General features: G+C 47.8%; 105 protein-coding genes and 4 pseudogenes (1 of these 109 running past the window's edge). 58 read left to right on the forward strand and 51 right to left on the reverse strand.

From position 1 onward, the window contains the following. Positions 1 to 27: 27 nt before the first annotated feature. Entirely contained in the window at positions 28 to 441 is a 414-nt protein-coding gene (locus Q9O24_02005; protein ID MDQ7073936.1) for a hypothetical protein, read from the reverse strand. 183 nt (positions 442 to 624) lie between these two features. On the opposite strand from Q9O24_02005, the pseudogene Q9O24_02010 reads away from it, so the two are divergent. The 3 genes and pseudogenes from Q9O24_02010 to Q9O24_02020 all read left to right on the forward strand — a co-directional run bounded on the left by Q9O24_02010 (position 625) and on the right by Q9O24_02020 (position 2,825). Further along, a pseudogene (locus Q9O24_02010) lies at positions 625 to 2,161 on the forward strand (ATP-binding protein). 161 nt (positions 2,162 to 2,322) lie between these two features. Then, entirely contained in the window at positions 2,323 to 2,565 is a 243-nt protein-coding gene (locus tag Q9O24_02015; protein MDQ7073937.1) for a type II toxin-antitoxin system Phd/YefM family antitoxin, read from the forward strand. Further along, complete coding sequence (locus Q9O24_02020) at positions 2,562 to 2,825, forward strand: Txe/YoeB family addiction module toxin (protein ID MDQ7073938.1); 264 nt, start codon at positions 2,562 to 2,564, stop codon at positions 2,823 to 2,825. The genes Q9O24_02015 and Q9O24_02020 overlap by 4 nt, the downstream gene beginning before the upstream one ends. Before the next feature lie 223 nt (positions 2,826 to 3,048). Here Q9O24_02020 and metH read toward each other — a convergent pair whose 3' ends face one another. After that, complete coding sequence (gene metH, locus Q9O24_02025; GenBank protein MDQ7073939.1) at positions 3,049 to 6,741, reverse strand: methionine synthase; 3,693 nt, start codon at positions 6,739 to 6,741, stop codon at positions 3,049 to 3,051. Between the two features lie 141 nt (positions 6,742 to 6,882). Between metH and bioA the strand changes: the two genes are divergently transcribed. Next, positions 6,883 to 8,187 (forward strand): adenosylmethionine--8-amino-7-oxononanoate transaminase, encoded by a 1,305-nt coding sequence (gene bioA, locus Q9O24_02030; GenBank protein ID MDQ7073940.1) that lies wholly within the window; start codon positions 6,883 to 6,885, stop codon positions 8,185 to 8,187. Here the strand turns inward: bioA and Q9O24_02035 are convergent. The 7 genes and pseudogenes from Q9O24_02035 to aprB form a co-directional block, all read right to left on the reverse strand. Then, on the reverse strand, positions 8,184 to 9,317 hold the full coding sequence (locus Q9O24_02035; GenBank protein ID MDQ7073941.1) for an efflux RND transporter periplasmic adaptor subunit: 1,134 nt from the start codon (positions 9,315 to 9,317) through the stop codon (positions 8,184 to 8,186). The two genes, bioA and Q9O24_02035, sit on opposite strands and share 4 nt — an antisense overlap. 227 nt (positions 9,318 to 9,544) lie before the next feature. Then, a complete protein-coding gene (locus tag Q9O24_02040; protein ID MDQ7073942.1) occupies positions 9,545 to 9,964 on the reverse strand; it encodes a hypothetical protein in 420 nt (139 codons plus the stop codon). Positions 9,965 to 10,143: 179 nt separating this feature from the next. After that, positions 10,144 to 10,984: pseudogene (gene nadC / locus Q9O24_02045) on the reverse strand (carboxylating nicotinate-nucleotide diphosphorylase). After that, positions 10,984 to 11,550 (reverse strand): metallophosphoesterase family protein, encoded by a 567-nt coding sequence (locus Q9O24_02050; GenBank protein MDQ7073943.1) that lies wholly within the window; start codon positions 11,548 to 11,550, stop codon positions 10,984 to 10,986. Before Q9O24_02050 ends, nadC begins: the two are co-directional and overlap by 1 nt. Beyond that, entirely contained in the window at positions 11,537 to 12,439 is a 903-nt protein-coding gene (locus Q9O24_02055; protein ID MDQ7073944.1) for a YkgJ family cysteine cluster protein, read from the reverse strand. Before Q9O24_02055 ends, Q9O24_02050 begins: the two co-directional genes overlap by 14 nt. Positions 12,440 to 12,610: 171 nt before the next feature. Then, complete coding sequence (gene aprA / locus Q9O24_02060; GenBank protein ID MDQ7073945.1) at positions 12,611 to 14,620, reverse strand: adenylyl-sulfate reductase subunit alpha; 2,010 nt, start codon at positions 14,618 to 14,620, stop codon at positions 12,611 to 12,613. A gap of 55 nt (positions 14,621 to 14,675) precedes the next feature. Next, on the reverse strand, positions 14,676 to 15,149 hold the full coding sequence (gene aprB, locus Q9O24_02065) for an adenylyl-sulfate reductase subunit beta (GenBank protein ID MDQ7073946.1): 474 nt from the start codon (positions 15,147 to 15,149) through the stop codon (positions 14,676 to 14,678). A gap of 256 nt (positions 15,150 to 15,405) precedes the next feature. On the opposite strand from aprB, the gene Q9O24_02070 reads away from it, so the two are divergent. Next, the gene (locus tag Q9O24_02070; GenBank protein MDQ7073947.1) at positions 15,406 to 16,401 is read left to right on the forward strand and encodes an adenylate/guanylate cyclase domain-containing protein; all 996 of its coding nucleotides are present in this window, start codon (positions 15,406 to 15,408) and stop codon (positions 16,399 to 16,401) included. Here the strand turns inward: Q9O24_02070 and Q9O24_02075 are convergent. The 4 genes from Q9O24_02075 to Q9O24_02090 all read right to left on the reverse strand — a co-directional run bounded on the left by Q9O24_02075 (position 16,398) and on the right by Q9O24_02090 (position 21,558). Beyond that, positions 16,398 to 17,465, reverse strand: a complete 1,068-nt coding sequence (locus Q9O24_02075; GenBank protein MDQ7073948.1) for a type IV pilus twitching motility protein PilT — start codon at positions 17,463 to 17,465, stop codon at positions 16,398 to 16,400. The two genes, Q9O24_02070 and Q9O24_02075, sit on opposite strands and share 4 nt — an antisense overlap. 17 nt (positions 17,466 to 17,482) lie before the next feature. After that, entirely contained in the window at positions 17,483 to 18,577 is a 1,095-nt protein-coding gene (locus Q9O24_02080; protein MDQ7073949.1) for a PilT/PilU family type 4a pilus ATPase, read from the reverse strand. Positions 18,578 to 18,590: 13 nt separating this feature from the next. After that, complete coding sequence (locus Q9O24_02085; protein ID MDQ7073950.1) at positions 18,591 to 20,972, reverse strand: HEAT repeat domain-containing protein; 2,382 nt, start codon at positions 20,970 to 20,972, stop codon at positions 18,591 to 18,593. Between the two features lie 82 nt (positions 20,973 to 21,054). Beyond that, entirely contained in the window at positions 21,055 to 21,558 is a 504-nt protein-coding gene (locus Q9O24_02090) for a hypothetical protein (GenBank protein ID MDQ7073951.1), read from the reverse strand. Positions 21,559 to 21,867: 309 nt separating this feature from the next. Between Q9O24_02090 and Q9O24_02095 the strand changes: the two are divergent. Both Q9O24_02095 and Q9O24_02100 read left to right on the forward strand, forming a co-directional pair. After that, positions 21,868 to 23,887, forward strand: a pseudogene (locus tag Q9O24_02095) (sodium-translocating pyrophosphatase). An 89-nt stretch (positions 23,888 to 23,976) separates the two neighbouring features. Continuing rightward, positions 23,977 to 24,744 (forward strand): nucleotidyltransferase domain-containing protein, encoded by a 768-nt coding sequence (locus Q9O24_02100; protein MDQ7073952.1) that lies wholly within the window; start codon positions 23,977 to 23,979, stop codon positions 24,742 to 24,744. Between the two features lie 11 nt (positions 24,745 to 24,755). On the opposite strand, the gene Q9O24_02105 is transcribed toward Q9O24_02100, so the two are convergent. The 4 genes from Q9O24_02105 to Q9O24_02120 all read right to left on the reverse strand — a co-directional run bounded on the left by Q9O24_02105 (position 24,756) and on the right by Q9O24_02120 (position 27,537). Further along, on the reverse strand, positions 24,756 to 24,986 hold the full coding sequence (locus Q9O24_02105) for a hypothetical protein (protein MDQ7073953.1): 231 nt from the start codon (positions 24,984 to 24,986) through the stop codon (positions 24,756 to 24,758). Positions 24,987 to 25,042: 56 nt separating this feature from the next. After that, positions 25,043 to 26,299, reverse strand: a complete 1,257-nt coding sequence (locus Q9O24_02110) for a 6-phosphofructokinase (GenBank protein MDQ7073954.1) — start codon at positions 26,297 to 26,299, stop codon at positions 25,043 to 25,045. A gap of 50 nt (positions 26,300 to 26,349) precedes the next feature. Continuing rightward, the gene (locus tag Q9O24_02115; protein ID MDQ7073955.1) at positions 26,350 to 26,691 is read right to left on the reverse strand and encodes a hypothetical protein; all 342 of its coding nucleotides are present in this window, start codon (positions 26,689 to 26,691) and stop codon (positions 26,350 to 26,352) included. A gap of 186 nt (positions 26,692 to 26,877) precedes the next feature. After that, on the reverse strand, positions 26,878 to 27,537 hold the full coding sequence (locus Q9O24_02120) for a rhodanese-like domain-containing protein (protein MDQ7073956.1): 660 nt from the start codon (positions 27,535 to 27,537) through the stop codon (positions 26,878 to 26,880). Positions 27,538 to 27,800: 263 nt separating this feature from the next. Here Q9O24_02120 and Q9O24_02125 point away from each other — a divergent pair, with 263 nt between their 5' ends. The 3 genes from Q9O24_02125 (at position 27,801) to Q9O24_02135 (ending at position 31,856) form a co-directional block, all read left to right on the forward strand. Further along, positions 27,801 to 29,525 carry a VWA domain-containing protein gene (locus tag Q9O24_02125; GenBank protein ID MDQ7073957.1) on the forward strand — a complete coding sequence of 575 codons (1,725 nt, stop codon included), beginning with the start codon at positions 27,801 to 27,803 and terminating at the stop codon, positions 29,523 to 29,525. Further along, positions 29,522 to 30,124 carry a hypothetical protein gene (locus Q9O24_02130; protein ID MDQ7073958.1) on the forward strand — a complete coding sequence of 201 codons (603 nt, stop codon included), beginning with the start codon at positions 29,522 to 29,524 and terminating at the stop codon, positions 30,122 to 30,124. Before Q9O24_02125 ends, Q9O24_02130 begins: the two co-directional genes overlap by 4 nt. 220 nt (positions 30,125 to 30,344) lie before the next feature. Then, positions 30,345 to 31,856, forward strand: coding sequence for a YifB family Mg chelatase-like AAA ATPase (locus Q9O24_02135; GenBank protein ID MDQ7073959.1), 1,512 nt, complete (start codon positions 30,345 to 30,347; stop codon positions 31,854 to 31,856). On the opposite strand, the gene Q9O24_02140 is transcribed toward Q9O24_02135, so the two are convergent. From Q9O24_02140 to Q9O24_02150, 3 genes are all read right to left on the reverse strand, one after another. Further along, a complete protein-coding gene (locus Q9O24_02140; protein ID MDQ7073960.1) occupies positions 31,857 to 32,279 on the reverse strand; it encodes a hypothetical protein in 423 nt (140 codons plus the stop codon). A 31-nt stretch (positions 32,280 to 32,310) separates the two neighbouring features. After that, complete coding sequence (locus Q9O24_02145) at positions 32,311 to 32,901, reverse strand: c-type cytochrome (protein MDQ7073961.1); 591 nt, start codon at positions 32,899 to 32,901, stop codon at positions 32,311 to 32,313. A 117-nt stretch (positions 32,902 to 33,018) separates the two neighbouring features. Next, positions 33,019 to 33,147 (reverse strand): hypothetical protein, encoded by a 129-nt coding sequence (locus Q9O24_02150; protein MDQ7073962.1) that lies wholly within the window; start codon positions 33,145 to 33,147, stop codon positions 33,019 to 33,021. Positions 33,148 to 33,330: 183 nt separating this feature from the next. Here Q9O24_02150 and Q9O24_02155 point away from each other — a divergent pair, with 183 nt between their 5' ends. Continuing rightward, positions 33,331 to 33,990, forward strand: a complete 660-nt coding sequence (locus Q9O24_02155) for a prepilin-type N-terminal cleavage/methylation domain-containing protein (protein MDQ7073963.1) — start codon at positions 33,331 to 33,333, stop codon at positions 33,988 to 33,990. Positions 33,991 to 34,054: 64 nt separating this feature from the next. Here the strand turns inward: Q9O24_02155 and Q9O24_02160 are convergent, their stop codons facing one another. Next, positions 34,055 to 35,389, reverse strand: coding sequence for a sodium:alanine symporter family protein (locus Q9O24_02160; GenBank protein MDQ7073964.1), 1,335 nt, complete (start codon positions 35,387 to 35,389; stop codon positions 34,055 to 34,057). Between the two features lie 135 nt (positions 35,390 to 35,524). Between Q9O24_02160 and zapE the strand changes: the two genes are divergently transcribed. The 6 genes from zapE to Q9O24_02190 all read left to right on the forward strand — a co-directional run bounded on the left by zapE (position 35,525) and on the right by Q9O24_02190 (position 41,287). Next, on the forward strand, positions 35,525 to 36,613 hold the full coding sequence (gene zapE / locus Q9O24_02165; GenBank protein ID MDQ7073965.1) for a cell division protein ZapE: 1,089 nt from the start codon (positions 35,525 to 35,527) through the stop codon (positions 36,611 to 36,613). Positions 36,614 to 36,692: 79 nt separating this feature from the next. Beyond that, entirely contained in the window at positions 36,693 to 37,058 is a 366-nt protein-coding gene (locus Q9O24_02170; protein MDQ7073966.1) for an MbcA/ParS/Xre antitoxin family protein, read from the forward strand. A gap of 71 nt (positions 37,059 to 37,129) precedes the next feature. Next, complete coding sequence (locus Q9O24_02175; protein ID MDQ7073967.1) at positions 37,130 to 37,804, forward strand: RES family NAD+ phosphorylase; 675 nt, start codon at positions 37,130 to 37,132, stop codon at positions 37,802 to 37,804. An 8-nt stretch (positions 37,805 to 37,812) separates the two neighbouring features. Beyond that, positions 37,813 to 39,561, forward strand: a complete 1,749-nt coding sequence (cydD, locus tag Q9O24_02180; protein MDQ7073968.1) for a thiol reductant ABC exporter subunit CydD — start codon at positions 37,813 to 37,815, stop codon at positions 39,559 to 39,561. Then, a complete protein-coding gene (locus Q9O24_02185; protein MDQ7073969.1) occupies positions 39,552 to 40,895 on the forward strand; it encodes an ABC transporter transmembrane domain-containing protein in 1,344 nt (447 codons plus the stop codon). Before cydD ends, Q9O24_02185 begins: the two co-directional genes overlap by 10 nt. Continuing rightward, on the forward strand, positions 40,808 to 41,287 hold the full coding sequence (locus Q9O24_02190) for an ATP-binding cassette domain-containing protein (GenBank protein MDQ7073970.1): 480 nt from the start codon (positions 40,808 to 40,810) through the stop codon (positions 41,285 to 41,287). Before Q9O24_02185 ends, Q9O24_02190 begins: the two co-directional genes overlap by 88 nt. Positions 41,288 to 41,948: 661 nt before the next feature. On the opposite strand, the gene Q9O24_02195 is transcribed toward Q9O24_02190, so the two are convergent. Beyond that, positions 41,949 to 43,094, reverse strand: coding sequence for a DNA cytosine methyltransferase (locus tag Q9O24_02195; GenBank protein MDQ7073971.1), 1,146 nt, complete (start codon positions 43,092 to 43,094; stop codon positions 41,949 to 41,951). A 98-nt stretch (positions 43,095 to 43,192) separates the two neighbouring features. On the opposite strand from Q9O24_02195, the gene Q9O24_02200 reads away from it, so the two are divergent. After that, positions 43,193 to 44,098 (forward strand): helix-turn-helix transcriptional regulator, encoded by a 906-nt coding sequence (locus Q9O24_02200; protein ID MDQ7073972.1) that lies wholly within the window; start codon positions 43,193 to 43,195, stop codon positions 44,096 to 44,098. A gap of 240 nt (positions 44,099 to 44,338) precedes the next feature. Here the strand turns inward: Q9O24_02200 and Q9O24_02205 are convergent, their stop codons facing one another. Next, positions 44,339 to 44,962 (reverse strand): flavin prenyltransferase UbiX, encoded by a 624-nt coding sequence (locus Q9O24_02205; GenBank protein ID MDQ7073973.1) that lies wholly within the window; start codon positions 44,960 to 44,962, stop codon positions 44,339 to 44,341. Beyond that, complete coding sequence (locus tag Q9O24_02210; GenBank protein ID MDQ7073974.1) at positions 44,959 to 45,681, reverse strand: MBL fold metallo-hydrolase; 723 nt, start codon at positions 45,679 to 45,681, stop codon at positions 44,959 to 44,961. Before Q9O24_02210 ends, Q9O24_02205 begins: the two co-directional genes overlap by 4 nt. Positions 45,682 to 45,812: 131 nt before the next feature. Between Q9O24_02210 and Q9O24_02215 the strand changes: the two genes are divergently transcribed. The 7 genes from Q9O24_02215 (at position 45,813) to Q9O24_02245 (ending at position 50,761) form a co-directional block, all read left to right on the forward strand. Beyond that, on the forward strand, positions 45,813 to 47,225 hold the full coding sequence (locus Q9O24_02215) for a dihydrolipoyl dehydrogenase (GenBank protein MDQ7073975.1): 1,413 nt from the start codon (positions 45,813 to 45,815) through the stop codon (positions 47,223 to 47,225). A 124-nt stretch (positions 47,226 to 47,349) separates the two neighbouring features. After that, positions 47,350 to 47,529, forward strand: a complete 180-nt coding sequence (locus Q9O24_02220; GenBank protein MDQ7073976.1) for a hypothetical protein — start codon at positions 47,350 to 47,352, stop codon at positions 47,527 to 47,529. Between the two features lie 68 nt (positions 47,530 to 47,597). Further along, a complete protein-coding gene (locus Q9O24_02225; GenBank protein MDQ7073977.1) occupies positions 47,598 to 48,743 on the forward strand; it encodes an AAA family ATPase in 1,146 nt (381 codons plus the stop codon). After that, a complete protein-coding gene (locus tag Q9O24_02230; GenBank protein ID MDQ7073978.1) occupies positions 48,743 to 48,952 on the forward strand; it encodes a hypothetical protein in 210 nt (69 codons plus the stop codon). Before Q9O24_02225 ends, Q9O24_02230 begins: the two co-directional genes overlap by 1 nt. Positions 48,953 to 49,471: 519 nt before the next feature. Beyond that, positions 49,472 to 49,774: a segregation and condensation protein A gene (locus Q9O24_02235; protein ID MDQ7073979.1), complete on the forward strand. Its 303-nt coding sequence runs from the start codon at positions 49,472 to 49,474 to the stop codon at positions 49,772 to 49,774. Position 49,775: 1 nt separating this feature from the next. Further along, positions 49,776 to 50,186, forward strand: coding sequence for a DUF2384 domain-containing protein (locus tag Q9O24_02240; protein MDQ7073980.1), 411 nt, complete (start codon positions 49,776 to 49,778; stop codon positions 50,184 to 50,186). Between the two features lie 140 nt (positions 50,187 to 50,326). Further along, positions 50,327 to 50,761, forward strand: a complete 435-nt coding sequence (locus Q9O24_02245) for a hypothetical protein (protein ID MDQ7073981.1) — start codon at positions 50,327 to 50,329, stop codon at positions 50,759 to 50,761. A gap of 1 nt (position 50,762) precedes the next feature. Here the strand turns inward: Q9O24_02245 and Q9O24_02250 are convergent. The 5 genes and pseudogenes from Q9O24_02250 to minC form a co-directional block, all read right to left on the reverse strand. Further along, a pseudogene (locus Q9O24_02250) lies at positions 50,763 to 51,468 on the reverse strand (arginyltransferase). A gap of 13 nt (positions 51,469 to 51,481) precedes the next feature. Further along, positions 51,482 to 52,039, reverse strand: coding sequence for a DUF1415 domain-containing protein (locus Q9O24_02255; GenBank protein MDQ7073982.1), 558 nt, complete (start codon positions 52,037 to 52,039; stop codon positions 51,482 to 51,484). A 24-nt stretch (positions 52,040 to 52,063) separates the two neighbouring features. Then, positions 52,064 to 52,336 (reverse strand): cell division topological specificity factor MinE, encoded by a 273-nt coding sequence (gene minE, locus Q9O24_02260; protein MDQ7073983.1) that lies wholly within the window; start codon positions 52,334 to 52,336, stop codon positions 52,064 to 52,066. Positions 52,337 to 52,343: 7 nt separating this feature from the next. Beyond that, positions 52,344 to 53,153: a septum site-determining protein MinD gene (gene minD / locus Q9O24_02265; GenBank protein MDQ7073984.1), complete on the reverse strand. Its 810-nt coding sequence runs from the start codon at positions 53,151 to 53,153 to the stop codon at positions 52,344 to 52,346. Between the two features lie 175 nt (positions 53,154 to 53,328). Further along, positions 53,329 to 54,018 (reverse strand): septum site-determining protein MinC, encoded by a 690-nt coding sequence (minC, locus tag Q9O24_02270; protein ID MDQ7073985.1) that lies wholly within the window; start codon positions 54,016 to 54,018, stop codon positions 53,329 to 53,331. A 166-nt stretch (positions 54,019 to 54,184) separates the two neighbouring features. On the opposite strand from minC, the gene purT reads away from it, so the two are divergent. After that, complete coding sequence (gene purT, locus Q9O24_02275) at positions 54,185 to 55,378, forward strand: formate-dependent phosphoribosylglycinamide formyltransferase (protein ID MDQ7073986.1); 1,194 nt, start codon at positions 54,185 to 54,187, stop codon at positions 55,376 to 55,378. Positions 55,379 to 55,448: 70 nt separating this feature from the next. Further along, complete coding sequence (locus tag Q9O24_02280; protein MDQ7073987.1) at positions 55,449 to 55,796, forward strand: hypothetical protein; 348 nt, start codon at positions 55,449 to 55,451, stop codon at positions 55,794 to 55,796. Here Q9O24_02280 and Q9O24_02285 read toward each other — a convergent pair. Next, positions 55,793 to 57,193: a DUF1302 family protein gene (locus Q9O24_02285; protein MDQ7073988.1), complete on the reverse strand. Its 1,401-nt coding sequence runs from the start codon at positions 57,191 to 57,193 to the stop codon at positions 55,793 to 55,795. The genes Q9O24_02280 and Q9O24_02285 overlap by 4 nt on opposite strands. Before the next feature lie 29 nt (positions 57,194 to 57,222). Further along, positions 57,223 to 58,041: an outer membrane lipoprotein-sorting protein gene (locus Q9O24_02290; protein ID MDQ7073989.1), complete on the reverse strand. Its 819-nt coding sequence runs from the start codon at positions 58,039 to 58,041 to the stop codon at positions 57,223 to 57,225. 156 nt (positions 58,042 to 58,197) lie between these two features. Here Q9O24_02290 and Q9O24_02295 point away from each other — a divergent pair, with 156 nt between their 5' ends. Both Q9O24_02295 and Q9O24_02300 read left to right on the forward strand, forming a co-directional pair. Then, the gene (locus Q9O24_02295; GenBank protein ID MDQ7073990.1) at positions 58,198 to 60,600 is read left to right on the forward strand and encodes an MMPL family transporter; all 2,403 of its coding nucleotides are present in this window, start codon (positions 58,198 to 58,200) and stop codon (positions 60,598 to 60,600) included. 20 nt (positions 60,601 to 60,620) lie between these two features. After that, on the forward strand, positions 60,621 to 61,865 hold the full coding sequence (locus Q9O24_02300) for an NnrS family protein (protein ID MDQ7073991.1): 1,245 nt from the start codon (positions 60,621 to 60,623) through the stop codon (positions 61,863 to 61,865). Here the strand turns inward: Q9O24_02300 and Q9O24_02305 are convergent. Continuing rightward, a complete protein-coding gene (locus Q9O24_02305) occupies positions 61,862 to 63,064 on the reverse strand; it encodes a transposase (protein MDQ7073992.1) in 1,203 nt (400 codons plus the stop codon). The two genes, Q9O24_02300 and Q9O24_02305, sit on opposite strands and share 4 nt — an antisense overlap. A gap of 164 nt (positions 63,065 to 63,228) precedes the next feature. Here Q9O24_02305 and Q9O24_02310 point away from each other — a divergent pair, with 164 nt between their 5' ends. Continuing rightward, positions 63,229 to 63,711, forward strand: a complete 483-nt coding sequence (locus tag Q9O24_02310; GenBank protein MDQ7073993.1) for a hypothetical protein — start codon at positions 63,229 to 63,231, stop codon at positions 63,709 to 63,711. A 34-nt stretch (positions 63,712 to 63,745) separates the two neighbouring features. On the opposite strand, the gene Q9O24_02315 is transcribed toward Q9O24_02310, so the two are convergent. Continuing rightward, the gene (locus tag Q9O24_02315) at positions 63,746 to 64,054 is read right to left on the reverse strand and encodes a hypothetical protein (GenBank protein MDQ7073994.1); all 309 of its coding nucleotides are present in this window, start codon (positions 64,052 to 64,054) and stop codon (positions 63,746 to 63,748) included. Between the two features lie 453 nt (positions 64,055 to 64,507). Here Q9O24_02315 and Q9O24_02320 point away from each other — a divergent pair, with 453 nt between their 5' ends. Genes Q9O24_02320 through Q9O24_02355 form a run of 8 tightly spaced genes read left to right on the forward strand, consistent with a single transcriptional unit; the run spans position 64,508 to position 77,607 of the window. Next, positions 64,508 to 66,499, forward strand: coding sequence for an Hsp70 family protein (locus Q9O24_02320; GenBank protein ID MDQ7073995.1), 1,992 nt, complete (start codon positions 64,508 to 64,510; stop codon positions 66,497 to 66,499). A 21-nt stretch (positions 66,500 to 66,520) separates the two neighbouring features. Beyond that, complete coding sequence (locus tag Q9O24_02325; GenBank protein ID MDQ7073996.1) at positions 66,521 to 68,539, forward strand: Hsp70 family protein; 2,019 nt, start codon at positions 66,521 to 66,523, stop codon at positions 68,537 to 68,539. Then, the gene (locus Q9O24_02330; GenBank protein MDQ7073997.1) at positions 68,532 to 69,284 is read left to right on the forward strand and encodes a hypothetical protein; all 753 of its coding nucleotides are present in this window, start codon (positions 68,532 to 68,534) and stop codon (positions 69,282 to 69,284) included. Before Q9O24_02325 ends, Q9O24_02330 begins: the two co-directional genes overlap by 8 nt. Further along, positions 69,277 to 70,761, forward strand: a complete 1,485-nt coding sequence (locus Q9O24_02335) for an Hsp70 family protein (protein ID MDQ7073998.1) — start codon at positions 69,277 to 69,279, stop codon at positions 70,759 to 70,761. Before Q9O24_02330 ends, Q9O24_02335 begins: the two co-directional genes overlap by 8 nt. Continuing rightward, complete coding sequence (locus Q9O24_02340) at positions 70,762 to 72,126, forward strand: hypothetical protein (protein ID MDQ7073999.1); 1,365 nt, start codon at positions 70,762 to 70,764, stop codon at positions 72,124 to 72,126. It abuts the gene before it with no gap. A 2-nt stretch (positions 72,127 to 72,128) separates the two neighbouring features. Next, on the forward strand, positions 72,129 to 73,793 hold the full coding sequence (locus Q9O24_02345) for an Hsp70 family protein (GenBank protein MDQ7074000.1): 1,665 nt from the start codon (positions 72,129 to 72,131) through the stop codon (positions 73,791 to 73,793). A 3-nt stretch (positions 73,794 to 73,796) separates the two neighbouring features. Beyond that, the gene (locus Q9O24_02350) at positions 73,797 to 75,140 is read left to right on the forward strand and encodes a hypothetical protein (GenBank protein MDQ7074001.1); all 1,344 of its coding nucleotides are present in this window, start codon (positions 73,797 to 73,799) and stop codon (positions 75,138 to 75,140) included. 34 nt (positions 75,141 to 75,174) lie between these two features. Continuing rightward, the gene (locus Q9O24_02355) at positions 75,175 to 77,607 is read left to right on the forward strand and encodes a dynamin family protein (GenBank protein ID MDQ7074002.1); all 2,433 of its coding nucleotides are present in this window, start codon (positions 75,175 to 75,177) and stop codon (positions 77,605 to 77,607) included. 193 nt (positions 77,608 to 77,800) lie between these two features. Here Q9O24_02355 and trpC read toward each other — a convergent pair whose 3' ends face one another. From trpC to rpe, 10 genes are all read right to left on the reverse strand, one after another. Next, positions 77,801 to 78,613 (reverse strand): indole-3-glycerol phosphate synthase TrpC, encoded by an 813-nt coding sequence (trpC, locus tag Q9O24_02360; GenBank protein MDQ7074003.1) that lies wholly within the window; start codon positions 78,611 to 78,613, stop codon positions 77,801 to 77,803. Between the two features lie 15 nt (positions 78,614 to 78,628). Beyond that, positions 78,629 to 78,976, reverse strand: a complete 348-nt coding sequence (locus tag Q9O24_02365) for a toxin-antitoxin system HicB family antitoxin (GenBank protein ID MDQ7074004.1) — start codon at positions 78,974 to 78,976, stop codon at positions 78,629 to 78,631. Next, complete coding sequence (locus Q9O24_02370) at positions 78,973 to 79,167, reverse strand: type II toxin-antitoxin system HicA family toxin (protein ID MDQ7074005.1); 195 nt, start codon at positions 79,165 to 79,167, stop codon at positions 78,973 to 78,975. Before Q9O24_02370 ends, Q9O24_02365 begins: the two co-directional genes overlap by 4 nt. Positions 79,168 to 79,332: 165 nt before the next feature. Beyond that, positions 79,333 to 79,761 (reverse strand): PIN domain-containing protein, encoded by a 429-nt coding sequence (locus Q9O24_02375; GenBank protein MDQ7074006.1) that lies wholly within the window; start codon positions 79,759 to 79,761, stop codon positions 79,333 to 79,335. Further along, a complete protein-coding gene (locus Q9O24_02380) occupies positions 79,758 to 79,994 on the reverse strand; it encodes a DUF6364 family protein (protein MDQ7074007.1) in 237 nt (78 codons plus the stop codon). Before Q9O24_02380 ends, Q9O24_02375 begins: the two co-directional genes overlap by 4 nt. Before the next feature lie 68 nt (positions 79,995 to 80,062). After that, the gene (trpD, locus tag Q9O24_02385) at positions 80,063 to 81,076 is read right to left on the reverse strand and encodes an anthranilate phosphoribosyltransferase (GenBank protein MDQ7074008.1); all 1,014 of its coding nucleotides are present in this window, start codon (positions 81,074 to 81,076) and stop codon (positions 80,063 to 80,065) included. Positions 81,077 to 81,106: 30 nt separating this feature from the next. Beyond that, positions 81,107 to 81,685, reverse strand: a complete 579-nt coding sequence (locus Q9O24_02390) for an aminodeoxychorismate/anthranilate synthase component II (protein ID MDQ7074009.1) — start codon at positions 81,683 to 81,685, stop codon at positions 81,107 to 81,109. Between the two features lie 31 nt (positions 81,686 to 81,716). Further along, positions 81,717 to 83,216 (reverse strand): anthranilate synthase component I, encoded by a 1,500-nt coding sequence (trpE, locus tag Q9O24_02395; protein ID MDQ7074010.1) that lies wholly within the window; start codon positions 83,214 to 83,216, stop codon positions 81,717 to 81,719. Positions 83,217 to 83,399: 183 nt separating this feature from the next. Beyond that, positions 83,400 to 84,074 carry a phosphoglycolate phosphatase gene (locus tag Q9O24_02400; GenBank protein MDQ7074011.1) on the reverse strand — a complete coding sequence of 225 codons (675 nt, stop codon included), beginning with the start codon at positions 84,072 to 84,074 and terminating at the stop codon, positions 83,400 to 83,402. A 2-nt stretch (positions 84,075 to 84,076) separates the two neighbouring features. Further along, positions 84,077 to 84,769, reverse strand: a complete 693-nt coding sequence (gene rpe, locus Q9O24_02405; GenBank protein MDQ7074012.1) for a ribulose-phosphate 3-epimerase — start codon at positions 84,767 to 84,769, stop codon at positions 84,077 to 84,079. 374 nt (positions 84,770 to 85,143) lie between these two features. On the opposite strand from rpe, the gene tkt reads away from it, so the two are divergent. The 7 genes from tkt (at position 85,144) to Q9O24_02440 (ending at position 94,367) form a co-directional block, all read left to right on the forward strand. Beyond that, positions 85,144 to 87,129 carry a transketolase gene (gene tkt / locus Q9O24_02410; GenBank protein ID MDQ7074013.1) on the forward strand — a complete coding sequence of 662 codons (1,986 nt, stop codon included), beginning with the start codon at positions 85,144 to 85,146 and terminating at the stop codon, positions 87,127 to 87,129. Positions 87,130 to 87,217: 88 nt separating this feature from the next. Then, positions 87,218 to 88,222, forward strand: a complete 1,005-nt coding sequence (gene gap / locus Q9O24_02415) for a type I glyceraldehyde-3-phosphate dehydrogenase (GenBank protein MDQ7074014.1) — start codon at positions 87,218 to 87,220, stop codon at positions 88,220 to 88,222. A 124-nt stretch (positions 88,223 to 88,346) separates the two neighbouring features. Further along, a complete protein-coding gene (locus Q9O24_02420; GenBank protein ID MDQ7074015.1) occupies positions 88,347 to 89,525 on the forward strand; it encodes a phosphoglycerate kinase in 1,179 nt (392 codons plus the stop codon). A 61-nt stretch (positions 89,526 to 89,586) separates the two neighbouring features. Then, positions 89,587 to 91,029 carry a pyruvate kinase gene (gene pyk, locus Q9O24_02425; GenBank protein MDQ7074016.1) on the forward strand — a complete coding sequence of 481 codons (1,443 nt, stop codon included), beginning with the start codon at positions 89,587 to 89,589 and terminating at the stop codon, positions 91,027 to 91,029. A gap of 72 nt (positions 91,030 to 91,101) precedes the next feature. Continuing rightward, entirely contained in the window at positions 91,102 to 92,166 is a 1,065-nt protein-coding gene (gene fba / locus Q9O24_02430; protein ID MDQ7074017.1) for a class II fructose-bisphosphate aldolase, read from the forward strand. Between the two features lie 177 nt (positions 92,167 to 92,343). Next, the gene (locus tag Q9O24_02435; protein ID MDQ7074018.1) at positions 92,344 to 93,318 is read left to right on the forward strand and encodes a hypothetical protein; all 975 of its coding nucleotides are present in this window, start codon (positions 92,344 to 92,346) and stop codon (positions 93,316 to 93,318) included. A 62-nt stretch (positions 93,319 to 93,380) separates the two neighbouring features. Then, on the forward strand, positions 93,381 to 94,367 hold the full coding sequence (locus Q9O24_02440; GenBank protein ID MDQ7074019.1) for a hypothetical protein: 987 nt from the start codon (positions 93,381 to 93,383) through the stop codon (positions 94,365 to 94,367). A gap of 73 nt (positions 94,368 to 94,440) precedes the next feature. Here Q9O24_02440 and Q9O24_02445 read toward each other — a convergent pair whose 3' ends face one another. Next, positions 94,441 to 94,830 (reverse strand): sulfur globule protein CV1, encoded by a 390-nt coding sequence (locus Q9O24_02445; GenBank protein MDQ7074020.1) that lies wholly within the window; start codon positions 94,828 to 94,830, stop codon positions 94,441 to 94,443. Between the two features lie 178 nt (positions 94,831 to 95,008). Here Q9O24_02445 and Q9O24_02450 point away from each other — a divergent pair, with 178 nt between their 5' ends. From Q9O24_02450 to Q9O24_02460, 3 genes are all read left to right on the forward strand, one after another. Next, a complete protein-coding gene (locus tag Q9O24_02450) occupies positions 95,009 to 95,605 on the forward strand; it encodes a methyltransferase (protein ID MDQ7074021.1) in 597 nt (198 codons plus the stop codon). 22 nt (positions 95,606 to 95,627) lie between these two features. Further along, positions 95,628 to 97,535, forward strand: coding sequence for a DUF3413 domain-containing protein (locus Q9O24_02455; protein MDQ7074022.1), 1,908 nt, complete (start codon positions 95,628 to 95,630; stop codon positions 97,533 to 97,535). A gap of 150 nt (positions 97,536 to 97,685) precedes the next feature. Next, complete coding sequence (locus tag Q9O24_02460; protein ID MDQ7074023.1) at positions 97,686 to 99,635, forward strand: transglycosylase SLT domain-containing protein; 1,950 nt, start codon at positions 97,686 to 97,688, stop codon at positions 99,633 to 99,635. Positions 99,636 to 99,637: 2 nt separating this feature from the next. On the opposite strand, the gene Q9O24_02465 is transcribed toward Q9O24_02460, so the two are convergent. The 3 genes from Q9O24_02465 to tviB all read right to left on the reverse strand — a co-directional run bounded on the left by Q9O24_02465 (position 99,638) and on the right by tviB (position 101,787). Continuing rightward, positions 99,638 to 99,949, reverse strand: a complete 312-nt coding sequence (locus tag Q9O24_02465) for a BolA/IbaG family iron-sulfur metabolism protein (protein ID MDQ7074024.1) — start codon at positions 99,947 to 99,949, stop codon at positions 99,638 to 99,640. A 22-nt stretch (positions 99,950 to 99,971) separates the two neighbouring features. After that, positions 99,972 to 100,388, reverse strand: a complete 417-nt coding sequence (locus Q9O24_02470; protein ID MDQ7074025.1) for a hypothetical protein — start codon at positions 100,386 to 100,388, stop codon at positions 99,972 to 99,974. 121 nt (positions 100,389 to 100,509) lie between these two features. Then, the gene (gene tviB, locus Q9O24_02475) at positions 100,510 to 101,787 is read right to left on the reverse strand and encodes a Vi polysaccharide biosynthesis UDP-N-acetylglucosamine C-6 dehydrogenase TviB (protein ID MDQ7074026.1); all 1,278 of its coding nucleotides are present in this window, start codon (positions 101,785 to 101,787) and stop codon (positions 100,510 to 100,512) included. A gap of 355 nt (positions 101,788 to 102,142) precedes the next feature. Between tviB and Q9O24_02480 the strand changes: the two genes are divergently transcribed. Next, positions 102,143 to 103,546 carry a TIGR03013 family PEP-CTERM/XrtA system glycosyltransferase gene (locus Q9O24_02480; GenBank protein MDQ7074027.1) on the forward strand — a complete coding sequence of 468 codons (1,404 nt, stop codon included), beginning with the start codon at positions 102,143 to 102,145 and terminating at the stop codon, positions 103,544 to 103,546. Positions 103,547 to 103,576: 30 nt separating this feature from the next. On the opposite strand, the gene Q9O24_02485 is transcribed toward Q9O24_02480, so the two are convergent. Beyond that, entirely contained in the window at positions 103,577 to 104,263 is a 687-nt protein-coding gene (locus tag Q9O24_02485; protein MDQ7074028.1) for a DnaJ domain-containing protein, read from the reverse strand. A 208-nt stretch (positions 104,264 to 104,471) separates the two neighbouring features. Here Q9O24_02485 and apbC point away from each other — a divergent pair, with 208 nt between their 5' ends. Then, positions 104,472 to 105,563 (forward strand): iron-sulfur cluster carrier protein ApbC, encoded by a 1,092-nt coding sequence (apbC, locus tag Q9O24_02490; GenBank protein ID MDQ7074029.1) that lies wholly within the window; start codon positions 104,472 to 104,474, stop codon positions 105,561 to 105,563. Between the two features lie 100 nt (positions 105,564 to 105,663). After that, a complete protein-coding gene (dcd, locus tag Q9O24_02495) occupies positions 105,664 to 106,230 on the forward strand; it encodes a dCTP deaminase (protein MDQ7074030.1) in 567 nt (188 codons plus the stop codon). Here the strand turns inward: dcd and Q9O24_02500 are convergent. Next, positions 106,227 to 106,883 carry an HAD family hydrolase gene (locus Q9O24_02500; GenBank protein MDQ7074031.1) on the reverse strand — a complete coding sequence of 219 codons (657 nt, stop codon included), beginning with the start codon at positions 106,881 to 106,883 and terminating at the stop codon, positions 106,227 to 106,229. The genes dcd and Q9O24_02500 overlap by 4 nt on opposite strands. Positions 106,884 to 107,050: 167 nt before the next feature. Here Q9O24_02500 and Q9O24_02505 point away from each other — a divergent pair, with 167 nt between their 5' ends. Next, positions 107,051 to 107,563: an RNA pyrophosphohydrolase gene (locus Q9O24_02505; protein ID MDQ7074032.1), complete on the forward strand. Its 513-nt coding sequence runs from the start codon at positions 107,051 to 107,053 to the stop codon at positions 107,561 to 107,563. 46 nt (positions 107,564 to 107,609) lie between these two features. Next, positions 107,610 to 109,880: a phosphoenolpyruvate--protein phosphotransferase gene (ptsP, locus tag Q9O24_02510; GenBank protein ID MDQ7074033.1), complete on the forward strand. Its 2,271-nt coding sequence runs from the start codon at positions 107,610 to 107,612 to the stop codon at positions 109,878 to 109,880. Here the strand turns inward: ptsP and Q9O24_02515 are convergent. Further along, entirely contained in the window at positions 109,877 to 110,302 is a 426-nt protein-coding gene (locus tag Q9O24_02515; GenBank protein ID MDQ7074034.1) for a CopD family protein, read from the reverse strand. The two genes, ptsP and Q9O24_02515, sit on opposite strands and share 4 nt — an antisense overlap. 151 nt (positions 110,303 to 110,453) lie before the next feature. Here Q9O24_02515 and argC point away from each other — a divergent pair, with 151 nt between their 5' ends. The 5 genes from argC to Q9O24_02540 all read left to right on the forward strand — a co-directional run bounded on the left by argC (position 110,454) and on the right by Q9O24_02540 (position 114,459). Beyond that, entirely contained in the window at positions 110,454 to 111,482 is a 1,029-nt protein-coding gene (gene argC, locus Q9O24_02520; protein ID MDQ7074035.1) for an N-acetyl-gamma-glutamyl-phosphate reductase, read from the forward strand. A 39-nt stretch (positions 111,483 to 111,521) separates the two neighbouring features. Further along, on the forward strand, positions 111,522 to 112,268 hold the full coding sequence (locus tag Q9O24_02525; protein ID MDQ7074036.1) for a hypothetical protein: 747 nt from the start codon (positions 111,522 to 111,524) through the stop codon (positions 112,266 to 112,268). Positions 112,269 to 112,271: 3 nt separating this feature from the next. After that, positions 112,272 to 112,703 carry a polymer-forming cytoskeletal protein gene (locus Q9O24_02530; GenBank protein MDQ7074037.1) on the forward strand — a complete coding sequence of 144 codons (432 nt, stop codon included), beginning with the start codon at positions 112,272 to 112,274 and terminating at the stop codon, positions 112,701 to 112,703. A gap of 76 nt (positions 112,704 to 112,779) precedes the next feature. Further along, a complete protein-coding gene (gene erpA / locus Q9O24_02535; protein ID MDQ7074038.1) occupies positions 112,780 to 113,130 on the forward strand; it encodes an iron-sulfur cluster insertion protein ErpA in 351 nt (116 codons plus the stop codon). 174 nt (positions 113,131 to 113,304) lie between these two features. After that, entirely contained in the window at positions 113,305 to 114,459 is a 1,155-nt protein-coding gene (locus tag Q9O24_02540) for a citrate synthase (protein ID MDQ7074039.1), read from the forward strand. A 6-nt stretch (positions 114,460 to 114,465) separates the two neighbouring features. On the opposite strand, the gene Q9O24_02545 is transcribed toward Q9O24_02540, so the two are convergent. Then, positions 114,466 to 115,343 carry the 3' portion of an anhydro-N-acetylmuramic acid kinase gene (locus Q9O24_02545; protein MDQ7074040.1) on the reverse strand. 232 nt of this gene lie beyond the right edge of the window, so 878 of the gene's 1,110 nt are visible here — the last part of the coding sequence; the start codon falls outside the window, past its right edge — the gene reads right to left on this strand; it ends in the stop codon at positions 114,466 to 114,468.

Genomic DNA, 115,343 nt, shown 5'->3' on the forward strand with positions numbered 1-115,343 from the left:
AATTTGTTGCAGATGAGAGGAAGTAACCTATTGATGGTGAGGAAGTGGAGGTTTATTATCGTGTGTCATCGGTAAAGATTGAATGAGGGTAGCTGATTTCCCATTGCGGTTTTTTTCTGCCTCAGTAGCTTGATTGATTCGTTTGAGCGGTGTATGGACAGTTTGCGCTGCTTGGATCTTAGGTTTTGAAATTGTTTTAAAGTAGAGGGCGATGGCATGATGGGCTTGTTGACGTAACTGTTCGGACTGCCCCCTTTTCTGCAACTTCTTGTTGAATGGGGCGAAGCTGTCACGATTGTTTGGGTCGAATGCGTATTTGTGGCAAAAGTCTAAGTAAAAGCGAAGCCACTTTCTGTAATAAGGCTGTTGGTTTTGAACAATGGGATGTTGATTCAGTAGCCTATCGTAGTGGCGGGTAAGGTTGTCGCTGATTGTGATCATAGGGTGATATCCATATCTGTATAGCTTGAATTTTTGGGGTGATATGCAGTTAGAATATCTTTAGTAAAGGGAGTTTGGTTTGTCAAAGGAAGTAAAGACAGTAAGATATACAGGTCTGCATAATCACTTGTTAGGTGCAAAGAACATGAAGACCGGTGGAAGAAATATAGGACATTACAAAGAATGAAGATTGATAAAATTAAAATAGCAAATTTTCGATCATATCAAGACGAAATAGTTATTGATCTCGATGATTTAAATGTCTTTGTGGGTAAGAATGATATTGGTAAATCAACGGTTTTAGAAGCACTTGATATTTTCTTTAATGAAAATAAGGGCGTAATCAAACTTGATAAAGATGACGTAAACAAAAAATCTAAAAATGAAGGTGATGCGGAAATAAGAATTAGTTTGGTTTTTAGCAATCTGCCTAATACTTTAACGATTGATGCAACAAATCCAACAAGCTTAGCTGATGAGTATCTATTAACTGAAAAAGGGTGTTTAGAAATAACCAAAAAATACCCAAACGCTGGAAAAGAGAAAATATTTATTAAAGCTCATCACCCAGCAAACCCTGATTGCGCTGGCTTGCTTTTAAAAAAGAATGCAGATTTAAAAAAGATATTAACGGCAAATGATATCAATTGTGAAGATAAAACAAAAAATGCAGAAATACGTAAATCTATATGGAATCATTATTCGGATAATTTGCAATTAGAAGAAGTTGAAATTGAGTTAGCAAAAGAAGATGCAAAAAATACTTGGACTCAATTAAAAAGCTATATGCCTTTGTATTCGCTATTTCAATCCGATAGAAAGAACAGTGATGGAGATAGTGAAGTACAAAACCCAATGAAATTGGCTGTTCAGGAAATTCTGAAAGACCAAAGGTTAATGGATAGCCTAAATAACGTTGCAAGTGAAGTGGAAGCAAAACTAAAAAAGGTTGTAGGTAAAACGCTAGAAAAACTTAATGAAATGAACCCTGAAATAGCGGATAGCTTAACACCTGTAATCCCCACTCCTGACAGTCTCAAATGGATTGATGTGTTTAAAAGTGTTTCGATAACAGGTGACGAAGATATACCAATTAATAAGAGAGGTAGCGGAGTTAAGAGATTAATTCTTTTGAATTTTTTTAGGGCTGAAGCTGAGCGAAGACAAAATGAAAACAATGTCCCTAGTATAATTTATGCTATTGAAGAGCCAGAAACATCCCAGCACCCGAACCATCAGAGAAAGCTTATAGAGGCATTTGTTGAATTATCTCAATCGGATAATACGCAAATACTATTAACAACGCATAGCCCTTCAATAGTCAGATTATTAGAGTTTGATCATATCAAGCTAATAAAAAATGAACCCAATAAAGAAGTTGTCAATGTTCGACGCAACGAATTACCGTATCCTTCACTAAATGAAGTTAATTTTTTGGCATTTGGAGAGTCAAACGATGAGTATCATAATGAGCTATATGGATTTATAGAAAGTGAAGAACTATTAACTAAATATAAAAATGGTAAGCAAAAAAATCACCTATATCAAAATTATGCGTAATGGTAATAGGCGAGACGAACAAAAAATTATTAGTGAATATATTCGCCATCAAATACACCATCCTGAAAACACTCTTAATGAGCGGTTTACAGACGAACAACTACAAGAGTCTATTGGCGATATGAGAGTATTTATTCAATCTCAAGGGCAAGGCGAGTGAAAGCACCTAACAAAAGCATACACGCGGGCTGCCAAAAGCGGCGCGGCTTTCGCTACGCTACAGCAACACCACATTCGGCAGCCGGTGATGCTAGGCGTTATGTTTAAAAAACTTGATTTTACGTGCGTATTAGCGTACGCCCAATAAAGAGGTAAATAATCATGACGATACTAAATGCTACTGAGGCTAGGTCAAAGCTGTATAGCCTTATAGATGAGGCCACTGAAACCCACCAACCTATTGTAATTACAGGAAAAAGAGGCAATGCAGTGCTAGTCTCAGAAGACGATTGGAATGCGATATCTGAAACCTTTCATCTACTATCAGTACCGGGAATGAGAGAGTCTATCCAGGAAGGATTGAAACAAGATCTATCTGAAAGCTCCAAGGAGCTTGATTGGTGACTTGGGAGGTTGTGTATACAAAACAAGCTCAAAAGGATGCTAAAAAACTAGCGTCTTCTGGGCTAAAAAATAAAGCAAAAAAACTATTAGATATCATTCAAAAAGACCCTTACCAAAATCCACCACCGTATGAAAAATTGATTGGTGATTTGTCAGGTGCTTATTCACGCCGTATCAACATTCAACATAGGCTCGTATATCAAATATACGAAAAGGAGAGGGCCATTAAAATTATCAGGCTCTGGACGCACTATGAATAAAAAGTCTAGCGAATAAGGTTAGATCGTGATTCACGCGCAGCGTGAGTCCACAACCTGAACCGTTTGTTGGGCAAGCCCGTCGGTTGAGTTATTACACGCTATTGGTAAGCGCTCAATAAACCCCACCTAAACATCCCAGAACGCCTGAGTTACGGTACCTCCACATTCACAGGAGGCTATTCGCGGTTAAGTTAAAAAATACTCGGCTGTGGTATCAGCGCCGCTACTCCGGCTCATAGGCCAAATTAGGCGACAACCAACGCTCGATCACATTCAACTCCATCCCCTTACGCGCTGCGTAATCCTCCACCTGATCGCGGTTGAGTTTGCCCACGGCAAAATAACGCGCTTGTGGATGGGCGAAGTAGAGACCACTGACGGCGGCGGTGGGTACCATCGCTTTCGATTCCGTCAGCCAGATGCCCGTATTGGCCTCGGCATCGAGCAACTGCCAGAGCAGATCTTTTTCCGTGTGATCGGGGCTGGCGGGATAGCCCATCGCCGGACGGATGCCGCGATACTGCTCGGAGATCAGTTCGTCGTTGTTGAGCTGTTCGTCGCTGGCGTAGCCCCACAGCTCGGTGCGGACTTGGTGATGCAGCCACTCGGTGAGCGCCTCGGCAAGACGATCCGCCAAGGCTTTCAGCATCAGTGAGCTGTAGTCGTCGTGATCTTGATCGAACTCGGTAATTTTGGCATCAATGCCCTCGCCAGCGGTGCAGGCAAAAGAGCCTAAATAGTCGGCCACGCCGCTGGCTTTAGGGGCGACAAAGTCCGCCAGACATTCGTTGTATTTGCCCTTGGGCTGCTTGCCCTGTTTGCGTAGATTGTGAAAGGTGAGCTGAGTGGTTTGACGTGTGTCGTCGCTGTAGATTTCGATGTCATCGCCGACGGCGTTGGCGGGGAACAGGCCGACTACGGCACGCGCGGTGAGCCACTTTTCATCAATGATCTGTTGCAGCATCTCGGTGGCATCGGCGTAGAGTTTGGTGGCTGCGTCGCCTTTCTCAGCGTCTTTCAAAATGGCGGGGAAACGCCCACGCAGTTGCCACGCATGGAAGAAAAACGTCCAATCAATCAGCGGCACAATCTCATTCAGGTCGATGTCGTTCAACACCGTGATGCCCAATTTCTGCGGCTGTTTGGGTTGATAGGTTGGCCAATCAATCGGGGTTGGGTTGGCTTGCGCTTTTGCCAGCGGGATCAGGTTACGCGCTTCGTTTTTATTCGCACGGCGCAGACGCACCTCGTCGTAGTCGGTTTTGATCTCGGCCAGATAGGGGTCGCACTTGGTCTCAGAGAGCAGGTTGCTGGCCACACCAACGGCACGGGAAGCGTCGGGCACGTAGATCACTGGGTTGTTGTAAGCGGGATCAATCTTGACCGCTGTGTGCGCTTTGGAGGTGGTGGCTCCGCCGATCAGCAGTGGCTGTTTCATGCCTCTGCGCTGCATCTCTTTGGCCACATGCACCATCTCATCCAGTGAGGGGGTGATCAGCCCCGAGAGGCCAACGATGTCCACCTGCCGCTCTTCGGCGGCGTTGAGGATCTCCTCGGCGGGGATCATCACCCCAAGGTCAATCACCTCGTAGTTGTTGCACTGCAACACCACGCCGACGATGTTTTTGCCGATGTCGTGCACATCGCCTTTCACCGTGGCGAGCAAAATCTTGCCTCGGCTGCTGGCGGCGGCATCGGCTTTTTCCGCTTCAAGGTAGGGTTCCAGATAGGCGACGGCTTTTTTCATTACCCGCGCCGATTTGACCACTTGGGGCAGAAACATTTTACCGGCTCCAAACAGATCGCCGACGATGTTCATGCCGTCCATCAAGGGGCCTTCGATCACATGCAGGGTTTTTTCTGAGTCGAGGCGCACCTCTTCGGTGTCTTCGATAATAAACTCGGTGATGCCTTTTACCAGCGAGTGGGCGAGGCGTTTGCGCACCGGCAGTTCACGCCAAGTCAGATCGGCTTTGTTCTCCCGAACGCTGCCATCGCCTTTGTAGTTGGGTGCCAGATCCACCAGCTTCTCGGTGGCCTCACTGTTTTTGTTCAGCAGCACATTTTCAACGGCCTCGCGCAGCTCGGCGGGGATGTCGTCGTAAACCACCAACTGACCGGCGTTGACGATGCCCATATCAAGACCGGCTTGAATGGCGTGGTAGAGAAACACCGAATGAATCGCTTCACGCACCGGATTGTTGCCTCGGAAGGAGAAGGAGACATTGGAAACCCCGCCACTGACCATCGCATAAGGCAGGTTTTGTTTGATCCAGCGGGCGGCGTTGATGAAGTCCACGCCGTAGTTGTTGTGTTCGTCGATGCCGGTGGCGACGGTGAGGATGTTCGGATCAAAAATAATGTCTTCGGCGTTGAAACCAACCTCTTCGGTGAGGATGCGATAGGCGCGACCGCAGATCTCTTGGCGACGTGCCAGATTGTCCGCTTGCCCCTGTTCATCAAAGGCCATGACGATGATGGCGGCTCCGTAACGCTGGCAGAGGCGGGCGCGTTCAATAAAGGCCGCTTCACCCTCTTTGAGGGAGATGGAGTTGACGATGGCTTTGCCCTGCACGCATTTTAGCCCCGCTTCAATGATCTCCCATTTGGAGGAGTCGATCATAAAGGGGACTTTGGTGATCTCCGGTTCGGCGGCGCAGAGGTTGAGAAAACGCCGCATGGCGACCACGCCGTCCAACATGCCTTCATCCATGTTCACATCGACGATCTGCGCGCCGTTTTCCACCTGGGTGCGGCAGATGTCGAGCGCCTCTTCGTACTCTTCGTTGAGGATCAGGCGCTTGAATTTGGCCGAGCCGGTGATGTTGGCGCGTTCACCGATGTTGATAAAATTAAGGGCTTTTTCCAGATTGAGCGGTTCTTGACCGGAGAGGCGGCAAACGTTGTCGATTTTGGGCAGCACACGCGGCGGAGTGTTTTTCACCGCTTCGGCGATGGCGCGGATGTAGTCGGGGCTGGTGCCGCAGCAGCCACCGACGATGTTTAAAAAGCCGCTGCTCGCCCATTCGCCGATCTGCTCCGCCATGTTTTCTGGGGGCAGATCGTACTCGCCAAATTCGTTGGGCAGACCGGCGTTGGGATGCACATTGACCCGAAACTCACTGATGCGCGAGATCTCTTCCACATACTGGCGCAACTCATCGGGGCCCAGAGCGCAGTTGAGGCCGATGGAGAGGGGCTTGGCGTGACGCAAGCTGTTATAAAAGGCTTCGCTGGTCTGGCCAGAGAGGGTGCGCCCAGAGGCATCGGTGATGGTGCCGGAGATCATCACCGGAATGCGAATGTTCTGTTCAGCAAAAAGGCGCTCGCAGGCAAAGACGGCGGCTTTGGCGTTGAGGGTATCGAAGATGGTTTCGATCAGCAGAATGTCCACCTGACCTTCGATCAGAGCGTGAATGGCGGTGGTGTAATCGGCCACCAGCTCATCAAAATTGACGCTGCGCGCCCCAGGGTCATTGACATCTACAGACATAGAGGCGGTTTTTTGTGTCGGTCCGAGCACCCCAGCGACAAAACGCGGTTTGTCAGGGGTGCTGTATTTGTCCGCCGCTGCACGGCAGAGCTGCGCCGAGACGAGGTTGATCTCATAGGCGTGCTCTTGCAGACCAAAACGCTCCAGATCTTTGGCGGTGGCACCAAAGTTATTCGTTTCGATGATGTCAGCACCGGCTTCAAGGTACTGCTCGTGAATCTCGCGGATCAGCTCGGGTTTGGTCAGTACCAGCAGATCGTTCATGCCTTTGAGGGGGCTGGGCCAATCGGCAAAACGTTCGCCACGGTAGTCTTCTTCTTCCAATTTGTAGCGTTGGATCATGGTGCCCATCGCACCATCCAGAATCAAAATACGTTCTTGAAGTGCGCTGAGAAGAAATTTACTGCTGGGGGTGGTGTACATGCTGAGCCTCGTGCCGTGCCGCTGAAAAATAGGCGCAGATTCTAACATGAGGCGGGCAAGTCTGGTTTGCGGATCAATAGCAGCTCTTTGTGAGTTTACGGAGTAAAATACTGATTTTATCGCAAACCTGAGGGTGCCGCTGTGCCAAAGCGTGAAACAAAATTATCAGCAGAGCTGGTGAAACGAGATCGGGCGGTGGTTTGGCACCCTTATTCGGCGATGCAGAGCGAGCAACCGCTGTTTCCAGTGGTGTCGGCGGAGGGGGTTTATTTGCGGCTGGCCGATGGGCGACGGCTGATTGATGGCATGTCCTCTTGGTGGTGTGCGATTCACGGCTACAACCATCCGCATATGAATCATGTGGTGCAGGCGCAGCTGGAGGATATGGCGCATGTGATGTTTGGTGGCTTGACCCATCCGGCGGCCATCGAGCTGGCTGAACGGTTGGTGCAGCTGACTCCTGAGCCGTTGCAGCGGGTCTTTTTTGCTGATTCGGGATCGGTGGCGGTGGAGGTGGCGTTGAAGATGGCGATGCAATATTGGGTCGCCAAAGGCCATGCTCAAAAGCGGCGTTTTCTTGCCCTGCGTCAAGCCTATCACGGTGACACGTTTCACTGCATGTCGGTCTGCGATCCGGTGACGGGAATGCATTCGCTGTTTGGTGAGGTGTTGCCCAAACAGGTGTTTGCCGAAGCGCCTCAATGTGGTTTTGAGCAGCCATGTACAGATGACGATCTGCACTCGATAAAAACCTTGATGGAGCTGCATCGACACGAATTGGCGGCGGTGATTCTTGAGCCGGTGGTGCAGGGTGCGGGGGGGATGCGTTTCTATTCTCCAGACTACCTGCGTCGGGTGCGAGGCTTGTGCGATGAGCTGGGGGTGTTGCTGATTGTGGACGAAATCGCCACCGGTTTTGGTCGCACGGGCAAACTGTTTGCCTCTGAACACGCTCAAATCAGTGCCGATATTCTCTGTGTGGGTAAGGCCTTGACCGGTGGTTATTTGAGCTTGGCTGCCACCTTGACCACCTGTGAGGTGAGTGAGGTGATTGATGGCGGTGATCCTGGGTTGTTTATGCACGGCCCGACCTTTATGGCCAACCCCTTGGCTTGTGCAGCGGGTTTGGCCAGTTTGGAGATTTTATCGACGGCGCAGTGGCAGGTGCAGGTGCAGGCCATTGAAGCGGGGCTAAAAGTAGGTTTGGCTGCCTGTGAGCCGTGGCCGTGGGTTGCCGAGGTGCGGGTGTTGGGGGCGATTGGGGTGGTGGAGTTGCAGCAGCCAGTCAATATGGCCACGATTCAGCAGCAGTTTGTTGAGGCGGGTGTTTGGGTGCGACCCTTTGGCAAATTGGTTTATCTGATGCCGCCTTACATTATCTCCACAGCCGAGTTGGCGCAGTTGACTGCGGCGGTTTGTCGTGTGGTTTCAACGCTGGGTGATTAAGGCTGTTTGTTGGCAATCGTGACGCGCATATTTTCGACCACCACTTCCAGTTTTGAGAGACAGACCTGTTCGCCATTTTTTAGACCTTTGCTGATAATGACCACGTTGTTTTCCAGCCGTGCCACGTCAACGGAGCGCAGATGCAGACGTTGGTGTGCGTCGATGATCCAGAGCTGATCTTGGCCGCGCAGCGCGTTGCGGGGCAGGACAAAAACGTTCTTGAGCTGTTTGCCTTCGATGCGGGCTTGGACAAATTGGCCTGGGGTCAGTTGGGGCTGAGCATCTGAGTGGCTGTTATCGACTTCGGCAACCAGATAGTGCATTCGTGTTTGGGAGTCGATGATCTGTTCGCTGCGTTGAATCAGACCCTGCCAGCGTTGTTGCTGTTGTTTGAGTTCAACGGCAATGGGCTTGCTGAGTGCTTGATGCGGATTTTGCTCTAAAAAGGCCAACTGTTGCTGATGCAAGGGCAGACGAATTTCGACTTTGTCGAGGCTGTAGAAGCGACCGATGGAGCTGCCTGCGCGCAGGTAGAGGCCGAGATCGGCCTGCTTTGTTTTCAAGTAGCCGTCGTAAGGCGCATGGATCTCGGTGCGTTCGAGGTTAAGCCTTGCCAGCGCGAGATCCACTTTACTGGCCGACAACTTGGCTTTGGCTTCGATTAATTGTGGTTTTTTCAGTAGCAGCGGGCTGGCTTGGCCTTTTTTGCCCAGTTGTTGCCAATCAAACAGCGCTTGTTCGCTGTTGGTTTTACTCAGCAGGTAGCGTTGTTTGGCCTGAGTCACCACAGCTTCAGCCCGTTGTACTTGCAGATCGTAGTCGGATTGCTCCAGTGAGAGCAGCAATTCGCCCTGTTTGAAAAAACCACCGACAGCAAATTGCGGCGCGAGGGAGCGGACTTTTCCGGTTACTTCAGCGATCAGTTCACTTTCTTGTTGTGGTCTGACACTGCCTTGGGAGTGCAAATAGAGTTGATAGTTTTGGTTTTGTGCGCTGAGTACGCGCACCACAGGTGTGTAGCTTTCTTTGGTTTTGGCTTCGATTTTTTGGCCGGAATTGATTAGCAGTTTGCTGGCAAAGGCGGCAACAATCAGTAACAGAATGGGTAAGGCGATTTTGAGCAGCTTCATGGAAAGAGGACTTGCAGAAAGAAGGAGGGGCTATTATGGAACAAAGTGGAATAAAAATGCCATCCTTGGCGTACGGCCTCCCTGCCGTTGATCCACGGAGAGGTAAAAGGTAACTTTCTATCTTGTATGAAAACTCCGACTGAGATTGAACAGAAAAGTTCATGCGGAGGCAAAACAACCCAACTGAAAGACTTCAGCTGGGTTTTAGAGGCCGAGGCTTCTAAATTTTACTTAGCAACAGGAGCAGCAACTACGGGAGCAGCAGCAGGCTCAACAGCGGCTACGGTAGAAGTTGTGTCGGTTTTGGTGGCCACATCGCTGTTGCCTTTAGCAGACGCGTTCATGTTGAAACCGAAAGAACCGGAACCGTTAGCAGAACCGTTTCCGGTGCCATTTCCAGCGCCGTTACCGTTGGTGTCGGTGCTGTTACCGGTGCTGTCCATGTTGCCTTTGGTATCGGCGTCTGCTTTAGCAGATGCGTTCATGCTGAAACCGAAAGAACCGGTGCCGTTACCAGCAGTTTGTGTAGAACCGTTACCATTACTGTTGTTGTAGTTGCTGTTGTTAGCAAAAGGACCGAACCAAGCGTGAGAAGCAGCAGAAGCGGTCAACAGAGCAGCAGCAGCGATAATTTTCAATGTTTTCATCAGGTTAATCTCCAAAAGTTTAATAATCTAAAAAGTAAAAAAGAGTTTGTTTAGGGTGTTGGCGGTGCCTGCCTAAACGATGAAATGGAGTCTATTAGTAATAACTAATATTAGCAAGTTCTTTTTTACTTGTTTTCTAAAATAGATTGAAAAAAGATTTTAGATCTATTTTTCTCGTTTTAGGGGTTAAAACGCATGGAGAGATCGATGGCTTTGATGTCTTTTGTTAGCGCACCAATGGAGATGTAGTTAACGCCCGTTTCAGCTTTGGCGCGGATATTGGCCAAGGTGATGTTGCCGGAGGCTTCCAGATCGATTGTGCCTGCGGTGAGATTAACCGCTTGTTCGAGCAGAGGCAGATCAAAGTTATCCAGCATAATGCGGTCAGGCTGAGCTGTCAGTGCTTCTTGCAGTTGATTGAGGTTTTCGACTTCGACCTCAAGCAGTACTTCAGAATTGATGCGACGAGCGGTGCGAATGGCGGTGGTGATGCTGCCTGCGGCGGCAATGTGATTCTCTTTGATCAGAAAGGCATCGAAGAGGCCGATGCGATGGTTGTGACAACCACCCACTTTAACGGCGTATTTTTGTGCTAAACGCCAACCAGGCAGGGTTTTTCGGGTGTCGAGCACTTTGACATCGGTACCCGCCACCGCTTGGACGTAGCGATGGGCGCTGCTGGCGGTGGCGGAGAGGCTCTGTAAAAAGTTGAGTGCCGTGCGCTCCCCCTGAGAGCAGGCTGCGAGCGCAGCCGTGCAGGGTGCAGAGTGTTTGTTTGGCGCTGAGCGTCTCGCCTTCTTGAGCGAGCCATTTAATGCTTATGCTGGGATCAATTTGGCGAAAGACCTCGTCAAACCAAGCAGTGCCACATAAAACAGCAGTCTCGCGACAGACGATGCTGGCGTTGGCGTGTTGTTCGATGGGGATGAGTTGAGCACTGAGGTCGCCGTCACCAATGTCTTCGGTGAGGGCATTTTTTACCATCTGCTGGATCAGTTGTTTGGTGGGTAAGATAGTCATCAGTGTGGTCTGGGCTCTTCGCTAAAACGGATGGTTTCGATGTTCCACTCTTTTTCCGAGGCGGTCAGAATCAGGCAGCTGGGACCGCCGTTGGTACGCACTCGCCCTGATGCGCCTGGGTTGACCACCCACGGTGTTTGGCTTTTGTCGATCACCTGTTTGTGGGTGTGGCCGTAAATGACGATGCGTGCCTCGGGATGGGTGGCACGCAGCGCATCGTGGCAAGGGGTGTGATGTCCGTGAACATGACCGTGTTCCATTGCCAAAATACCGCCTGGTAGGGTGAGCTTGGCCTCCCTGGGCAGGCGCTCCACAACATCATTGGCTTCGGGCCAACGACCGGGAAGATCGTTGTTGCCGGTGACGGCAATCAGTCGTTCTGTGAGCGTGGCCAATTGTTGTAACACGGTGACATCACAGATGTCTCCGGCGTGCAAAATGTAGTCACAACCGCGCAGCTTTCCGATAATACGTTCATCGAGATGAGCGTGGCTGTCGGAGAGAATACCGACCACAACCGATGTGTCTGAAATCGGTTGTGAGTGGGGTTGGTTAAGTGACTTCACGGCGTTGTTCTTCTTCACGTTTACGGGCTTCGGCAATTTCGCTTTCTCGGCGCATTTCCAAGATTTCTTTACGTTCTGCAATGCGTTTTTCAAAGGCACCTTTCTGTTCTTCCAAGGTTTTTTCGGCAAACAAAATTTGGCGCAAGAACTGGTAACCGAATTCCATCGCGATGATGTCGTCTTTGGCGATGGCTTCGTAGGTGCTGTCGGCCAGATCGTAGCTCTTTTTGAATGAATCACTGGCAATAAAACGACGAAAGCGATCCATGTCATAGGAGGCCATAAAAAAGAGTTGCAGGCTCAATGAAGAGGGGCGACCGATGCTGGGGCCAGCAGAACGTTTTTTCAGCATTAACTGCAACCAGCCACGATTGTGTTCATCGTAAACTTCTGCTTTTTGTTCTTTTCGATAGTCGCCAATGGTGATGGTGCGATCTTCTTTGTGCCCCATGCAGTGGGACTCTTTTACCAGTGAGAAATGGGCTTCATCGGTGGTGGAGTCTTTGTGGTGCATCGCCAGCATGGCGACGGGGTAATAACGACAGACCGCAGGACGATCTTCGTAGACCGTGCAGCCGTCTTCATTCAAAAAGGAGCAGGCACCGTCGTTGTCGGTTTTCAGCTTGACTCCAGGTAGGCCGTCTCGATCCATCTCAAAGGGTACGGTGTGGTCGGCGAGAAATTCGCTGGAGTTTTTGTCCAGACGTTGTTTCAGGCGGATGATGTCGTAGGGTGCCAAGGTGATGTCGGCCTGTTTACAACAGGCGTTAAAACAGGAGATTTCTTTGTGGCAGCGAAATTGGATTTCGGTCTCCAGCTCCATCACTTCAGGGACGATGTCGCTGGTGAAGGGGATGTCTTCTGGGTTGACGGGGTTATGTGTACTCATGTCTGTTTCCTTATTTGATGGCCGGATATCGACAATCGGTCCTGATGTGATGTTGCCTCGGGGGTCACTCTGCCAGAGGCCGATTGCGGATATTTAGGCTTTTCTGTAACGAAAAAATCCGAACACCTTTCAGTGTCCGGACTTTTCAAACCAATAAACTGCTAAGTAGACTTACTTGAACAGTTTGGCTTTGTCAACAATATCGACGTGAGCGCGCTTGAAACACGTCCACTTTTGAGTCTCTTTGCTGTAGATGGAGTTGACAAAACAGTGCCAGTTCTCTTCATCAACAAAGTTTTTATCCATGCGGTAGTAGAAACCAGGATAACGTGACTCTTCACGGAACTCGATGTGCTTCATGTGCGCTTCAGCAGTCAGGATGCGATGGTAGTTTTCCCATGCACGCAGCAATTCGTGCAGATCTTTCGCACGCATTTTTTCTGCATCTTCCTTCAGCATGTCCATCTTCTCACCAGCAACCCGCAGCATTTCTGCGTTGGTGTTGTAGTAAGTAGAACAACCGGCAACGTACTCATCCATAATTTTTTGCAGACGGAACTGCAACATTTTAGGGGTGATGTAGTTCGGGTTGACGTCGATCGCAGTACTGTAGTCTTTGAACTCCAGGAAGGTACGAACGGGTTGATAAATGGCATCAACCAAGGTGTCAATGTCGGTATCCAACTCAGGTGAGAAGTCTTGGTTGTCAATGCAGTACTTGACCATGGACTTAGCAGCCATCCGACCTTCAGCGTGAGAGCCAGAGGAGAACTTATGCCCAGAAGCACCAACACCATCACCGGCGGTGAACAGACCACTGACGGTGGTCATACCACGGTAGCCCCAGTTCCAACCTGAAGGCAGGTGGCCTGGCACTTTGTCGGCTTCGTCATGTTCTTCAGTGGTGGGTGCACCAACGTCCGTAGGACCAGAGGTCCAGATACCACAACAACCGGAGTGAGAACCCAACAGGTAGGGTTCGGTAGGCATCAGCTCGGAGTTTTTCTTCTCAGGCTCAATGTTTTCACCAACCCAGACACCACATTGGCCGATACACATATCGAGGAAATCTTCCCACGCTTCTGCTTCCAGATGTTTCACTTCGCGAGGAGACAAGGTTTTGCGCAAGTTAGCCAGAGCGGTAACGGTGTCCATCCAGATGGGACCACGACCTTCTTTCATCTCTTTCAGCATTAAGTGGTTACGCAAGCAAGACGCAGGAACCGCTGCCTGACCGTAAGGAGGGTAGTCGTTCAGCATCTCTTTGTTGCGATCCATGTACACTTCACCAAAAGCGTTGGTTGCTTTGGCTTTGAAGAGCAGGAACCACGCGCCAACAGGACCGTAACCGTCTTTAAAACGGGTGGGTACAAAGCGGTTTTCCATCATGGTCAATTCAGCACCGGCTTCGGCAGCCATGGAATAGGTAGAACCTGCATTCCAAACGGGGTACCACGCACGGCCTTGACCTTCGCCTACGGAACGAGGACGGAAGATGTTGACACAACCACCCGCGGCCAACAGGATCGCTTTGGCTTTGTAAACCACGATTTTGTGATCACGAGTAGAGAAACCCACTGCGCCAGCGATGCGGCTAGGATCGTTTTTGTCGTTGATCAGTTTGACGATGAAGATACGTTCTTCAATGCGGTCAATACCGAGGGATTTTTTCGCAGCTTCAGCAACGATCCATTTGTAGGATTCGCCGTTGATCATGATTTGCCATTTACCAGAACGTACGGGTTTGCCGCCGTCTTTCAATGAGGTCATGCCTTTAGAGCCGTCAAAACGCTCGCCGTTTTCGTCGGTTTTCCAGATGGGCAGACCCCATTCTTCAAACAGATGTACGGATTCATCAACCACACGACCGAGATCGTAGGCTAAATCATCACGGGTCAGCCCCATCAAATCGTTAGAGACCATGCGCGCGTAATCCGCAGGATCCTGCTCAGCACCGATGTAGGTGTTGATCGCAGAGAGACCCTGGGCAACCGCACCAGAACGATCCATTGCGGCTTTATCAACCAGTTTGATCTTCAGATCAATACCGTGCTCTTCTTTTGCTTTTTTTGCCCAAGGCATGATTTCGTACGCAGCACCGCAACACGCCATGCCACCACCAATCATGAGGATATCAACCTCTTCTTGGACTACCTCTGGATTTCCAAATTCACCAGCCATTCTTCTAATTCCTCAAATTTTTTCAAAAAATGCGTCAATAACGACAAAGGTCAAGTTACTTACGGATCAGCTCGCTGGGATCGCCTTCGCGGAAACCGTTCTGTTCTTTGTGGTTGAAGAAACCGATTTTTTCGATGTTGGCCATATCAGCTTCTGCTTTGCCACCGTAACAATCGATAGAACCTTCAGGTGTGGTACGGATAGGGAATTTGAAGCGTTTCAAGGTGCCGTTACGGAATTTGATCGTCCACATAATGGAGTCAGAACCACGCAGAGGCTGCACAGAACCACCCAAAGGCACAACGTCAGCGTAGTGACGTGCTTCAATGGCGTTTTGAGGACAGATTTTCACGCAGGAGTAACACTCCCAGCACTGCTCAGGCTCTTGGTTGTATGATTTCATCGCGTGGCCGGTTTCAGAACCGTCTTTGTCGAGTTTCATCAAATCGTGGGGGCAGATGTACATGCAAGCAGTCTTATCTTGACCTTTACATCCATCACATTTCTCAGTACGTACGAACGTTGGCATCGTAGTAACTCCTTAAGGGGTCGTAGTGAACTACAAAAGTGCTCATAGAGAGCCGGTTTCTTCATTTTTCAAAAAAACCAATTAGGGTAGGATTTTTCTGAATTGCACCACTTTATAGAGGGTTGGTGGGTAAAATCCAAACAGAATTTCCTTTGTGGTCATAAGGCAAGCTTATAAATCTATTTTATTTCCTTTCTGTTGGTGCTTGGGTTGGTTGCCTGTTTGTGCCAATATCTGTTTGCGAAAGTGAGGTTAGATGGATGTTAATGGCAATGAAAATAATAAGTTTATGACTACTGAAACGTATCGTTGTGTGGTGATGTTTGCGGATGTGGCGGGAAGTACCCGACTTTACGAGGAGTTGGGGGATCAACTGGCGCAACAAGTGATCGCTGAACGTCTCGTTTCTATGGCAGCCGTGGTGGAGCGTTTTCAAGGTACGGTGATTAAAACCATCGGTGATGAGATCATGGTGCGTTTTGATGAGCCGGACCTGGCTGTGATGGCAGCCTGTCATATTCATGAACTGGGTGCCTCAAAAACGGTGCAGGGAGTGATTCTTTCTGAGCACATTGGTCTGCACTACGGCTCGACGGTGCTTTCCAATGGCGATCTGTTTGGTGATGCGGTCAATGTGGCCGCACGTCTGACCAGTGTGGCGCGTGGCGGGCAAATTATGACTTCACAAGAGACCATGGATCGACTCTCTGACGATTTGAGTCTGTTGGCGCGCCGTTTTGATCTGACAAAAGTTAAGGGACGCAGCCAGCCGATTATTATGTATGAGGTGATTTGGGAGTCGGAGGATGACGTTACCGGCATTCATGAGCAGGGAGTCACTCGTCCCTTGGCGCTGGAGCCGTTGCTGCTGCGTTGTCACACGGAAGAGCGCACTCTGCTACCCAATTCAGTGATGTTGTTGGGGCGTGGCAGTCAATGTGATTTGGTGATTAAAGGTAATGCGATTTCGCGCTTGCACGCCTTTATTGAGTATCACAATGGTAAATTTATCTTGCGTGATGAGAGCACCAATGGGACTTATGTGAAAATGAAAGAGGGGCGTGCTGTCTACCTACGTCGAGAGGAGTTGCCGTTGCTCGGCTCAGGGGTGATCAGTTTGGGTGCGCCGGTCAGAGAACCGGATCATCGCCTGCTCTATTTTGATGCGCAACAGGGTGAAGAGCAAGCAGAGAGTGAAGCGGAAAAACTCACTGTTTTGATCGGTGTTCAGCCTGTTAAAATGAGCCGTTAGTTTTGTGGTGTTTCACGAAATTGTTCAAATTCACGTTTGCTGAGGGCTTTTTGGTAGGCTTCCTCACCGGTGATGAGTTGTTGATCGAGCAGTTTGCGTAAGGCTCCATCCATCGCTTGCATCCCCAGCAAGGCACCACTTTGCATCACATCATCCAGCTGATTGGTTTTACCTTCGCGCAGCAGATTGGAGACCGCCGAGGTGTTGATCAGGATTTCAATTGCGGCAACTCTGCCGCTGCCGTCGGCTCGCCGAGCCAACTGTTGAGAAATAATGCAGCGCAAAGAGGTGGAGAGCATGGTGCGCACCTGAGCCTGCTTGGAGGAGGGGTAGGAGTTGATGATGCGATCCACGGTGTCGGAGGCGCGGTTGGTGTGCAGCGTCCCCAATACCAAGATGCCGGTTTCAGCGGCAGTGACCGCGAGGCTGATGGTTTCATGGTCGCGCATCTCACCGACCAGAATGGCATCGGGATCTTCACGCAAGGCCGAGCGCAGTGCGCTGGCAAAACTGGGTGTGTGTAAACCAACTTGGCGTTGGCTGATCAGGCACTGCTTGCGCTGGTGGGTAAACTCAATCGGATCTTCAATGGTGATGATGTGACCCTTCTTTTTGCGATTGATGGAGTCCACAATCGCAGCCAGCGTGGTGGACTTGCCTGAGCCGGTTTTGCCAGTGACTAAAATCAAGCCCTGTTTGTCCATGCTGAGGCTGGAAATGATGCTGGGCAGCCCGAGTTCTTCAAGGCTCATGGCTTTATTGGGGATGGCACGAAAGACCATGCAGACGCCGTTTAGGTGGCGAAAGGCGTTGACCCTAAAGCGTGCCAGATGTTCGATGCTGTAGGCAAAATCGGCTCCGTCGTCTTTTTCAAAACTCAATCGGGCGGTTTGATCCATGATTTCATAAAGATATTCATGGACTTTTTCTGAGTGCAGCGGTGGTTCGTCAAACGGAGCCAGATCACCGGTTTTACGGATTCGAGGCGGATCACCCGCAATCAGATGCAGGTCGGAACCTTCGGATTCAATCAATTTTCGCAGCAGTCGGTCTACTTGGTTCATGGTCTTCTATCTTGACCCTAGAGGCCAGCCAAGTCTACTTTGGGTAGAATAGTGGGATCGGTAACAAAACGTTGAAAGACTTTTTTGTCATTGGCTCTTAAGTACGCTTCATTGGGATCAATTTCTTGTTTTTCTATTGCAATCATCAGTGCCTGATCCATCAGTTGCATGCCGTAGGTTTTGCCCGTTTGAATTTGGGCGGGGATCTGGTGGGTTTTATCGCGCAAAATAAGTTGTGCGATGGCGCGTGTCATGACCAATGTTTCGATAATCGCTTTGCGCCCTCTTCCATCCAATGTTTTGACCAACTGTTGCGTGATAACGCCATGCAGATTTTGAGATAGAAAGGTTTTTCCTTGTTCGCGCTGCTCCGCAGGCAGCGCATCAATAATTCGATCCACAGTTTTGGAGGCGGTGGTGGTGTGCAGTGTGCCGAGCACCAAATGTCCGGTTTCAGCGGCGGTCATGGCCATCATTATGGCTTCAGAGTCACGCAGTTCACCGACGAAGATGACATCGGGGTCTTCACGCAGAGCGGCGCGGATGCCGTCGGCAAAGGTTTTTACATGGGTACCGATCTCTCTTTGTACCACCTGGGATTTTTTGCTCGGGTGGAGAAATTCAATTGGGTCTTCAAGGCTGATGATGTTGATCGCTTTGGTGCGGTTCAGGTAATCAATCAGCGCCGCCAGGGTGGTGGATTTGCCGGTGCCGGTGGAGCCAGTGACTAAGACCATGCCTTGGTGATGATCGCCCAGTTGCTCGACAATGGGTGGCAGACCGAGTTTTTCCAGTGAAGGAATATTAGAGTCGATGTGCCGAAAAGTAGCACCAAGACCGGTGGATTTGTGAAACAGATTGACCCGAAAACGTCCCACTTCGGGGTCGCTGTAGGAGAAATCCAGATCTTCGCCGTGTTGCAGGCGCTGCTGCTGGGCTTCGGTAAGGATTTCGTGCAGATAACCCTTTAATTCGTTTTTGCGCAGATCGCGGAATTTAATCGGCATCAGATCGCCGTTGATGCGCAACATGGGTGGGACATCAACCGCCAGATGAATGTCTGAGCAGCCTTGGTTGCGAGCTAATTTGAGAAAGGCGTCAATGCGCGCCATACCAAACCCTTGATTATCTGAAGTGTCTCAGTATCTTAGCCACATCTCGCATCGACTGGTAGCGTTTTTCTGGTTTTGCCGACATCATCTTGATCACCACCGCACTGAGGGTGTTGGGGATATTGGGGTTTTTCTTGTGCGGTGGGGTGGCTTTGCCCTGAGCGTGTTGGTAGAGCACGGAGATCAGGTCTTTGCTGTCAAAGGGCGGCGAACCGGTGAGCATTTCGTACAGCAATACGCCCAAACTGTAGATGTCGGTGCGTTCATCAATGCGTTTGCCGTGAATCTGCTCCGGTGCCATGTAACGAGGGGTGCCAACCACAGCACCGGTTTTGGTCAGTTGAGTGTCACCGCTGCTGCGCGCAGCAGCCACACCAAAATCAACGATTTTGACCAGATCCCGGTTGTTGATCAAAATATTAGCCGGTTTGATGTCACGATGCACAATGCGGTGTTTGTGGGCGCAGACCATGCCTTGAGCAATGCTGGTGGTGATGTGAATGGCGCGTGAGATGTGGAGTGGTTTTTTCTCGGTCAGTTCGGCACCAAGAGTGTGTGAGCTGAAATATTCCATCGAGATGGCGAACAGCCCGTTTAGCATCAGAAAGTCGTAGATGCGAATCACATTGGGGTGGGTGATCTTACGCGCGTAACGCAATTCGCGCACAAAACGTTTCAGCATGTTTTCATCGCTGGACATCTGCGCGTGCAAAATTTTAAGCACGATGCGTTCTTTAACCACCTCATCGTCCATCAGCAGTACGGTACCAAAAGCGCCTTTGCCGACCCGACGTACAAAGCGATAGCGGTTGTCAATCACGTCGTCGGGTGTCAGGGCGTTAATGTCGATGGGTTGACCCGCTTGGGTTTGTAACCACATGGGGCGAATGGCATTGAGGGCGGTGACGGAACCGATGGTGTTCTCTTTCTGGCCATGAGCCGTTTGCGCGTGAATGGCCTCAATCACGCCAGGTAGACGAGATTCAATGCGTTTGAGCATCTCATCGGCGGCGTACTGCACCTCTTGGCCACTGCTCTTGGCGTGTTGGTAGACTGCTTCGATGACGTTTTTGGCCTGTTTTTGATCGGTTAATTCGGCCAAGGCGTGCAGGGCTTCAATTTTGGTTGAGGGTTCGGGGCGTTGCAGCTGCTTGATCATTGCCGGAACCGCTTTGGCATCCCCGAGAGAAGCGATGGCCGGGATAACAATGGGCGCGGTGTTGGGGGTTTTTTCCAGCAATTTGAGCAGATGCGGGATCGCAGAGCTGTTGCCTAAATTGACGATGGCATCAATGGCGCGTTCGCGCACCCACCAGTCGGGATCTTCCAAAGCGCCGATCAGTGCTTTTAGGGCGCTTTTATCTTTGGTGCTGTTGAGAATCTCAATGGCAGCGCGGCGAATGATGTCATCATCGTCTTTGATTAGCTCGACCACCGCTTGTACCACCCGAGGGCCGCCGATTTTGGCTAAGGCGTCGGCAGCACGGGCGCGCACCCACCAGTCGTCGTCTTTGATGGCGTTGAGCAGGTCTTTGATGGAGTTGGTATCACCGATGGCATTGAGTACTTCAACTGCGGCGCGGCGGATGTATTCTGAGTCATCTTTGAGTGGATCAAGCAAATAATGCACGGTGCGTGGATGGTTGAGGCGAATAATGGCTTCAATCACTTTGCTTTGAAAATTGAGATCCGGATCCTTTAGTAGCAGACACAATTTATCAATTTGCATTGGGGCGTTCATTTTAGACAGCCCTTCTAGTGCCGTCTGGCGAATCTGTTTGTTGCCGTCATTGAGCAGCAGATGCAGGGCTTTTTGCACCATGCTTTGATTGAAACGGGTTAAAATTTTGGCGATGTTGAGGCGAATAATGTCGTCTTTGCCTGAGAGACGGTTGACCAGTTCGGGTACCAATGATTCATCGGCAATTTTGGCTACTAAGGACAACAGGGCACTTTTCAGGCTGGCTTCGAGAGTATAGGAGTAACGCAGAACCTGATCGGCATTGAGTCGATCTTTATGCCGTTCCAGCAGCTCCATTAGGCTTGATTTTGAGATGTCTGGATTTTTGAACAGCTCCAGCAAGCGGTTTGGATCGTATTGAGGTTGCTGTAAAATTCGACTGATGCCAAGAATCACATGTGGGTTTTTATGGTTGAGTCCCTCAAAGTAGAGCGACAGGGTGCTGTTATTAAGAAATTTAATTAATAGGGAGTTGTAGAGTAGAAGTTGTTGTTTGTCGGCTATTTCTAGGGCATTAATAATGGTTGGAATGGCGGAGCCGCCGAGTGCTTTCAGCTTGTTGGTGGCTTTTTTTGCCTCTTCATGATCGAGACTATCAAAAGACGAGATGCGCGAAATAAGGCGTTTCGCTTGAAAATCACGCATCAAGTTCATCGTTGTCTCGACCCTCAGTTTTACATAGGTTTTGAATTTCTGGCCATGTTATCACTATTGTGAATCAGATGTTTAGCAGCGTTCATGATTCCAAAGCGTTATTGTCGTGTTCCGGTTCGTGGTGCGAGACTCTGGCGATGTAGGATTTATTCACCAAGGTGACTTGTTCAGCAGTGGAAAAAATCCGCACAAAGTGGTCATTATGGTGATTGAGATAATCAAACAGACGGCTGTGGTCGGTCGGTAGGGATTCGAGCACGTCACCGTCGATAATGGAGCCGTCCATAAGATAGAGTCGTACCGGTAGTTGTACGGAGATGCTCTCTCTGTTGGGTGCGCTGCGTTGGTACTCCAAGCGGATAATGGCTTGTTTGTTGTAGAAGCGCGGCGATGGGTAATCACGATGTTGCAGCACAATAAAAGGTGAGGGTGGCGGGGATTGATTAAGAATGTCTTCGGGCAGCTCTTCGCCTGGATGAAAATCGCTTTCGTAACCGAGAAACATTGTGCCCATAACGATGCCTTCTGGGTGAACCCAGAGTTTAACGTCCTGTTTTTTTTTAGGAATATTTAGATTTTTTTTCATTGTTGTTTTCTACCGTGATTGCAGTCTTGGGTTCTTACCGTGATGCCAATCTTATGCCTGTAACGGCACAGTTGTCGTGATAAAGACATTATAGTTCTTGATATTCCTATTTTTGAGGCAGAGGATGTATGCTCTTTATAAGTGAAAAAGGAGTCCTGAAACGCTGTGCAATGCAGCATGAGGTATGGCCTATAGGGATGTTTTATTAATACGCTTTTACAATGATGTTGCGATTTTTGGGGGTCGCTGAATGGGTATTGGCCTGTTTTTTGTGCTTGTTATTCTGATCGTAAATTTAAGAGGTTTTATATGACAACATCGTTAGTGTTTGCTCTGTTATGTGCTTTTTCAGCCATTATTTTTGGCATTTATCTTATTTATCAAGTTATGGCGTTGCCAACGGGTAACGAGAAGATGGTGCGTATTGCAACGGCGATTCAGGAAGGTGCTACCGCGTACCTGAAACGTCAATACACCGCCATCGCTTGGGTGGGTGGTGTTCTGTTTATTACACTTTACTTGGCCTTAGATGGCTATACGGCGGTAGGGTTTGCCATCGGCGCGCTGCTGTCGGGTTTGGCCGGTTATATTGGGATGCACGTTTCGGTGCGTGCCAATGTGCGTACCGCTCAGGCGGCACATGAGGGCATTAACCCCGCTCTGCAGGTGGCCTTCAAGAGTGGCTCAATCACCGGTATGTTGGTGGTGGGTTTAGGCCTTCTGGGTGTGGCCGGTTATTACTTGGTTTTGCAGCAGATGGAAGTGGCTGATCCGCTGCACGCGCTGGTGGGTTTGGCTTTTGGTGGTTCTTTGATCTCCATCTTTGCTCGTTTGGGCGGCGGTATTTTCACCAAGGGTGCGGATGTCGGTGCGGACATTGTGGGGAAAGTGGAAGCCGGTATTCCAGAAGACGATCCCCGTAACCCCGCTGTGATCGCCGATAACGTTGGGGATAACGTCGGTGATTGTGCCGGTATGGCAGCTGATTTGTTTGAGACCTACGCGGTGACCATCATTGCTACCATGCTATTGGGTGGTTTGATCTTTAAAGACGCTGCGGATGTCAGTGCGGCGGTGATCTACCCGCTGGTCTTAGGTGGGGTTTCTATTATCGCTTCAATCATCGGTACATTTTTTGTCAAAGCCTATGATGGCGGCAAAATTATGAACGCCCTCTATCGCGGTTTGCTTGTGGCGGCGCTGTTATCTGCGGCGGCATTCTATCCGGTGACCCAGATGATTATGGGCAACAACGCCGATTTGAGCGTCAATGCACTCTACGGTTCGGCTCTGGTGGGTTTGCTTTTGACCGCGTTGTTGGTGGTGATCACTGAATATTACACCGCGACGGAATACGCTCCAGTACGTCACATTGCGGAAGCGTCTACCACCGGTGACGGTACCAATGTGATTGCGGGTCTGGGTGTCTCCATGCGTTCGACGGTGTTGCCGGTGTTGGCGGTCTGTGCTGCGATTTGGAGCGCCCATGAGTTGGCTGGGTTGTATGGCATCGCCATTGCGGCTACGGCAATGTTGTCGATGGCGGGCATTATTGTGGCATTGGATGCGTATGGACCGGTGACCGACAACGCTGGTGGTATTGCTGAAATGGCGGAGTTGGATGAGAGTGTGCGTAACGTTACCGATCCGTTGGATGCGGTGGGCAATACCACCAAAGCGGTAACCAAAGGGTATGCCATTGGCTCGGCAGGATTGGCGGCCTTGGTGCTGTTTGCTGATTACACCCACGGTCTGGAGAAAGCGGGCATTCATGTCAGTTTTGATCTTTCGAATCACTTGGTGATCATCGGTCTCTTTATTGGTGGTCTGGTGCCGTACTTGTTTGGGGCGATGGCGATGGAAGCGGTCGGTCGGGCAGCGGGTGGCATTGTCAAGGAAGTGCGCCGCCAATTTAAAGAGATGCCGGGCATTATGGATCGCACTCAGGAGCCGGATTATTCTCGCGCTGTGGATATGCTGACCAAGTCAGCTATTAAAGAGATGATCATACCTTCACTGTTGCCGATTGTGGTGCCGGTGTTGGTGGGTCTGATCTTGGGGCCACAAGCCTTGGGTGGCATGTTGCTGGGTACGATTGTCACCGGTCTGTTTTTGGCCATTTCCATGACCACCGGCGGTGGAGCGTGGGATAACGCCAAAAAATACATCGAGGATGGGCATTTTGGTGGCAAAGGTTCCGCTGCACACAAAGCGGCGGTGACCGGCGATACGGTTGGTGATCCCTACAAAGACACCGCCGGGGCCTGCGATCAACCCGTTGATCAAAATCATCAATATTGTGGCTTTAATGATGATTCCTTTGATGTAGGTGGTTTTGTTGTTGTGGTGTAATGAAGGCGATGACTTAGGTTGTCGCCTTTTTTATTGGCTTGCTAAATAATGATCAGGAGAACAAAAATGCGCGCAGAAATCATTGCACGGCTGCATCAACTTGAAAAAGAGGAGCAGGTAACCATTCTTTACGCCTGTGAGTCAGGCAGTCGGGCTTGGGGCTTTGAGTCAAAAGACAGTGATTATGACGTGCGTTTTATTTATGTGAGAGCACGCTCGTGGTATTTGAGGGTGGATTCTGATTTGACGCGTGATGTACTGGAGCGACCGATTAATGACCTGCTGGATATCAGTGGCTGGGATCTAAAAAAGGCATTGAAACTGCTGTATAAATCGAATCCAGCACTGCTGGAGTGGCTCAGTTCACCAACGGTCTATCTTGCTGATAAGGCCTTTGTGGCGGCGTTAAAATCGCGTTTGCCGGAGTATTATTCGCCGCGTGCGTGTTTTTATCATTACGCTCATATGGCACAGGGTAATTTTCGTCAGTATCTGCAAGGGTCTACAGTACGGATCAAAAAATACTTTTATGTCTTGCGACCTATTTTGGCCATGCAGTGGATCGAGCGTGGCATGGGGCGAGTGCCGATGGAGTTTGAAACACTGGTTGATCGGTTGGTTGATGACGTGGAGCTTAAGGCGGCAATTCAAACCTTGTTAGCTGAAAAACGAGCGGGCTTTGAGCAAGATTACTTGCCGCGTAGGGCAGTGATTAGCCGGTTTGTTGAGGCTGAATTACAGCGTTTAAATAAGAAAGCAGCCGATCAGGAGAGGATTGTGGTTAACTATGATTCTCTGAACAGCTTATTTTTAGAGCTGTTGGATATGCCATAAATCACCATTATTTACCCCCAAGGGCTCTTAAACTCCGTACCGAGCTGAAAGCCAAAATGAGTCTCCAAATCAAGTCTCATAATCAACTGGTCTACCGCTTGTTGGCCGTGCTCTTTTTGCACTTCGACCAAGATCAATTTGGCGGCGTTGCGGTTGTAGCCGCTGCCCATGGTGATGTGCTCTTCTAGCAGTTGTTGTGCGCGTTGTGGGGTCATGTTGATATTGCCTTTTGTCTTGAGCATAAAAAAGGGGATGATCTTATCACCCCCTCGCGCCTTAATCGTTACTCGCGTTTGAGTTAAATCTCAAATTTAGGTAACTTCTTCTCGACCATTTCACCTTTCATGGTGACGTAATCGGGCATGCCGTTTTCGTCGTAATCAGGATAGGCTTCGCCTTTGATCAGCGGGTAGAGGTACTCTTTGCATTTGTCGGTAATGCCAAAACCGTCTTCGGTGATGAAGTCCATCGGCATCATTTTTTCGACGTTGGCCACTTCGCTCAGAGGGGCTTCGCCAATGCTCCATTTATAAGGGGAAGAGGATTCACGCACGATGGTGGGCATAATGGCGTTTTTGCCTTCCAGTGCTTTTTCCACTGCTGCTTGACCCAGTGCGTAGGCTTGCTCCACATCAGAGGCAGAGGCCAAGTGACGTGCTGAGCGTTGCAGGTAATCGGCCACTGCCCAATGGAATTTGTAACCTAGAGCGTCTTTAATGAGGTTGGCCACCACGGGTGCTGCACCGCCCAATTGAGCGTGACCGAAGGAGTCACGGGTGCCTTGCTCGGCGAGGAATGTGCCGTCAGGCCAATGCGCGCCTTCAGAAACACAGATGGTACAGTAGCCGTGTTCTTTGACTTTGGCATCGACTGTCGCCAAAAATTTCTCTTGATTGAATTCGATTTCAGGGAACAGGGTGACAACGGGAATATTGTAATCTTCCACCAGTGCGCCAGCCGCCGCGATCCAACCGGCGTGCCGCCCCATTACTTCGATGACAAAGATCTTAGTGGAAGTGGCGCACATGGAGCGCACATCGTAGCTTGCTTCTAAAGTAGAAACGGCGATGTATTTGGCCACTGAACCAAAACCAGGGCAGTTGTCGGTGATGGGCAGATCGTTATCGACGGTTTTAGGCACATGAATGGCCTGCACCGGATAACCCATTTTTTCTGAGAGTTGCGAAATTTTGTAGCAGGTGTCGGCAGAATCACCGCCACCGTTGTAGAAGAAGTAGCCGATGTTGTGGGCTTTGAAGACTTCAATCAGACGTTCGTATTCAAGTTTGTTGTCTTCGAGGCTTTTGAGTTTAAAACGACAAGAGCCAAAACCACCGGAAGGGGTTTTTTTCAGCGCCGAGATGTCTTCCGCAGACTCTTTGGATGTGTCGATCAGCTCTTCGGTCAGTGCGCCGATGATGCCGTTACGACCGGCGTAAACGGTGCCGATTTTATCCGAGTGCTTGCGGGCGGTTTCGATGACACCACAGGCCGATGAGTTGATAACGGCGGTTACGCCGCCAGATTGGGCGTAAAAAGCATTTTTTTTGCTCATAATTTTCCTTCAGGTTTATCGTAAGAGAGAGTTTGGATTGTTGTTTAACTCTATTTTTGCTGTTCGCTTTGGTGATCCGCTTGTGCTTGCAGCAGTGAAACCGCGCACTCGCCAATGTCACCGTATTCTTCAATACCGGTACCGTATTGCTGGTAGCCGCGATAAAAAAACTGGCAACGGTACTGCTTGTCACCGGTTTTGAACAGGGCAAAACCACAGCCATCCACGTTCCAGACGGCGACGGGACAGGTGCTCAACTCACGATCATTGGGGTCAAGGCGGATCTCGGCATCGGCCAATTGCAGCTCAACGGAGCCTTTGCCCCAGCGTTCATCCAGTGTGGTTTTCAGCGTCCAACGTTCGGTTTCACTGAAATCAGAAATTTGCGGCATGGCAACAGCTCTTTAAAAATAGGTGTGGTAAGTAAAAGAGAAAAATTTTCAGGTTGGAGCATAGCTTGGCAGAGGGAGGTTCGCCAATATAAAACGTCAATGCAGAGATTAGTGGGGTTGATTGCTTAACTGTTAGCCGCAGACAAAGGTGGCGATAGCACCTTTGCCTGTGGGTTTGGTAGGGGGTTATTTACCGGGATCTTTGACGGTGGTTAGGCCGAGGCTTTCCCATATCTGCATGCCTTCCCGATACCAAAGTAATTTCTTGGCAGGATAACCTTTGTAGAGCAGTACTCGGATGGCGAAGGAGGCTTGATCACAAAGAATGCCATTGCAGTAGAGCACCAAGGTTTTAGCCTTGCTGAAATCGAGTTTTTTGCCTTTTTTCTTGACCCCAAAACGTTCGATCAAGATTTTATCCACATTGGCGGGTTTGCTGTGATCGGGGCTGAGTTTGTGCCAATGGATATTGGTGGAACCAGGGATGGTGCCTTGAGAAGCCCATTGTTCAGATCGAACATCTATGATCATGGCTTTTTGGTTGGTGGAAGCGAGTTGTAGATAATAAATCAGTTCCAATTCACCGATGCTTTCAATACCAGGCGCGACTTCCATTCTTTGGATACAGAAGGGGGGGCATTTGGGTGAGGTTCTGGCAAATGTAGGATTGATCGCATTTTTTGGATCTTGATTGCGAATAATGGTGATGTCTCTGCCGTTGTGTTTCACATCGATAGAGGCAATTCTCTGTGTGAGGCGAACCTCTATGTCCTTATCAGCGGCGCTGACAACGGTGGGAACCGCTGCACTGGCGAATGCCAAGGCGATAACGAAGCGTTTTATCATATAGCCTACTCCCAATTGGTGCGCGCAGCCGCGCAGTCTGAATTGCAAAATCCTGTAGTCCGCATTCTCCAGATGAGTTACCAATAAAATCTGATGAAATTGGTAATTTGCTGCGGGTTGGTATAACACGTTGTTTTTGAGTGTAGGTGAGAAACCGGATCAGTTGTGTTGGTTTGCTTCCTAAAGGGTGTTTCTGCCTTTTAGCAAGCTGGTAAGTTTTATGCTGCTTCTGAGCATAAGAACCCAAATGGAGTGAGGGGAAAATGCGACAACTGATTTTATTACTCGGAGTTTTGGCTGTTGTCTGTGCGCGACAGGCGCTTGCAGAAAATCTCAGCGAGGTGCGAATACTGATTGATGTCTCGGGCAGCATGTCGCAAAACGATCCAGAAAACGTGCGTGTTGCAGCCATGAGATTATTGACGGAATTACTGCCCAAGGGCAGTCGTGCCGGTGTTTGGTTGTTTGCTGAAGAGGCGAAAGTGCTGCTGCCTTCTGCCAAGGTTACAGCGCAGTGGCGGCGCAAGGCATTGAAAAAATCGGCATTGATTCACTCTCGTGGACAACGTACCCATATTGAACAGGCGCTGCGTGAGGTGATTAAGGCTTGGCGTGCAGACAGCTTGGTGCAAAAAAACATCATTTTATTGACCGATGGGGTGGTGGATGTGTCGCGTGATGTCAGCCAAAGTCGGCGCTCGCGGCAGCGTATTTTGCAGCAGTTGTTGCCTCGTTTGTCCCAGTTGGGGGTGAAAGTGCATACGGTGGCGCTTTCAGATGAGGCGGATCATGAGCTTTTGCAGCAGCTGTCGGCGGGCAGCGGTGGGCTGTATCTCAAGGCGGAACGGGCAGATCAATTGCAACGGATCTTTTTGCATCTGTTGGAGAGTGCGGCTCCACCGGACAGTGTGCCGCTGACGGGAAATCGTTTTGTGGTGGATGAGAGCATTGAAGAGGTGACTCTGTTGCTGTTTCGAAGCCAAGACGGAGAGGCACCTCGTCTGATACGCCCTGATGGGGTGGAGGTGCAGTTGCAGGCTGACTCGCTCGGCTTAAAGTGGCGTTCCGAAAACGGCTTTGATCTACTGACGATGGAAGCGCCGATGTTGGGTGAATGGCAGGTTGTGGCCGCTGCTGACCCTGATAATCGCGCTATGGTGGTGACGAACCTTAAACTTCAGGTCGATACCATCGCCTCCTTGATGCTGCCAAACAGCCCTTTTGTTTTGCAAGCGCATTTGCAGAGTGAGGGCAAACGCATTAATAAAACAGACTTTTTGCAGATGGTGGAGATAAGTTTGCAGACCAAGCTAGATGCTGTTGAGACAGAAGCACAGATTTTACCACGACATAAAGAGGGTGTGTATCAACTGGAGCAAAACTTGCCGGATGAGGGTTCTTATGAGCTGAGCTTGATTGCCGATGGCGGTACGTTTGCACGGGTTTGGCATCAGCAGATTCAGCTCAGTTGGCCGTTGGATATCGAGCTGAAATGGGATGCAGAGGCAAAGAGATACCATTTGAATTTACGCACAAAAACCGAGTTTCGACCGCTGCTGGCATCGTCGCCGTTACTTTATCAAAAGGGAGTTGATGCAGCGTGGTTACCGCGTAATTTAGAGCGACTGGATGAGCAGGTGTGGCAGATTTCCGTGGCGGCTGGTGCGCAATTGAAGCTGGAGTTGAGCTTGAAAGCCGACCCTTTACGCACGGTGACTTTACCGCTGATTGAGGTGCCTGCATTGCCAACGAGCATAGACCCCCCCCCAGTAGAAAAAACAGCGTTAAAAGCAGACGTGGCGGCAGAGGTGGTTATGCAAGAACCAGTAGAGGAGACGCAACCGGAGCAGGTTAATTGGTTGCAAGTGTCTTTGATCGCCTTGTTAATCAACCTTGTTTTGGCTGTTGGTTTTTTCTTTGCGCGGCGTTATTGGCACGCACAATCCTCGGACATTGAATGGCCTGAGTTGCAAGGGGAGGCAATATGATTGAAGTAAACGCGCTGGTTTGGACGCTGTTGTGGGAGTTTTTTTTGCTGTTGCTGATGATGGTGGTTTGGTGGCTGGTGTCCTCTGTAAAGCGGCGCAGTCGGCAGCGTTCAGAGGTGGAGCAGTTGATGATTCAGCTGCAAAAAAAGAGGCAGCAAGAGCCGCCGTATCAAGGTTTTTTTACCACGGTGGCGCAGCTGTCGGATGAGGCATTGCAGCAGAGCATATTGGAGGTTCAGAACAAACAACAGGCCTGTTATTGTGCCCTGTTTCAGGTTTATCAACAGGGTGATCAGAAGAGTTTGTTGGATCAGATCACCGTTTTAGATGAACTTTTAGCCCTTTTTTATACAACCGAACTGCCTATTTTCACGACATCAGAAGCGGTGGTGACCTCTCTTGAACTGGGGGTCAGAGAGGTGGGGCCGCTGGAAGAGTTGGAGATTGAAAACGATGTATTAAAAGTGGCAAACCGTGAATTAAAAGAGATGCTGGCGGATTTAAAACAGGACGTACCGCAGTCTGAATCGGTTGAGGAAAAAGATGAGAGGGTTATGGGTGGAGAGATGGCGTTGCAGATGTCACAACCGTTGGCATAAAAAAAGCGACACGTTGGAGAGAGAACGTGTCGCAGTGCTGTCGCTGCTAGGAGAGAATTTTGTATGAAATTCTGAAACGGTGCAGTTGGCCGTTTCGTTAGAAGCAGAGTACGGATTTTATGCTTAGGATAATGCGTTCTTGATCACAGTTTATGCCAACAGCGGTGAGGAACAGCGATTGCTTAGTTGTTGAGCACTTTTTCTGTTTGGAGTGGGTTTTATGTCGTTGGCGATCTGTTACAGCCGAGCCTTGACCGGCATTTATGCCCAAGCGGTGACCGTTGAGGTGCATCTTTCCCCCGGTCTACCGGCGTTGTCGATTGTAGGTTTGCCGGAGGCGGCGGTGAAAGAGAGTAAAGATCGCGTCCGTGCGGCGCTGCTCAACTCCAATTTTGAATTTCCCACTCGGCGCATCACGATCAATTTGGCTCCGGCGGATTTGCCCAAAGAGGGCGGGCGTTTTGATCTGCCCATTGCCTTGGGTATTTTGGCCGCTTCTGGGCAGATTCCACAACAGGCGTTGCACGAGCTGGAATTTGTCGGTGAGCTGGCGCTGGGGGGGGAGTTGCGCGCCATTCGGGGTGTCTTGCCATCGTCGATGGCAGCAGGGGAAGCCAAACGAGGTTTGGTGGTACCTAAACAAAACGCCACTGAAGCGGCACTCAGTCAGCGGTGTCAGGTGTTTTCTGCTGGCCATCTGTTGGAGGTCTGCGCGCATTTAACCGGACGGCACGCCCTCTCACCTTTTATCAATCAGACGTTGCCGGTTGTCAGTGGTGGCACTGCCGATTTGTTGGATGTGTTTGGCCAATACAAAGCCAAACGGGCTTTGGAGATCTGTGCGGCGGGTGGGCATAACCTGCTGCTGGTGGGGCCGGCTGGTACGGGTAAGTCCATGCTGGCCACTCGGTTGGTGGGGCTTTTGCCACCGTTGCAAGAACAAGAAGCAATGGAGGTGGCGATGATCAACTCCATTTCTTCCGAGGGATTTGATGTCAAGCAGTGGAAACAGCGTCCTTATCGAGCGCCGCATCACACCGCTTCTGGGGTGGCTTTGGTGGGCGGTGGTGCCAACCCAAAGCCAGGTGAGATCTCTTTGGCGCACCACGGCATTCTCTTTTTGGATGAGTTGCCGGAGTTTGATCGGGCGGTCTTAGATGTGTTGCGCGAACCGCTGGAGAGCGGTTCGGTGAGCATCTCTCGTGCGAATCAGAAGGCCGAATATCCGGCTCGGTTTCAATTGGTGGCGGCAATGAACCCGTGTCTCTGTGGCAACTTGGGAGACCCTAAAGTGTCGTGCCGCTGTTCGCCTGCTCAGCGTCAACGTTATTTGTCGCGCTTGTCGGGGCCGTTTTTGGATCGGATTGATGTGCAGATTGATGTGCCAAGAATGGCGCGGGATATGTTGTCCAAGATCGATCCGAACGCCGAGAGCAGCGCGGTGGTGCGTGAGCGCGTACAACGGTGTCGAACGCATCAATTGCAGCGTTCCAAAACCATTAATGCTCAGCTGGAAAATCGAGAGTTGTTACGGGTGACGGAGTTGGATGCGGCGACAAGTAAGCTGTTGGATGTGGCGATGGAGCGGCTCAATCTTTCAGCGCGGGCGTATCACCGTATTTTGAAGGTGGCACGTACCATTGCGGATTTGGCCGAAAGTGAAACGTTAAAGATGGAACACGTCACCGAAGCGCTCTCTTATCGAGCTTTAGAGCGCTTGGTGCAGGTGTAGTTAGGGGCGAAAGAAGCCGAGGCTCATCCAGTTGACACCGTCTCGGCCAATGCGTTGCCAGCGAATGGTTTCGAGCATAAAGACCAGAGCGGCTTGATCAATCATACCGAGAGAAATACCCGGCTGAATTTGCACATTGATGCCGTTATTTTGCCGTGCAATCCACTGATGCTGGCGGCGCTGAATGTCACTTAAGTGGTTCACCAGTTGGTAATCACCGTAGGCTTGATAGCCCCGAGCGTAGGCCAGATCGTGTTGTTGGCAGGCGGCATCAATTTCATTGATCGGCGCTGCTGCATTGAGTGGGTTGCTCGGGTGGTTGGGGCCACACCAGTTGCCGTACAACGGCACACTGGGGCCAATGGCCGCAGCGCTGTTGGGCAGTAAACTGATGACGCTGATGAGCAGCGCTAATTTGAACATCTGTCCCATTGTCCTATGCCTTATCTGCTGACTATTTTGCGGGTGAGGACATAAAGCGGATCGCTTCAGCCAATTCTTCGTCGGTCAGATCGGCGTTGCCTCCACGAGGGGGCATGGCGTTTAAGCCGTTTATGGCGTTGTTGAGTACCGCATCGAAGCCTTTTTCCATGCGAGGTGCCCAAGCGTCACTGTGCATTTCTGGTGCGCCGATAATGGTTGCCATGGTGGTGCTGTGGCAATTGCTACAGACGGCGGTGACCACCTCGTTGCTGGCGACGGCTACGGCTACGGCTACGGTTTCGGTTTCGGTTTCGGTTTCGGCTACGGTTTCGGTTGGGGTGGCTGGAATGCTGGCGGCAGTGGGTGGGCTGACGGGCGCTGCTTTAATGGCTTTGCTTGGGTCAATGACTACTTTACCGACGGGTTCCAAATGTTGCTCAATGGCATCATCTGGGTTTATGTGTGCGGCGACAATTTTGGGGCTGGCATTACCACTGTCGATGATGCGGCTGGAGTGGTTGTTTAGGCTTTTGAACATATAGCCGACGGTGCTGAGCAGCAAAAAAGCGCTGATGATCCAGACAATGGCGAGGGCTAAGGGGTTTTCTTTGGGGGCGTGCATGGGGAATCCTCTATGAAGGTTGATTTAAAATATGCGGATTGTAACAACCGAGAGGGGAATAGCAAAATTTGCAGCAGGTGCGCTGATTGCACGCCCAGAGTAGAGGTTTTTATGCTTTTAAGAGGTTGCGACGTTGATCAGGGAGTTGATCAAATAACCTACGGTGCTTAACAAGGTGAATGCACTGAGAGCCCAGACCAGAGCGAGCATCAACGTATTTTCTTTGGGGGCTTCATGAATTGACATGAGTTTTCCTCAGTAGATGAATTAGGCGAACAAACTACGGTTCGTCATTGATTTAGGAAATAACCTTGCAGATTGTAACAATAGTCGCTGCTGCTGATAACCCCAGAAAGAGCCAAAATCGCTAAAGATCCACCTCTGATCGGACGTTACAGCGATATTCGTATCAATAAAGTAGGGTCACTTATGAAGCTGTTGCGCGGGTTTACCTTGATCGAAATCGCCATTGTCTTGGTGATTATCGGTCTTATTTTGGGCGGAGTGCTGAAAGGACAGGAGTTGATTAACAGTGCGCGGGTGCGTTCTATGACCGATCAGGTTAATGGCATTACTGCGGCGTGGTTTGCTTTTCAGGATCGTTACCGTGCCTTGCCCGGCGATTACAGTCAGGCCAGTACGCAGATTAATGCGGCACTAACGAACGGTGATGGCAACGGTCAGATTGATCAGAGTTCCGAACGAGGTCAGGTCTGGGCGCAGCTGCAAGCGGCGAATATGTTGATCGGCAGTTATGACGGTACGGCCACGGGCAGCGATTACAACTGTGCTGCAGGGACGTGCCCGCAAAATATTTTGGGGCGCAGTATGTTGATCACCTTTGATAATCAAGGCTCGGGTGGTGCGGCAGACGGTAATGAACTTTGGAGCGGTAATTCTATTTCAGCACTGGTGCTGGCGGAGATGGATCGCAAAATGGATGACGGTGTGGCGACCACGGGAGACATGCGTGTCGGCAGTGGTGATACCGGTTGGACAGCCACCGATGCGGGCAAGTGTTTGAGTGGTACGGCGTATAACGTCACCACCGACAGTGGCAATTGCGCGGCGGTGTTTCGACGCTTTTGATCCGGTCTACAGGCGGCTGGATCGTTTAGCCCACAGCGATGTGGGCTTTTTTTATGCCTGTTTTTTATTGCTTGAAATGTTCGCGGGTGAGTTTGAACACCAGCGGGCTGAGTGCCAGCAACGCAATCAAGTTGGGCAGTGCCATCAAACCGTTGAGCACATCCGCCAGCAACCAGATCAGCTCCAGTGAGCTGATGGCACCGATGGGGATGGCGACGATCCAGAGCAGACGATAGGGCCAGATCACTTTGCTGCCAAAGAGGTATTCGGCGCAGCGTTCACCGTAATAACTCCAGCCCAAAATGGTGGTAAAGGCAAAGATCATTAAACCAAAACTGACCAAGTAGCCACCCCAGCCCGGCAAGGTGCTGTTAAAGGCGGCGGCTGAGAGTGCCGCGCCGGTTTCGCCGCTGTTCCAGAGGCCGCTGATCATAATCACCAAGGCGGTCATGGTGCAGATCAGCAGAGTGTCGATCAGAGTACCGAGCATGGCGATGCTGCCTTGATGCACTGGGCTGCGGGTGGATGCTGCCGCATGAGCAATGGGGGCGCTGCCCAAACCGGCCTCATTAGAGAAGATGCCTCGGGCAACGCCAAAACGAATCGCCATCCAGACACTGGCTCCGGCAAACCCTCCGGCAGCGGCACTGCCGGTGAAAGCATCATTGACGATGGTGGCCAGCGCTGCGGGTACGGCATCCAGATGAGAGAAGATGATAAACAGCGAGCCACCCAGATAGATCAGCGCCATGAGTGGCACCAGTTTGGCCGCCACCGCACCGATGCGTTTGATGCCACCGAGAATCACTGCGCCAGCGAGGGTCATCATAATCAGGCCGCTGAGCCAAGGGGGAACGCCGAGTGAACTGCTGGCGGCGTGGGCGACGGAGTTGGCTTGCACCGTATTGCCGATGCCAAAGGCGGCCAACATGCCAAACAGAGCAAAGGCGACGGCCAACCACTGCCAACGTGGGCCAAGGCCGTTTTTGATGTAGTACATCGTCCCACCAACGTGGTTGCCTGCTGCGTTTGTTTCACGATAATGCACCGCCAGTACTGCTTCGGCGTATTTGGTTGCCATGCCAAACAGGGCGGTGATCCACATCCAGAAAACCGCTCCTGAGCCGCCGAGAAAAATGGCGGTGGCGACTCCGGCGATGTTGCCGGTACCGACGGTGGCGGCCAGCGCGGTCATCAGGGCTTGAAAAGGGCTGATGTCACCGGCTTCTTTGCTCTGACGGCTCTGCCACAGTTGGCGAAACGCGAGCGGAGTTTTGCGCCACGGCATGGCGCGTAGGCCTGCGGTGAGATAGAGGCCAACCCCCACCAGCAGAGTCAACATGACCGGCCCCCAGACCCAGCCGCTTAAGGTGTTCAGCGTTGCTTCAAACCAGACCATCTGCTTGCTCCGTAAATAAGGTGAGGCAAGGGTGCCGTAGATAAGGGCGGGGATGCAAGATCATTCGGGAAGTTTAAGCCGTGATCGCGTTGGCCTTGCGTATAATGAGCCTCCCTATTGTTGTTTGGATCAGGCATGACCCCCTCAGAGAGTTACCAGATTGCCGCGCAGTCGCCGGATTTTTTGCCTGACCCTGCTCAAGAGCAGGCCTTACAGCAGTTGCAGGCACTTTATGAGGCACTGTTAAAAGCACCGCCCCGCTCATTTTTAGCGCAGATCTCTGCTTTCTGGAAACAACCCGCGCAGCCGGTGGTGGGTCTGTTTCTTTGGGGTGGCGTGGGGCGGGGTAAGACCTTTTTGTTTGATCTTTTTTACGACACGTTGCCTTTTGAGAACAAATTGCGTCTGCATTTTCACCGGTTTATGTATCGGGTGCATGAGGAGCTGCGGCAGCTGAAAAACGTTAAAGACCCATTGGATAAGGTGGCGGAGAGTTTTGCCAAGCGGACACGGGTACTTTGTCTGGATGAGTTTCAGGTGACGGATATCGCGGATGCGATGATTATGGACGGTCTGTTGCGCGGCTTGTTTAAACGCGGTGTGGTGTTGGTGACCACGGCTAATTTAGCTCCAGAGGGGCTTTATAAAGAGGGTTTGCAGCGCGGACGATTTTTACCTGCAATTGCCCTTTTACAGCGTCACTGTCAACAGGTGCATCTGCAAGGTTCATTGGATTATCGCCTGCAAGGTCTGCATCTGGCGCAGATGTATTACAGCCCTTTGAGTGATGCTGCCGAAGCGGGTTTGCTGATTCGTTTTCAGCAGGGGGTAGCGGTGGAGCGCCGTAAGCGGGATTTTGTCATTATCAGTGAACGTCATATTCCGGTGATTCGTTGGGCCGATGGCATTGTCTGGTTTGATTTTTCAGTGCTCTGCGCGCAGCCCCGTGCCACCAGCGATTACATTGAAATTGCACGCTATTTTCATACGGTGTTGGTGAGCCACATTCCGGTGATGGATGAACGTTGGGATGATCGGGCGCAGCGTTTTATCTTGATGGTGGATGAATTTTACGACCGGCGAGTGAAATTGATTGTTTCCGCTGAAACGTCGCCGTCGCAGCTCTACACCGGTCGGCGGTTACAAGAACGTTTTGAGCGCACCCAGAGCCGTCTGGAGGAGATGCAGACCCTGACGTATTTGGCCAAAGCCCATCTGCCCTAATCGGTTAATTTTGCGACTTTTATCACAAATTAATGCTATAAAGTGCATATGAGACAAAATGAACCGGAGCAGCAGAGAGATGGCAGTGATATCTGTTAGACAAGATCGGCAACTCGACGCAGCGCAGGTGCTTTCTAAAGCGGTGTTGAACAGCGCTAAATTGTTGGGTTTGAGTCAACAAGAGTTGGGTGAGGTCGTTGGCCGAGACCGCTCATCGATTCAGCGTGGTCTGGAGCCGAGCAGCAAACCAGGCGAGTTGGCGTTGTTGCTGATTCGTTGTTATCGCGCCCTGAATGTGTTGGTCGGCGAGAGTGAGGCAGAGATGCGTCACTGGTTTGCTGCCTTTAATCATCACACCGGCGGCATTCCCAAACAGCAGGTAAAACAGGTGCCTGGGCTGATTCGGGTCTTAAACTATCTGGATGCCATGCGTGGCAAAATCTGATCCTTGGCCATGGCCAGACTGTCTGCAACAAGCGCCTTTTTTTAGCTCTGCGCGGTAAAGTGTGGCGCGTGGTGGAGAGTCAAGAACGGGTTGCTAGCCACACGTTGGTTGATACGTTAGACGAACAATCGTTGCTGGAAGAGTTACTGGAAGAGACCAAACCCGCTTTTCCTACCTATCAAGGTTCACTGCATTACCTGCTTTCCACTCCGTTTCGTTATCCGCCTCTGTTGTGGGGTTCCCGTTTTGGTCAGCAGATCGAACCAAGCCTATTTTACGGTTCAAAACGTTTTCCTACTGCGTTGGCAGAGATGGCCTTTTACCGTTTGTTGTTCTGCGCAGGGATGCAAAGTCCGCCTCTTTCAGGTGTTTTAACCACCCAGCACCTGCTGTTTCGCATCAGTTACCGCGTGGAGCGCGCCGTCAGTTTGCAGTTGCCGCCGTTTCAGCAATATCAGCCGTTATTGATGGATCGTAAGGATTATCGTGCCACACAAGCGTTAGGATCGTTGCTGCGCGAAGAGCAGGTGGAGGCGTTTGAGTACCGTTCGGCGCGCTGCCCTGATGGCAGTTTGAATGTGGCGCTGTTTAGCCCTCAGGCTTTGAGCTGCAAAAAACCCTTGGAACAGCAACGCTGGATTTGTGAAACCTCCGCCGAACAGGTGTTGTTCAGCGGTGAAGGTAAGCTGCTGCGTTTTGCTGCGGAGTCGTTTTTGGTGGCGGGTCAGTTACCACAACCGGCATAAATTAAACTATGCGAGGTTGTGATGAAGTCCCCCTTGATCTCTGGTTAAAATCCCATAAACGTACGGCTAAACGGCCTCTGAATCTGCTGCTGGCTTTGGGTTTATTTAATGGTCTGTTGCTGATTGTACAAGCCTACTGTTTGGCGCTGATTGTCAATAAGGTGGTGATTCATTCAGCTTCTTTGCAGCATGTTTATGCGCCGCTGTTTACCCTCTTAGGGCTGTTTTTGTTGCGGGCGTTGTTGGCGTGGTGGCTGGAGTTTTACGCTCAGCAGGCGGCAGTACTGGTCAAGCAAAAAATTCGTCTTCTGCTCTACGACAAAGTACAGCAGTTGGGCCCGCTCTATTTGCAAGGGCAGCGCAGTGGTGAGTTGGTTAACAGTCTTAGTGACGGTGTGGAGGCTCTGCAAGCCTATTACAGTCAATATTTGCCTGCCATCTCTTCGGTGGCCTTGCTGCCGCTGGTTATTTTAGCGGTGGTCTTTCCGCTGGATTGGTGGTCGGGGTTGGTTTTTTTGCTCACCGCGCCTGCCATCCCTGTTTTTATGATCTTGATTGGCAAGGGCGCGGAGGCCTTGAGCCAAAAACAGTGGCAAAAACTGGCGCGTTTGAGTGCGCATTTTCTTGATATGATTCAAGGGTTAAGCACCTTAAAACTGTTCAACGCCAGCCGTCGTGAGGCGCAGGCGGTGGCGCAGATCTCGGAAGAGTATCGACGCAGCAGCATGAAGGTGTTGCGGGTGGCTTTTCTCTCCTCTTTGGTATTGGAATTTTTTGCCACCGTCAGTGTGGCCATTGTGGCGGTCTTGATCGGTTTTCGTCTGCTTTGGGGCGAGATGGATTTTCAGATTGGCTTCTTTATTTTGCTGCTGGCACCGGAATTTTACCTGCCCCTGCGGCAGATGGGGACGCATTACCATGCGCGCATGGAGGGTATCGGTGCGGCGGAAAAGATGGTGGAGTTGCTCAATGAACCGCTGCCCACTCCAATCCATGATCCTTTGCCGCTGCCTGCGGGTACGCCGAAGATCGAGCTAAAAAAGCTTTCTTTTGCTTATCCTGCAGGTGAATTGGTCTTGCATGACATTACCTTGACCGTGGCGGCAGGCGAACGGCTGGCGATTGTGGGGCCGAGCGGGGCTGGCAAAAGCAGTTTGATGAATTTGTTGCTGGGTTTTGCTCAACCGAGCAGTGGTGAACTGCTGTTGAACGGGATTCCATCATCACGGCTGGCTCTGCAAGTGTGGCATGAGCGCATCGCGTGGGTACCGCAAGCGCCAACGCTGTTTCAGGGCAGTTTGGCGGAGAACATTGTTTTGGGTATGGCGCAGGCCAGCGAGGCAGAGATGATTGTGGCCGCAGAACAGGCGGGCGCACATGAGTTTATCTGTCAACTGCCGCAGGGTTACGCAACTCAGATTGGCGAGGCAGGGGTGGGATTGTCCGGTGGGCAGATTCAGCGCATTGCCTTGGCGCGGGCATTTTTAAAGCGGGCGCACTTGCTGTTGTTGGATGAGGCCAGTGCCAATTTGGATCTCTACAGCGAGTCCTTGGTGATTGAGGCGATGGCCACGTTGCCCAAAGAGAGCAGTCTGATTTTTATTGCTCATCGTTTGAGCACCTTGCGGGTGGCGGATCGCATTGTGGTGCTGGATCAGGGGCGCGTGGTGGCGCAGGGCAGCCACGAACAGTTGTTGGCTTCATCGCCGCTCTATCAACGCCTCTATCAAGGTTATCGGGGGATCTCATGTCCTTAAGGGTTTCGGTGCGCGTGTTGAAATTGATGCGCCCGTATTGGGCGACGATGCTGCTGGGGGCGCTGTTGAGTTTAATTACCGTGCTGGCCAACATCGGTCTGTTGGCGGTGTCGGGTTGGTTTATCGCCTCGATGGCACTGGCCGGTTTGAGCGGCGCGGCGATCAATTATTTTACTCCGGCAGCGATTATTCGGGCGCTGGCGCTGGTGCGTACCGTGGGGCGCTATGCGGAACGTTTGATCAGTCACAACGCGACTTTGGCGCTGCTTTCGGAGCTGCGCGGTTGGTTTTATCGGCGCTTGGAGCCTTTGGCTCCAGCACGCTTGCAGCAGTATCACAGCGGCGATCTTTTCAGTCGGATTCGGTCTGACATCGACACGCTGGATCATTTTTATCTGCGTTTTTTAACCCCCTTTTTTGTGGCGTTGCTGGCGTTGTTGCTGGTGTTTGTGATTTTGTCGTCGTATCAATCGACGCTGGCGTGGTTGGCGTTGCTGTTGTGGTTGTCGGTGGGATTGTTGTTGCCGTGGTGGCTCTATTGGCAGGCTCGGCCTCTGGCGGAATCCAAGTTGGAGCAGGCGGCACAGTTGCGGCGTTTGTTATTGGAGAGTCTGCAAGGTCTGGCGGAGTTGCAGCTCTTTAATCGCAGTGCCGCACAGCGTGAGGCGATCAAGCAGAGCAGTGTGCAGCTCAATTGGCTGCAACTCAAGCAGGCGAGCCTAACGGCGTGGTCGCAGACGGCGTTGCTGCTGGCGGCCAATTTGGCGGTGTGGTTGAGCTTGTGGTTTTTGATTCCGTTGCAGCAGAGCGGTGAGATCGGTGCGGCAGAGTTGCCCATGTTGTTGTTATTGTTGTTGGCCAGTTTTGAGGCGGTGATGCCGCTGCCGTTGGCGGTGCAAGCGTTAGGGCAAAGCTTGGCGGCGGCCAAGCGCTTATTCGAAATTGTTGATGCGCAGCCGCAGGTGCAGGAGGGCGAGGCCAGAGAGGGGCGTTTATCGGCTGCGCCTCGTTTGGAAATAAAGAATTTGAGCATGGTTTATGCGCCTGAGGCCAAACCGGCACTGGAGGATTTGAGTTTCTCTTTGCAGCGTGGGGAGTCCGTGGTGTTGCTGGGGGAGAGTGGCGCGGGTAAGAGCAGTCTGATCAATGTCTTGCTGCGTTTTTGGGAGTATCAAGGCGGCTCGGTGACGCTGGACGGAGAGGAGCTGCGTCAGTTGCCTGCGGAGCAGTGCGGGGTTGTTTTTCTGTGGTCTCGCAACGCTCGCATCTGTTTAATGCCAGCGTGCGCCAAAACCTGCTGCTGGCCAATCCTGAGGCGAGTGAGGCGCAGTTGATTGAGGTCTGCCAACAGGCGCAGATTGATGAGGTGATTCAGGCGTTGCCAGGGGGCTACGATGCGCTGTTGGGTGAGGCGGCGGTACGGTTGTCGGGTGGCGAAGCGCGGCGTTTGGTGATTGCCAGAGCACTGCTGAAACCCGCGCCCTTTTTGATCTTGGATGAACCCACCGAGGGTTTGGACAGTGAGACAGAGCGGCGTTTGTGGCGTGATCTGTTGCCGTTGTTTAAAGAGCGTGGGGTGATTTTAATCACTCATCGGCTGCTGGCGTTGGACTCCTTTGATCGGATTTGTGTGTTGGAAAAAGGGCGGGTGTTGGAGTCGGGTTCGCATCAGGTGCTGCTTGAAAAGGGTGGGCGTTATGCTGGGCTTTTGGATGGGGTTGGGTAGATGCCCCCTGTGTCAGGGTGGTTGTCCGGTGAGATCTGTGTGGAGATCTTTAATCTCTTTATTCTGAATTTGTTGCAGATGAGAGGAAGTAACCTCTTGATGGTAAGGAAAAGGAGGTTTATTATCGTGTGTCTTTTGGTAAAGATTGAATGAGGGTAGCTGATTTCCCATTGCGGTTTTTTTCTGCCTCAGTAGCTTGATTGATTCGTTTGAGCGGTGTATTGACAGTTTGCGCTGCTTGGATCTTAGGTTTTGAAATTGTTTTAAAGTAGAGGGCGATGGCATGATGGGCTTGTCGACGTAACTGTTCGGACTGCCCCCTTTTCTGCAACTTCTTGTTGAATGGGGCGAAGCTGTCACGATTGTTTGGGTCGAATGCGTATTTGTGGCAAAAGTCTAAGTAAAAGCGAAGCCACTTTCTGTAATAAGGCTGTTGGTTTTGAACAATGGGATGTTAATTCAGTAGCCTATCGTAGTGGCGGGTAAGGTTGTCGCTGATTGTGATCATAGGGTGATATCCATATCTGTATAGCTTGAATTTTTGGGGTGATATGCAGTTAGAATATATTGAGTAAAGGGAATTCAGTTTGTCAAAGGAAGTAAAGACAGTAAGATATACAGGTCTGCATAATCACTTGTTAGCACCTCAAAACAAAATTACTCAAATAATTTCAGCTATTACATCAGCAATTGCTTTTCCCAGTAAAGGCGGTACAGCATTTCCTATTTGTTTAGTAACTTGAGTTCTACTGCCAAAGAATTCAAAGTCATCATCAAAAGACTGAAGACGCGCACCTTCTCGTGGAGTTAGCGCTCTATTTAATTTTGGATGAATACATCTATTTGACGCAGGGTGAACAAAATTTACAGTAATGGTTACAGCTGGTTCATCTGCATCTAACCGACTATAACAACTACTAAAACCGCTAGTAATTAAATGCTTTGGAATTGAGTTAATGTTTTTCCCAGAATGCTTGATAATATTCATCATTTTTTCTGAGTGGTTAGTTGCTATATGCAACTTTAGATGTTTTGTATCCTTTCTTCTATCTTTCTGGTATTGAGTTATTGGGGCTAAAGTATATTGATCTGTTGTTTCTCCTGAACCAATAAAAGGTAAATCACCAATTGCTTCCATAGTAGAAATTGAAGGGATTAAATTGTTATTTACAAAAAGATCATCTTCTATAGGTTCTAACACCTTTGAGCGATCTTTATAGCCAATTGTTGCACCATGATATGAATGCGTGGGGCTTGGAAAAGCAATTTTACCACCTTGTTCAACTCCTACCATCACGAAGCGCTCACGTTTTTGAGGTACACCAAAATGTGCGGCATTAAGTAATTTCCAATCGGTTTCATACCCTATAGCTTTGAAACATTCCTGCATAATTTCTAGTGTTAGCCCATTTTTATGAGTGGCAAGACCAACTACATTCTCAAGGATAAAAACTTTTGGACGAAAATAATTTACAAAGGAAGCGTATTCTTCGAATAGAGTATTTCGCGGGTCATCGTCATTAGATGATCTAAACGGCCTTATTGAAGAAAATCCTTGGCATGGAGGACCACCAACTAAAACATCAAGGCTGCCTTTTTTAATGCCTGTAAGTTGTTCTACTTCACTTCGACGCACTGAACGAATATCTTTGCTTAATCCAACTGCATTTTTATGATTAAGTTTAAATGTTTCTACCGATGTTTCTAGTAGGTCAATTCCAAATGCAACATCAAAATCTGCTTTATGAGAGTTCTCTAACCCTTTTGAAAAGCCACCTGTTCCACAAAATAAGTCAAAAACCTTCATTGCTCTCACCTTAATTGACACTCCGGTGGAGACTATAGTCTCGTAGATGTTCTCTGTCAAGCCCCATAGAATATCTAAATTTAATGAAGAGACTTCGCATGGCAAAGGAAACAGGCATAACTTCTGCATTTATTGAGTTAGTAAAACGGTTACGAGAACAAAAGGGTCTAACCATAGAGCAATTATCTGATTTAGCTGGTGTACACCGCACGACTATTGGTTTACTCGAAAGACAAGAAAGAACGCCAACACTTCAAGTTTCAACACAAATAGCAAATGCTTTGCAAATACCCCTAAGTGAGATGCTACAAGAAGCTGAATTGATCGAAAAAGGTCAAACCAATCTTGATGATATTGTTAATTTTCATAAAAAAAGAAAGCCATTAATTTCAAATATTAGAAATGAAGACAAGCTAATTGAAACTATCGGTATTAATGGAAGCGCTTTGCTTGGTGCTATTAATTCCTGTTATCAAACATTAGATACAATTGATGAGCAGTTAGTTGCAAAGAATTCTTTGCCAATGGCTCATTTAGTTGAGCTGGCTAATTTATCCTCAATGGTAGGAAATATGGTTGGCGGTGGTATTGCTGACTGTTCAGATGGACTCTATAAAAGAAATAAACCACATACATATCCAGACCTTTTGCCTCAATCTAAGCCTGCTGTAAATTTGGAATTAAAAATGGCTTTGGAAACAAATAAACCCAAAGGACACCTTCCCAAACCAGGAACATACATAACTTTTCGATATGTGCTCTGCGATAAATTGGGTAACTACAAGAGAGGTAAAGATCACCGAGGTGATACTGTATGGATTTGGGAGGTAAAAGTAGGGAAGATTAAAGAAGAATATTTTTCATGTAGCAATACAGCTGGTGATTCAGGGAAAACTGCTGTCATAAAAACGGACATATTCAATCAAATGCATTTAGTTTATTACGTGCCTGAGCATCTCCCATATGCACCAAAGGTAAACGGCGGTTATGTAGGCTTCAACTAGTGCTAACAATTAGCTCCAGCGGACAGTTTAAAGCGTCACTTATTTTGCATTCGCAAAAACGTGCCACTTTAAACTTCCGCTGAGCAAGGCGTTAGCTGTAGAAATAAATAATGATACTTAATGACCTTACTGTAAAGTTTGAGCATCTTAAGAGAGAAAAATTACTCTTTTAATGGGAGTGGCTTATTGGTAAGGCAGTTTAAACAGTGGGGCTATGTTGCCTGATAAATGGATTTTAAGTTACTTTGCCTCGTTTTCATCCAAACCCCAACGGGGCAGCAGTTGCTGTTCAACCTGTAAATGATCCAGCACCTTGGCGACAATAAAGTCGATGATCTCCGCCACACTCTGTGGCTGAAAATAAAACCCCGGATTGGGTGGCATGATGGTCACGCCCATGCGCGCCAATTTGAGCATGTTCTCCAGATGAATTTCCGACAGCGGCATTTCTCGGGGCATCACAATTAATTGGCGTTTCTCTTTCATCATCACATCGGCGGCGCGTTCGATCAGGTTGTTGCTCTGGCCGCTGGCGATGGCGGCTAAGGTGCCGGTGGTGCAGGGGCAGACCACCATCGCATCGGCGGTGCCGGAGCCACTGGCCAGTGGAGCGGTCCATTGCTGAGGGCCAAAGAGCGTCAGTTGCCCTTCTTTGGCGTTGTAGAGCTGGCTGAAATAGGCCTGTGCCTCGCGGCGGTCAGCGGGGGCTTTCAGCTCTGTCTCCATCGCCATCACCACCTGTGCCGGTTGTGACAGCAGCAGGTAGATCTGTTTGTCCGCTTCGATCAAGCACTGCATCAGACGCAGGCCGTATTGAATGCCGGAAGCTCCGGTCATGGCCAAGGCGATGCGGTGCGGTTTCATCGCAGCAGCCCCGCGACGCGCAGTTGATGTTTGTCTAACGGTGCGTAAGGGGAGTCGCGCAGATTGTCGTGCTGACACATGCGGTAGTCGATGAACTGTTCGGTTTTTTCAAAGTGCAGAAAGGGGTTGCCGTCGATCTCTTCTTGCAGGGTGGAGGTGGTTTGCACCGCGTAGTTGTGACCCGGATGAATGAGGGTCTCGGCGGGCAGCTCCTCTTTGATCTGTTTCAGAGTGTGAAACATCTGTTCGGGATCACCGCCGTGCAGGTCGCAGCGGCCACAACCAAAGACAAACAGGGTGTCGCCAGTGAGCAGGTTGTCACCGAGCTGGTAACAGGCCGAACCAGGGGTGTGGCCAGGGGTGTGCAGCAGTTGGATTTCGGAGTCGCCGAGCGGGATGCGGTCGCCGCCGTGGTGCAGCTGCGGTTTGCTGAGTTGCTGCCCCCAAAAGTCCGCTTCGGCTTTCATCAGATGCACCTTGGCATCGGCGTGCTCCAACAGTTCATCAATGCCATTGATGTGGTCGTGGTGGCTGTGGGTGAGCAAAATATCGCTGATGGTCACCTCCAACTGCTCGGCCAGTTGCAGTACTGCGGGGATGTCCCAGGCAGGATCCACTACCGCTGCGCGCCCGCTGGCGTGGTCATGAATCAGGTAGACGAAATTCTCCATCGGTCCCAGTTCTAGGGCGTGAATTTGATAGGGTGCTTGATCGGACATGCTGCTCTCCCAGAGGTGCTGAATGAGGCGATGATAGCCTATTGAGTTGGGCATGGGTTGACTTTGATGAAGTGGAATCGGATGATCGGCGCAGATTACATTTTAGTGTTAATTCTCGGGGTGAAGTGATTATGACAAGAAAAGTGGATGTGGCGATTATTGGTTCCGGTTCGGCTGGTTTGAATGCCTTGGGGCAGGTGAGTCGGTCGGGTAAATCGTTTCTGTTGATCAACGGCGGCCACTGGGGAACCACCTGTGCGCGGGTTGGGTGTATGCCCTCGAAGGCCTTTATTCAGGTGGCTGAGGATTTTCATCGTCGCAAGTTGTTTGATCGTCACGGCATCGTTGGTGCTGAGCATCTGGAGTTGGATATGGACGAGGCGATGGAGCATGTGCGTGATCTGCGCGACATTTTTGTTGATCGGGTTAGGGGCAGCAGCACGGATAATATGCCGGAACAGGTCTTGTTGGAAGGGTTTGCTGAGTTCATTTCGCCGACCCGTTTGAAAGTGGGTGATGAGGAGATCGAGGCAAATAAAGTGGTGATTGCCACCGGTTCGACTCCCATTGTGCCTGCGCCGTGGCGTGAATTTGGTGATCGTGTCATGACCACCGATGAGATCTTTGAGCAGGAGAGCTTTCCAGAGTCGATGGCGGTCATTGGTCTGGGGGTGATCGGGTTGGAGCTGGGGCAGGCCTTGAGCCGTTTTGGGGTGAAGGTCACCGGCATTGATCAGTTGCACGGTCTGGGTGGTTTGAGTGATCCGGTGGCGCAAAAGGTTGCCTTTGAGACTCTGAACAAAGAGTTCCCCCTCTGGTTGGGTGAACCTGCCCAAATCACTGAAGGCGATAATGGCAAGTTGTTGGTGACTGCCGGTGACAAATCAGTTCAGGTGGATAAGGTGCTGGTGAGCGTCGGTCGTCGGCCTAATTTGGCCGGTTTGAAGTTGGAAAATCTGGGTGTGGCGTTGAATGCGGCTGGTGTGCCTGAGTTTGATTCTAATACCATGCAAATTGGCGATTTACCGATTTTTATGGCGGGTGATATGACCGATGAGCGCCCCATTTTGCATGAGGCGGGTGATGAGGGCAAAATCGCCGGTTACAACGCTTCTCATGATGAGATTCAGGCTTTTAAACGCAAACAGACCTTGGCCATCACCTTCTGTGATCCCAACATCACTTTGGTGGGTGCGCCGTGGTCGGAGCTGGAAGGGCGTGACGATGTGGTGGTGGGTGAGATGCGCATGGGGCCGGTGGGTCGGGCTTTGATCATGGGCAAGAACAAAGGGGTAATTCGGGTTTACGCTGAAAAAAGCAGTGGCACATTGCTGGGTGCTGAATTAGTGACGGCTCATGCGGAACATCTGGGGCATCTGCTGGCGTGGTCGATGCAGCAGGAGCAGACGGTGTTTGATGTTTTGCGGATGCCTTTTTATCACCCCGTGCTGGAAGAGGCGCTGCAAGCGGCGTTGAACGATCTACGCAGTAAGGTGGATGCGCCTGTTGATGCGGAGTTGATTGCCGGTTTGGCGTTGTTGTAAGGTTGAAAGCATAGGTGGATGCGTGCTCATCACTCTGAAAAATATTTTTTAGGGTGATGGTTTTTTGGTATTACTGAACTTTTTTTGATGATCTTCCTTTTTGTGGTTTCAGGGTTTATTCAGCATGGCAACTAAGAACAAAAACATTCGTAAAGCAACCTCTCATCGTAATGCAATCCAAAAAAAATTAACTGAGTTTGTTAAGCGTTGGAAAGATGAGTCTAAAGAAGAGTTTAAAAATGAAATGGATCGGCTCTCTTTTCTCTTTGAACGCTACGCTGAATTGACGAAAGAGCCTTGTTGACCAAATGGATTTCCGTCTCTATTTGACGAGAGTAAGTGGTTTTTCCATTGCATGTGTAGGGTAAAAAAATGATAACGTATTTTGAAATTAAAAATTTTCGTTCTCTTGAAGATGTTTTCGTCAATTGGTGTGATGAAAACAGCAGTGCTCCACCGAGCAACGTATCTGTAATTTTTGGCAACAACGCCTCAGGTAAGACAACCTTGATTCGAGCAGTGGAGTTTTTTCGAGATATTTTCAGTGGTTATCAAGGGGGATGTACACCGGCTAATCTTCTGTTTGCACATTGTGATAACGCCAGCAAACAGATTGAGTTGAGCTGTGATGTTGTTTTGGATGGGAATACCTATCAATACAGTAATATATTGAAAGTTGATGACGATATATTGGAATCTGTTGCCGAATCCTTAGATTTCACCCCCTTTAGAGCAAGAACATCGCAAACGTTATTTTCATACAATGGCGATGATGTGGGTAATCTGCGCCTCTCCAGTTATTTGTTGCGTGCGCGCGTTGATGGCGAAAATAAAAAACGCATTGATTGTTTTTTAGAGTATGTGCAAAGTATTCAAGCCATCTCAAAACGGATTGAAGAGCATGTTGTGGATGTTGCCAAAGCGTTGATGAAAGACCCAGAGTTAAAGCAGCAGTTGGAAAACATGCTGGGTAATTTTGACTTGCATATTGATAAAGTGACGGAAAAAAGAAATGATTTTTTGTCGGGTCAGGTGCATGTGGAATTTCATCATCACGATTTAGATAGGACTCTCCCCATTGAGCATGAGTCTCATGGAACCCAAGGGCTTTACGTATTGCTGTTTTATGTTTTAACCAGCTTACGTGACCAAAGTTTATTGTTGATAGATGAGATAGAGAGTGCCATTCATCCTGATATTGTTGAACTTTTGATTCGACTGATTCAGAAAAAAGGTTTGAGTAAGAAAAAACGCTACCCACAGTTTATTTTCACAAGCCATCAAGTTGAACTGATGAAATGTTTGGGTAGCAAGCGGGCTATTTTTCTGGCTGAAAAAAGTCTCCGTGGAGCGACTGATATTAAGAGTGCGGCTGATTTTTCAGGAATCGGTGGTGTGCGTGATGCGTACAATAAATATAAAAAAGGGCGCTTGGGAGCAAGCCCCTATCTAAGTGAAGAACTGGATAAAATTTCCCTCACACTGCGTCAGCATATGGATTCCGAGGTGGCAGATTGATGGTAAAAAGAAGGCGGAGGCAGTCGTCTATCCCTCTTTATAGAGATTTTTTGATTTATGTTTCAGGTGCGTATGAAAAAGCATACATGCAGGCTTTGCATGGGCTTTTGAGAGAGAAGTGGAACGTAAACTTGCATTGTGAAGAGTATCAAGGTGGTGCTGATTTTTACTCTGGTATTGCGGCTTTGAAAAAAAGATTTACAGTTTAAGAGAAAAAAAAGCATTACTAGAAATATTGAAAAGTCTGAGAAAATTTTCATTCAAGGTGATATGGATGTGGAGAGGATTACTCGACAATTTAGCCTGTTTGAACAAGAGTTAAAAAAGACAGATTCTAGGTGTGAGTTGGTTCCTAGCGTTCGTTGTTTTGAATCGTGGTTAAAGGCGCACTTTGGGACTATTATGAATGAAAAGGAGGGGGTGACAAAACAGGATATTGATGCCTATATTACGGGTTACAGTGTAGGGGTTGGTGTTGCGAAAAAAATACTTTGATCGTTCGCTGGACTGGTCAATGATTGAAAGAGCGATGGATTCTAAAACAGGTAATCGCTCGTTTCGTGATTTCATTGAACAGATTGGGTCAAAATAGGTGATTGTGGTTGGTAGCAGCAACTTCTTGCAACGATGCTTCTATTACCTTTGTGCAATGGCCGAGTATGGTCAGATCCTTTAGAATACCCTGTTAAATTGTATTGTTTTCCTTCATCTTCCCCTCAGGAGTTTCCATGTCCTCTTCCGACCTAAGCCACGAACATCGCGTTCTAATTGCGATGCGTAAAACGCTCTCTGCCATTATCAAGGACGTCACCCCAGACCCTGGAACACGCCACCCTCTGACCGACAGCACCATCAATGACATTCGCCACTGTTTTGCGCTGATCTCTGCGCGGGAAAAAGAGCTGGCGGAAGAACGAGGCAATTATCAGCAAGCGCGGCCTCGTTTTGTGGATGAGCCGAGTGACACCAAGGTGGTGTCGTTGAGCAGCATTCGTAAGGTGAAGAGCGATAACAAGAGTACGGAGCAGTAACATGAGTCAGGAAAGCGGTGTGGATGAGCGTATGGAGCAGACCAAAGCGGTGATTCAGTTGCTCGACAGTTGGGGGGTGAACGCTGAGGATCGGACGTTGCTGTTGGGTTTGCCAAAAGAGATTAAATCACGGCATCTGGATCAGTTTCGTAAATCAACACCGTTGCCGGACGATGCCAAGGTTAATGAACACGTCGCTCATCTGATTGGAATTTACGATGCGCTGCGCACCAGTTACCCCACCAATGAAGGTATGGCGGCGATTTGGTTGAAAAAAGCCAATAAGAAATTTGATGATCGAGCGCCTTTAATGACCATGATTGAGGGTGGTTTGATGGGTTTAATGACGGTGCGAGCACACTTGGATTGCACCTTTGCTTGGTACTGGGCTGAGCAGAGCATGAAAAAATAGTATATTAAATAACACAAACTATTACCAAGGGGATAGTTTATTGCTCTTTCCTCTTGCCCTTAAGGGGTAATTGGCTTATAAAATGGGTAGGCTTCGTTGCATTAGACGTTGCGGTCGTTTTTTAAGGCAAGGGTGATGAGATGAGCCGGTTATTAAGTTTATCCAGAGCAGCTCGATTGGCGGGTGTTAGCCGTGGTGAAATTCAGGCCAAGATCCGCATGGGCGTTTTGACTACGTTTGAGGGCAGCGTGAAGTTGGACAATCTGTTGGTGGTCTATCCTGAGCTTGACGTTGAAGAGAGTGGCATGATTGAACGCACCGCACGCATTCGTGCTAACGCTCACACCAAATATCAGCACGATTGTTTGCCGTCTGAAGCGCAATTGGCGGCAGAAGTGAACCGGCTGAAAGTAGAGTTAAGCTCTGCTAATGCTAAAATTGAGAACTATCATCACTTGGTGATGAGTCTTAAAGAGCGTCTTTTGGGTATGCGAGCAGAATGCACTCATCAGCAAAAAGCGATGTTGCAAGCGGTGGTGCATTGGATGTCCCATAAGGTGGAACACTGGAAGTAGATCAGGCGATCTGCCACTGTTTTTGCTGAAAAATCTCCACGGGTTGATAGTCACCCTTGTAACTCATTTTGCGACACTCTTTGATCCAGTAACCCAAATAGAGATGTTCTAATCCCAACCGTCGTGCGTGTTGAATTTGCCAAAGAATGGCAAATTTCCCCAGCGCCCTCTTGTTCTGTTCGGGATCGAAAAAGGTGTAGACCGCTGATAAGCCGTTCTTTAGCTGGTCGGTAACTGCCACGGCCAGCAGCCGTTCCCCAAGTCGAAACTCCACAAACAGTGTCTCACCCCAATCGGTAATTAAAAACTGTTGATAGCTCTCTGAAGTGGGGTTGGCCATGCTGCCATCGCCATGACGAGAGTTGAGATAACGTGCGTAGAGCTGGAAGTGCTCCTCACAAAAGCCACTGTTTTTCACTGTGATGCTAAGATCTTGATTGCTTTTTTTGGTTGCGTCGTTGACTGCGGTTGGGTTGAAATTGATTGACCGGAATGCGAGCAGGCAGACAGGCCTGGCACTCGTCGCAGTAGGGCTGATAAACCATATTGCCACTGCGACGAAAGCCTTGCGCCACCAGTTGGCTGTAAAGCCGTTGGTTCATGTCGAGATTGGGGTCGATAAAACGATTGATGCAGCTTTCTTCGGGCAAATAATTGCACGGCTCTGGATGGGAGGCGTAGAGTAAAATTTGTTGTGTTTGCTGCATATTTAAGCGAACCCTACGGCGTTTTTAAGCAGTGCTTGAGCTGATTTTGAACGTGTTTTAGACCGAGTTTTTCTAAGTGCTTGATGTTTCGTTGTGGGATGATTTCGGGGTTGGGGTAGTGAAGAAGCACTTCTTCTAAATGGGCTTCGCGGATAAAGTGCAGCATTGGGTAAGGGGAGCGATTGCTGTAATTGCTCGGATCATCGGAGTGTGTGCCAGAAAAGTGGTAGTGGGGATGAAAGGTGGCAATTTGGATTTCACCCACCAAATCCTGTTCGTTAAGCAGTTGTTCTATCCAGTTAAGTTGATCGTTAAACTCAAAAAAATCATTCAGCATGCAAGGGATAATCAGCAGAGTGGTAGCAATGATGTTAGCAGCGGTTGTCTGTAAGCGGTGCAGTTCGGCGACAATATCTGCATGCAGATTTTGATTGTTCGTGGCCTGGCTGACGGCGTAATGCAGTTGTTGTTGCTCAACGACCGCCTCTGCAAACGGGCAGAGGTTTTCTTTGATCACAACATTGTGTAGCCAACAGTCGGTCTGTTGGATTATCTGTGGGTTTGAGTTCATCAGTGTTGCTTATTATGCTTTAATTTAATAAGCGCTGTGTGCTTGATTTTCTGGCAAGGTGATGTTGAGCTCCAGCACTTCATAGTCACCTTCGTGATCCATTTGTACTTTGACCTGATGATCTTCCACTTGCACGTATTTACGAATAACGTTAATCAGTTCTTCTTTTAGTGCCGGTAAATAGCTGGGGGTGCCACGTTGAGCACGCTCGTGAGTGATGACAATTTGTAATCTCTCTTTAGCAATGCGGGCGCTGTTATTTTCCCTCGGGGGGCGAAAACGTTCAAATAAATTCATAATATCTTCATCCAAATAGACGTTTCAAGAGGTTTTTCTTTTCCATATCAATAAACCGATAGGGCCTCTCTTTACCTAAAAATCGTGCTACCAGATCGTCGTAGGCTTGTCCGGCGTCACTTTCTTGATCCAAAATAATCGGCGTGCCTGAATTGGATGCTTTTAAAACGCTGGCAGACTCAGGGATAACACCGAGTAATTTAATACCAAGAATGTCTAAAATATCGTCAATGCTGAGCATCTCGCCGCTCTCCACCCGCTCAGGATTGTAGCGGGAGATCAGCAGGTGTTCTTTAATCGGCTCCAGCCCCTGTTCGGCACGGTAGGATTTGCTTTGTAAAATACCCAGAATTCGATCCGAATCTCGTACCGATGAGACTTCAGGGTTGGTTACCACCAGTGCTTCATCGGCGTAATAGAGTGCCATCAGCGCGCCGCGTTCGATGCCCGCTGGCGAATCACAAATAATGTACTCAAAGCCCATCTCTTTGAGCTGGTTCAATACTTCGCCAACGCCTTCACGGGAGAGGGCATCTTTATCTCGCGTTTGTGATGCGGGCAATATGTATAGATTTTTGACTCGTTTGTCTTTTATCAGGGCTTGATTGAGATTAGACTCGTGATTGATGACATTGACAAAGTCGTAGACCACGCGGCGTTCACAGCCCATGATCAAATCCAGATTGCGTAGGCCGACATCGAAGTCGATGACCACTGTTTTGTGCCCTGCTAACGCCAATCCGGTAGCAAGTGCGGCGCTGGTGGTGGTTTTCCCTACACCGCCTTTGCCGGATGTTGCGACGATGATTTTTGACAAAGTTAATCCTCCTGAACCTTGTATTGATTGCATTGATTTCAAATAGGACATTAATAGTAATGTCTTAAAAATAACAACGGCAGAAAAGCAGTCAACTTTGGCTGTCGTTGGTTGGGTGTCTCCGTGATATGGGTTTGTCGAGCTTGAAGGGGGGGCTTCCATGCACCCACCTTCATTATAAATGGGAAATGATAAGCCGGTCTCTCTCGTCTAAGCGAATTTGTACCGCTTGATTGTCTGAATCAGATTTTAACTCTTCAATTAGGCGATAATTGCCAGCTACAGAAACTAATTCGGCTTGTAGGCTTTGGCAGAATATTTGTGCGTTTGCATCGCCTTTTACTCCTGCCAGTGCTCTGCCTCTGAGGGTGCCATAAACATGGATTGAGCCATCGGCGAGCAATTCAGCGCCAGCACTGACTGAAGAGAGAATCACCAAATCCGCTTGTTTCGCATAGACCTGTTGCCCTGAACGCACGGGTTTATTGATTACTAACGGAGGAGAGGGGTGTTTCTGTGCGGTTTTTTCTGTGTCAGGTTTGCCGAGATGGCTCTCTGCAAAAATGGCCAAGTTCAGTTGTTTGGCTTGGCTGGCGTGAATGGAGCGGGCAGGACGAATTCCAACGGGGATTAAACCGTGTTCGCGCAGTTGCCGCGTTAATGCTTTCAGGTCGATCTCCCGTTCGTCGCTTAATTCCGATAGGTCAATCATAACGGGTGCGTTCTGAAAAAAATCTGGTGACTGTTTGAGTTTTTCATCTAAGGCCGTTTCTATGGCGTTGAGATTGGGGTCGATTACCTGCAAAACAGTGAGGGTAAAGGCATTGGCTTTAAAACGCAGTGCCGTTGCAGGGGGTGTGGTCATGCCATTGATCCAAAAAAAATCATCGTTGAGGTCTGTTTATACCGTGCTGAAAAAAAAAGGGCAAGGGGCAGATGGGGGCGTTATTTATCTTAATCGACTTGCAAAGCAAAAAGTGCAGTGCAAGACTGCCTATTGATCAAAACAGGACAAAATATTGAGGTGAGATATGCTTGAGTTGGCAACGGCGCTGGGTGTGAAAGCAAATAAAATGTTACTGCTCGGTTCGGGAGAGCTGGGCAAAGAGGTGGCGATTGAAGCACAGCGCCTCGGTATTGAGGTGATTGCTCTGGATCGTTACGCCAATGCACCCGCGATGCAGGTGGCGCATCGTTCTTATGTGGTGTCGATGTTGGATGGGAAGGCGTTACGACAGATCATCGAAACAGAACAGCCCGATTACATCGTGCCTGAAATTGAAGCCATTGATACCGAGCTGCTGCTGGAGTTGGAGAACGAAGGATTTAATGTGGTGCCGACGGCGCGTGCGGCGCGTTTAACGATGGATCGAGAAGGCATTCGTCGTCTGGCCAGTGAAACGCTGGCGCTGCCGACATCTCCTTATTTCTTTGCGGACAGTGAGGCAGAGTATCGAGCGGCCATTGAGCAGCTTGGTCTGCCCTGCGTGGTGAAGCCGGTGATGAGTTCATCGGGTAAGGGGCAGAGTTTGATTTCGACAGCTGCCGAGATTGATTCTGCTTGGCAGTACGCGCAGCAAGGCGGACGAACAGGGCCAGGTCGTGTGATTGTCGAAGGGTTTGTTGAATTTGATTATGAAATCACCTTGTTGACCGTTCGGCATAAAAGCGGTGTCTCGTTTTGCCAGCCCATCGGTCACTTACAACAAGAGGGGGATTACCGTGAATCGTGGCAGCCACAACCCATGAGTGACGTTGTGTTAGAAAAATCCAAGTTGATTGCGAAAAAAATCACCGATGAGCTGGGTGGTTGGGGTCTGTTTGGGGTTGAGCTGTTTATTAAGGGTGATGAGGTGATTTTTAGCGAAGTCTCACCGCGTCCACACGATACGGGTATGGTGACAATGATCTCACAGGATTTGAGCGAGTTTGCTTTGCATGTGCGGGCTATTTTGGGTCTGCCTATTCCTGCGATTCGTTATTACGGTGCGGCTGCCTCTTGTGTGATCTTGGCTGAAGGTGAAGGGCAATCACCGCGTTTTCACGGTGTGGCAGAAGCGTTGGCGGAGCCAGATACTCAGATTCGTCTGTTTGCTAAGCCAGAGGTTTCCGGTGTGCGGCGTATGGGGGTGGCTCTGGCATTGGGCGATGATGTGCAGCAAGCACGAGACAAAGCCCGTGCAGCGTCAGCCAAGGTAAGCGTGAGCTTGGATCAACCGAATTGATTGTCATTGACCCTGTGCAGGGGCTTTGCCATAGTGGAACATCGTCGTTTATGAAGAAAAGGATTGGGTTATGAAATCATCTTTATTAGCGGGTTTATTGCTCATGGCTGTGATGCAACCGTTGGCGGCGGAATACGCGCCTAAAACGTGGAGCCAAGACATTAAAAATTTGAATCGTCTGCACAATCCGGTCTTGTTGGATATTCCGGTGATGAATTACACCGGCATCAATTACTACACGATGAAATATTGGCCCAAAGGCACCATCGGATTGTTGCAGCCGTTAAACAGCGTGGGCTTTGATCAAATTGAACCCGCCGCAGGCGCAGCGGAATCAAGAGAGGTCAGAGGGCTGAGCCTCTACAGAGTGATGAATAATATGGGCCTGTCTCAAAGCGTGCTGGAAGAGCGACCTTAAAAACTCTGTTTTAACTCCAAAAAGAGACGGTCGTTGTCGGCAATTTGGCTGAAAGGAAATTGCTCACCTGCTTGGTAGGTAACAATTCCGCCAGTGAGCAGCAGCGCATCTTTAAGTTCATATTGAGCAGAGAACCGACTGAAACCGCCGTCGTTGCCCTCAGCACCAAACAACGAAACCAGCGCGGTAAGACGCAGCTGCTGGTGAAGAAAATCCCCCACATAACGCACGGCTGTCTGCCAGTTGTCTTGCAGAACGCCGCTGTTTTGCAGTGCCAATTGATAATCGGGGGTGTGGCGATTGAGCAGCTCCAGTGACAATTGGGTGTCGCTGAAACCGGCGTAGTCCAGTCCTAACAACGTATCAACGCGACTCTGCGGCTGAGTCGGCAAGCTGCTGTAACGCAGCTCATCCAGATAGGCGATTTCTGCTTTAAACAACCAACTGCCAGAGGCGATGTTAAAGGCGCTGCCGAGCATCTTGATGCGTTGATGTTGCTGAATCGGTTGGCCATTGACGACGTTCAGATAAGGGGTGTCATCATACACATCGGCAGCGTAAAGAGAGAGATCCCAGCCATTGAAGATGCCGTTCAGCGCCAGTGCCGTTTCGCTGTTGGCGAGGCTGCTGTCGGGCAGCTGTTCTGCGGGAGCCAAACGGGGCAGTGGGTAAAAATCACTGCCGAAACTGGGGTTTTTATTAAAGCGGATCTCAGGGATCAGCATCGCGCTCAGACTCCAGTCGCCGAAATAATAATCCAACTTGGCCATCGCCAGTGGCAGACGCAGATCTTCAATATCCACCATGCCGGGTTCACGGTTGTCGATGGGGTTGATTAAATCTGTGACCCGAATGCTGTCGGACTTGCCCCACACCACCACTTGACGACCGATTTTGAGATCCAGATTTTCGCTCAGTGAACCCTGTAAGTAGGTTTCGCCCAGCTCGATCTCGCTCTCCATGTCGTCCAACAGCGTCTGTTGGTACTGTTCGCTGCCGTTGATTTGGTAACTGGCATCGTAAAAGGCGTAGCCACTGAGGCGACTTTTCCAGTTACCGAAGTTGTAGTCGTGTTGCAGATTCATTTTGGCGCGCAGGCGTGAGAGGCCTCGGTAGTCTGTTGCGCCCGCTGCGGGGGCAGCGTGGGCGTAGTTGTCACTGGCAGAGAGAGAAACAGAGCCGCTGAATGAGCTGGCGGAGACCTCTTCCACAGCGGTGCTGCTGATGTTGGCATCGCCTTCAGTGTTATCAAAACCGCTCAACAGATCATCCAGAGCCGGATTTCGGTTCTGACTTGCTTCATCTGCGGGCGTTTCGAAGCCTTGCAGCAGTTGATCCAGATCGGCTTCGCTGTTTTCAGCAGCCTTGATGGCAGAGCTTAATAAGAGTCCAGTCACGAGGGCACTAAATAAGGCAGCTCTCATATTTAGAGTCCTTTCTCAATGCCACGCAGGCTGAAGGTGGTTTTATCCAGTTTTTGGTTGTAACGCACATTACTGAACTTGAGGATGGTTTTGTGCAAGGTGGATTTGCCCTCTTTGCTGGTCATGCTCATCTCGGTGGCAGTCCAAATGCCGTCGATCTGTTGCAGTTTTTTGATGTCCAAATACTTCATCCGCTTGCCTTTATTGACCCAGTGCAGCGCACGCACGCCAACAAAGTTGTCTTGGCGAACAAAAATAATGGATTTTTTATAGCCGCTCTCTTCAATCTCTTTTTTGGTCTGTGGAATCGCTTCAATGACCCAGGTTTTATCTCCTCGTACCTTGGCTTCTTTGAGGATTTTATAGGTGTAGGCCGCCAAATTTTTATCGCTCATATCGGAGTAGTTGAAGTCCGATCCCATAAAGCTGCCACTTTTATCACTGGAGGCGATGCGTTTGCTTTTGCGCAGCGCGGGTAGGTAGAGCCACTGATCGTCGTCTTTTTCTGTGTCGTCGTAGTCGTAAGTTAAAAAGGCGGTGTTTTTGACCGAAGCGGGGGTGAGGAAAAATAGGCTGGTCTGTTTGTCTTCGCCTTGGTATTTAGAATAGCGGCGAATTTTCCGGCTGCGCTGGTGGCCCTTTTTGTCAATTAGGATCATCTCCATATCGGAAATGCCGTGATCACCTGTGTCACGATCTTGTACTTTTTGCATGATTTCACGAGCGGTTAATTCGGCGGCGTTGGCGCTGCTGGGCAACAGGCCGATGAGCAGAGCGAGTGCGGCTAGGCTGGTGTAGAGGGAGTGTGTTTTGATTTTCATGGCGATGACCTCGGTAAATTCTGATTGTATTTAACTAACTGGTTGGTTAAAGTGTGACCCAAGTATCCAAAGGATCGTTGCTGCTGTCAAGTTTTGTTTCTTTTGGTGTGATGAATATGGCTTATTAAGCACGAACAGCGTGTGGGAGAAAAGAGTATGGAACAGGTGCGTCACAAAATAGAGTTGGCCTTTGGTCGCTTGGGCTATCGTATTTTTCAGAATCGAGTGCTGTTTTTAGTACCGATGGTGGTTTTGTTAGCGCTGCTGATTTCCGGCTTGCCTAAACTGAGCATTGATACCTCTACCGAGGGATTTTTGCATAAGAGTGATCCAGCACGGGTGAGTTACAACCGGTTTCGAGATCAGTTTGGTCGTGATGAGAAGATGGTGGTGGCGGTTAAGGTAAAGGATCTGTTTCAGCGCCAGACACTGGAGAAGCTGCGGGATCTGCATTACGAGCTTGAGCAAGAGGTGCCGTATCTAAAAGAGATCACCAGTCTGATTAACGCCCGTAACACCACCGGTGATGCCGACAGTTTGATTGTGGAGGATCTGTTTGTTAACTGGCCAGAGAGTGAGGCTGATTTGGCGCAGATTAAACAGAGGGCGTTGAGCAATCCGCTGTTGAAAAATTTGGTTCTCAACGAAGCTGGGACGTTTACTGCGATGGTGTTGGAGTCCAATACTTACGCAGAAGAGGAAGACAGTGAAGCGGATCTGATGGCAGGTTTTGATGATGCGCCTGTGAGCCGTAGCGATGCGCCGCAAGCCTATTTGACGGACGAAGAGAACAGCCGCATGGTGCAGGCGGTTGAGGCCATTGTGGCGAAATATCAATCCGCTGATTTTGTTATTTACACTGCCGGTTCACCGAATGTGACCGATGCATTGAAGCGTTCCATGACCAGCGATATGGCTAAATTTATCGGTTTGGTGATTTTGACCATCATTTTCTTTTTAGCTGTGCTGTTTCGTCGTGCTTCAGGTGTTTTGTTGCCGTTGTTGGTGGTGATTTTATCGGTGATGAGCACAATGGGGTTGATGTCACACGCCGGTGCGCCGATTCAGACGCTGACCCAGATCATCCCTTCTTTGCTGCTGGCGGTGGGAGTGGGTGCGTCGATTCATATTTTGACCATTTTTTATCGTTATTACGATCAAGATGATAATAATAAGGCGGATGCAATTGCCCATACGCTGGAGCATTCGGGCTTGGCGGTGATGATGACCTCCTTGACCACGGCGGCAGGGTTGGCTTCGTTCTCTTTTTCCAGCGTGGCTCCGGTGGCCAATTTGGGTATTTTTGCCAGTTTGGGCGTGTTGTTGATTTTTCTCTACACCACGGTGCTGTTGCCTCTGCTGTTGAGTCTGTTGCCGATTAAATCCAAACAACAGCAGGCGCATGAACATCATGACCTGACCCAGAAATTCTTGCTGTGGGTGGCGCATTTTTCGGTGCATCACCGTGGTAAGGTGATTTTGGTTAGCATGATTTTTATGATCTTAACCCTCTTTTCTGCGTCTCAATTGCGTTATTCACACAACCCGTTAAATTGGTTCCCAGAGCAGCATTCGGTGCGGGTGGCAACAGAAGTCATTGATCGGGAGATGCAGGGTTCGATTACGGTGGAGATGGTGATCGACACTGAAAAAGAGAACGGTCTCTATGATCTGTCGGTGTTAAAACGTTTGGAGAGTTTGTCAGCGTACGCCGAGCAAATTAAAACCGACGACTATTTCGTCGGAAAAGTGGTCTCTCTGGTGGATGTAATCAAAGAGATTCATCAGGCTCTAAATGAAAATCGGCCTGATTTTTATCGGTTGCCAGAAGATGCAGATCTGATTGCACAGGAAATTTTGCTGTTTGAGAACAGCGGCAGTGATGATTTGGAAACTTTGGTGGATTCTGGTTTTAGTCAAGCACGGATGACGATTAAGGTGCCGTGGGTGGATGCCATTGCTTATTTGAGCCTGTTGCAAGATTTGGAGGATAAATCCGCTGAACTGTTTGCGGGTAAAGCAACGGTCACCATTACCGGCATGATTCCGTTGTTGGCGCAAACCATTACCGCTGCTATTTTTAGCTCAGGGGTCAGTTATTTGTTGGCGTTTGTGGTTATTACCGTGATGATGATTTTAATGTTGGGCAGTTTTAAATTGGGTCTGATCAGCATGTTGCCCAATCTGTTTCCGATTTTTACCGTGATGGCGGTGATGGTGGTGTTTAATATTCCCTTGGATCTATTCACGATGTTAATCGGTTCGATTGTGATCGGTATGGCGGTGGATGACACCGTGCATTTTATGCACAATTTTAAACGCTATTATGATAAATCCGGTGACGCAGAAGAGGCGGTGCGTTTGACTTTGGTCAGTACGGGGCGGGCGATGTTGGTGACATCCATTGTGCTCAGTGTTGGTTTTTTTGTTTATGTTTTTGCCAGTATGAACAATTTAATTGGGTTTGGTATTTTGACCAGCATCGCCATTATTATGGCTCTGTTGGCGGATTTTTTCCTTGCGCCTGCCCTGATGGCGTGGTTGTATCGGAAAAAATAAGTGGCTAAAAGGAGTAAGTTGTGAAGCCTAATTTGCTTAATATTGAGTCGGCTCAGCAGGAGCCACCACCTCGGTTTGCCCTGTTTCAGTTGGGGTTTCGCCCCTTCTTTCTCGGTGCCGGTTTGGTGACGGCCAGCTTGGTGGCGCTGTGGCTTCATCTCTATTTTTCGGGGGTGGCTATCAGTAGCCATTACAGCAATCTTCAGTGGCACAGTCATGAGATGGTATTTGGTTTTGCGGTGGCGATTATGGCCGGTTTTTTACTCACCGCAGTAAAAAATTGGACAGGAATTGCGACCACCACGAGTCGCAGTTTAAGGTTGCTGGTGACGCTCTGGTTGGCCGGTCGGCTGTTGGTTTACTTGCCGATGCCAGCGTTGATTTTGGTGGCGGTTGATCTGCTCTTCTTGCCGCTGTTGGCTTGGTTTCTTTGGCGGCCTTTGTGGAAAGCCAAACAGAAGCACAACTTTTTTATGCCGGTGATGTTGTTGGTGATGGGCGGTTTAAACACGTTGTTTCACCTAAACATTCTTGGGGTTTTTAATGGGCTTTCCACTACTGAGTTGGTGAACATTGCCATCTGGTTAATCATGTTGCTGATGTTGCTGATGGTGCTGATGGTGCTGATGGTGCTGATGGTGCTGATGGTGGTGATGGTGGTGATGAGTGGCCGAGTTATTCCTCTGTTTATTGAGAATGGCTTAGGTGTTCAGTGTCGAAAATGGCTTTGGTTGGAACTGCTTTGCATTGCTGGGGTGATCTCAATGGCTCTGCTGGAAACTCTGTTGGCTAATCCGGTGTGGTTGGCGGCAACAGCAATGGTGGTGGCAACACTGCATGCTATTCGGCTTTCGGGCTGGTGGCATAACGCCGCTTTTTCGGTGCCATTGTTGTGGGTTTTGCAGTTGGGTTATCTCTGGTTGATTGTGGGTTTCTTTTTTAAGGCGTTGGTGGCTCTGAATGTGTTAATGCCGCTGTTTGCTGTTCACGCTTTGGTAATGGGAGGGCTGGGGGTGATTGGCTTGGGCATGATGGCACGAGTGGCCTTGGGGCATACAGGACGTGCTTTGCAGAGTGCCCCTTTGATGAGCTGGGCGTTTATTGCGGTTAATTTGGCGGTCTTGATGAGGGCGGTTGTGGCTCCTCTGTTTATCGAAAACTATTCCACTTGGATTGTTTTATCCGGTAGTTTCTGGGTGCTGGGCTTTACCCTATTTCTGTGGGTTTATCTGCCTATATTGATTCAATACTTCGGACAGTTTTAAACCTGAATAGCCCCATACTCACTCAGCTCATGGTAAACCGCCTCGACTTTTTGACAAGATCTCTCCAAACCTAACTTGTCAAAAAGTATTTTCATCAAATATTGATTGAATTTCTTGCGTCGCCACGAGGCAATCGAAATCACCGAAGGCTCAGGGTTGTTTTTGTCCTTACGGTCTTCCAGCTTCAATAAATTCAGTGCGGTGAACGAGGCATTAATATGAGTTTGAATGGCCTCTGGGCAACGCGCTTGGCAATCCATTAAACCCGTATGTTGCTTGGCTTCACGAAACAAAAATTCAATCTGAAAACGAGCGGTGTAATATTCGACAATCTTTTCTGGAGCCAACTCCGAATCCGTAGAAAACAGCAGAGCCGAACGGACTTTTGTCTTCTGCTCCCATCGCAGCAGCACCACACGGATTTTCCGTTTGAAACAACACGAGTGAACCACGGCGCTGTAAATCGATACCCCCTTATCCATTACGCCACACGCATCAAAACGGGACAGCTCCGTTTGGAAATTGACTTTACCATCGTACGTTTTAGGACGTCCTTTGCCACCGTATTCGCCCTCAAAATACCAGCTTAGGTTGGCATCTGAACGCAGCTTTCCAATCAGGTGTAAGTCATCTGAACAGACCGCATCGACAAACTTCACCTTGCTGTAGTAGGCGTCTGCGGTAAGGTAGCGAATGCCTTGCGCTTGAAGATCACAGGCAAGGTCACAAACCTGTTTCGCGTAGCAGTCCACTCGGCTCTCACCCTCTTTCTGTTCCGAGTCCAACGTTTGGCGAGCCTCCAGCGCGTAAGCGGTTCGACTTTGAAGATCAATTCGGCAAACCAACGACAACTCCAATCCCACCATGGCTTGCCCCAAAGCGCCGTTGTAAAACCAACCCAACCCTGCTGTTTTCTGACCACTTTTTTTCATAAAGCTGGCATCAATGGCGGCAATTTGATCGTGCTTTTGTGGCAGCTCTTTTTGAAGTAGGCGTCTGTTGAATTGTGCAAAATCAAATGAACGTCGAAACCAACGCGACAGACGTTTTTCATGCAACGAACTGTAACGACTCAAATTACGAAAAGTGGCTTTCCCTTGAAAAACCATCAATGCGGAAAACAGAGCTGAGAGAAAAAGACGTTGTGGTTTTTTAACACTGGACATGGAGAGTAAAACCGATTCTACTATGGATTCCACGGGCGGCCTTCTTTGATTGTCGTTTTTTGAGAACTCTATTTTCTCAGAATCCGCCTGTGGTTCCTATCTTTTTCTCTCTAAAACTGTCCGAAGTATTGTTGATTCGTTCACGAGTGGATGGCAAGTTGGGCTAAGGTCTATTTTTTACGATTTGGAGTAACGAAATGTTGAGACGTTTTCGCAGAGTATCTGTTTTTTTGGTGATTTTTTTTACGCTGGGTGTGAGTTCTTCGGTTTTGGCTGAGAGTTTACAACCGGCTTCACTGGAGGATCAGTGGGGTAAAAAGCAGACGCTGAGTTATGTGGACGGTTGGTTTATTTTGGCAGCGGATAAAACCAGAGGTGAGTGGGTGAAGGAGAGCCTGTTGGCACTGAAGGTGACGGATTTGACCAAGCATAAATTGGTTTATGTTGCTGATCTCTCCAGTATTCCCAGTTTTATGCTGAGCTTTGTTGGTTTGCCTATTTTAAAAGAGTTGCCGTTTAAGGTTTTATTGGATCGAGAGGGTGAAGTCAGTAAAACATGGCCTCGAAAAGAAGATAAGATAACGGTTTTTTTGAGTCAGAAGGGTGAGGTTAAAGAAGTACGATTTTTTGACTCTCAAGAGAGTTTGGAGGGTTTTTTGAGATCGAATATTTTAATTTAAGCCCCTTCATAGATGGAGGAGCCGATTTTTTTGGCTACACAAACAGCTCAGCCAATTTCTTCCCAGGCTGTTCAGCGCGCATAAACGCCTCTCCAACTAAAAAAGCATGAACTTGGTTTTTACGCATCAGCTCGACATCCGGTTTCGCATGAATGCCACTCTCTGTCACCAGTAGAACACCCTCAGGAATCATCTCCAACATGTCCAGCGTGGTGTTTAGGCTGGTCTCAAAGGTACGCAGATTACGATTGTTGATCCCAATCAGTGGTGCGTTGAGATGGATAATGCGGATATTTTGTGAATGCTCACTCTGTACACGACAAAAAACAGTAAGATATTGAATTACTTGATATAAAAAAAGAAGCTAATTATTTAAGATTTAGAGTTGTCCTTTAACGATGAAAAAGAGGAACGCATAAAACTTGAGTATCTCAATCACGAGCAGGTGTTGCTCTCTTGGCCAAGATATTTACAGTGCAAAAAAACCTTATTTTGTTCTGAATTTTTTCAGATTGGAGGAAATAATGTCTTGATGAGGGAGGGAAGTAGGTTTATTATCCAGCTCCACTGGAGAAGCTCGTTATGAGGCTTTTGTTCTTTTTATGGGCGTGTCTGTAGTTTGAATGGCTCGTTTGAGCGACATACTATTGCCATTTTATGCTGGTTGGGTTTTAGGTTTCGATAGAGGATGTGCTTGGGGTTGAATCTGTCTCACCCTGAATATAAACACAACGATAATCTATGAAAGATAGATGTTTTTAGCATCTTTAATTTAGTTTTTGCAGAAGGGGATAATATGAAAAAATTACCAATAGGTATAGATTTAGGAACGACGAATTCGGTAGTAGCCTATTTAGAAAATAGTTCAATTAAATACCTAAGATTTAGAAATCAAGAGTCTATTAGTTCTGTTATGCTTTACAAGGATGGAAAAGTTACAATAGGCAGCATGGCAAAGAAAAAAGCAGTATCAAATCCTAGTAATTTTATAAAATCTTCAAAAGTTTTTATGGGTGACAGTGACAAGGTCTGGAATATAGAAGATAAGGTTTTCACCCCAACAGATATAGCTGGAGAAATTTTAAAAGAAATAAGAAAAATGTTAGATAAAAAGTTCCCTGATGTTTCTAGGTTCGTAGCTGTAATTACTGTGCCCGCTTATTTTACTTCTACACAGATTGATGAAACTAAAAAAGCAGGTGAAATGGCTGGTTTTACAATCAAGCAAATTATAACAGAGCCGGTTTCGGCAGCAGTTGCGTATGGGTTTGAAGATGAGCTTAATCAAAAACTATTCATTGTTGATATTGGTGGCGGTACTTTTGACACATCTATCTTAAAAGTATCGAATAGGGATTTTGAAACATTAGCCATTGATGGTGATAATAAGTTGGGCGGGGATGATTTCGATAATTATATCTTAGAGTACCTATTAAAACATATTAGAAAAGAGCGTGGGGTTAATTTAGCCTCGCTTACAAAATCAGGTATTTCTGAAGAAGAGTATAACAAATCCAAGCAGGTGTTGATTGCAAAATCTGAGGAGGTTAAAAAGGAGCTTTCAGAATATGATGAGGTGGAGGTTGAAATATCAAATCTGTTAAGTGGTTATAATCTATCCACAAAAATTAGTCGTGTTATGTTTGAGGAGATGGCCTCTATTACCATTGATAAAATTAAAAGAACGATTAAAAAGACTCTGGATGATTCTCAGCACTCATCATCAAATATTGATAAAGTTGTTTTGGTTGGAGGTAGCTCTAAGATCCCTATTGTGAGGAAGTTCGTTACGGAACTGTTTGGTAAAGCTCCTTACTCTGATAAACCCCTTGATAAGCTTGTAGCAATGGGAGCTGCGATAATCGCGCAAGAGGATAATGCGGTTAATATTAGGGATATTATCTCTCACTCATTGGGTATTGAAGTGGTAGATGATAAGTTTTCACCCATCTTAAAAAGAAATGATCACTACCCTATTTCTCATACCCAGACTTATACTACGACAGTGGATTTTCAGCAGAGTGTCGATGTGAATGTCTATGAAGGTGAAGATGAAGATGATGTTCATAATGATGAATTTTATGGCGGCTTTGCTCTGACAAATATAGAACAAGCTCATGCAGGTGTTCCTCAGATAGAGGTTACATTTGAATTTGATAAAAACAGAATTTTAAAGATAACCGCTAAAGATCTGGGGAGTGGTTCAGTTAAAAGTGAAAATATTGAGATTGATAAAGGTGTAAAAAAAAAGATAACACCTGATTTGAAGCCATTTGATATTGCTTTGGTTATTGATGTTTCTGGCAGTATGTGTGGTTATCCTCTTGAAAAAGCAAAAGAGGCTTGTACGATGATGGTGTCAAGTATGATAGATTTAAACTCACATCGAGTGGGTTTGGTTGAGTTTGACTCTTATGCAAATACCTTGGCGTATTTATCAAATGATAGAGCGTTATTAGAAAATGCCATTGCAAACTTATCTTGTAAGGGAGGGACGGATATAGCCGATGGGCTCAGAGAAACAAGGCAAGAGGTTTTAGTTAGATCTGAGAACAGGAAGTTAGTAATTTTGGTTACGGATGGGGGGTCATCTGAAAATCCAGCAATTCTAGAATCCAACCGATTAAAAACAGAGGGTGCAAGAGTTGTCTCTATTGGAGTGGGTCAAGGGGTAAATGAAGGGCTGTTAGAAAACATTGCTTCAAACGGTGATTATTACCAGATAGATAGTATTGATGATTTAGAAAACATATTTCAAAAAATTTCAAGTTCACTTAAAGTGATATAGATCGGTTAATAAGGAAAAGAGATGACAAGCGAAGCAATATTTGAAGACGTAGAAGGTACGTTTATAGGCATTGATTTAGGAACATCTAACTCAGTAGTAACCTATTTTAAAAATAATAATTTTGAGCAGGTGAAGTTTAGAAATAAAAAAATAATTCCATCTGTATTGTATTATGAGAGTAAAGATAAAGTGATCTTTGGTGATAAAGCCCTTAAGAAGGGGGTTGGCAGCCCAGAGTTTATGATCAAAGAATTTAAGAGAGATCTGGGCAGTAAAGTTAAATACACCATTTCGTTTCCATCAGAAGAAAAGGAAGAGGTTGAAGGTGGGGTGTTTATTATTGATACCAATATATTTATTGATGAGCCGTTTGTATTGAAACAGTTTTCAAAAAATGATGATGTTAAATTATCAAAAACCGTTGTAAGTGAGTTGTCTAATCTAGAGAAGAACAAAGATGTAAAAGAGAGTGCTGCTATGGCATTGGAGAGCATTAATGAGTATAAATTAGAAAGGAATATAGCGTTAGAAGACAGTTGTTTAGATCTTTTGTCAGAAGATTTAACCAGTAACAGTAGGAATGATGATAATGATAATAGAATCTTGAGTATTGCCAAAAATTTCACCAATGAAGTTTCTAATAAGCGTGTCTATCTTTTAACGAATGATAAAGGCTTAACAAGCAAGGCTGAGGGTGAAAAGGTTGCGGTTGTAAATTACAGTGAGTTTAATCATGACAAGTCTCAAAAAACAAGTGAAAACAGTGATCAAGAAATACATGTGACACCTAAAGAGGCCAGCAAGAAGCTCTTGAGTTACATAAAAGAGGTGAGTGAGGTGTCTCTCGGTGAGGATATTCAAAAAGCGGTTATTACTGTCCCAGCAAATTTTAATCCGGCTCAGATAGCGCTGGTAAAAGAAGCGGGGGAAGAGGCTGGATTTGATGAGGTAGCGATTCAAAAAGAGCCTGTTGCGGTTGGTTTTGCTTATGCTATGGATGAAGAGGGTGATAAAACAATTTTAGTCTATGATTTTGGTGGCGGTACTTTTGATGTTTCTTTTTTGAAGATAGAGAATGGAAATATAGAAGTAGTAGAGACTGATGGAGATAATAGTCTGGGAGGAAAAGACATCACCAATAAATTACGAGAGTTTATTTTTGATAAAATATTAGATGAAAATGATGAGTTGGATATGTTTGATAAAGCCAGCAGCAATCTTTCCCAAAAAGATTACGATATGAATCTCTCTAAAATTTCAAATGAAGCCGAGAGGGTGAAGATAGAGTTGTCTGAATATGATGAGGTTATGTTGTCTATTTCAAATTTAATGGGTGCCGGTGATTCTGTATTTAATCTAGAATTTGAAATCAGTAGAAAAGAGTTTGAAAATGAGATAGCTGACATTAGAAAAAAGTCTATGGACATTGTTAAAAATCTTATAGAGCGTTCAGGCATTGACAGATCAGATATTGACGAAATAGTGATGGCTGGAGGAAGCTCATCTATTCCCAGTATTAGGGAGAGTTTAAAAGATCAGTTGGGTATCAAGCCTAAAAAAAGTATAGATACTTCAGTGGTCATTTCACAGGGCGCAACGGTAGAAGCAATCAGGCGTTTTTCAGATATGAAAAGCATTCAAGACAAGATTGTTTATAATGATACTGCGTTACATGATTTTGGTATTGGCATTAAAGACCTTAATTTTGATTTGATTATTCCAAAAGGAAGCAGTTTACCCATTAAGGGGATAAAAGACTATACAAATCAAAAAGACAATCAAGAGACCATTGAGATAAAAGTGTTCCAACGAAAATCAACTTACCCAGATGTAAAAAAGACACATGATAAGGGGATCGATTTGGTGGATGAAATTATTATTGGAGGCATTCCTCCAAGTAAAGTTAATGAGTTGACTATCAGGGTTGCCTTTGAGTTAACAAAAGATGACAGTTTGTCGGTATCGGTATCTATTTTAGATAAGAATGACACTGAAATACACTCAGATCACTTGAATATTTCAAAGGCTTCAGATGTTTGATTTTACAGAGATAGACAGATTAAATAAATTTTTTAAGTCTTTGCTAGAAGACCAATTTTTATTGGTTTACATAGAAGATAGGGTGGTGAAAAAAGAAGGTGATAAAAATACCGATGATAATCACTTGCACTTGTTTAAAATAACAAAGAGTAGATCGTCTATTTTTGAAAAAATAACCTCAGTGGATGCATTAGATGATGTTAAGGATGAGATAAAAAATGCCTACAAGGGGTTTTCAGATAATTTTTTAGATTATTTTGATAGGGTGGATGGTGAGCTTAAACAAAAACATCGGAAAAGTTTTGAGATTATTGAAAAAATGATTAAAAGTCGAGCTAAAAAGCTTAGCAATACGGTGGAAAAGTTTGGAATTGAGGGGGCTTGGGGAGTGTCAAAGATGCAAGAGGAGTTCTATTTTAGTGTACAAAAGAACTTGGAGGATATATTGGATAACTTACTGCCAACAATATCAACGGGGATGAGGGAGAGCAATGCCTATAATGGCGTTTTAAACTGTTTAAATGAATTTTTGTCTAAACTAGGTGTTTATACATTAGATATAGATATGAATAAAGAATGTGATTACAACACTATTTCCCCTCAAAATTGTGAAGATTGTGAAACAGATGACGGCAGTAAAAAAGACATGATTAAAGAGTTGATCTCTTATCCCTATGTATTAAATGAAGAGCAGGTAATTATGGAAGGAAAAGTTATGTTGTGGAAGGTCGTGCATAATGGATAAGTTACTTTTGGGGATTGATTTTGGAACATCCACCAACTTCGTTACAAAGTACGATTTTTCTAAAAAGGATGCTGTCCCTGTGGCCAATATGGGTGGGTATGGCGGAACAAATATATTTGATAATAATATCTACATCCAGAGTGAAGATAACTATGTGATTGGTGACAGTAAAAAACAACACTCTGATCCTGAGAACTTCTTTGAGGATGTTAAGCGGTATATCGTTGATGACAAAAAAAGGTACAGAGTTCCAAACCTGAATAACAGGGCTGTTTCAGCTCAAGATATAGCGGAGATGGTGTTTAAAAGTATTGCTAAAAAAGTGGAAGAAAATGAGAATAAAAAGATTGATGGGGTTGTTATTACGGTTCCTTATTCGTACGGTAAAAAATATCGTCAACGGTTGCAAGAGGCGGCAACCAATGCGGGGTTAAAGGTTATCAGGCTTATAGAAGAGCCTGTTGCTGCGGCCATATCCTATGGGATTTTTGGCGATGATATTAAAGAGGATAAAAAAGAGAAGATTGCCGTTTTTGATTTAGGTGGTGGGACATTTGATATTACTATTTTTGATTTTGAAAAGAGTGATGCACAGCACGCCAAAATTGAAGTGTTAAACACGGATGGCGTTGAAAACCTTGGTGGTAAGACAGTGGATGAACTGTTGTCTAAAAAATTTATGGATCATCTTAAAATAGATTACTCTATTTTTTCAAAAGATAAAGAGAGGATTAAATTTCAAAGTGAATTAAATAAGACTGCAAAAAATACAAAAGAACTTTTGTCTGAGAGTGATGAGGAGGAAATTTATGAGAATGTCTCCATCAACGGCGAATCCAAAGAGTTGGAGTTGAATGTTTCAGTGGATGGCTTTAATGGTTGGTTAAAAGATAACAACATCCTTGGGAAGATAGAGGATGCTTTAGAGAGAGCTGTTTATGATATTGATTTAGAGCCTGAGGATATAGATCGAGTTGTTTTGGCGGGAGGCACTTCCACTATTCCTATCATTAAAAGCACGGTAGAAGCCTTTTTTGGTAGAAAAAGTGAAGCAAAAAAGGATTTAGGTGAGCTTGTAGGGCACGGTGCTGGAATCTTAGCTGGCTTGTCCGAAGACAGTTCATTGAAATACACAGTGATTAGAAAAACATCTAAAAATATTGGTGTTGCCCGTGGTAATAAATTTAAAAAAATACTGCATAAAAATACAAAATATGGAGAAGAGTCAGCACTAATGGGACAAAAGCTAATGAATAGAGAGGCGTCATCTTTAAATGTCACTTTTTATGAGGGTGATTCTGCAAAAATAGAAGACAGTGAAAAAATAGGTGTGGTGAAGATTAATGGAAAAGAGTTCTCTTCGGAGCAAATTTATATCTCTTTGATAAGAGAAGATAAAAGGGATTCAAAAATCAAGGCATTTTTTTATAATAAGGATAAAGATCGGGTTTTTGAAGGGTATTTAGAGGATGTATAGATGGGGTTTTTGAGTACGTTAAAAAAGTGGTTTGGCATGAGTAAGAACAATAAAGCCGATAATGAAAAGGAGTTGGATATGAGTGAGTGTAAAAATAGCCTTAATTTAGATTATGAAGGTGTTCAGAAGGCTTTTAATAAGATTAAGAGTAAAAGTAACAAGGATTTTTCTGGATTAGAAGATGCGTTGTCTGAACTGGAGGGAAAGTTTAATAACTTGGCAGAAAATAAAAAGCAGGAAGAGTTAAATGGAGTAAAATTTACTCAATTGAGTAAAGACCTAGGTGATTTGAAAAGTAAAAATAATGATTTAGGTCGCGCTGGCGTTATGAAAATTATGCATCGTATGGAAGAACAGAGGATATTATCTGAGCATGAACAGTTGCTTAAAGAGATTGAGTGTATTAAATACACTTTAACTGAGCTTGCAGAGGATGGGGGTAAAGCTAAATATCAGGAGAATTTTTTAAGAAAAATTTCAAACTTCATGAGTGAAATTGATAAAAAGATTAAGGGTATAGATTATTTTGCCTCTAGTAAGGATGTACATGAAATTTATAATAAAATAAAGGGGTTTGAAAGGGATAGTGATGCTTCGAGTAAACGGCTGGCTAATAAAATAAATGGGATTAAAATCCCAGAGCCTCAAAAAATTCCAAATGACTACCTAAAAAAAGATGATTTTGAATTAACTATTAATGAAAAACTGAAAGATATTAAGGATATAAAAGAGAGCAGTGAAAGTCTTGATGTGGTTCCGGCAAAACTGAATAGGATAGACGATGATCTAAAGAAGCTGTCTGAGAAAATGGATAATTTGCCATCTTCAAATGGGTTTCAGTCTCAGAAAAATATTCCAAAAGAAGAGAAGTCCATTGTCGATCTGGCTAAGTATATGACTGATGGTATTGCTCAATTTGAAAATATAGCAAAGGTATACCTCTCTAAGGTGGATGAGTTAGAAAAAGTTGATAAGCGAAAAAATGAACATGAAGAGGCTTTGAAGAGAGAGAAGGAAGCTGGGCTTAAGGTGGGAGAGGATAAAGGAAAAATCGATCTAATCAAAAAAATATATGATGATTTTCCAAAAAAGTTTGAGGAGATAAAGTCGTCTTTCGATGATCAGTTAAAAGAAAGGTTTGAAAAAGGTGAGGTTTTAGATATTAATGGTGAGAATATAAATGAATATCGCGCTTTGATTAACGACTCTATTGAGGGTGGTAAGTATAAAGTGATTTCTCCTGCGATAGTGTTCTTAGGGGGAGATGTTTTATTGAAGGCTAATGTTGTGAAGAAAGCCGCTGCGAAGAAAGCCGCTGCGAAGAAAGGAACTGATAAGAAAATTGATGGGAAGAAGGGGGATTAATAATGGTAAAAAATTATCTAGGAATTGATTTAGGAACAACGGAAAGTACCGTGTCTGTAATAGAGATTGAGACACGAAGAGATCAGCCAATGGAAAAGTTAAGGACTTTAGATATTTATCAATATAACAGACATCATCAATTGGATAAAAATATTAAAGGGTTGCAGTCCAGTATCTACATTGATAGAAAAAATAAAGTCGTCTATACGGGGGAGTATGCTAAAGAGCAATATTCTAGTGGAAATATGCCATTGAATACCATTCGTTCTATTAAAACACGAATAGGGGGTGGGTCTATGATAGAGGTGCCATTAAAAAATAATGGCTGGATCTCTTCTATTCGTTCAATTTTTGAGAAAGAAAATTTAAAAAGTTATAATATGACAGAGTTGTCAGCAATTCTTTTAAAGAGTATAAAAAATTCTGTTGAGAAACAGTGTGGTTCTGGTTTTGAGCAGGTGACCATCACAATTCCTTCTGGGTTTGATAGCGATGAGAGAAATGCCACCATAGCAGCTGGAGTGATGGCGGGTTTTAAAAAGGTAAATTTATTAGATGAACCCACAGCTGTTTTGTTAAATTTATTGAATTCGGAAGACGGTCTAACCGAAGTGTCGAGTGGTTTTTTTAATAAACAGAAGAACATTGTTGTTTATGATATCGGCGGCGGAACCCTGGATATCTCGGTTGCCAGTGTAGAAGACAATGAAGGTGATTTTGATGTAAGCATTGTTGGGCGCTCTAAAAGAATGGAGTTTGGTGGTGATGACATAGATAAATACATTGCTTCATATTTTTTGCAAGAATTTGAAAAGATAAACCCTTCTATTGATGAAAGATCACCAGAAGTGCAAGCTAAAATTGTATCAAGAATTGTTTCGCATGCACAAAAACATAAAGTAAACTTTAGCAAAAAAATAGAAAAAGTGTTGGGTAATCCCAGGAGAAGAGAAAGAGTAAAAGAGAGTGTGAATTTTGAAATAATAGATGATTTAAAAGTGTCTGATTTAACTCTTTATGATAGCCTCTTAAGAGATATTTTATCTCCGATAATATCAGCCAATGGTCTGCTTATAAACCCTCTGGACAGAGTGTTAAAGTCTTGTAAGTTAAACGTGTCTGATATTGATTTGGTCGTTCTGACCGGTGGTTCAGCTAAGTTTTATCTTGTTTCAGAGGTGCTAGAACGATACTTTCAAGGAATACATGTTGTCGATTTTACAGAATACAATGCTGTTTCAAAAGGTGCAGCTATTCATAGCTTTAATCAAGGTAATGAGGATTTAAAAAAGATTCAGATTAAAGATATTATGAGTGACTCTATTTATATTAAAAGAAAAAAAGGTTTTGATGAATTAATACCGCATAACCAAGCGTTAGACAGTAATGGGCAGTATGGTTTTGTCTTTGAAGATGTTTTGGATCGACTGGAGTTGTTTTTATATTATGGCTCAGAGGGTGAGGATAAGTGGAAATACAGAGAGATAGGCGGGGTTTTTCATCCACTTGATCGAGGGTATGAAATAGGTGATGAAATAAATTTAGATTGGTCGTTTGATGAGAATAAGATTTTGAAAATTTTTTACAATGGATGTGAACTTGTTAGCTCTAGCCAAGTTAGAAAGCAAAGCAGTGAGCTGCTTGATGATTTTGAGTTGAAGGGGTAGTCAATGGATATATTAAATACGCTTAAAAAAGTTGAAAAGGCATTGGACTTAAGATTTGAACAAGATGGTTCTCTCTATGTATCAAAAGAAGATACTGAAAGCATCAAAAAGGCTTTGTATAGTTCAAGATTTCAAAACATTAATGCTTTCGTTAAAAAGCTGGGTAATAAAGTGGTTGGAAGAGTGATCTTACATAACAGTTGGTTGGTTAACTTTCATAACGATAAAAAAGAGTTGAAACGTATTTTTGATATTGTTGATAAAGATTTTTTAAAAGATATAGCAAAAGATGTGGTGGATGACAAGGTGTTTTCAACGCCTGAATTTAAAAATTTTATAAAGCAATATTATTTGGCGGGGGTTTCATTGAGATCTTGCTATAAATTATATGGGGATTCAACTGAATCAATCCAAAGTCGAGTGACTTGTTTTAAGCGGTATTTAAAAGAAGAGTATGTTTTAGAAAATACTGTGCCCAGTGTTTTGAAGTTTGTAGAGGGTGGTTTTAAGGATTATCCAGAGATATACAACTACATTCAGAACAAAGATTTTGGGTTTTTAAAATCTGTATTTAATGATTGCCCTGATAAGGAGCTGATAGTGGAATGGATTATATCAAATAAAATAAGTGATAAGAAGGATAAGGTGTGGCGTAGTGTTTATTTGTCAAATAAGAGCGCAGCATTGAAAAAATCTATAGAGTATATTGCCAGTGACCCACTGTGGGGTAACCGTACTACTAAGCACCTTATTCAAAAGATGTTGGCAAAGCTTAGTGCGGTGGATGGCTTTGAAGATAGTGTTGTGGATGTTTACAAGAATAATGGCGGTATTAGAATGTTGTTTTTGCATATGCTTGAGCCAGATAGATTTAAAAATAAACCGCTGGCGCATGCAATTTTGGATAGGTTTGAAACTATAGACTTGCCAAATAACAGCGAAGATCATGTGAAAAAAATCAGGGATGGAGAGAGTGGTTCAAGAGATGGATTTAAAACCAAGGATGATGTTATTCAATCTATTTCTAAGGTTGGTCAAGACTTTACAAATTTAAAGACCTTGGAATACTACTGTTTTAAATTAAATAAAACAGGAGTCGAGGTTGTTATTGATGCGTACTCTGAGCATCAGCGTGATGACAACTTAAGACTTATTGTATCCTATTTCTTGGCAAAATTTTTATCAAAGAAGCGTATGCCAAGTGTGTTTTGTGGGATAGACAGTGTGTGTTATATGGATGAGGTGGCAAGGTTTATTGAAGAGTTGAATATTAATACTGAGTTCTCTAAAGAGTTTCTTGTTAATAATGGTAAGAATGATTTGTTGCTAAAGCTAAATCGCAGGTAGGTTTTTAATTTTGATTTAATTAGGAGGTTGTTAAGTGAATAGTAAAGAGTTTGAGTTGAAAAAAATGCGTGAAATTAAAGGTCTTAACATTCAGAATGAATTTATTGAAAAGTTGTTAAGCGGCAATGGCCGCGCTGATATTTTAACTGATAAAAATGAGGCCGATATTAATGTTATTTATGAAGCCAGTAAAAAATACCTTCATAAGCTGGAGAGTAATGAGTTTGAAATAGCAATTGTTGGCTTGGAAAAGGCTGGGAAATCTACTTTTGCAAATGCACTAATTGAAAGTGATGTTCTTCCTTCAGCACCCGAAAGGTGTACGTTTACTTCTACCCGATTGGTGAGTGGTGGTGACAAAGCTACTGTTCATTTTTATGGTAAAGATGAGTTTGATGATATTTTTAAAAATCTTTTAGAAGAAATTGAGTACCCTGATTTTGAAAACCAAAGTCACACGTCTTTAAGTTCTAGTAGTTTTGATCGGTATTTTGAACAGTTAGAGGATAAAAATCCTCAGTTGTTTAAAAATCATGCGGGTAAGACGGATGAGGAGATAAAAGATATTTTGTCTTGTAGAGACAGGCTCACTCTAACGGGGAAGAGTAGGGTGTTTTCTGGTGAAGACTTACAGAAAGATGTGTTTAAATCCTATATCAAAGGTGATAACAAAGGCGCGGATACTTCTAAGCCCAGAAGTGTAAAAAGCATAGAGATTGAATCATCAAATTTGAAGCAGCTAGAAAGTGCCGTTATCTACGATGTCCCTGGGTTTGACTCTCCGACCAAAATACATTTAAGACAAACGGAAGAACGGTTGAAAAAAGCAGATGCGATAATCTTGGTTACAAATGCAGGGAGAAACCCCAGCCTGCAGGGAACAACCCTCAGTGTTATTAACAAAAATACAGATGAAGACGGCATACCCCTAAAAGATAAACTGTTTGTTTTTGGAAATCAGATAGATACGGCCAACAGTGCTGGTGAAGCTGAAGGGAATAAAAAGACGCTTATTAAAGATGTGCTGAAGTATAAAATTGGAGAAAAGAAGCGAGTGTTTGTTGGGTCTGCACTTAAGTATCTTGTTGATAATGGTATCGTTAAGAAGGAGTTTAAGGGTGGTTTTGAGGTTGAATCTGGGATTGGTGAGATAAGAAAGGAGTTGATTTTTTATTATGAAAATGAACGATTTCAAATTTTAAAAAGAAAGATCGACTCAAATAAAAATAAGCTTAAATCAGTTTTTCAAGACGTTCTAAATGTTCGAAAGAAAGGATTTGATGATAAATTTTCAGAGAATGAAAGGGCTAGGATTTTGAGGGGTTCTTGGAAGAATATAGAAGAACAGCTTGAAAGTGGGTTGAATGAATTTAAGTTTAAATTGAAGCATGAGATTTGGGGTGGTAAGTATTTTTCCGAAAAACTTAAAAAAGATATTGAAAATTTTGATTGTTTTCAAGAGATAAACGATGAGTTTGTTAAAAATATTAAAATGAATCAGGACGATAGTTTGACAACAGATGTTCCTGTGGAAAAAATAAATCAACAAATAAGGCGGTTGTTGCATAAAAAATACCTCGAGGGGTTTTCTAATCTTATTAACCAGATGACGGGTGAGAAATCTAGGGAGATTGAAAGCAGATTGCTGGATGTGTTTTCTGTGGCGGTTGCAGGAGAAGCAGACTCTATTATGTTTGATGAGATTAAAATAGACAGTAATGATTTTATAAAAACGCTTACTTCTGGTGTTGCACATAATGAAGGGCGGTTCACCTATTTGATTGAGCGTTTTTCTAGGGATGTCTTTGATGTTTTTATTTCTTCACCTGTTTTAAGTGGGGATAGACATGATAAGTTTAGAGTCTCATATGAAGAGATTTTATATTTAAATACTTTTTATGGTAAAGATGATGGTAGCTTGGTCGATGTTGTTTTGGGTGGAGAGCTTGGTGTTGGGGGTGGGTGGGTTGATAAAAATGACATTAATGAATTGATGGGTTTGGCTGACGAAATTGTTTCATTATCTGCTGATGGAATGAGCCTTGGCTCTGTTATTCGTCGGATGAAAAATGTGAAGAGTCGTATGGGTGTGTTTTCAAATGAAGTGAATTCTATGGCTGATTCAGATATTAAACGAGCAATTGAAAAAATTGATAGAAGTAAGACCGAGGATGAGGTGGTGAAAGAGATTAATAAGGATATTTCTAATTTGAAGGTTTGTTTGATAAAGTCTGTGGTGCCTGCTGTTAACTTAGAGTTGGTGTTCTTTAATGGTGTGGATAAACAGATCAAGCTGTTGATTGAATCATTTAAGTCGAGTGATTCAAAGGGGGGGCTGTTTGATGACTTTATTTCTAAAATAGTTCTTAAAGTGAAACGATCAGAACTGGACGGAATTGATTTAAAGGTGGAGTCTTTAAAGATCCAAAGAGCATTTTTGGAAGAAATGGAAGCCTTCCCATTTTAAATTATCCGGTTGACATACAGGGTTGCCGTATTTGAGGGTTTTCATCACTCAAAGTGATCTCGAAAATCAGCCGAGATTCATTTTGCATTGACGGTTATTAGGGAAATTAGGTCTGTGCGGAATGCCCTCAATCACGTTGTTGGCACACACCGCTGCAAGAGCATGACTTACTGTATGTTTCTCCATATAATTTTCAGACTGTTTGATCTTTGACAAACAGCTCAGCTAATTTCTTCCCAGGCTGTTCAGCGCGCATAAACGCCTCTCCAACTAAAAAAGCATGAACTTGGTTTTTACGCATCAGCTCGACATCCGCTTTTGCATGAATACCACTCTCTGTCACCAGCAGAACACCCTCAGGAATCATCTCCAACATATCCAGCGTGGTGTTTAGGCTGGTCTCAAAGGTACGCAGATTACGATTGTTGATCCCAATCAGTGGTGCGTTGAGGTTGAGGGCGCGTTGCATCTCGGCTCGGTCATGCACTTCCACTAAGACATCCATCCCCAGCTTCGTAGCTAACTGGTGCAGTTCGGCCAGCGGTTGATCTCCCAGTGCGGAGACAATCAGCAAAATACAGTCGGCGCTCATGGCGCGGGCTTCGTAGACTTGATAGGGATCAATAATAAAATCTTTACGAATCACCGGCAGCGTACAGGCGGCTCTTGCCTGTTTTAGGTAAGTTTCGCTGCCCTGAAAAAAGTCACGGTCGGTGAGGACGGAGAGACAGGCTGCTCCGCCCTTTTCATAGCTTTGGGCAAGGTCGGCGGGGATAAAGTGTTCCCGTAATAAGCCTTTGCTGGGCGAGGCTTTTTTGATCTCAGCGATCACCGCCGCATTGCCCGCGTTGATTTTGGTTTGCAGTGCAGCAGTGAAGCCGCGTGGTGAATCGGCGTGCTGCAATTGCTGCTTGAGGTCATCAATGCTGACCGTTTGAGAACGCTCAGCGATCTCTTCATGTTTGCGTTGCAGAATTTTTTGCAGGATGTCGGGGGGACTTTGCATGTTTTTGCTCTAAGTTTATTTGTGATCGTGGGTGAGAGAGCCGCGCAGTAGATCGGTGCAGAGGTTGTTGAGGCTTCGATCGGATTGCGCGGCTCTAATCGCCAGTGCTTTGTGTAAATCTTGACCGACACGCAGGACAAATTTTCCTGAAAAGGTGCGCGTGACCAGAGATGAGGGGAGTGGCAATTCCTCTTCCTGATGGATTTTTACCCATTCTGAAACGATTTCGCACAGTTCACGGTAGACTTCTGTTTCATTGCTGCCATGACAGCAAGGGCCAATCAATCCTGGAGAAGAGCCGATATAACACTGCTCATCATCAGACCATTCAACAAGTTTGAGGTAGCGATCTGCTATTTTCATTTTTTTGCCTCGGCAATTTTTTGCTCAACTTCCCTTTCTTGATAACGACGTGCATCGTTACCTGACTTGCCCGAAAGTGTAATTTTTGCTCCAGAAATATGGAGAAAGTTTCGGTGGCTACCTTTGCCACCTCGATGAGTAAAACCGGCTTTTTCCAATTGAGCGATCAATTCGCGAATTTTTTTGGGCATGATATTATGGTACTGTTTTGGTACTGCTTGTCAACTTGAAACTTGATTACTCAGTGCCACCAACTTCGCCAAACGTTCCGCCCCCTGAACGTTAAGTTTACTGATTCAACTCACCGGACAACTACCCTGATACAGGGGGGGGCTCATGGTCTCTCTCTGGAAAAATTAGGTTGGGTTGTTTTGTAAGGCAATCAGGCTTCTCAGTTCACTGGGGGTGTAGATCGGCAACAGAGTCTGTTTGTAATCTTTGTTGTTGCGAGTGACCAAGCCATCCACGTTACAGTTGGTGGCAGAATAGTACTGAATTGCATCTTCAAAATCATTAAATTGTGAGTTTAATGCACGTTCAACCACGCTGCTGTTGACCTCAGCGATGTGAAACAGAGAGAGTAGGTTTTTGATTTCAATGCGTGCTCGTTTGCGGTTGAGGGCTTTTGAGAGCAAATAATCGAGGGTCGTAATGGTGGTGGCACACAGATAGCCTTCGATGCGGCCTGTTTCGACTGAGCCAATCACTTCTGTGGAGAGTTCAACAAATGGTTTTCGGTTGAGCAGCAGGTCGAGAATGATGTTGGTATCAAATAAGATGTTCAAAGGTACTTTTGCTCTAGATGTTTTTTGTACTCTTCTTCATCGCCTTGTTGCGACTCTAATAAGCCAATGAGTGAACGAGTGATGGGGGGGATTTTATTGGGCTGTTTTTTCTGGTTCAGAAACTGAAAGTAGTCGGCCACGACTTGAGAAAGTGATTTGTCGTTCTGCTTGGCATAACGTTTTGCCTGCTCGATGAGGTTGTCATCTAGGCGTAAGGTGAGCTTGGTCTGCATTAGTGTTCTCTTTTGACGTATTTATATTTTTTAATAATACGTCAAAAGGTTCCGTTAGGGAATGCTTTTTAGGCTTGGCTTAGGGCTACTAACTTCGCTAAACGTTCCGCCGCTTCACCGCTGGCGATCACTTCCAGCGCCTTTTCCACTCCCGCTTCTAAGGTGGTTGTGATGCCCGAAACATAAAGGGCCGCTCCGGCGTTCAGAGCGACAATGTCGCGGGCGGGGGTGGCTTCGTTGGCCAGTACCGATTGGATCATGGCCAGACTCTCTTGAGCACCATCGACGCGGATGTGGCTCAGATCGGCGCGTGGCAGGGCGAACTGTTCGGGGCTGAGTTGATAGGTTTTAATCTCGCCACCTTTCAGCTCGGCCACTAAGGTCTCCGAGGCGATGCTGATCTCATCCAGACCGTCCACAGCGTGAACCACCATCACATGGCGACTGCCGAGTTGTTTTAACACTTCGGCTAAGGGTTCGACCCAATCGGCATCGAAAACCCCCAGCACTTGATTGGGCGCAGAAGCAGGGTTGGTCAGTGGGCCGAGCACATTAAAGAGGGTGCGTACCGCCATCTCTTTACGCGGCCCGATGGCGTGTTTCATCGCGCTGTGGTGTTTGGGGGCAAACAGAAACCCAACGCCGATCTCTTCGATGCAGTGCGCGACTTGTTCGGGGCTGAGGTCGAGATTGACCCCTGCCGCTTCCAGCACGTCGGCGCTGCCGGATTTGCTGGAGACGGAGCGGTTGCCGTGTTTGGCCACCTGTGCGCCTGCCGCTGCGGCAACAAAGGCGCTGGCGGTGGAGATGTTGAAGCTGCCTGAGGCATCGCCGCCAGTACCGCAGGTGTCCACTAAATGTTCGCCGGAGACCGGCACTTTGCTGGCCAGTTCGCGCATGACGCGGGCGGCAGCTACGATTTCATCGACGGTCTCGCCTTTCATTCGTAAGCCGATCAGAAAGCCACCAATTTGTGCGTCGGTGGCGTGACCGGTCATGATCAAACGCATGGTGTCAGTCATCATTTCGCTGCTGAGATCGTGGTGTTCCATCACGGTGGTAATGGCGGTGTGCATGCTCATGGTGTTCTGCTCCCTACAAAGGTGGATTGCTTACATCTTTAAAAAATTGGCGAGAAGGTCGTGACCGTGTTGGGTCAAGATGGATTCGGGGTGAAACTGCACGCCTTCGATGGGCAGGCTTTTGTGGCGTACGCCCATGATCTCATCCCGCTCACCGGCTTCGTTTTCAGTCCACGCGGTGACCTCCAAGCAGTTGGGCAGCGAGGCTGTTTCGATCACCAGTGAGTGGTAACGGGTTGCTTGATACGGGTTGCTCAAACCCTGAAAAACGCCGCTGCCGTGGTGATGAATCAGCGAGGTTTTGCCGTGCATGATCTCTTTGGCGTGGACGATGTTGCCACCAAACACCTGGCCGATGCTCTGATGCCCCAAGCAGACCCCCAGAATCGGCAGCTTGCCTGTGTAGTGTTCAATGGTCTGCATGGAGATGCCCGCTTCATTGGGGGTGCAAGGGCTAGGGGAGATCATAATGCGTTCAGGGTTCAGCGCCTCGATCTGTTCGAGTGTGATTTGATCGTTGCGCTGCACCACGACCTCTGCGCCCAGCTCGCCGAGGTATTGCACCAAGTTGTAGGTGAATGAATCGTAGTTGTCGATCATCAAGACCATGTTGTTTGCTCCAAAAGTGTCGAGATGACGGTTAGCGATGACGATGGCCGCCATTAAGACCGGCCTCAGCTTTGCTTACGGCGCGAAAGACGGCGCGGCCTTTGTTCATGGTTTCTGCCCATTCGCTTTCTGGCACTGAATCATAAACGATGCCCGCACCCGCTTGAATGTGCAGCTTGCCCTCTTTGATCACGGCGGTGCGAATGGCGATGGCGGTGTCCATGTTGCCGTTCCATGAAAGATAACCCACTGCACCGGAGTAGATGCCGCGTTTGACCGGCTCCAGTTCGTCGATGATCTCCATTGCGCGCACTTTGGGTGCGCCGCTGACGGTTCCGGCGGGAAAGGTGGCGCGCAAAACGTCCATCGCGCTGAGGTTGGGTTTCAGCGTGCCGGTGACGTTGGAGACGATGTGCATCACATGGGAGTAGCGTTCGATGATCATTTTATCGGTTAACTTGACGCTGCCGGTTTGGCTCACCCGGCCTGCATCGTTGCGGCCTAAGTCGATCAGCATCAGATGTTCCGCCCGCTCTTTCGGGTCGGCCAACAGCTCTTTTTCCAGTGCCAAATCGTGGCGTTCATCCACGCCCCGAGGCCGAGTTCCGGCGATGGGGCGCACGGTGACTTCGTTTTCTTCCAGACGCACTAAGATTTCCGGTGAGGAGCCGACGACTTGATGATCCTGTAGGTCGAGATAATACATGTAGGGCGATGGGTTTAAGTTGCGCAGGGCGCGGTAGAGATCCAACGGTGGGGCTTGAAAGGGGATTGAAAGCCGTTGGGACAGCACCACCTGCATAACATCGCCGTCAATAATGTATTCACGGGCTTTAGCAACAGCCGCTTTGTAACCGGTCTCGGTGAAGCCAGAGATAAAGTCGCTTTCTTGTACTGAACGCGGCGTTTTCAGAGTTTGATAGCCGTCGTGGTTTGGGGCGCTGGCGAGCTTTTTTTGCAGTTGATCCAGCCGTTGCTGTCCGACGTGGTAGGCGTTTTCTGTTTGTGGATCGACCTGCACGATGATGGAAAGTGTGCCGCTTAAGTTATCAAACACCACCACTTCTTCGGAGAGCATCAATAAAATATCGGGTGTGTTTAGCTCATCGGGTTTTGTGCAGACACCCAATCGAGGCTCGATGTAACGCACCGTATCGTAACCAAAATAGCCCACCAAGCCACCGCTGAAGCGAGGCAATCCTTCGATTTCGGGAACGCGGTATTTTGCCTGTTCCGTTTCGATCCAAGCCAGCGGGTCGGCCACGGTTTCGGTGTGAATGAGCGTGCCGTCCCGTTCGACTTCGATTTGTTGACCAATAACCTTAATGACCTGACGGCAGGGCAGACCGATGATGGAGTAACGTCCCCACTTTTCACCGCCGTGTACCGATTCAAACAGATAGGAGTAAGGGCCATTGGCCAATTTTAGGTAGGTGGAGAGAGGGGTGTCCAGATCCGCCAATACCTCACGACTGAGAGGGATGCGGTTGTAACCTTGTTGGCTAAATTTTTTGAATTGTTGGGGGGTCATAGAAGATCACTTTTTAAGACAGAGGCGAAAAACGGGTGGGATGGATAGGGTTTAATGGAACCATCGCCAGCGGTTTCTGCTTGGAGTAAAAACGAACATTATGAACCTTTAATTATGAGGTGTTGAGCTAGGCTTTTTGCACTAACCCAACGGGATAAAAGAACCTACTCGGGATAAAAGAACCTACTGTTCTAGCAGGGCTTCGATCTCTTGCATCGAGTCCACCACGGCATCGGGGTTGTAGTTGCGAATGTCTTCGCCGTGATTGTAACCGTAGCTCATGCAAATGATCTGAAAACCCGCCGCTCGTGCCGCTTTAACGTCACTTTTGGAATCACCTAACATCATCGCATCTGTTGGTGCTACGCCCATTTTTTCTGCGGCGTGCAGCAGGGGCAGGGGGTCGGGCTTTTTCTTCGCCAAGGTATCGCCACTGACGATGATCTCAAAATAGTCAAAAATGCCCAGATCTTTTAGCAGCGGCAGGGTGAACTGCGCCGCTTTGTTGGTCACACAGCCGATCTGATAACCGGCTTTTTGCATGTAAGCCAAACCCTCGACCACCCCAGGATAGAGGCAGCTGCGTTTGCTGGTGTTGTCGGCGTACAGATCCATAAAGATCGGTAACGCTTTGGCGTACAACGTCGCTTCAGGCTCCCCATCCAGTTGGTTCAGGAGGCCGCGTTTCACCAGTCGTTCAACGCCGTTGCCGACCCATTGGCGCACCGCTGCTTCACCTCGAATGGGCAGATCCAGCGCGATCATCATTTGATCAATGCAGTAGGCCAGATCGGGCACGCTGTCCACCAGTGTGCCGTCAACGTCAATCAACAGCATTTTGGGTTTGCGAAGAGCCATCTTTAGCTGCCTGCTTTGGCCAGTTCGGCGCGCATGTCAGCCAAAATGGTGTTGTAGACGTTGGTATCGCTGCTGTTTTTAGCACCGAAAATGGCAGAACCGGCGACAAACATATCGGCACCTGCTTCTTTGATTTCGCGGATGTTGTTGGTTTTCACGCCGCCATCCACTTCCAAACGGATGTCGTAACCGGACTCGTCAATCAGTTTGCGTGCTTCACGCAGTTTGTCGAGGGTGGCAGGGATGAAACTTTGACCGCCAAAACCGGGGTTAACGGACATCAACAAAACGACATCGACTTTGTCCAGTACGTATTTGAGTGCGTCTAGAGAAGTCGCAGGGTTGAAAACCAGACCGGATTTACAGCCGTTCTCTTTGATTAACTGCAAGGTACGATCAACGTGTTCTGAGGCTTCGGGGTGGAAGGTGATGTAGCTGGCACCGGCTTTGGCAAAATCAGGGATGATGCGATCAACGGGTTTGACCATCAAATGCACATCAATGTCAGCGGTCACGCCGTGGCTGCGCAGAGCGTCACACACCAACGGCCCGATGGTCAGGTTGGGAACGTAGTGGTTGTCCATCACATCAAAGTGAACCACGTCCGCGCCAGAGGCCAAAACGTTATCGACCTCTTCTCCTAAACGAGCAAAGTCAGCGGATAGGATGGAGGGTGCAATTAAGTCTGTAGCCATGAGTGTGTGCCTCTTCATTGAATGCGAGCAAAATAAAGTAGGCGACTTTACCCCATTGCCGCACGCTCATCAATGCAGGCAGATCCTATTTATGCCTGCATTGATTATTTCAATATCCCTAAAAGATCTGAAAAATTGAGGTAGAAAGGGGTGGCTTCTGGCTTTTTTCCGAGTTATTGCTTGCCGAACCTTCTTAACTAGGCGAAAATGCGCCCTCAATTTTTAATAGGGCTTTACATCACAAGGTTGTGGTGGCGATTGGCTGGGAGGCTGCCCTTGTTCAAAAACTAAACAGACCGTCTTGCTCCAGCGTTCATTTAGATGGACGTTGGCGACAGAATCTTAGAACTTAGAAACGTTAAAGGGGAATCTTAATGCCTTCGCGCAGAGATCTTGCTAATGCTATTCGTGCCTTGAGCATGGACGCTGTTCAGAAAGCCAACTCAGGTCACCCTGGTGCTCCAATGGGTATGGCTGATATTGCTGAAGTGTTGTGGAACAGTCACATGGATCACAACCCCAGCAACCCAGATTGGGCGGATCGTGACCGCTTTATCCTCTCCAACGGTCATGGCTCAATGCTGATCTACTCTCTGCTGCATTTGACCGGCTACGATCTCTCCATTGACGATCTGAAAAATTTCCGTCAATTGCACTCCAAAACCCCAGGTCATCCTGAATACGGTTATGCACCGGGTGTGGAAACCACCACTGGCCCTCTGGGTCAGGGCATCACCAACGGTGTCGGCATGGCCATCGCTGAACGTGCGCTGGCAGCGGAGTTCAACCGCGACGGCCACACCGTTGTGGATCACAACACCTTCGTCTTCTTGGGCGACGGTTGTTTGATGGAAGGCATTTCTCACGAAGCGTGTTCTTTGGCGGGTACCTTGGGTCTGGGCAAATTGATCGCCTTCTGGGACGACAACGGCATCTCCATTGACGGTCACGTTGACGGCTGGTTTAGCGACGATACCCCCGCACGTTTTGAAGCCTACGGTTGGCAGGTGATCTCGGTTGATGGTCACAACGCCGATAAAATCAGCGCCGCCATTGACGCCGCTAAGGCAGAAGGTGGCAAACCCACCATGATTTGCTGCAAAACCGTGATCGGTTTTGGTTCTCCTAATAAGTCGGGTTCACACTCTTGTCACGGCGCGCCTCTGGGCGACGATGAAAATGCCCTGACCAAAGAAGCCTTGGGCTGGACTGCGGCTCCGTTTGAAATCCCTGCGGACATTGCGGCGGGTTGGGATGCCAACGAAGCCGGTAAGAGCAAAGAAGCGACTTGGAATGAGACTTTCGCAGCGTATGAAGCAGCTCACCCTGAGTTGGCAGTAGAGTTTAATCGTCGCATGGCCGACGAACGTCCTGCGGATTGGGCGGAAAAATCAGCGGCTTTCATTCAAGAGTGCAACGACAAAGGCGAAAGCAAAGCAACACGTCAAGCCTCTTTGGCTTCCATTGAAGCGTACTCTCATGCCTTGCCTGAGCTGTTTGGTGGTTCTGCGGATCTGGGTTGCTCCAACTTGACCGAATGGTCGGGCTTCAAAGCAATGCGTGCTGATATTCCTGACTGCAACTACATCAACTACGGTGTGCGTGAGTTTGCCATGTCAGCGATCATGAACGGCATCGCATTGCATGGCGGTTATGTGCCTTTCGGCGCGACCTTCTTGATGTTCTCTGAGTACGCCCGTAACGCTCTGCGGATGGCGGCTTTGATGAAGCAGCGCGCTCTGTTTGTCTACACCCATGACTCCATTGGTCTGGGTGAAGACGGTCCGACCCACCAAGCCGTTGAGCAGATTCCAACCTTGCGTTTGATCCCCAACATGCACGTTTGGCGTCCCTGTGACACCGTTGAAAGTGCCACTGCTTGGGCTGAAGCCGTTGATCGTGCTGATGGTCCGAGTTGCTTGATCTTCTCTCGTCAAGCGTTGCCGCATCAAACCCGCAGCGCCGCGCAGATCGAAGAGATCAAAAAAGGCGGTTACGTCTTGGTTGATTGTGATGGCACCCCAGATTGCATCGTCATTGCCACTGGCTCTGAAGTGGGTCTGGCAGTGGATGCGGCGAAAGCCAGCAGCAAAAAAGTACGTGTGGTCTCCATGCCCAACACCAATGCCTTTGACGCACAAGATGCGGCTTATAAAGAGTCGGTCTTACCCAGCGCCGTGACGGCTCGGGTTGCGGTTGAAGCAGCGGTTACTGACGGCTGGTGGAAATACGTCGGCATGAACGGCAAGGTGATCGGCATCGACACCTTCGGTGAGTCTGCGCCTGCGGGTGAGCTGTTTAAAATGTTTGGTTTCACCGTCGAAGCGGTGGGTGCTGCGATTGATGATGTCAGTGCGTAGCTGATTTTGATGGGGTGCTTTGAGTGCCCCATTGAGCTGCTTACGCCGACGCACAGAATTTATGTAAGATAATTGATGGAGTTTCCTTATGACGATTAAAGTAGGTATTAATGGTTTTGGCCGCATTGGCCGTATGGCGTTCCGCGCAATTGCTAAAGATTTCGCTGGCGACATGGAAGTGGTTGGCATTAACGATTTGCTCGATGCAGACTACTTGGCTTACATGCTCAAGTACGATTCAGTACATGGCAACTTCGACGGTGACGTCTCGGTTGATGGCAACAACTTGCTTGTAAATGGCAAAACCATCCGTTTGACCGCAGAACGTGATCCAGCCAATTTGGCGTGGTCTGACATCGGTGCTGATCTGGTGATCGAATGCACCGGTTTCTTCCTCACCGAAGAGACCTGTCAGAAGCACATCGATGCGGGCGCAAAGAAAGTGGTGATGTCTGCTCCTTCTAAAGACGGTACGCCGATGTTTGTTCACGGTGTGAACCATGAAACTTACGCCGGTCAAGCGATTGTTTCAGCGGCCTCTTGTACTACCAACTGCTTGGCTCCTGTGGCCAAAGTATTGAACGACAACTGGGGCATCAAACGGGGTCTGATGACCACCGTGCATGCGGCAACCGCTACCCAGAAAACCGTTGATGGTCCTTCAATGAAAGATTGGCGCGGTGGTCGTGGCATTCTGGAAAACATCATTCCCTCTTCTACCGGTGCGGCGAAAGCGGTGGGTGTGGTTTTGCCTGAGCTGAACGGCAAACTGACCGGCATGGCGTTCCGCGTGCCTACCTCCGATGTTTCTGTGGTTGATTTGACCATCGAACTGGAAAAAGAAGCCTCTTACGAGGAGATCTGTGCAGCCATGAAAGCGGCTTCAGAAAGCGGCCCTATGAGCGAAACCTTGGGTTACACCGACGAGAAAGTGGTTTCTACCGACTTCCGTGGCTGTAGCAAGTCCTCCATCTTTGATGAAGGTGCAGGCATCGCTTTGGACGGTACCTTTGTGAAAGTGGTTTCTTGGTACGACAACGAGTACGGTTACACCTGTAACATGCTGCGTTTCGTCAAACACGTTGCGGCGTAGTTGACCTAAGCCTCTTTTTGACCCCCTGGGGTCGGGAGAGGTTTTAACTAAGGTGTCTGTTTTAGTTAAAACCTTTCGTCTTAATTATTGTTAATAATTCGATCCATTTTTAAGGAGATTTTCTATGTCTTTTATCAAGTTGACCGATCTTGATCTGGCTGGCAAACGTGTCTTGATCCGTGCCGACCTGAATGTTCCTGTTAAAGAGGGCAAAGTGACCTCCGATGCACGCATCACTGCGTCCATGCCCAGTGTTGAACACTGCTTGGCTGCCGGTGCCAAAGTGATGGTGATGTCCCATCGTGGTCGCCCTGAAGAGGGGGTTTACTCCGAAGAGAATTCAATGGCTCCCATTGCCGCCACCATGAGTGAAAAATTGGGCAAAGACGTACGCCTGATCAAAGAGTATTTGGACGGCGGTTTTGAGGTTGCTAACGGCGAGGTGGTGCTGTTGGAAAACGTGCGTTTCAATGCCGGTGAGAAAAAAGACGACGTTGATTTAGCGAAAAAATACGCTGCACTTTGTGATGTGTTTGTGATGGACGCCTTTGGTACCGCGCACCGGGCGCAAGCGTCAACCCACGGTGTGGGGCAAAATGCCCCTACCGCCTGTGCTGGTCTGCTGTTGGCCAGTGAGCTGGACAGTTTGGCCAAAGCTTTGGCCAATCCAGCACGTCCGATGGTGGCGATTGTCGGCGGCTCCAAGGTTTCAACCAAACTGACCGTATTGGAAGCGTTGTCTGAAAAAGTCGATCAGCTGGTTGTGGGGGGCGGTATCGCCAACACCTTCTTGAAAGCGATGGGGCATAACGTCGGTAAATCGCTCTGCGAAGACGATCTGGTGGATACGGCCAAAGTATTGATTGAGAAGATGAAAAATCGTGGCGCGAACATTCCCATCGCCACCGATGTGGTGTGTGGCAAAGAGTTCAGCGAAACCGCTGAAGCGACCTTGAAAGCCGCAGGTGATGTGGAAGACGACGATATGATTTTTGACATCGGTCCAGAATCGGCCAAAGAGCTGGCTGAGATCATCAGCAAAGCGGGTACCATCGTTTGGAATGGTCCGGTGGGTGTGTTTGAGTTTGATCAGTTTGGTGCTGGTACCGAAGTGGTTTCCAGAGCGATTGCTGAAGCGGATGGTTTCTCTCTGGCCGGTGGTGGTGATACCATCGCGGCAATTCAAAAATACGATCTGTACGACAAAGTGTCTTATATTTCTACTGCCGGTGGTGCGTTCTTGGAGTATCTGGAAGGTAAAACATTGCCCGCAGTGGCGATGTTGGAAGCACGGGCTAAGTAGTGTTTATATCGGCTTGCCCTTAGCAAGCCGATTTTTTATATAACAGAGAAAAGGTTATCGCGTGAGAAGAACGAAGATTCTGGCAACTCTGGGACCCGCAAGTGAGTCCCCTGAAATGGTTGAGAAGGTAATTCTTGCTGGGGCGGACGTGGTGCGTCTCAATTTTTCTCACGGCAGTCATGATGAACATCGTGAGCGCGCTCGTTTGGTGCGTGAGGTGTCTAAAAAGCATAATCGTTGTGTGGGTATTTTGGGCGATCTTCAAGGGCCTAAAATTCGCACTGACCGTTTTGTAGAGGGCAAAGTGACTCTTGAGCAGGGTGATGTCTTTACACTGGATGCGGAACTGGATCGTGATGCCGGTACAAAGGCTTCTGTGGGCATTACTTACAAAGCCTTGCCGAAAGACGTCAATGTAGAAGACTATCTGATTTTAGATGACGGTCGTCTGGTATTGAAAGTGACCTCAATTGAGGGTGCTAAGATTCACACTACCGTTGAAGTGGGTGGGTTGTTGTCCAATAACAAGGGCATCAATCGTCGTGGTGGTGGGCTGTCTGCTCCTGCGATTACAGAAAAAGATCGGGCGGATATTTTATTGGCTGCTGAGATTCAAGTGGATTTTCTAGCGGTCTCTTTTCCGCGCAACGCCGCAGACATCAACTACGCGCGTAAATTGCTGCGTGAAGCCGGTGGTACCGGTGCAATTGTTGCTAAGATTGAACGCGCTGAAATTATGGGTGTGATTGACGAGGCGATTGAAGCCTCTGATGTGATTATGATTGCCCGTGGTGATCTCGGGGTTGAGATCGGTGATGCTGAACTGCCAGCGGTACAGAAAGAGCTGATCAATAAAAGTCGTATTGCGAATAAAATCGTTATTACGGCCACGCAGATGATGGAGTCGATGATCGAAAACCCGATCCCGACCCGTGCAGAAGTGTTTGATGTTGCCAATGCGGTGATGGACGGCACCGATGCGGTGATGTTATCCGCTGAATCTGCCGCAGGTAAACACCCAGAGAAAGCCATTGAGGCGATGGGGCGCATTTGCGAAACGGCTGAACAGCATGTGAATGCAAAAAAATCCTCTCATCGGATCAACTCAACCTTTGAGTTTATTGATGAAGGCATCGCCATGAGCGCCATGTATGCAGCCAATCATTTAGGTGTGAAAGCCATTGCGGCCATGACCGAATCCGGTTCCACGCCGCTTTGGATGTCGCGCATCAGCTCGGCTATTCCGATTTATGCACTGACCCGTAACGACCACACCAGCAGTAAAGTGACTCTGTATCGCGGTGTGCATCCGATGAAGTTTCAGACCATTTACAACAGCCATGCGGAAGCTAATAAAGCGGTGGTGGATGTGTTGAAACAGTCGGGTGCGGTGGAAGATGGCGATTTAGTCATTATCACCAAAGGCGATTTGATGGGGGTGCATGGCGGCACCAATGCGATGAAAATTGTGCGTGTCGGTGAGTTGATTGAAGCCGATACCTAAAAGACAGCGATGCAAGGCGCATGAGCGCAAGACTTATTTAACTTAACTCAAGATCTATCAAGGAGAACCACCATGGCACTGATCTCTCTACGTCAGCTGCTGGATCACGCTGCTGAAAACAGCTACGGTCTACCCGCATTTAACGTTAACAACATGGAGCAGGTGCATGCGATCATGCAAGCTGCCGATGCGGTTAACAGCCCCGTCATTTTGCAAGGTTCTGCCGGTGCGCGTTCTTATGCAGGTGAACCCTTTTTGCGCCATCTGATTTTGGCTGCAATTGAAATGTACCCTCATATCCCAGTCTGCATGCATCAGGATCACGGCGCTTCTCCTGATATCTGTGTGCGTTCCATGCAGTCGGGTTTCAGCTCGGTGATGATGGACGGTTCACTGGAAAGTGATGCTAAAACCCCTGCCAGCTATGAATATAATGTCAATGTCACCAAACAAGTGGTTGATATTGCACACGCGTGTGGTGTTTCAGTGGAAGGTGAGCTGGGTTGCCTCGGTTCTCTGGAAACGGGCATGATGGGCGAAGAAGACGGTCACGGTGCCGAAGGCAAATTGGATCTGGACATGTTGTTGACCGATCCTGATGAAGCCGCTGATTTCGTTAAGAAAACCGGTGTGGATGCGTTGGCCATTGCCATCGGTACCTCTCACGGTGCGTATAAATTCACCCAAGAGCCTACCGGTAATATCTTGCGTATTGACCGTGTGCGTGAAATTCACGCGCGTATTCCTGATGTGCATTTGGTCATGCACGGTTCTTCTTCTGTGCCTCAGGATTGGTTGCAGATCATCAACAACTACGGTGGTGATATGGGCCAAACCTACGGCGTGCCTGTTGATGAAATCGTTGAAGGCATCAAGTCAGGTGTGCGTAAAATCAACATCGATACCGATTTGCGCATGGCCTCTACCGGTGCGGTACGTCGCCACTTGCACGACAACACTTCTAACTTTGATCCTCGCAAATTCCTCAAAGCGGCTACAGAATCTATGTCTGACATCTGTAAAAACCGTTATGAAGCGTTTGGTGCAGCGGGCATGGCGAGCAAAATTAAGCCTCGCTCTCTGGAAACCATGTTTTCCGAGTATGCCAGTGGCAGTTTAGATCCTATTGTTAAATAAGTTTTTTAACTTTGGATCGGTAAAAAGGGAGCGCTTAGGCGCTCCTTTTTTTGTGCCTTTTGAATGGGGTCACAAATCGAAGAAACGCCCATCACACCTTCATTATTCTTTTACTTTATAGGCTTGATACTCGATAGTATTCAGTAATAGAGCTAAAAGAGTTGTGGGGAGTCGATTATGATAAAAAAAATATATTATGTTTTGTTTATGCTCTTGTCGAGTCTACTGATGGCCTGTGCGCCCGTTGGAGATTCAGATGACGATGACGACGATGATGACGATGTGGTCACCACCACCACTGGGGTGATTAATACCAGCAATCCCGCTGAGATTCAGGCGCTGGCTTCCGTTGCGTATCGCAGCACCTTGGCGCTTTATGAACTTGCGCGTAACAGCGCTGAAACTACGTTGCTGGGAAGTGGGGGTAAAATTCCAACGTCAGCCGACTGTTTGAATGGTGGGCAAGTGGTGCGGAATTCGTTTTCTGGTGTAGCACCTCTGAGCAGTGGTGATGCGCTTTCTCTAACGTATATCAATTGCCAAACGTCTTTTGCAGGCCAGACGATAACGCAAAATGGCCAAGTGGATCTGTTTAGTGCCACGGTGAGCGGAGATCAATACAATATTGACCTGACGTTTATGGGTTATTCGATTACCACGGTCAGTGGTCAAGCGTTGTCTAAGGTGAACGGTTCTTTGAATCTGTTTATTGATTCGATTAGCAACAGTAACAGCTTCAAACATTATTTGATTAGATCCCACCTCAGCGCCGGTAACAGCGTCAGTTTTCAGCTGTCTGATGGTGTGACGACAACGTTGAATTTGAGCCAGAACTTTTTTTCCGTTACGGAAGATCAACTTAATAACAACTATTTGATTGATGTGAGGTACATCTTTAGCGCAACCACAGCAGCAGGATTACCTTTGACTTTTGGCAGTTTGGTGGTTGACTCAAGAGCGATGCCTTTGTCCAGCCTCAATGCCAACAGTTCAGCTTTGTCACCTCCCACAAGTGGTGTGATGTTGATTAACGACAACAGCAATCGTCAAATTCGATTGGATGCGATGACCCCTGCGGTGAGTACTTCTGTTAATGGGGTGGTGGGAAGTGCGGTGAGTGTTGACTGGACTGTGTTTTTGACGGGAAGTTGATAGCAGAGTAGGCTTCCTTTTGTTAAATCTGCAGTTAGTAAATTTTGGAGAGTTAAAATAAAATGAATAGACAGTTTTTTGTGATTGTGTTGTTTAGCGCCACTTTGGTTGCGTGTGGTGGTGGAAGTGGTGGTACTTCATCGGCATTAGCGGCATTAGCGCCTATGACGATTAATGCCGCTAATGAGCAGCAGGTTGCCAGTGTTGGAGCAGGAGCAGGAGCAGGAGCAGCGGTGGGTGGCATGGTTCCTAGATCTTTGCCTCGTACTTGGTCTAGTGTACCCAGTGATTTGGCTGCTACGATTCAACAGTTGATACCCGATTTTTCAAAGCAAAGTGGCTCAAGAGCAATATCTCAAATTGAAGCAGACTGTGCTATAAGTGGTACGCGGTCAACTGCACTTAATGATGTCAATAACAACGGTATTTTTGATGCGGGAGATAGTACGTCGGTGGTAGCAAATGCGTGTGATGATGGGGATGGCATGACCATAAGTGGCCCCATGACTCTGAGATTAAATGCTTGTGTTGCTGACTTTGCAAACGGTTCATGTGAGGCTATGGATACTACCTTTGATATTGCAATGAGCAGTGTTGGTGGTAGTGCACAGATGCAAGGAGATGTATCATTCGTATCCCAATATGATGCAAGCTTTACAATAGACAGAAAGTTTCTTGTTAGCAGCAGTCTAAGCATCTCTTTCGGTGGGGAACGCGTGAGTTTTTCTAATTTTCTCTCTGAGAGCAGCTGGGATAATAATACCGGTGCTTTTAGTGATGCGACTGATTTTACCGTGGATGTGAATGTGACTGGTTTTGTGGGGCGGCTTGTTGTTAATAATACCGTGCCAATGACGGGAAATCGTTTGTCCGGTCCTTATCCGACAGCGGGAAGCAGCACGATTACGGGAGCCGGTGGTACAACGGTTGTTCTGGATGCCAATACAGGGGATCTGAATACCGTTCAGGTGACCACCAATGGCGGCGCTCCTCAGCTGTTTACTTGGTTTGAGTTAGAGCAGCAGTCACCGATTCCCAGTTTCTTCTGATTTTTAGACGGCCACAAAAAAGCCCCAGTTTGAATTATTCAAACTGGGGCTTTTTTTATGCAGCTGAATTTTATTATTTAGCAGCAGGAGTCTGAGGTGCTACTGGAGCTGCGGCAGGTGCAACAGGAGCGTAACCGTAATAAGGGGCGTTGTAGCCATAACCATTACCGTTCATGTTGTTGTTGCCTTTGAACGAGGTTTTCATGTTGAAACCAAAAGAACCGTTACCGAACATGTTGTTGAACATATTATTGTTGTTGTAACCGTTGTTATAGCCATTATTGCCGTTGCCGTTGCCGTTGCCGTTAAAGTTCATGCTGAAGCTCATGTCACCAAACATATCACCGAAGCCGTTGCCAAAACCGTTGCTGTTATTGTTGTTGTCAAAAGGACCCCACCACGCTTGAGAAGCGGCAGAAACGGTCAGCAGAGCAACAGCAGTGATCATCTTCAAAGTTTTCATCGGCTCAATCTCCAAAAAGTTATATAAAATGAGTTGGTTTAGCAGTCTCTGCCTAAACGATAAAATGAAGTATATTAGTCAAAACTAATATTAGCAAGTACTATTTTATGTTGCTGGGGCTTGCCTGTAATTGAGGTCTGCCTGTAGGGTGTTTGTTTTTTGTTGAAGGGGAGTTGAAATGGCGAAAATAGAGGCGGCAGATTTGGCGCGTTTGCGGGAAGACATCGTCTTTGATGCTGAGTTGTGTGGTAAATCGTTGCGTTTTCACTCCACTTGGGGGTTGTTTTCTCCCAAAGCAGTGGATGAAGGCACACGCTTGTTGTTGGATCACATGGAGGTTGCCATTGATGATGACTGTTTGGATGTGGGGTGTGGGTATGGGCCATTGGGTTTGACCATGGCCGCTCTGGCTCCAGAAGGCCAAACATTGTTGGTGGATAAAGATTTTGTTGCCGTTGACTACAGCGCCAAAAATGCCAAAGTGAACGGTTTGGATAATGTGGGCATCTGTTTGAGTAACGGTTTTAGTCACGTTGGTGAGCGTAAGTTCGACATTATTGTCTCCAATTTACCGGCAAAAACGGGCAAAGAGCTGTTTTATCTCTATTTTTATGATGCTTTGGCGCGCCTGAAACCAGGCGGAAAACTGTATGTGGTGACCATTACCGGCTTGCGTAAATTTGTTGCCCGCGCGTTTGATGAGGTGTTTGGCAATTACAAAAAGGTCAAGCAGGGTAAAACCTATACCATTGGTCTGGCAATTAAAAAGAGCTGAGTTTCTTAATTTTAGGTAAATAATGAATTATTGGTGGACGTGTTTTCTGTTTGGCAAGACGGCTCTGAGTTATGTGCAGCGCTTTGTTACTACCCCTGAAAAGCGTCGGTTATCAGGTTGGTTGACGTGGTTTGTTGTTTTAAATGGCGTGATCTTGAGCTTAATGGCCAGTGGTTTTGTAGCTTATATGCCTGCTCTTGAGGGAGGTTTGACGCAGGTTTATCTGCCCTTGGCGTTGCTGGGGCATTTTTCTCTCTTGGTCTATCTCTTGGCTTTGCCGCTGTTTCTACTGCTGCTGTTCTGGCCCAGTCGCGGGCTGTTGCTGATACTGTCTGTTGCGGCGGCCTCGGTTGGGGTGATTTTGCTCAAGATTGATCTCTTGGTGTACGCACAGTATCGCTTTCATATCAGTGGTTTTGTGGTGGATTTGGCGCTGAATTCCGGTGATGAGGTGTTTAATTTCTCTGCGGATACGTGGTGGCAGATGCAGTGGATGGTGGCCGTCGTGTTGCTGCTGGAATCTCTGTTGGCGTGGGCTATTTGGCGTTATCGTGCCCGTTTTTGTTGTGCGGGCAAGGTTACTTTGTCCCTGCTTGGGGTGATTGTTGTCAGCCATGCCATCCATGCTTGGGCCGATGCCGCGTATGATCAGCGCATCACCCGTTTGACGCGCCACATTCCGGCTTATCATCCGGCCACGGCGCTCGATTTTTTTGAGCGTTACGGTTGGGTGGATATGAGAGAAAATCGTGCCGCCCGTCGCTTGCGTGTGGAGGATAAATCAACGGATCTTAATTACCCTTTGGTACCGCTGCGTTGCGCTCAGCGAGATGAAAAGGCTCTGAATGTGCTTTTGATTGTCGCAGACACGGTGCGTGCCGATGTGCTGAATCACGCGGTTATGCCTCATTTGCACTCGTTTTCAGAGGGTGCGCAGACGGTTAACTTTAAGCAGCATTTCAGTGGGGGTAACAGTACCCAAGCCGGTATCTTCAGTCTTTTCTACGGTCTACCAGCCACCTACTGGAATGATATGTATGGCAATCAGGTGGGGCCGGTGTTGATGAGTCAGTTGCTTAAAGAGGAGTATCGTTTCTCTATACTCTCTAGCTCCAAGTTAACCAGCCCGGCTTTTGATCGCACGGTGTTCAGTGAGTTTCCAAACTTACGCCTCTTTTACGAAGGCAATGAGCCTTGGTTGCGTGATGAAGCGGTACTTGATGAGTGGTTCTCTTTTCTGGATAACTGTCAGGATGAGACGCCTTTTTTTGGTTTTTTGTTTCTCGATTCTGTACACGGGTACAGCTTTCCCGATACCGATCCAGCGCCGTTTGAGCCGATGTGGGAGGAGGTCAACCATCTGGAATTGAACGATGAGTTTGACCCTGAACCGTACTTCAATCGTTATAAAGTGGCGGCTCATTATCTGGACTCGCTGCTGGGAGAGGTGTTGGATGACCTGAAGCAGCGTGGTTTATTGGAGAATACGGTGGTGGTGATCACCAGCGATCACGGTGAAGAGTTTAATGATAACGGCGCAGGTTATTGGGGACACGGCAGTAATTTTACCTCCGCTCAAACTCAGGTGCCGTTGCTGATTCATTGGCCGAAGCGGCAAGGCCGAGAGGTTGAGTATCGAACCTCTCATCTTGATCTGGTGCCGACGCTGATGCAGGAGTTGCTGCATTGCGATAACCCCATTCGGGATTACAGCAGCGGCCATTCGTTGTTTGATAACCGCCCTCGTCCTTGGATGGTGATCGGCAGTTATTTTAATTACGGCATCGTAGAGCCCGATCGAGTGACGGTTACCTATCCTACGGGGCATTATGAAATCGTTGATTTGCACAACCGCACGATTAAGAACGCCGTCCAACGACCGCAGGTGGTGATGCCCGCTTTGCAAGAGATGAGTCGTTTTTACCGGTGAGTATGGTATTAGGTTACGGGGGGGCTTAAAAACTGGAGGGTTAGAGGCTATTTTTTATTAAATTCACCTAAATAGGGTCTAATCTGTTTTATTTAGTAACAATTGCCTATAAACTGATCAGTCGGCGGCTGTGGTTTAGGGGTGAGCGGTATGCGGTATGTTTTGATATTGATGCTTGTTTTTACTGGCTCATTTCAGCCTACATTGGCTTCTGAGCCAAATTTACAGTTGCAACGTCAGCAATTTTTACACGCTCGGCTGTTTTTACAGCAGGGAAATGAGGTTGCTTTTCAAGACCTTAAAAAGCAGTTACAGAGTTACCCTTTAGCCAAATTCCTTCAGTTTGAGTGGTTACAACGACAAATTGAGCAAGGATCTGTTCAAAGCCGTCAAATTCAACACTTTTTTAAACGTTATCCCAAAACGGCTCTGAGTCGTCGATTACGCCAGAGTTGGTTGATGGATCTGGCGGCAAGGTCGCAGTGGCAGACTTTTCTGCGGGTGGCGAAGGGTCATCGAAAAGAGTTGGATGGAGATTTGGCCTGCGCTCGTTTGCAGGCATTGCACGATTTAGGACATCTGCGGGGCGTGGTGGGAGAGGCGCGAAAGCTGTGGGTGAGCGCCAAACGGCATCAAGGCCGTTGTGCGTCTGTTTTTGCACAACTGGAGCAACAGCGGCCACCGGCATCGCCTCTGGTCTGGCAGCGTATTTCGGTGGCGATGCGACGCTCTAAACCGGCTTTGGCAGCATCGCTGCGCCATTTTCTTAAGCCCAGTGCGCGTCTGTGGTTGGATGTGTGGATTGCGGTACACCATCAACCAAAGTTGATTTTCAGTAACCGTCGCTTGCAAAGAGACACCCTGCTGTCGCGGAAAATTGTCTTGCACGGTGTGAAGCAGTTGGCGCGTCAAAATTTGGTTGAGATGCATAAAAAATGGCCTGCGGTGAAAAATCGTTATAAATTTCGTTCTGATCAGGTGAATCGCATGGCGCGTTATTTGGCCATGCGTGCGGCTTATTTAGGGATGCCAGAGGCACATGGATTTCTTAAGGCTCTGAAGCGTAAGCAGCATAATGGGCAGACTCGCAGTTGGTTGGTGAGAGCAGCGTTACGGCAACAAAATTGGCCGGAAGTGTTATCTGCAATTGGGCGTTTGTCAAAAGCAGAGCGCGGCGAAAAAGAGTGGCGTTACTGGCAGGCGCGCGCTTTGGAAGCAACAGGGAAGAAAAAAGTCGCAGAGAAGATCTATCGACGCTTGGCGCGGCGTGCCCATTATTACGGCTTTATGGCCGCCGACCGCCTGCAGGGTAAGTATCGTTTTTATCATAAGGCGATTGTGGCGCGGAAAAAGGTGCAGCAGGCGCTGTTGTTGCGTGAAGATATGCGCCGAGTGCAGGAGTATCGGGCGGTGAATTTATGGCCAGAGGCGCGTCATGAGTGGAATGTGGCGCTGAAAAAACTCAATCGTGAGCAGTTAAAAGCGGCGGCACTGTTGGCGGATCGTTGGCAGTGGCATGATCGCGCTCTGTTTGCGGCGGCTCAGGGCAAGCTGTTTAATGATTTGGAGCTGCGTTATCCGATGCCCTATAAAACAGCGGTGTTTGCCGCTGCGGCGAATGAAACGTTACCACCCTCTTTGGTGTATGGCGTCATTCGTCAAGAGAGTGCCTATATGCCAAGGGTGAAATCCCATGTGGGGGCGGTGGGCTTGATGCAGTTGATGCCGGCTACGGCACAGACGGTGGCGACCGCTTTAGGTTCGGCCTCTTTTAAGGTAGTGGATCTGAAAACGGTGGCGACCAATTTGAAATTCGGTACCCACTATTATCGGCAAGTACTGGATCAGTTTGCCGGTAATCAAGCGATGGCCAGTGCGGCTTATAATGCGGGTCCGCATCGAGTGGAGCGTTGGTTGCCTGGCCAGCGTGCGATGCCTGCGGATGTTTGGGTCGATACGATCCCCTTTACGGAAACGCGGGGATATGTGAAGTCGGTGTTGGGCAACGCCACCATTTTTGAGTGGCGCATGAAGGGCGAGACGATGCGTATTTCAGAACGCATGAAGCAGGTGCCCAGTCGCAGCGCCTTGTCGCTCTGATTTTATTTAGAGCCACCGTGACAAGGGGGAGAGTCGGTGACTTGACCGGCTTTTTTCTGCCATTCGGTTGCAGTCAAGGTGTGCAGTGCTAAGGCGTGAATGCCGCCATCCAATTCGCTGGCCAGTACTTTGTTGATTAGACGGTGGCGTGCGATGAGCATTTTTCCCTCAAATTGCGCACTGACGATGGTTACCTTGAAGTGCGATTCAGAGTTGGCAGGCACATTGTGCATGTGGCTTTCATTGACCACTTCCAAGTGTGTGGGGTGCAGCTCTGCTTGCAGTTTTTCGGTGATGCGGGTTTGCATTTGCATAAGGATTTTCCAAACAGGTTGATTAAGAGTCGGTGTCAGCCAGGCGTTGGCACATGCTGCGGCGGTCGTTGCTTTCAACGGCATCGGCGACGGTTTGTACTAACGATTGCAGCTCTTCTAAAGAGATGACTTGATGCAGGCGGGTGACTAAGTCGGGTTGCAGGGTTACCACACCGACCGCTCCGTTGGCATCGGTGTACTGCACCGCGACTAAATTAACATCTTCAGTCTCTTCATTGGCGGTGATCTTGGCTTGTTCGTCAAACAGTTGGTCGTATAATTCATCCAACTGATCACACAGAGCTTCATCCAGATCTTCATCCAACTGAATGGTGATGGTCTCTTCGTCCTGTTGGCGCTGATAAGGCTGTTGATGTGTTTTTAGCGTTGCTTCAAAACGCTGGCATAGGGCTTCGTTGAAAAATAAGTAGTCCAACATGGGGTTGATCCGTGGTCGATGGCTGAGGGGTGCAGAATAACATTGTGTCACTGGGGAAGGAATTCAACTGAAAAAGGCGCTCATAAAGAGCGCCTTTTTTGTGTTGGATAACGCCAGCTTGCTACAGGCGACCGTCCACACTTTCACGGGGCAGTAGGCCTTTAACATCGTACAAAATGTTGTTATCCGTGCCGAGAGCGCGAATTTTTTCTACCCCCATTTGCATAAATTGGTGGTGGCCAACGGCCAAGACGATGGCGTCGTATTTGCCCAGCTCAGGTTCTTGAATGGGTTTGATGTTGTATTCGTGTTCCGCTTCGTCGCTGCTGACCCACGGATCGTAGACATCCACATGGGCGTGATAGCTTTCAAATTCGGCGATGATGTCCACCACGCGGGTGTTGCGCAGATCGGGGCAGTTTTCTTTAAAGGTTAAACCCATCACCAAAATATGAGCATCCACCACATGCACACGGCGGCGAGTGAGCTGCTTGACTACTTGCTCGGCCACATAAGCCCCCATGCTGTCGTTGATGTGGCGACCGGCGAGAATCACCTGTGGGTGGTAGCCAATCTCTTGGGCTTTGTGAGTCAGATAGTAAGGGTCTACGCTGATGCAGTGACCGCCCACCAAGCCTGGTTTGAAGGGCAAGAAGTTCCATTTGGTACCCGCTGCTTCAAGCACTTCTAAGGTGTCGATGCCGAGTTTGTTGAAGATCAGTGCCAATTCATTGACCAAGGCAATATTGACATCCCGTTGGGTGTTTTCGATCACTTTGGCCGCTTCTGCAACCCGAATGCTGCTGGCTTTGTAGGTACCGGCAATGATAATGCTGCGATACAACTCATCAACAAAATCGGCGATTTCAGGGGTGGAGCCGGCGGTCACTTTGAGGATGTTGATGACTCGGTGTTCTTTGTCACCTGGGTTGATGCGTTCAGGGCTGTAACCAATATAAAAGCCTTGGTTGTAGGTCAGCCCAGACTCTTTTTCCAGAATGGGTACGCAGACCTCTTCGGTGGCACCTGGATAGACGGTGGATTCATAAATGACCACGTCGTCTTGTTGGATCACTTGGCCGAGCAGGTGGCTGGCTCCTTCCAGTGGCGACAGGTCGGGCTGTTTGTGGGCATTGATTGGGGTCGGCACGGTGACGATGTAGATATTGCAGTTGCGCAGATCGTCGATGTTGTCTGAATAGCTGAGCTTATCCGCTTCCTGCATCCGCTCAGGTTCCACTTCTAAAGTGCTGTCCTTGCCTGACTTTAGTTCAGAAATGCGGGCGGCATTGATATCAAAACCGACCGTGGTGATTTTTTTGCCAAACTCGACGGCCAGTGGTAGGCCGACGTAGCCAAGGCCAATAATGCCAATTTTGGAATTTTTGATATCCAACATGTGCGGACTCCTGTCGCGTATTTTTAGGTTATGGTGGTCGCATAAAAGCAGGTTGTTATCCTACTCAGAACTGGGTAAAAATATCCCACTAAAGCGTGGTTTTTCAAAATCTTGTCAAATCTTGTTGCTAGTTATGCCAATAGGCTTGTTATATGCTGATTGTGAATTAACGTTCACTGTGATCGCAACTCGCAGAGTCATTATTATGACTGGCGGTGGAAAAACGATGAGCGTAGGTCTTCTTCGGCAGGTTTCTATTGTAACTAAAGTTCTAGGAATTTATAGTTTTGCTGGGGATGAAAAAATTGTGAAAAGTGTCTGTTTGATATGGATTGTCTGAAAAGGAGAGTATTGCGTGTCCACCATTCGTGTGTTTAAGCACTATGTTCGTGTTCCATTTTTATTGTTAGCGGGGGTTGAGGCGCTGATTTTTATGGCCTCGGTTTATGCCGCCGCTCATTTGCGGTTTTTAGGTGATATTGGTGAAATTCAGGAGAGTATAGGAACTTTATTTCCTCGCGCGGTTATTTTTATGATGGTGATGATGGTCAGTATGATCGCCATGGGCTTGTATCAGGCGCGTTTGAGAGAGGGTTTACCTGGTATTTTACTGCGCACCTCGGTGAGTTTTTTGGTCGGTGGCAGTATTTTGTCGCTGCTGTTCTATTTGATTCCAGGTCTCTACATTGGCCGTGGTGCCTTGGCGCTGGCGGGGGTGATCTCTTTCTTTGTGGTGGGGACGTTGCGACCGATTTTCTTTCACAGTGTTGATGAGCGTCTGCTGAAGCGCAAAGTGTTGATTTTGGGGGCGGGTGAGCGTGCCTCAATCATTGATGCGCGGATGCGTCGCCGTTCGGATCGGCGCGGGTTTGATTTGCTCGGTTACGCTCATATTGACGGTCAGCCCGACTTGGTTAATGAGAAAGAAATTGTACATTTTAAGCAACCGCTGCTTGATTATGCTATTGCCAATAAGCTGGATGAAATTGTGGTGGCGGTGGATGATCGACGGAAGGCGTTCCCCTTGGACGAGTTGTTGGACTGCAAAATGGCGGGGGTGGATGTGGTTGATCTGTTGACCTTTTTTGAGCGTGAGGCAGGCAAGGTGCAGCTGAATATTTTGCACCCCAGTTGGTTGCTTTTCTCCGATGGTTTTCAACAAAATGTGGTTCGAGATACGACCAAACGGCTGTTTGATCTCAGTGCGAGTTTTGCTTTGTTGATGGCAACTTGGCCGGTGATGCTCTTGACCGCTTTGTTAATCAAAATCGAAGACGGCTGGAGTATGCCGGTCTTTTATCGTCAGGTTCGGGTTGGTCTGAATGGCAAAAATTTCGATGTATTGAAGTTTCGTAGCATGATCGTTGATGCAGAGAAGAGCGGTGCTCAATGGGCAACCAAGAATGATTCGAGGGTGACGCGGGTGGGTGGCATTATTCGTAAACTGAGAATTGATGAGTTGCCGCAAATTTTGAATGTCTGGAACGGCAGTATGAGTTTTGTTGGTCCGCGTCCAGAACGGCCTGAATTTGTTGAGCAACTGGCGGAGGTGATCCCCTATTACCAAGAACGTCATCGGGTCAAACCGGGCATTACCGGTTGGGCGCAGCTCAGTTATCCTTACGGAGCAACGGAAAAAGATTCTTTAGAGAAGCAGCAATTTGATCTCTATTATGTGAAAAATCACAGCCTCTTTTTTGATGTGTTGATTTTGATGCAGACCGTTGAAGTGGTGCTGTTTGGTAAAGGTGCACGCTAGTTAAGAGCAGTTTGAGTTTACCTTGTTGGTTCAGCGGCTGATTTTAAAGGTCTCTGCTGGATTGGCACCTTGAGTTTTTAAGGGTGTATCGGCGTTCTCTTCCCAGCCAACCACAACCCCATTTTCAAATAAAATTTGTGAGCTGCCATAGAGCCAAACAGAGCCTACGGTGCGTGTGGGTGTGCCTTGAATTTCATACACATCACTGACACTGGATCCGTAATCAATCAAGCGTGTCTGTTTTTGCTGTGTCTGTACACTGCCGTTGGTTTCTGGGGCTGGTGTTGACGTTTCAGTGGGGATGGCAGGCCACCAGAGGCCGTAGGCAATCATCAATAGCGCTGTGCTCATCAAGATGCGGCGATTGAGTGGCCTTGCCAGCCACTGTTTTGCCTGTTTTTGAATACTTGTGTTGGTTGTTGATTTTGGCGTGGCTCTGGAGCGGGATTTTGTATGATTTCTGCTTCGTGTTTGGCGTGGCTGGATATTGGGCAGCCGACCGTGACGGCGATGGTAAGCGGATAAGGTATGAAAGGCGTGGTTAACGTCTTTGAATTTTTCCTCTGCCTGAGCGCGGATGTTATCGATGTCAGGCAGTCGGTCGGGATGCCAGATACGTGCTTTGTGGCGGTAGGCTTTGCGTACCTGCTGCCAGTCGCTGCTGGGTTCAATGCCTAAGATTTTGAAATAACGCGAAAATTTTTCGTCGTGACGCATAATATTAGTGTGCTGTGGCGAGTGATTCCATGACTCTATTGTGGCATGTTTTTTTTGATTTCGGCAAATGGCTTTCGATATGAAGTTATAAAAGTAGACTGTTTTACTCGGGTATCGCATTTAAGGCTGGGGATGGTGTAAACTAGCGCCCAATTTGAACCCTGCGTCACACTGGGTGAGGCATTTAATTTTTAGAAGGTTGAGTAACATGGCTGAGATTTCACGTCTGCAGGTGGAAACCGCACTGAAAGAATTTATTGATCCTAATCTGGACAGTGATCTGGTCACTGCGAAGGCAGTTAAAGAGATTCAAATTGAGGCAGGTAAAGTAAGTGTGAGCGTTGTTTTGGGTTACCCCGCTGCGACCTACAAAGATGAACTGTCTCGTTTATTGACAGAAAAAGTGGAAGCGATTGATGGTGTTAGTGAAGTCAGTATTGATCTGACTTGGAAAATTGTTGCGCACACCGTTCAGCACGGCGTGAAGCGTTTGAAGAATGTGAAAAACATCATCGCCATCGCTTCAGGTAAAGGTGGTGTAGGTAAATCCACCACCGCAGTTAACTTGGCATTGGCCTTGGCACAAGAAGGCGCGACGGTTGGGATTTTGGATGCGGACATTTACGGCCCAAGTCAGCCACGCATGTTGGGTATTTCCGGTCAACCGGAATCCAAAGACGGTCAAAGCTTGGAGCCGATGGAAAACCACGGCGTACAGGCGATGTCGATTGGCTTCTTGATCGACGAAGAAACTCCGATGATCTGGCGTGGCCCGATGGTCACCCAAGCGTTGGAGCAACTGCTCAACGACACTCAATGGAAAGATCTGGATTACATGATCATCGATTTGCCACCAGGTACGGGTGATACGCAATTGACTTTGGCACAAAAAATCCCTGTTTCGGGTGCGGTGATTGTGACTACTCCACAAGACATTGCGCTGTTGGATGCGCGTAAAGGTCTGAAAATGTTTGAAAAAGTGGAAGTGCCTATTTTGGGCATCGTAGAGAATATGAGCACTCATATTTGCACGAGTTGTGGCCATGAAGAACATATTTTTGGTGAGGGTGGTGGTCAACGCATGTCCGATGAGAGCGACGTTGAATTTTTGGGCGCTCTGCCTTTGACCATGACGATTCGTCAACAGGCCGATGAAGGCAACCCTACTGTGGTGGCCGAGCCTGAAAGCCGCATTGCAGAAATTTACCGTGAAATCGCACGTCGCATGGCGGGTAAGCTTTCCAGTAAAGCGAAAGATTTCAGTGCTAAATTCCCCAGCATTGTGATTCAAAACAACTAAGAGTGCTGTTTTGCCACGGACGTTAATTTAACATTGTGGCATATTCGGTTAAGGCGCGTATTCTACGATACGCGCTTTTTTTATGGCTGGAGATAAGAATATGAGTATTAAATCGGATCGTTGGATTCGGCAAATGGCCACCACCAAGGCGATGATAGAACCTTTTGAGGCCGGACAGGTGCGCAGCACTGAGAAAGGAAATGTGATCTCTTGGGGGACATCAAGTTACGGTTACGATGTGCGCTGTGCTAATGAGTTTAAGGTTTTTACCAATATTAATTCGGCCATTGTGGATCCGAAAAACTTTGATCCCAGCAGTTTTGTCGATGTGACCGCCGATGTCTGCATCATTCCACCAAACTCTTTTGCTTTGGCGCGCACGGTGGAGTATTTTCGCATTCCACGTCAGGTGTTGACGATTTGTTTGGGTAAATCCACCTATGCACGTTGTGGCATCATTGTTAATGTCACTCCGTTGGAGCCGGAATGGGAGGGGCATGTGACCTTGGAGTTTTCCAATACCACCACCTTGCCTGCGAAAATTTACGCCAACGAAGGGGTGGCGCAGATGCTCTTTTTTGAGTCCGATGAAGAGTGTGAAACGTCTTACAAAGATCGAGGCGGCAAGTATCAGGGGCAGATGGGTGTGACCTTGCCTAAAACCTAATCTTTGAGGCTGATTTGTGGCCAGCCCTGTTGTTGTGCGTAGGCCGTTAAGGTTTCATCTGCATCCACAACCACGGGGTAATCCACTTGTTTCAGTAGGGGCAGGTCGTTGTGGGAATCGCTGTAAAAATAACTGCCTTCTAGGCTGTGTGGGTTTGTTTTTAGCCACGCCTGTAGGCGGTGAATTTTACCTTCTTGAAAGCAGGGTATGCCTTCGACTTCGCCAGTGTATTGGCCGTTTTGTATTTCAGGGTCGGTGGCCAGCAAGGCATCAACACCTAAGTGCTGCGCGATGGGGGCGGTCACAAAACGATTGGTGGCAGTAATAATCAATAAATAGTCGCCTTTTTCTCGGTGCTGTTGCAGCAGATCCCTGCTTTTGCTCGTAATCAACGGTTCGATCTTCTCTTGCATAAACTGTCTGTGCCATTGTTGTAACGTTTCTAAGCTGTTTTTAGCTAAAGGTTGCAGGGCAAAACGTAAAAATTCATTGATATTTAGGCTGCCATCGTGGTAAGCGTCGTAAAAACGTTGGTTTTCTCGCTCATAATGTTCTGCATCAACCACTCCTTGTTCTACTAAAAAGCAACCCCAGAGGTAATCGCTATCCCCACTTAATAGGGTGTTGTCTAGATCGAAAATAGCAAGACTCATTATAACCTCTTGATAGTTATGTCTAAAAATTTTTGTTGTTTGCTAAATAAATAAGAAATTAATTCTTTTTAACCCTGATTATTGTAGCATTTTCACAATGAGATTTGCTGCTAGAGAGGGTTTGTGGAAGAATTAAGCAAAAGCAGGGTTATTAATGGGGATCAGCGGTGATTGATCGAGAAGGTTATCGGCCAAATGTTGGCATTATTTTAACGAATGAGCAGGGGCGGCTCTTCTGGGCCAGACGTGTGGGTCAGAACTCTTGGCAGTTCCCCCAAGGTGGGATTAATGAACGAGAGAGTACCGAAGAGGCGATGTTTCGGGAGTTGAACGAAGAGACCGGTCTGTTGCCGGAGCATGTGGAAATCATTGGTACCACACGCCACTGGTTACGATATGATTTACCTTCTCGTTACATTCGGCGTCACTGTCGTCCGCTCTGCATTGGCCAAAAACAGATTTGGTTTATGTTGAGACTGGTGGGAGATGACGACTGTGTGGATCTTTCGTGTTGTGATAAACCGGAGTTTGATGAGTGGTGCTGGGTTGATTATTGGCATCCCATGAGTCAGGTGATCTTTTTTAAACGACAGGTTTATCATCAGGCTTTGAAAGAGTTGGCGCCGTTGCTCTCTTCTCATGATCCGGCTGATAACCGTGTTTATAAAAAGTGTTTTTGATTCTGAGTTAACTAAAAAGGACTGTTTTGAAGCACAGAAAAAGACCATGTTAGCGGCCTTGCGTCGGATTGTGAAAAAGGTCAGCCATGCGGAAAGCTTGGATGAAGCTTTGCAGCTGATTCTTGATTTTGTCCAAGAAACCTTAAAGGTGGATGCCTGTTCGGTCTATTTGGCAGAGCAGGAGAGCGAACAGCCGCGTTGGGTGTTGAGTGCTGCAGAAGGTTTTAATTGCCACGCGGTGGGTGAGGCCTGTTTGGCTTGGAACGAAGGTTTAATTGGCTTGGTTGCCGAACGAGCTGAGCCGGTTAATTTGCAACATGCAGCTCAGCACCCTCGTTACTGTTATTTGCCTGACATTGGTGAAGAGTCCTTCGAGGCTTTTTTGGCGGTGCCGATCATTCATCGCCGCAAGGTGTTGGGTGTGTTGGTGGTGCAACAGAGAGAAAGTCGCCGTTTTGGCGAAGATACAGTCGCCTTTTTATTGACCTTGGCTGCGCAGCTGGCCATCCATATTTTGCAGGCCATTGTTGGTGATGAGGTGTCTCCCAGCCGAGAGAATAAAAAGCCTTCCTCAGTGATTCATGGCCTCTCTGGTGCGTCAGGGGTAGCAATCGGTGAAGCGGTGGTGCTCTATTCACCAGCAGCACTGGAGCGGGTACCTGATCGAGAAATTGTTGATATTGAGGCGGAGATAACCCGTTTTAGAGCCGCCTGTGAGGCGGTGCAGGCGGAGATCACTGTGCTGGCTGGTTTGATGCAGGACAAGTTGCCCGCTGAAGAGTTGGCGCTGTTTGATGCCTATAAAATGATGTTAAAGAGTGAAGATACGTGGCAGCCGGTTATTGAAGGCATACGCAAGGGCAACTGGGCGCCGGGTGCGCTGCGCGATGCCATCGAGGAGTACAGTCGCCTTTTTGCTGAAATTGAAGATCCCTATCTGCGTGAACGTGCCAGTGATGTGCGTGATTTGGGTAAACGGATTTTGATGCAGTTGCAAGATAAAAAGCAGCAGCCGACGGTGTTTCCGGCCAAGACCATTATTGTCGGTGATGAAATCAGTGCCACCCAGTTGGCAGAGGTGCCTCACGAGTGCCTGAAAGGCATGGTCTCACGCAGCGGTTCGGGTTCATCCCATGTGGCCATTTTAGCCAGAGCTTTAGGGATTCCGACGGTCATGGGGGCGACGGAGATGCCCAGTTCTCGTTTGGAGGGACGCTCGCTGGTGATCGACGGCTATCGAGGCCATGTGTTTATTGATCCCAGTGCCGCAGTACGAAACCAATTTGCTAAATTAGCCAAGGAAGAGCGTGAACTGAGCCATGATTTGGAAGGCTTGATGGCGTTGCCGACGGTGACGCCGGACGGTGTTTCGCTCTCGCTGTTTGCCAATACGGGCTTGCAAGCGGAAATTAACCCACAACTGTTGCAGGTGGCCGATGGCATTGGCCTGTATCGGACCGAAGTGCCGTTTCAGGTGCGCAGCCGTTTTCCCAGTGAAGCGGAGCAGTGCGAGATTTACCGTGCGCCCTTAGAAGCGTTTGCACCACGCCCTGTGGTGTTGAGAACGTTGGACATTGGTGCCGACAAACAGTTACCTTACTTTCCTATTGAAGAAGAGAACCCTGCTTTGGGTTGGCGGGGTATTCGGGTGACCTTGGATCATCCGGAGATCTTTTTGACCCAAATTCGAGCGATGTTAAAAGCCAGTGAAGGGTTGGATAATCTGAGTATTTTGTTGCCGATGATCTCCCGTGTGGAGGAGGTGATGGACAGTACGGCGTTGATTTGGCAGGCGCATCAAGAGCTTTTGGATGAAGGCGTGGAGGCCGTTTATCCGCGCATTGGGGTGATGGTTGAGGTGCCATCAGCAATCTATCAAATTGCCGCTATTGCCAAGCGGGTGGATTTTATTTCGGTGGGCACCAATGATCTGACTCAGTATTTGATGGCAGTGGATCGCAACAACGCCCGAGTGGCGGAGCTGTACGATTCGCTGCACCCAGCAGTACTGAACGCCTTAATGCACCTGAAAACGGATTTAACCCCCTATAATAAACCCTTGGGAATTTGTGGTGAAATTGCCGGTGATCCTTTGGGGGCGTTGCTGTTTTTAGGCATGGGGGTGGACAGCCTGAGTGTCAGTGGCAGCAGTTTGCTGCGTGTGAAGTGGGTGATTCGCAGTTTTACCGTTGAGAAAGCTCAGCAGATTCTTGCTCAGGCGCTGATCTTGGAGAGCAGCACTGAAGTGCGTCTGTTGTTGGAACGCGAACTGGAACAGGCCGGTTTGGGTGGCTTGATTCGCGCGGGTAAACATTAAAAGCTCGGTCGTAGCACGACCAAAAGCACAATGGCAATCAGCAGCAGCATGGGGAATTCGTTAAACCAGCGAAACCAGACGTGGCTGTGAGGATTGCGTTCGTTACGAAAGGCCAGCATCAATTTACCGCACCAAATGTGAAACAGAACCAAGGGTACAACGAGTGCCAGCTTGATGTGCAGCCAAGTCATGCTTTTAAGACTGTCGTAATCGTAATAGCTCAGCAACCAAACACCAAAAACCAGCGTGAGTATCGCCCACGGAGTGATAAACCAAAACAGCTTGCGTTCCATGATTTGTAACCGTTGGCGAGTGGCTTGATCGTCACTCATGGCGTGATGCACGTAGAGGCGAGGTAAGTAAAACAGGCCTGCGTACCACGAAACCAGAAAGATAATATGGAAGGCTTTAACCCAGAGCATGATGGTTTAACTCTACTGATGGACGGTGCGGGCATCATACCGTCTGCTTGAGCTTGTGCAAGCGGCGCTTATTTTGCTGTTAACTGGGAGTCGAACTCTTTATTATTGGCCGGTATTCGATAAACAGCAGTCAATACTTTAAGGAGAGCCGATGCCTTCGGTTGGAATTGTGGGTGGAACCGGTTACACCGGCGTGGAATTATTGCGCTTATTGGTGATTCACCCGAGCGTAGAACTCACTGTGATTACCTCACGCAGCGCGGTTGGGCAGCGGGTGGATGAGATGTTCCCCTCTTTGCGCGGTTTTATTGATCTTACCTTCAGTGAGCCCTCGTTAGAGCTGCTCTCGCGGTGTGATGTGGTCTTTTTTGCGACTCCGAATGGCACGGCCATGCAGATGGTGCCAGAGTTGTTGCAGGCAGGGATAAAAGTGATCGATCTGGCTGCCGATTTTCGTCTTAAAGACCCCGATGTTTGGTTGCAGTGGTACAAGATGGAGCACGCTTGCCCAGAGTTATTGGCAGAGGCCGTGTATGGCTTGCCCGAGTTAAATCGCGAGCAGATTAAAACGGCGCGTTTGCTGGCCAATCCGGGCTGTTATCCAACCGCTGTGCAGTTGGGGTTTTTGCCCCTGTTGCAACAAGGGCTGGTGGAGAGTGAGCGTTTGATTGCAGATGTTAAGTCGGGGGTCAGCGGGGCGGGACGGGGTGCTCAGGTGCCGACGCTGTTGTGTGAATCCTCAGAGAGTTTTAAAGCGTACGGTGTTGCGGGTCATCGTCACTGGCCTGAAGTTCATCAGGGTCTGAGTGCGCTGGTGGGTCATTCGGTAGGTTTGACCTTTGTGCCGCATTTGGTGCCGATGATTCGTGGCATACATGCGACCTTGTACGCTGAGTTGAAGCAGCCTTGTGACGTACAGGCTCTGTTTGAAGAGTATTATGCAGAGGAGCTGTTTGTGGATGTGTTGCCCGCAGGTTCTCATCCAGAAACGCGCAGTGTAAAAGGCAGCAATCATTGTCGCATTGCGGTGCATCAACCTGAAAACAGCCGCCATGTGGTGATTTTATCGGTGATTGATAACTTGGTGAAAGGGGCGGCTGGACAGGCTGTGCAAAACATGAATCTCATGCTTGCTTTGCCAGAATCGACGGGCTTGCGTACACCCGCAATGATGCCTTAGGCCAAAAAAGGATGAAATAATGGATTCAGGAGAGCAATTTTGGCCAGAGAGCGCATAAGCCCACAGCGGCAGTTTACCGTTAAACGGCATCAACCCATTCGATGGTGGATGATACGAGTGGGGTTGTTGGCGCTGTTATTAATTGGTACCGGAGTTGCTTTTGAGTACGGACGTTATCAGGGCGGTTTTGATCTGTTGGCAACGACTCAGCACAGTTCACGTGTCAAAGATGAGTTGGGTTATTTGCAGGCTAAAAATCGTGAGTTAATGGATCAGATCGCAATGATGGAGCGTTCCAGTCAGATTGATCGCTTGGCTTACGAGAGTGGTAAGCAGGGTTTGATTGAGACCGAACAGCGAGGGTTGTTGCTGCAAAAAGAGCTGGCGTTTTATCGTGGTTTGGTTGCGCCATCAAAAAAATCGAACGGTTTGGCGATCAAAGACCTCAGTTTAAGACTCAGTGGCGAGAAAGGTGTGCTTGTTTATAAACTGGTGCTGGTTCAACACAATAAAAATGATCGTTTTGCCATTGGTCGAGTTGAGTTTTCTGTTGCGGGTGAGGTTAAAGGCGAATCGCTGGTATTGACGTCATCGGATCTGTTTGTGGAAACGGCTAAAAAAATCAGATTTAAGTACCACTACTTTCAAGTTTTGGAAGGAAAATTTCGGTTGTCCGCCGGTTTTGCGCCAAAACAGATGACGATTTCTCTGCAGCCGAAAGGAAAACGTTTGAAGGCTGTCTCAGTGACCTATGATTGGTCAGACATTTTACTGGAAGGTGATTAGGTTATGTGGGGTAGGCGTCGAAATAATTTTAAGTCGGCAAAAGTGGATACGTTGTTGGGTCACAGTGCCGAGATTGAGGGTGATATCAGCTTTACCGGTGGTTTGCATCTGGATGGAACGATCAAAGGGAATGTGATTGCTGATGATGATTCCAATTCCATTTTGATTCTCAGCGAGCGAGGCCGTATTGAGGGTGATGTGCGGGTGCCGCAAGTGCTGTTGAATGGCACGGTGGTGGGTGATGTTTACGCTTCGCAGCGAGTGGAGTTGGCGAAACACGCACGGGTCAGTGGCAACGTCTATTACAATTTGCTGGAGATGACAATGGGGGCTGAAATTAACGGCAATTTAGTGCATCGTGACCCGAGTGAGAAACCTCTTTTGGCCGATCAAAGTTTGATTCATGAGGATGTGTCGGAGTTGGAGACAAAATAGACAATAGTTGACTGTTTTTCTGGGTTAATGGTAAGGTCGCTTCATTATTAACAGCGATGCCTGTGGAGATATTGAAATGAGTGATGTGGCAGAAGAGAGTTCACTTTTGGTTTTTAGTGACAGTGCGGCCAGTAAGGTCAAAACCTTGATTGAAGAAGAGGGTAACCCTGATTTGATGTTGCGTGTGTACGTCACTGGTGGTGGCTGTTCTGGTTTTCAGTACGGTTTTAGTTTCGATGAGACCTGTAACGAAGGCGACACCCAAGTTGAAAAAAGTGGTGTGACTTTGCTGGTGGATCCCATGAGTTTTCAATATTTGGTGGGGGCTGAAATTGATTACACCGAAGGTCTGGAAGGGGCGCAGTTTGTGATTCGTAACCCCAATGCCACCACCACCTGTGGTTGTGGGTCGTCTTTCTCAGTCTAAATCCCGTTTATTTGTGTTAAAAAGGCGCGTTTTTTACGCGCCTTTTTTTATTCTGCGTCACTTATGGTTACAATACGGCGCGCAATCAGACTGGCTGAGCTTTGGTGTGACTTTTTGAGTCTGAATTTTGAACAGTACCGTGAGTAGACGGTGTAAGTAGGATATTAATTCATGATTGATGAGTATGTTCCCGGTTTAGAAGGGATTCCCGCGACAAAGTCGTCTATATCGGCTCTGGATGGTGCAAAAGGCATTTTGTCTTACCGTGGTTATCGGATTGAGGATTTGGCAAAGGGAAGTACTTTTGAGGAGGTGAGCTATTTGTTGCTTAAAGGCGAATTGCCAAAAGCCAATGACTTGGCTCTGTTCAGCGATCAACTGCACGAGGGCAGTCGGGTTAAATACAACGTTCGCGAGATCATGAAATTTTTGCCGCCCACCGGTGATCCGATGAAAATGTTGCAGACGGCGGTGGCCAGTTTGGGTATGTTTTACCCTCATGAGCAGCAGAACAGCGAGTTGGCAACCAAAAATAACGACTACATCAACTGTTTGTCATTGGAGATTATTGCTCGCATGTCAACCTTGGTGGCCATGTGGGAGCAGATGCGTCGGGGCGATGATCCTTTTTTACCTCGTGAAGAGCTGAGTTACGCGGCTAATTTTCTTTACATGATGTCGGGCAAAGAGCCGGATCCAGTGGCAGAGAAAATAATGGATACTTCTCTGATTTTACATGCAGAGCACACCATCAATGCCTCGACCTTTGCAGCGTTGGTGGCGGGTTCGACTCTGGCCAACCCCTCTTTAGTGATTTCAGCGGCCATTGGTACCTTGGCCGGACCGCTGCACGGTGGAGCCAATCAGCGCGTGATTGAGATGCTGCAAGAGATCGGTGAGCCGAGCAAGGCGGCTGCTTGGTTGGATAACCGCTTGAAGAACAAACAGGTGGTGTGGGGCATGGGGCATCGTGAGTATTCGGTGAAAGATCCGCGCGCCACCATTTTGCAAGGTTTGATGCAGGAGTTGATTGAGTCTAAAGACGGTGAGGTCAGCCCTCTGTTCGAGACGGCTTTGGCGCTGGAAAAAGCCTGTGAAGCGCGTTTGGCTCCAAAAGGGGTGTTTCCCAATGTCGATTTTTATTCAGGTATTCTTTATCGTGAAATGGGTCTTCCTGGCGATCAATTTACGCCTATTTTTGCTATTTCACGCACGGTTGGTTGGTTGGCGCATTGGCAAGAGCAGGTGCGAGAAAATCGTATCTTCCGTCCCACCCAAATTTATGTGGGCTCTGAGGTGCGTGATTTCAAACCGATGGCTGAACGGTAACGTGCTTCAAGCGGGGTAGATTGCACCTAACATAACCGCCTGTTGTGCGCCGGTTACAGACGGTAGGTTGCCCGTTTTGCCATCTAAAGTGCGTTTTGCTAGCCAAGCAAAGAGAATGGCTTCGACCCAGTCGGGGTCCAGGCCTTCACGAGCGGTGGATTCAACGTTAATTTCAGGCAGTTTTTGTTGCAGTCGCTGGATTAAGTTCGTGTTGTGTACCCCGCCGCCACAGACCAAAACCCGTTCGGTATCGCTGGCATGGGTTTGAATGGCATCAGCAATGGAGTCGGCGCTTAATTGGCAGAGCGTAGCTTGAACCTCTGCTGGAATCAGATCGCTGTCTGTAAGGCGCTGCTTCAACCATTCGGGGTTAAAGTGTTCGCGCCCTGTGCTTTTGGGTAGCGGTTGTTGAAAGTAGCGATCTGCTAATAAGTTTTCTAACAATCCTTGATTGACCTCTCCTTTTGCTCCCCATGCGCCATTGGCATCGTAACGACCATGTTGGTGTTGTGCATACCAATAATCGAGTAAGACGTTGCCAGGGCCGGTATCAAAACCAACAACGGGGATTGTTTTATCTCGGTTTAATACGGTGATGTTGGCCATGCCCCCGATGTTTACAATGACTCGGTTTTCGTTCGGGCTGTGCAGGGTGTGGGCGTGAAAGGCGGGAGCCAGTGGCGCACCTTGTCCGCCTGCCGCCAGATCACGACGACGAAAATCGGCCACGGTGGTGATGTCGGTTTTCTGGCTGAGGGTGTTGGGATCGCCCAGTTGCACCGTAAAAGGCAGAGTTTCATTGGGGCAGTGACGTACCGTTTGACCATGACTGCCAATGGCCTTGATTGATTCGGCAGAGAGTTGAGCTTTGCGCAGCAGTTGTT

The organism is Gammaproteobacteria bacterium, from assembly GCA_030949385.1.
Lineage (GTDB): Bacteria > Pseudomonadota > Gammaproteobacteria > JAUZRS01 > JAUZRS01 > JAUZRS01.

Bases quoted from the DNA above. Each gene is read 5' to 3' on its own strand.
- Q9O24_02005 (MDQ7073936.1), bottom strand. From the start codon at position 441: ATGATCACAATCAGCGACAACCTTACCCGCCACTACGATAGGCTACTG.
- Q9O24_02015 (MDQ7073937.1), top strand. From the start codon at position 2,323: ATGACGATACTAAATGCTACTGAGGCTAGGTCAAAGCTGTATAGCCTT.
- metH (MDQ7073939.1), bottom strand. From the start codon at position 6,741: ATGTACACCACCCCCAGCAGTAAATTTCTTCTCAGCGCACTTCAAGAA.
- Q9O24_02035 (MDQ7073941.1), bottom strand. From the start codon at position 9,317: ATGAAGCTGCTCAAAATCGCCTTACCCATTCTGTTACTGATTGTTGCC.
- Q9O24_02040 (MDQ7073942.1), bottom strand. From the start codon at position 9,964: ATGAAAACATTGAAAATTATCGCTGCTGCTGCTCTGTTGACCGCTTCT.
- Q9O24_02055 (MDQ7073944.1), bottom strand. From the start codon at position 12,439: ATGAGTACACATAACCCCGTCAACCCAGAAGACATCCCCTTCACCAGC.
- aprA (MDQ7073945.1), bottom strand. From the start codon at position 14,620: ATGGCTGGTGAATTTGGAAATCCAGAGGTAGTCCAAGAAGAGGTTGAT.
- aprB (MDQ7073946.1), bottom strand. From the start codon at position 15,149: ATGCCAACGTTCGTACGTACTGAGAAATGTGATGGATGTAAAGGTCAA.
- Q9O24_02070 (MDQ7073947.1), top strand. From the start codon at position 15,406: ATGGATGTTAATGGCAATGAAAATAATAAGTTTATGACTACTGAAACG.
- Q9O24_02075 (MDQ7073948.1), bottom strand. From the start codon at position 17,465: ATGAACCAAGTAGACCGACTGCTGCGAAAATTGATTGAATCCGAAGGT.
- Q9O24_02080 (MDQ7073949.1), bottom strand. From the start codon at position 18,577: ATGGCGCGCATTGACGCCTTTCTCAAATTAGCTCGCAACCAAGGCTGC.
- Q9O24_02085 (MDQ7073950.1), bottom strand. From the start codon at position 20,972: ATGAACTTGATGCGTGATTTTCAAGCGAAACGCCTTATTTCGCGCATC.
- Q9O24_02090 (MDQ7073951.1), bottom strand. From the start codon at position 21,558: ATGAAAAAAAATCTAAATATTCCTAAAAAAAAACAGGACGTTAAACTC.
- Q9O24_02100 (MDQ7073952.1), top strand. From the start codon at position 23,977: ATGCGCGCAGAAATCATTGCACGGCTGCATCAACTTGAAAAAGAGGAG.
- Q9O24_02105 (MDQ7073953.1), bottom strand. From the start codon at position 24,986: ATGCTCAAGACAAAAGGCAATATCAACATGACCCCACAACGCGCACAA.
- Q9O24_02110 (MDQ7073954.1), bottom strand. From the start codon at position 26,299: ATGAGCAAAAAAAATGCTTTTTACGCCCAATCTGGCGGCGTAACCGCC.
- Q9O24_02115 (MDQ7073955.1), bottom strand. From the start codon at position 26,691: ATGCCGCAAATTTCTGATTTCAGTGAAACCGAACGTTGGACGCTGAAA.
- Q9O24_02120 (MDQ7073956.1), bottom strand. From the start codon at position 27,537: ATGATAAAACGCTTCGTTATCGCCTTGGCATTCGCCAGTGCAGCGGTT.
- Q9O24_02125 (MDQ7073957.1), top strand. From the start codon at position 27,801: ATGCGACAACTGATTTTATTACTCGGAGTTTTGGCTGTTGTCTGTGCG.
- Q9O24_02130 (MDQ7073958.1), top strand. From the start codon at position 29,522: ATGATTGAAGTAAACGCGCTGGTTTGGACGCTGTTGTGGGAGTTTTTT.
- Q9O24_02135 (MDQ7073959.1), top strand. From the start codon at position 30,345: ATGTCGTTGGCGATCTGTTACAGCCGAGCCTTGACCGGCATTTATGCC.
- Q9O24_02140 (MDQ7073960.1), bottom strand. From the start codon at position 32,279: ATGTTCAAATTAGCGCTGCTCATCAGCGTCATCAGTTTACTGCCCAAC.
- Q9O24_02145 (MDQ7073961.1), bottom strand. From the start codon at position 32,901: ATGCACGCCCCCAAAGAAAACCCCTTAGCCCTCGCCATTGTCTGGATC.
- Q9O24_02150 (MDQ7073962.1), bottom strand. From the start codon at position 33,147: ATGTCAATTCATGAAGCCCCCAAAGAAAATACGTTGATGCTCGCTCTG.
- Q9O24_02155 (MDQ7073963.1), top strand. From the start codon at position 33,331: ATGAAGCTGTTGCGCGGGTTTACCTTGATCGAAATCGCCATTGTCTTG.
- Q9O24_02160 (MDQ7073964.1), bottom strand. From the start codon at position 35,389: ATGGTCTGGTTTGAAGCAACGCTGAACACCTTAAGCGGCTGGGTCTGG.
- zapE (MDQ7073965.1), top strand. From the start codon at position 35,525: ATGACCCCCTCAGAGAGTTACCAGATTGCCGCGCAGTCGCCGGATTTT.
- Q9O24_02170 (MDQ7073966.1), top strand. From the start codon at position 36,693: ATGGCAGTGATATCTGTTAGACAAGATCGGCAACTCGACGCAGCGCAG.
- cydD (MDQ7073968.1), top strand. From the start codon at position 37,813: ATGCGAGGTTGTGATGAAGTCCCCCTTGATCTCTGGTTAAAATCCCAT.
- Q9O24_02185 (MDQ7073969.1), top strand. From the start codon at position 39,552: ATGTCCTTAAGGGTTTCGGTGCGCGTGTTGAAATTGATGCGCCCGTAT.
- Q9O24_02195 (MDQ7073971.1), bottom strand. From the start codon at position 43,094: ATGAAGGTTTTTGACTTATTTTGTGGAACAGGTGGCTTTTCAAAAGGG.
- Q9O24_02200 (MDQ7073972.1), top strand. From the start codon at position 43,193: ATGGCAAAGGAAACAGGCATAACTTCTGCATTTATTGAGTTAGTAAAA.
- Q9O24_02205 (MDQ7073973.1), bottom strand. From the start codon at position 44,962: ATGAAACCGCACCGCATCGCCTTGGCCATGACCGGAGCTTCCGGCATT.
- Q9O24_02210 (MDQ7073974.1), bottom strand. From the start codon at position 45,681: ATGTCCGATCAAGCACCCTATCAAATTCACGCCCTAGAACTGGGACCG.
- Q9O24_02215 (MDQ7073975.1), top strand. From the start codon at position 45,813: ATGACAAGAAAAGTGGATGTGGCGATTATTGGTTCCGGTTCGGCTGGT.
- Q9O24_02220 (MDQ7073976.1), top strand. From the start codon at position 47,350: ATGGCAACTAAGAACAAAAACATTCGTAAAGCAACCTCTCATCGTAAT.
- Q9O24_02225 (MDQ7073977.1), top strand. From the start codon at position 47,598: ATGATAACGTATTTTGAAATTAAAAATTTTCGTTCTCTTGAAGATGTT.
- Q9O24_02230 (MDQ7073978.1), top strand. From the start codon at position 48,743: ATGGTAAAAAGAAGGCGGAGGCAGTCGTCTATCCCTCTTTATAGAGAT.
- Q9O24_02235 (MDQ7073979.1), top strand. From the start codon at position 49,472: ATGTCCTCTTCCGACCTAAGCCACGAACATCGCGTTCTAATTGCGATG.
- Q9O24_02240 (MDQ7073980.1), top strand. From the start codon at position 49,776: ATGAGTCAGGAAAGCGGTGTGGATGAGCGTATGGAGCAGACCAAAGCG.
- Q9O24_02245 (MDQ7073981.1), top strand. From the start codon at position 50,327: ATGAGCCGGTTATTAAGTTTATCCAGAGCAGCTCGATTGGCGGGTGTT.
- Q9O24_02255 (MDQ7073982.1), bottom strand. From the start codon at position 52,039: ATGAACTCAAACCCACAGATAATCCAACAGACCGACTGTTGGCTACAC.
- minE (MDQ7073983.1), bottom strand. From the start codon at position 52,336: ATGAATTTATTTGAACGTTTTCGCCCCCCGAGGGAAAATAACAGCGCC.
- minC (MDQ7073985.1), bottom strand. From the start codon at position 54,018: ATGACCACACCCCCTGCAACGGCACTGCGTTTTAAAGCCAATGCCTTT.
- purT (MDQ7073986.1), top strand. From the start codon at position 54,185: ATGCTTGAGTTGGCAACGGCGCTGGGTGTGAAAGCAAATAAAATGTTA.
- Q9O24_02280 (MDQ7073987.1), top strand. From the start codon at position 55,449: ATGAAATCATCTTTATTAGCGGGTTTATTGCTCATGGCTGTGATGCAA.
- Q9O24_02290 (MDQ7073989.1), bottom strand. From the start codon at position 58,041: ATGAAAATCAAAACACACTCCCTCTACACCAGCCTAGCCGCACTCGCT.
- Q9O24_02295 (MDQ7073990.1), top strand. From the start codon at position 58,198: ATGGAACAGGTGCGTCACAAAATAGAGTTGGCCTTTGGTCGCTTGGGC.
- Q9O24_02310 (MDQ7073993.1), top strand. From the start codon at position 63,229: ATGTTGAGACGTTTTCGCAGAGTATCTGTTTTTTTGGTGATTTTTTTT.
- Q9O24_02320 (MDQ7073995.1), top strand. From the start codon at position 64,508: ATGAAAAAATTACCAATAGGTATAGATTTAGGAACGACGAATTCGGTA.
- Q9O24_02325 (MDQ7073996.1), top strand. From the start codon at position 66,521: ATGACAAGCGAAGCAATATTTGAAGACGTAGAAGGTACGTTTATAGGC.
- Q9O24_02330 (MDQ7073997.1), top strand. From the start codon at position 68,532: ATGTTTGATTTTACAGAGATAGACAGATTAAATAAATTTTTTAAGTCT.
- Q9O24_02335 (MDQ7073998.1), top strand. From the start codon at position 69,277: ATGGATAAGTTACTTTTGGGGATTGATTTTGGAACATCCACCAACTTC.
- Q9O24_02340 (MDQ7073999.1), top strand. From the start codon at position 70,762: ATGGGGTTTTTGAGTACGTTAAAAAAGTGGTTTGGCATGAGTAAGAAC.
- Q9O24_02345 (MDQ7074000.1), top strand. From the start codon at position 72,129: ATGGTAAAAAATTATCTAGGAATTGATTTAGGAACAACGGAAAGTACC.
- Q9O24_02350 (MDQ7074001.1), top strand. From the start codon at position 73,797: ATGGATATATTAAATACGCTTAAAAAAGTTGAAAAGGCATTGGACTTA.
- trpC (MDQ7074003.1), bottom strand. From the start codon at position 78,613: ATGCAAAGTCCCCCCGACATCCTGCAAAAAATTCTGCAACGCAAACAT.
- Q9O24_02365 (MDQ7074004.1), bottom strand. From the start codon at position 78,976: ATGAAAATAGCAGATCGCTACCTCAAACTTGTTGAATGGTCTGATGAT.
- Q9O24_02370 (MDQ7074005.1), bottom strand. From the start codon at position 79,167: ATGCCCAAAAAAATTCGCGAATTGATCGCTCAATTGGAAAAAGCCGGT.
- Q9O24_02380 (MDQ7074007.1), bottom strand. From the start codon at position 79,994: ATGCAGACCAAGCTCACCTTACGCCTAGATGACAACCTCATCGAGCAG.
- trpD (MDQ7074008.1), bottom strand. From the start codon at position 81,076: ATGAGCATGCACACCGCCATTACCACCGTGATGGAACACCACGATCTC.
- Q9O24_02390 (MDQ7074009.1), bottom strand. From the start codon at position 81,685: ATGGTCTTGATGATCGACAACTACGATTCATTCACCTACAACTTGGTG.
- trpE (MDQ7074010.1), bottom strand. From the start codon at position 83,216: ATGACCCCCCAACAATTCAAAAAATTTAGCCAACAAGGTTACAACCGC.
- Q9O24_02400 (MDQ7074011.1), bottom strand. From the start codon at position 84,074: ATGGCTCTTCGCAAACCCAAAATGCTGTTGATTGACGTTGACGGCACA.
- rpe (MDQ7074012.1), bottom strand. From the start codon at position 84,769: ATGGCTACAGACTTAATTGCACCCTCCATCCTATCCGCTGACTTTGCT.
- tkt (MDQ7074013.1), top strand. From the start codon at position 85,144: ATGCCTTCGCGCAGAGATCTTGCTAATGCTATTCGTGCCTTGAGCATG.
- gap (MDQ7074014.1), top strand. From the start codon at position 87,218: ATGACGATTAAAGTAGGTATTAATGGTTTTGGCCGCATTGGCCGTATG.
- Q9O24_02420 (MDQ7074015.1), top strand. From the start codon at position 88,347: ATGTCTTTTATCAAGTTGACCGATCTTGATCTGGCTGGCAAACGTGTC.
- fba (MDQ7074017.1), top strand. From the start codon at position 91,102: ATGGCACTGATCTCTCTACGTCAGCTGCTGGATCACGCTGCTGAAAAC.
- Q9O24_02435 (MDQ7074018.1), top strand. From the start codon at position 92,344: ATGATAAAAAAAATATATTATGTTTTGTTTATGCTCTTGTCGAGTCTA.
- Q9O24_02440 (MDQ7074019.1), top strand. From the start codon at position 93,381: ATGAATAGACAGTTTTTTGTGATTGTGTTGTTTAGCGCCACTTTGGTT.
- Q9O24_02445 (MDQ7074020.1), bottom strand. From the start codon at position 94,830: ATGAAAACTTTGAAGATGATCACTGCTGTTGCTCTGCTGACCGTTTCT.
- Q9O24_02450 (MDQ7074021.1), top strand. From the start codon at position 95,009: ATGGCGAAAATAGAGGCGGCAGATTTGGCGCGTTTGCGGGAAGACATC.
- Q9O24_02455 (MDQ7074022.1), top strand. From the start codon at position 95,628: ATGAATTATTGGTGGACGTGTTTTCTGTTTGGCAAGACGGCTCTGAGT.
- Q9O24_02460 (MDQ7074023.1), top strand. From the start codon at position 97,686: ATGCGGTATGTTTTGATATTGATGCTTGTTTTTACTGGCTCATTTCAG.
- Q9O24_02465 (MDQ7074024.1), bottom strand. From the start codon at position 99,949: ATGCAAATGCAAACCCGCATCACCGAAAAACTGCAAGCAGAGCTGCAC.
- Q9O24_02470 (MDQ7074025.1), bottom strand. From the start codon at position 100,388: ATGTTGGACTACTTATTTTTCAACGAAGCCCTATGCCAGCGTTTTGAA.
- tviB (MDQ7074026.1), bottom strand. From the start codon at position 101,787: ATGTTGGATATCAAAAATTCCAAAATTGGCATTATTGGCCTTGGCTAC.
- Q9O24_02485 (MDQ7074028.1), bottom strand. From the start codon at position 104,263: ATGCGTCACGACGAAAAATTTTCGCGTTATTTCAAAATCTTAGGCATT.
- apbC (MDQ7074029.1), top strand. From the start codon at position 104,472: ATGGCTGAGATTTCACGTCTGCAGGTGGAAACCGCACTGAAAGAATTT.
- dcd (MDQ7074030.1), top strand. From the start codon at position 105,664: ATGAGTATTAAATCGGATCGTTGGATTCGGCAAATGGCCACCACCAAG.
- Q9O24_02500 (MDQ7074031.1), bottom strand. From the start codon at position 106,883: ATGAGTCTTGCTATTTTCGATCTAGACAACACCCTATTAAGTGGGGAT.
- ptsP (MDQ7074033.1), top strand. From the start codon at position 107,610: ATGTTAGCGGCCTTGCGTCGGATTGTGAAAAAGGTCAGCCATGCGGAA.
- Q9O24_02515 (MDQ7074034.1), bottom strand. From the start codon at position 110,302: ATGCTCTGGGTTAAAGCCTTCCATATTATCTTTCTGGTTTCGTGGTAC.
- argC (MDQ7074035.1), top strand. From the start codon at position 110,454: ATGCCTTCGGTTGGAATTGTGGGTGGAACCGGTTACACCGGCGTGGAA.
- Q9O24_02530 (MDQ7074037.1), top strand. From the start codon at position 112,272: ATGTGGGGTAGGCGTCGAAATAATTTTAAGTCGGCAAAAGTGGATACG.
- erpA (MDQ7074038.1), top strand. From the start codon at position 112,780: ATGAGTGATGTGGCAGAAGAGAGTTCACTTTTGGTTTTTAGTGACAGT.